The following is a 115111-nucleotide window of genomic DNA, read 5'->3' as shown; positions in this document are numbered from 1 at the left end:
CATCGAGCCAGGCCAGCGACAACAGGACGTGAACCGACCACTCGACGCCCTGGTTCAACCGCACGGCGGCCACCGTAGAGAACCTGGACGTCGAACGTCAAGAATACCCGCCCGTGTCCGGTGAGGACGGTCACGCTGTCACGTTTCGCCGCCATGCTCGGTCGAAGGGTCGAACCGATGCCGAGCGAGAGGATGGAAGCGATGCGCGTGGCGGTGGCCGGTGGCACCGGCCTGATCGGCAAGCTGGTGGTGCGCGAGCTCGGGGTGGCCGGGCACGAGCCGGTGGTGCTGGCGCGGGCCCAGGGCGTCGACCTGGTCAGCGGGGAGGGCCTGCCCGCGCGGCTGGCCGGCTGCGAGGAGATCATCGACGTCTCGAACAAGAACACCCTGCGCCGCAAGCAGGCCGTGGAGTTCTTCACCCGGGCCGCGAGCACCTTGCTGGCCGCCGGGGCCGACGCCGGCGTGCGGCAGGTGATCACGCTGTCCATCGTCGGCATCGACGACGTCGCCCTCGGCTACTACCTGGGCAAACGCGCGCAGGAGGAGGTCGTGCGCAACGGGCCGCTGTCGTGGAGCATCCTGCGGGCGACCCAGTTCCACCAGTTCCCCGAGCAGCTGCTCGACAGCGCCGTCGGCCCGTTCGCCATAGTGCCCGACTCGCTGTCCCAGCCCGTTGCCGCCGTGGACGTGGCCCGGGCCCTCGTCGCCCAGGTCGGGCGGCCGGCGGCCGGGTACCTGCCCCCGATCGCCGGGCCCGAGCGGCTCCGGATGGCCGACATGGCCCGGCGGCTGGTCAAGGCCCAGGGGTCACACAAGATCGTGGTGCCCGTCCGGCTGCCCGGCGGGATCGGCAAGGCCATGGCCGGCGGCGCCCTGCTGCCCCGAGACGGCTGCACCCAGGGGAGCCAAACGTTTGCGGACTACCTGCGACAGGTGGAGGGACGTCGATGAACACCCTGCTCCGGATCCCGCTGGTGGTCCCCCTCGGCGAGGAGGTCGTGGTCGGCTGCTGGAACCAGTTCGCGCCGCGCGGCTTCTACGACAACTTCCCCACCGTGGACCTGAACCCGCCGTTCAGCGACCACTTCGCCCACGACTTCGGCGGGGCCACCATGGGCATCGCGCTCCTGTTGGCCATCGCCATCGTCAAGCCCCGCACCCACTTCGTGGTGCCGGCCGCCTTGGCGTACTCGATGTTCGCCGTGCCGCACTTCTTCTACCACCTGATGAACATGGAGATGGCCAGCCCCGGGCAGCAGGTCGTGCTGACCATCGCCAACGGTTTCGTGGCGCTGCTCGGACTGGCCCCCATCGCGGTGGCCGTGATGCGGGACCGTCGGCTCGCGGCGGCTGCTTGACCCGTTGGTTCCTCCGCGGGCTGGATCCTCCGAGGATTCGGCTGCCTCACGGGGCCCGCCGGGCTACTCTCGGCGGGTCGCGTGCGGCACGGGGACGGGGGCGATGCCGGTGAGCAAGATCAACCTCCATCCTGAGCACATGCGGGGCTCCGGCGGCAAACTGAGCGCCTTCGGCGGCAAGCTGGCGGCCGGTGGGCAGAAGCTGGAGTCGGCCGGCCAGAACCTGGTCTCGCACGCCAGCGGGGACCGCTCGGGCATCGGTGCGGTGGTGGCCAAGGCGTTCGGCCGGGGCGTGGAGATCACCGGCAAGGTGTTCCACGAAGGCGGCCGGGTCGTGGAAGGGGCCGGCCAACGCCTGGGGCGCAGCGCGGATCTGTACGAAGAGGCCGACGGCAAGGGCGCGGGCCTGCTCAAACGGGTGCACCCGGGCGAACCGGTCACCTCCCACGCCCACGGCGGCAGCAGCAGCCCGAAGAAGGTGTCCGGCAAAGGCGGTCTCAGAGGAGCCCTGAGCCGGACCAAGAACGCGGCCAGCGGCGTGAAGAACAAGCTGGGGCGGGCCCTGGGCGACCCGGTGGACATGGTCTCCGGCGAGGTGATCCACTCCCAGCTCGACCTCCGGCTCGCAGCGGCGCTGCCGCTGGAGCTGGAGCGCACCCACCTGTCCAACTACCGCGCCGGGCAGTGGTTCGGACCGTCATGGGCGTCCACAATGGACCAACGGATCGAGGTGGACGCCGAGGGCGTGGTCTTCGCGTCCGCCGACGGCATGCTGCTGGCCTACCCGATCCCCGAAGACGACGTCGTCCTGCCGACGGAAGGCCCGCGCTGGCCGCTCGCGCGTGACGGCGACGGCTACCGCGTCACCATGGCGGAAAACGGCCACACACTGCGGTTTTCCGCCGTCGGCGACGGCTGGCCGCTGACCTCGATCACCGACCGCGCCGGCAACACCGTCGAGTTCGATCACGCCGCCGACGGCACGCTGACCGGCATCCGGCACTCGGGCGGCTACCGGATCGACATCGACACCGAGGGCGACCGGATCACCGCCCTGCGGCTGGGCGAGATCACCGTCATGCGGTACGGCTACGACGAGGCCGGCCGGTTGGTCGAGGTGATCAACTCCTCCGACCGGCCGATGCGCTTCGCCTACGACGGCGACGGCCGCCTCACCCGCTGGGAAGACCGGATCGGCTGCTGGTACGAGTTCACCTACGACCAGGCCGGCCGCTGCGTGCGCGGCGCCGGCATCGACGACTTCCTGAACAGCACCTTCGCCTACGACGACGGTGTCACCACGCACACCAACTCCTTCGGCGCGGCCACGACGTTCCGCATGAACCCGCTCGGCCAGGTGGTCAGCCGCACCGATCCGTTGGGCCGCACCACGGTCACCGAGTGGGACCGCTACGACCGGCCGCTGTCGCGGACCGACGCGCTGGGGCGGGTCACCCGCTTCGAGTACGACGAGTCCGGCAACCTGACCGCCGTCACCCGCCCGGACGGCAGCCAGGGACTGGCCCAGTGCAACGACTTCGGGCAACCGGTCGTGCAGGTCGACCCCGACGGCGCGGTATGGCGGCGGTCCTACGACGAGGTCGGAAACCTCCTCAGCGTCACCGATCCCGGCGGTGCGACGGTTGTGTTCTCCTACAACGACTTCGGGCATCCACGGACGGTCACCGACGCCCTGGGCCACACCCGCCGGGTCGACACCAACGCCGCGGGCCTGCCGGTCGCCGTGACCGATCCCCTTGGCGCCACAACGACGTTCACCTATGACGCATTCGGCCGGATCGCCGCGGTCACCGATCCCACCGGCGGCGTCACCGCCACCACGTGGACCATCGAGGGCAAACTGGCCTCCCGGGTCAGGCCCGACGGCGCCGCCGAACGCTGGAACTATGACAGCGAAGGCAATCTCGTCGCGTACACCGATGCCGTCGGCACCATCGCCCGAGCCGAGATCACGCATTTCGACCTGCGCTCGGCCGATATCAGCCCGGACGGCACGCGCTTGGCCTACGCCTACGACACGGAGCTGCGGCTGGTCTCCGTGACCAACGAGGCCGGCCTGGTCTGGCGGTACGACTACGACATCGCCGGCAATCTCGTCGGCGAGACCGACTTCAACGGCAGAACCCTGGCCTACCAACAGGATGCCGCCGAGCAGCTGGTCGCCCGCACCAACGGCGCCGGCCAGACCGTGCAGTACGACTACGACATGCTGGGCAACATCGTCTCGCAGCGTGCGGGCGAGGCCGTCACGACGTTCGCCTACGACCCGGTCGGCCGCATGATCCAGGCGGCCAATGCCGTCAGCACCTTGACGTTCGATCGCGACCCGCTGGGCCGCACGCTGGCCGAGGTCTGCAACGGCCGCGCGGTCGTCTCGGCCTACGACGCCGCCGGGCGGCGGCTCAGCCGGCGCACCCCGGTCGGGGCGGACAGCCGGTGGGAGTACGACCCCAACGACCAGCCCCTCGCGCTGCACACTGCCGGCCAGACAACAACTTTCGGCTACGACACGGCCGGCCGGGAGCTCCATCGCCAGGTCGGCGCCGTCGCCCTCGCGCAGACCTGGGACGCCAACCACCGCCTGCACACCCAGGCCGTCACGCGCCCCGAGGCGCGGGGGCAGGCCCTGCTCCAGCGCCGCTCCTACAACTACCGCGCGGACAACTCCCTGACCAGCATCGTTGATCAGCTGGCCGGCCCGCGTCAGTTCACGCACGACAACCGCGGCCGCGTCACCGCCGTCGATGACGAGCAGTACGCCTATGACGCCACCGGCAACCTCATCAACGGGCGCAGCTACGAGGGCACCCGCCTACGCAGCTCCGACGGCACCCAGTTCCGCTACGACGGGCAGGGCCGGGTCGTGGAACGCTTGCGGCGCACCCTGTCCGGGCAGCTGCGGCGGTGGACCTACGAGTGGGACGCCGAAGACCGGCTGCTCGCCGTCACCACGCCGACCGGCGACCGCTGGCACTACCACTACGACCCGCTCGGGCGGCGCATCGCCAAGCAGCGCCTCGCCCCCGACGGGGCCGTCACCAAGCAGGTCGAGTTCGTCTGGGACGGCACCCAGCTGGCTGAGCAGGCCCACAGCCGGGTCGGCGGGCCCGTCACGACCACCACCTGGGACTGGGAGCCGGACGGCGATCGACCCGCCGCCCAAACCGTGCGGTCGTGGGCCGCCACCGCCCCGCAAGCTGCCATCGACCAGCAGTTCTACGCCATCGTCGCCGACCAGGTCGGCTCGCCGCGTGAGCTGTTCACCCCTGACGGCGAACTAGCGTGGCAGGCCAGCAGCAGCCTGTGGGGACAGGCCACGGCCTCCGAGGGCACCCGCGTCGACTGCCCGCTGCGATTTCCCGGGCAGTACCACGACGACGAGACCGGCCTCGACTACAACTACCTGCGGTACTACGACCCCGAACAAGGCCGCTACCTCAGCCCCGACCCGCTCGGCCTGGCCCCGGCGCCCAACGAGTACGCCTACGTCGACGACCCGCTCGTGTTCATCGACCCGCTCGGCCTGGCCAAGCGGAAGCCGCACTTCGCGCACGTCACGGTGTACGACCCGCACGGCAATGTGAAGTACCACTACGGCTTGCGCAGCGGCAACCAGCTCCAGGAGGAGTCGGCGCTCGGCTTCCCCAACGCCTCCATGGCCAGCCACACCGAGGCCCGCTCCATGCGCATGCACGGCGGCTCCCCGACAGTGCCGATCGCCGGCGACCCGCTGGCCGGGCGGCTGCCCGTGAACAAGGGCGATAGGGTCGAGATCCACGGCACGAAACCCCCGTGCCCCCAGTGCAAGGGCGCCATGAACCGAGCGGTCAGCGAGCTCGGCATCGGCGTCAGCTACCACTGGGGCGGCAACTCCTGGCAGGCAGGATAGGAACTCATGCCCACTTCCACCTGGCGCACCGTCGCCACCGTCACCGCCGGCGAGAACGCCGACGACCAGGTCTTCACGCTCGGTCTCGCCGAGAGCGCCGACGGCTCCGGCGGGCACCTCATCGTGCAGCTCTCCCTACAGCCGCCCACCGCGCAGGACGCCGCCACCGGCATGGACACCTACTGCGTAATGGATGACGAGGGTGGCGTCCATTACGGCGGCATCTCCCACGTCGAGCTGTCCGACAGCCGACTCATCCTTCGGTTCACCGAGGACGCCGCCGAGGAGCTCTCCGTCGAGGACGGCGAACTCGCCCTGGACCTCGATCTCGACGCCGAGGCCGTCGGCCGGCTCCGGGACGGCCTGCGCCGCACGCTGACCTACGGCAACCCCGACCAGCAGCCCACCCTCGCCGGGCTCTGACCAGCGGCGATTCGTACACTGACCAGGTGACGGAAGATGAACCCACCCGAAGGAGGGACAGTCCGTCCGACAGCGGTCAGCAAGACGGTCAATACGGTAAAATGGGACAGCCGGGAGCCGGGAGCCGGGAGCCGGGAGCCGGGAGCCGGGAGCCGGGAGCCGGGAGCCGGGAGCCGGGAGCCGGGAGCCCCTGGGACACGCTCACAGCGCTGAGGCGGGTGCTGGTGGTCGCGCGCACGCCGGCCAGCGTCAACCGGCTGTGGGATCTGCTGCCCCTCATCCTCTCCGACCACCGCATCGAGGTCACGTTCGCGGTGGACAAGGGCTCGGCGTTCTCCCACCCGCTCCCCGAGGCCCTCGCCGGCCGCGGGGCGCTGATCAAGGACTGGGCCGAGGCCGTCGCCGCCGACTACGACCTGGCACTGGCCGCCAGTGACAACGGGGAACTCCACCGGCTGCGCGCTCCCCTGATCCGGGTGCCGCACGGCGTCGGCTTCCACCGCAATGCGCCGGCCCAGCAAGGAGTCATCTCCGGGCTGCGGCCGGAAAGCCTGGTCCACGAGGGCACGATCGTGCCGGACACGCTGGTCGTGGCGCACGAAGACCAGGCCGCCACGGTCCGTGCGGTGGCCCCAGAACTGGCGTCGAGGGTGCTGGTCGCCGGCGATCCCTGCATGGACCGGATCCACGCCAGCACGCCCCGCCGCCGCAAGTACCGCGAGGCGTTGGCCGCCACCGATCGTCAGCTGATCCTGCTGTGCTCGACCTGGGGCCGATTCTCCTTGTACGGCAGCGATCCCGACCTGCCGGCCTGGATCACCGCGGCGCTGCCGGCCGATCGCTATCGGGTGGCGCTCGTGCTGCATCCGAACGTCTGGACCCGGCACGGCCCGCTCCAGATCGAGGCCTGGCTTCGTCACGCCGCCGACGCCGGCATGATCGTCGTGCCGCACGAGGAGGGGTGGCGGGCCGCCATTGTGGCCGCCGATCTCGTGATATCCGATCACGGCTCGCTGACCAGCTACTCGGTCGGCCTGCGCCGTCCCGTGGTGCTGGCGGCCGACGGCGGTCCCGAGGTCGTGGCCGAGTCGCCGATGCGCCGCCTGATCGACCGACTGCCGCGTCTCGACACCGAGAAACCCCTGCTCCCGCAGCTGGACGCTGCCATGCGGCGGGGCGACATCGCTGGCGACATCGCGGGAACGATCTTCGCTCACCCCGGTCGTTCGGCCGCACTGCTGCGGCAACGCATGTACGAGGTGCTGGGGTTGAGCGAGCCGCCGTGGAACGCCGTCGCCCGACCGCTGCCGTCGCCGCTGGTGAAGATCACCGAGCCGGAGGCGTTCGTCGTCCAGGCCGTATCAGACGCGAAAAGGCTTGTGCTGGAACGGTTTCCGGTGGTCTGGCGGGCCGAGGACCAACCCGACGGACACCTGGCGGTGCGAGCCGACGCCGCCGATCCGGAGCTGTCCGAACGCGCCGCCGTGGTGTGGTCGGACGAGCTGGAGGATCCGCGCGACCTCCTCAAGCGCTGGCCCGGGGCGCGAATCGCGATCTGCCGATCGACGCCGAACAGCTCGGTGGCCCTTCTGCGTGACGGCACGGAGGTCGAGACCGCCGGCGACGTCCCGTGCTCGGTCGCCGGCTCGGCGCTCTACTGGTGGGACGTGCACAACCGCCGCGCAGACGAACGCCTGGACATCGACGCGGGCGCGAACTCCGGCACGCTCACGCTGTCGGCAGTCCGGCCAGCACCGCGGCCGTCCGCGGGTTGACTCCCATGCCCTCATACAGTTCCACAGCCCGGGCGCGGTAGCTCCGCACGGCGGCGTCGTCCCCACGGCGCTCCGCGAGGGCGCTCAACTCGGCGAGAGCCGCAGCCCCGGGCACCGTCATTCCCGCGAGCTCGACCACCCTCGACAACGCCTGCTCGGCCTCGGCGATGTCACCCTTGGCCGACAGCGCCGCCGCCGTGCTCACGAACAGCTTGGGCAGCAGGGACTCGGAGTCAGAACCCTCGATCAGCCGCCGCGAGCGGTCGAACGCCGCGAGCGCCTCGTCGTAGCGTCCGAGCGCGGTCAACGCCCGTCCGACCATCATGCTCTGCAACGCCGTGCCGCGCTCCACCTTGAGCCGCTCGTACACCGCGAGGGAGGCCTGGAAGCTGGCCAGCGCCTCGGCCGGCTTTCCCTCGCGCAGCAACACGTTGCCGAGAAAGTCGGCGGTGGACGCGGTCAGCCGGTCATCACCCCGCGCCAGCTCCCGGGCCCGATCCAGTTCGACGTGAGCATCCGAGTACCGCTCAAGTTCCTGGTACGCCTTGGCCAGCAGGCAGCGGCACCGCACCTCGGCCGCCGAATTTCCGCTCAACCGGGCCGAACTGACCGCCATCCTGCCGGCCTCCACCCACTTGGCCAGCGGGTGCCGGGCGTCGAACAGCGGCCACAGCGCCTCGAACAGCTGCCACACCAGGTCGTGCCACTGCTGACTCTCGGCGGCTCGCATGACGGCGAGCAGGTTCGGCAGCTCACGGCTCAGCCACGCCAGCCCGGCCCCCTTCGGCAGGGTGGCCGCCACCGTGACGACGTCGTCGGTCGGCGGCGCCATCCGCATCCGGCGGGCGCCGGTCGTGGCCACGTCGGCGACGCGGGCCGAGGTCAGCCACCAGTTCGCCGCCCGGCTCAAGGCCGTCACGCGGTCCTCGTCGGAGTCCTCGGCGGCCGCCCGGCGCAGGGCGTGCAGGCGGACCAGGCGGTGCAGCCGGAACGCGTCGTCACCGAGGTCCTCGACCATGCCGGACAGCGCCAGCGCGTCCAGGTCGTCCCGGATCTCGGCCACCGGCCGCCCCGACATGGCCGCCAGCACCGCGGGGCCGAAGTGCACGCCGACGATCACGCCCATCAGGCGATAGAGGGAACGCACGCGGTCGGACATGGTCTCGTAGGCCAGGTCGAACACCGAGTAGACGTTGTCCCGGGCCGACCGCCCCGCCGCGGTGGGGTCACCGTCGACGGCGGCCAGATGCTCGACCAGCCGGCGAACACCCCACTGGGGCCGCAGCTTGAGCCAGGACGCGGCGACGTACAGCGCCAGCGGCAGCTGCCCGCAGGCCTCGACCAGCTCCCCGGCCGCCACCGGATCGGCGGCGATGCGGCCGTCCGGGCAGACAGCGGCCAGCAGCTCGATCGCGTGTTCGTCGGCCAGCGGCTCCAGCCGCATGTCGACCGCCCCGTCGACGTGCAGCTCCTCCAACGCCTCGACGCGGGCCCCGGCCACCAGCACCAGGCTCTGCGGCGAGCTCGGCAGCAGCGCCGTGACCTGCGCGGCGTCCGTGACGTCGTCGAAGACGGCGATGGCCCGCCGGTCGGCGGTCAGCGTCCGGTAGAGGTCGATCCGGCGGTCGAAGGCCACCGGGATCGCCTTGTCCGGCACGCCCAGCGCGGCCAGGAACCGACCCGCCGCGTGCGCGGGCGACGCGTCCTCGACGCCGTAGGTCACGTGCAGCGCGCCGTCCGGGAAATCACCCTTCAGAACCATCGCCGCCTGCTTCAGCAGCGCCGACTTGCCGACACCGGCCATGCCCCGCAGCGCCACCACGACGGGCCTGGTCCGGCCGTCGCGGTGGCTGCTCAAATCCCGGAGCAGCGCCAGCTCGGCGTGACGGTTGATGAACCAGTCCGGCGGCACGGGCACGAGCCACGGCACGGCCTTCGGCGCCGTGGGCTCGACGAACACGTTGAGCACGTCGATCGACCCGGCCTGCACGACGTTGTCGGCGATGCCGTCGAAGGTGTTGCTCGTGCTCTCGCCGTCCACTAGCACCCCGTCCCGATCACGAAGAACCGTGCCGATCACGGTACTGGACACCGCCGTCGTCCGCGTCGCTCGTCGGTCATCTCGGCGGGTGAAACGTGCCCTGCACGAGGTCGTGGCCCAGGGCTTGTTCTATGCCACCGGGATTGGGCCGCCACGTCGCCGATACCAGGAGGACGTCACCTCCGGATCCTCATCGGCGGGCGTGGTCTTCCGATCGGCGGCTCACGCCCGCGTGACCGCATTCCCCACGCCGGTCATCGCCGCGCCGCAGCTGAAGCCGCCGTCCACGACGAAGTCCGCGCCCGTGACGAACGAGCTCGCGTCCGAGCACAGGAAGCCGATCAGCCCGGCCACCTCGTCGGCGCGGCCGAGCCGGCGCAGCGGCGTGGCGTCGGCGAACGCCTTGCTCATCTCGACCGCACCACCTTGTCGCGCACAAGCCCCATGACGTTCACTCCTGTTGCCCGCTCACCGAGCACTGCTCGATTTGTCGCGACGCCTTGACGCGAACCGCCATCTGCGGCGGGATCTCCTACTTCACGCCGTCCACGGTCATGCCACCGAACTGGAGCACCCGCCCCGCGGGGAAAGGCAGTGTGGGCGCGGAGAGCTCGTCCAGCCGGGCCCGCTGCGCCTCGGTGAGGGTGACATCCAGCCCGGCGATGTTGGGGAGTCCCGTTCGCCACCGCCGAGCGTTACCGCCGCCCCGTGCTCGCCGACTTCGATCCGCACCGTCCCTACGACCGTAAGGGTGTCGCCCCTGTCCAGCCCGACAGCGGCGACTGGCTGGAGGCCGACAGCGGGGTCGGCGAGGACTGCCTATGGCTGTTTTGGTCGACTTCGCCACGATGAAGGGGATGGGCCGGATCTACGACCACGTCACGCCGGAGATGCGGCGACTGTTTCATCGCCACTCGCTCTTCGCACAACGCGGCAGGTCGCCGATGAAGATCATCGACGACCTGCCGCACCGGGTCGGCACATGGTGTCGAGCACCAACCCAAATGCCCGATCGGCGGCATGAACGGAAGTCGATGAACCGACTTCACATTCCGGCCCGCAAGGCCCGGGTGAGATGGTGAGGCCGTCGTGCGGCCATTTCCGATGGGCAACTCCTTCGGTAAGCGGGCCGTCTCCCTCGGTCGGGGGAAGGAGACGGCCCGCCGGAGCTCACCGGTGAGCGGCGGCCAACGTCGCTGCGGCCGACTGGTCACCGGCCGGCGGCATCAGCTTCGGGTATTCCTTCTGGAACTTGTCGATCATCGTGGCGGACGGGAGGACCCGGTTCGGGTTGCCCTGGCCCGTCGCCTGCTTCTCGCCCCAGGCGCCGGCGGCCTTGCGCTGGTCGGGGGTGCCGTGGCTGTGGAAGCAGTCACCGATGGAGGCGTCCAGGTAGGTGACCTCCTGCTGAAGGCGGGAGTTCCAGCCGAAACCCTTGGCGTGCGCGACGAAGTAGCCGCCGTAGGCGTCCGGGCCCATCTCGGAGGACTCGTTGGGCGGGTAGTTGTCGTGGGCGAAGTCGACCTGGTGGCCGTACTCGTGTCCGACCACGGCCTCCACCGAGACGTCGTCGAATCCGAGGGTGTTGACGACGTCGAGCAGCCCGTCACCGAGCGCCACGCGCTTGCCGCCGAGGCTGTCGGCCGGGGCGGAGAAGGCGTTCAGCGTGAGCAGCGGGTTGCGGCCGCCCTGCAGTGCAGGCAGTTCGAAGAGCACCTGGGTGGTGAGCGCGGCGGCGGCCTTCACCTTCGCCGGCGCGAGACCGAGGCTGAAGGTCTGCGCCATCTTCGCCTGGCTGCCGAGATCGGTGCCCTTCCAGGCGACGAGCTGGATGTTCCAGCTCTCGATGTCCCAGAAGCCACGCAGTTTGTCGATAGTGGCCGTGGCGCGCGGGGTGTACTGGCCGTCGGTGCCGAAGACCTGCGGGGACTTGTCGGACGCGACGCCCTGGACGTAGAGCTGGCTGAGCGCCGACAAGGCGGCGAACGCCTTGTTCTCCAGCGGGGTGAGCTGGGCCGCGAGCTTGTCGGCGTACGTCAGCAGCGAACCCTCGGTGCAGCCCGGGATCGGGTCCACCTTGGGCTGGAATCGGGGGCCGATCCGCGGGAGGGGCGAGTCGATGAGCGGGTCGACGCCGCGCAGCGCGCTCGCGGGCAGACCGTTGTAGAGGTCGACGACGTCCTGGTACAGCTGCGCGACGTCCTGGTCGGCGGTGGCCGGGGTGGCGGCGGCGGGAACGGCCGCGGCCAGCAGGAGTGCCGCGGCGGCGCCCGCCGCCGCTAACGTGGCGCCGAGGAATCTGGTCCGGTGTGGCAAGGTGCGTCCCCTCTACGGTTCCGGTTGAAGATCACCAAGCACCGCCACAGTAGGTCTGAAGATGGCGACGGAACCGACGCCCGCTCAAATACACTGAACTGGCCCACGTCGTTCGGAGGGTTTTCGCCGCGTGGAGATAAGCCGAAAGTACTAGACCGGGCGGTCTTGGCCGGAAACGCCCGCTCGTCGGTAGTCGCGGACGTCGACCGCGGCCGCTCGGCGGCATGAGCGGATGCCTTCATATTGCTGTGCTTGTACCGAGGCGGCGCCTGGGCATTGGCCGGCGGCGACAGTGCCCGCACAGTCCGGCGCTACGGTTGTCCGAGCTCAGTTCGCCGGGTAGGCGCGGGTTGATCCCACCCCGTCCACCTCCACCCCGCCGGCACTCGACGCCGGGCAGGATGCGGTGTGATCGCGTAGCGGCAGTTCGCCGCGATCACGCCAGTGAGGTGATCCACTGTTTGAGCCGCTCACCCTCGACGGTGATCAGGTCCTGGTCTGCCAGCGTGTTGGCCAACAGAATGGTCCCCTCGTAGGCGGCGAGCAGCGCGACTGCCAGTTGGCGGGCGTCGCCGCGGCCCATCTCGGTGAACTGACGCTCGAACCAGCCGAGAAGTCCGGCCAGCACCGCTGCCGAGTCGTCGGCCAACTCGTCAGCGCCTTTGCGCAGTTCGGTGCCGAGTGTGCCGACCGGGCAGCCGTGGGCGGTGAGCTTCTCCCGCTGGGCCATCCACGAGTCAAGCAGGGCGCACAGGCGTTGCGCGGGCGTCGGCCGCTGATCGAGCGCGGCGAAGGCCTCCTGCTGGCGTGACCGCTGGCGCTCGATCACCGCCGCCACGAGTTCGCCCTTGGTCTTGAAGTAGTAGTAGACGTTGCCCAGGGGGACGTCCGCCGCGTGCGCGATGTCGGCGAGGGACGTGCGTTCCACGCCGTGCGCGAGCATCGCCGCCTGCGCGGCGGCGATCAGGCGGTCCCGCTTGCCGGGACGCGCCACCTCAACCGGCGCCTGCGTGTCCGGGTGTGTCATGTCGCTAACTTAGCGCCCCGCCGGGCTGTGGTAGCGTGAGTTAGTCAGTTAACTAACTCACTCGGTTCGTCTGATCTCGTGGGGATGATCGCGATGACCGCTCGTGACCTTCGATTCGGCACCGTGCTGTTCGCCGGCGGTTCCCGCGCCGCCTGGCAGGACACGGCGCGCCAGGCCGAGGACCTGGGCTACGACGTGATCCTGGTAGCCGATCACATCGGCCGGCCCGCGCCGTTCCCGGCGCTGGTCTCGGCCGCGGCGGTCACCACCCGCCCCCGACTGGGCACATTCGTGCTCAACGCCGCCTTCTACCAACCCGCCCTGCTCGCCCGGGACATCGCCACCGTCGACCAACTGGTCGACGGCCGTCTCGAGGTGGGGCTCGGCGCCGGCTACGCCCGCCACGAATTCGAGGCGGCCAAGGTGCCGTTCCCCCGACCGGGCGAACGCATCGACCACCTGACAGGCACGGTGACCGAACTGCGCCGGCTGTTCGACGACGACTACCACCCGAGAACCACTCAGCGCCCAGCGCCGCCGATCATGCTGGCCGGCCAAGGAGACAAGGTCCTGACCGCCGCCGCCGGCCACGCGGACATCGTCGGCTTCAGCGGATTCAACCCCACGGTCGTGCCCACCCACGGCGACCAGGTCGACGAGAGCGCGTTGGCCGAGCGTGTCGCGTTCCTCAAGGCCGCCGCCGGTCCCCGGTTCGACTCTCTGGAGCTGAACCTGCTGCTCCAGGCAGTCGCCGCCGAGGGCGCGGAACCGAACCTCGCCTTCGCGCGGTCACTGGCGCCCGGACTTGCGGACGAGGCACTGCTGAGCAAGCCCAACGTGCTGCGCGGGTCGACGCAACAGATGGCGGAGACCGTGCATCGCTACCGCGAGACCTACGGGCTCACCTACTTCGTCGCCAACCAACTGGACATGACGTCCTTCGCCAGTGTCATGAACCGGCTGCGGTGAGACGGATGCAGGCCATTCATCGTCACGAAGGCGGACCAATGGACGAATTCGCTGCTCAGCCGTTCGCCGGCCGCACCGCGTTGATCACCGGAGCCGGCCGGGGAATCGGGCGGGAAATCGCCCTGCAACTCGCACGGGCGGGCGCGGCGCGCCTGGCACTGCTCGCGCGAACACGCGACCAACTCGTGGAGACGGCGGACCTGGTGGCCCGCGCGGGCGCCGAGCCGCTGGTGGTGCCGGTCGACCTTGCCGACAGGGCGGATCGCTCCGAGAAGATCGTGACGGTGATCGCCCAGTGGGCCACGATCGACATCCTGATCAACAATGCCGGCGTCGCCCAACCGCTGGGGCCTACTGCGGGAACCGCGCCCGTGCTGTTGCGACGGGCCGTCGACGTCAACCTGACAGCCCCGATCGAACTGGCCTCGGCGTTGCTACCCGCCATGGTGGACCAGAAGTGGGGACGCGTGGTGAACGTGTCCAGCGCGGCGGCGTCCGACGTCAGGCTGCTGGCCGGGACAAACGCGTACGTCACCACCAAGGCCGGGCTTGAGGCGCACACCCTCAACCTCGCCTTCGAGTTGGACGGCTCCGGTGTCACCGCCAATGTGTACCGACCTGGCCATGTGGACACGTCGATGAACCGGCAGTCCTATGAGGAGGCGAAAACGACCAATCCTCAGATGTTTGAGTTCATGGACCGTGCCCGGCGCGAGGGCGCGTTACTGACGCCTGCCGTGTCCGCCGCGGTCTTGCTCGCACACCTCGCGGACCGTGGGAACGGTCAGATCTGGCACGTCGACAAGACACTCTGACACCGACACTCTCGATAATGGAGCAGGACATGCGATTGACCTGGGTGGGTCACTCCGCACTCCGCGTGCAGCACGACGGCTTCACCGCCGTCATCGACCCCGGCGGCCTCAGCACGGCAGACGCCGCAGCCGACGCGGACGCGGTGCTGATCAGCCACGAACACCTCGACCACTACGACGAAACCCGAATCGCCGCCGCAGCCGCACACCCAGGCCTGCAGATCTGGACCAACACATCCGTCGCCCGACTACTCGCCGACTCCGGGGCGGCCCGGGGCGCACGCGTGCGGGTGGTCGGCCATGGCGACGTCTTCGACGTCGGCGGCCTGGAAGTGCAGGTCCACGGCGAGTGGCACGCGCCCATCCATCCGGACATCCCCCGCGTCCGCAACTCGGGATTCCTGATCGACGGCCGGCTGTTTCACCCCGGGGACGCGATGACCGACCCCGGCGTGCCGATCGACCTGCTGCTCGTTCCCCTGCACGGCTTCTACACCCGCAGCGGCGCGACCGTCGACTACATCCGGCAGCTCAAGCCCGCCCGGGTCGCCCCGATCCATGACGCGACCCTCACCACCGTCGGCCAGACCGGAGTCGACGCGTTCCTCGCCCAGAACCCGCCACCGGGACCCGGCACCGGCAGTCCCTACCAACGAGTCCCGTTAGGACAGTCCATTGAGTACTGATAGCCCGCTGCCGGCGTTACCCTACCGGTCGGCTCCCGCACGCCTCACGCTGCGACCGAAACAGGCAGGCAGCGCGGCGATCGCCCTCTTCCTCGCCGCCAACGCGACGCTGATCGCCGTGTTCTTCGGCCACACGGGAGCCCTGGCGGACCCGACAGTGTCGGTCGGCCGGCTACTCGGGCTCGGCGGCGGCCTGTTCATGGACGTGCAACTGCTGCTCGCCGCCCGCATTCCCTGGCTGGAACGCCGACTGGGCATGGACGAGCTCACCTCGTGGCATCGGCTGATCGGGTTCGGCCTGGCTTTCACCGTCCTCGGACACCTGACCTTCGTCACCATCGGCCTGGCCCGCGCTGCCGGCCGCACACCGTTGGCCGAGCTGCTCTGGATCATTCCGCCCTCCAACTACACCGGCGTGCTGCTCGGCGTGGTGGCCACCGTGCTCATCCTCCTGGCCGCCACCGTCTCCACGCGCAGGCTGCGGCGGAGGCTGTCATACGAGAAGTGGCACCTGCTCCACCTGAGCATGTACCTGGCCGCCTACGTCGCCTTCGCGCACGCGACGATCGCCGGCGACACCTTCATCGGCTCACCGGCTGCCACGACGTACTGGTCGGCGCTGTTGTGGTCGTCCATCGCCGCGATCCTGACCTTCCGGGTCGGCCTGCCGGTGCTGCGCAACCTCCGCCACCGACTCCGTGTCAGTGAGGTGGTGTCGGAGGCCGACGACGTCGTCTCCGTGCGCGTGACCGGCCGCCGTCTCGACCTGCTGCCGGCCGCGGCCGGGCAGTTCTTCGTCTGGCGGTTCCTGGCCAAGGGCCGTTGGTGGAAGGGCAATCCATTCTCCGTGTCCGAGTCGCCGGACGGTCGCTCGCTGCGGCTGACCGCGAAGGCTGTCGGCCAGGGAAGCTCGACGCTGCGCGATCTCCAGGTGGGCACGCGAGTCATCGTGGAAGGGCCCTACGGGGCGCTCACCGCCCTGCACCGCACCACGACGCGCGCGGTGCTGGTCGCCGGCGGCATCGGGATAACACCGATACTGTCGCTGCTGGCGGAGATCGGTCAGGGAGCAGTGGTCATCTACCGAGCCCGCACGCAGCACGATGTCGTGCTGCGCGACGAACTGACGGAATGGGCGCGTCGCAACGGCGCGGTGATCCACCTACTGGTCGGGCCGTCCACCGCGCCCGGCATGCGGCTGGACGCCGAACGACTGCGCGCGCTCGTGCCCGACCTGCTGGAGCGCGACGTCTACGTCTGCGGCCCACGTACGCTCACCGACGCAGTCTTCTCCGCGACCCGCGAACTCGGCGTACCCCGCCACCAGGTGCACGCTGAGCGCTTCGCGTTCGCCGACTGACAAGGACGTGTGCCGTGGTGACTGGTGAAGCCACCTCTTGCTTTTCCTGCAACACTTCCGCGCGAACATCGACGGCCGGGACCCAGCGCTGGCCGACCGATCGGCAGCCGATCAGGCCGATTTCGTGGTCGGCCTGCCATCAAGCGGCACTGGAACCCCGCCTGTCCTTTCTCTTCCATCATGGCCTTGACGCACACTGCTGAGCTGCGCGATGACAACTTCGTTGAGACGAAGTCGAGGGTGACGGTCTGAGCCGACGGAGTAAGGCGCGCGCTCGTCAAGCGGGTTGTCGTGGTAGAAGACGCCAAGTCCCAGCTGCCACGCTTCCGCGCTCCAAGCTCCGAGCTGGCTCCAGTGTCCCTGGAGCACGGACCGTGCCCGGTCGTCGGGGCTGCCATCGGTCCAGGGGCGTCAGGAACGGGCGTTCGTCCGGGCGGTGCACGCCTTTGCCTGCGAGATGAGCGAGTTCGGCTGGTTCCTCCTCACGCGGCAGCCGAAGCTCGAGTCGCGGCGTGACGATGGTGAGGCTCTATTGGGACCAGAGGTCATAAAGCACGAGGTGCTATCTAGCTGACCAGGCATTCCCCGTGCAATTGGTTTGCCGGACAGCGCTGTCATCGGCAGTGCGGACGTCAGCCGTACGACCCGCGGTGATCATCGGCTCGGAAGTGCCACCGGCGCTCGGTGCACTATGGCCAGCGTGCAGAACGTGCCCGAGAAGATCAAGGTCTGGTTTCGGTTAGTGCTCCGCGAAGGGTGGATCCCGCAGGACACGGAAGGACTGTGGGCCACGAAATTGAGTGCGGACCCGCGGCCGCGGACTTCGCCGGTGTCAAAGCTGTGCTGGCCCAGGGACAAACGCCGGGTTGGTGGCAGTACGAGGTTGGCTGCGGCACTCGTGAGTGGTGGGACGCCTGATTCCGCGGCGGCCGTTTGTTCGCCTTGAGATCAAGGGGAGCCGAGTGGGACAACGAGATCCTCCTCGGCGGTGAGTACCTCGCCATCGAAGATGGATCGCGCTGTGGCCACGGCGGCCTGGCGGTTGTTGCCTGGCCAGAAGTGGGTGAGCATGAGGCGACGGGCGCCCGCTCGCGCGGCCCACTGCGCCGCCTCCGAAGAGGCCAACAGGTTGCGGTGGACCTGCTGCAACTCGCCTGTCCGGTCTGTGGCCTCGACGATGTACAGGTCGGCGTCTCGACCGAGTTCGGCGAGTAGCGGGTCCGGGCCGGTGTCGCCGGTGTAGGCCAACGCGATCTGCTCAGCCTGCAACCGCACACCGACGTTGGGCACGTAGTGCGGAAGCAGGACGCAGCTCAGCTCGAACGGACCGACTTTGTAAGCCCCCGGCAACTCGTGGACGTCGAACACCATGCCCAGTTCGACTTCGGGCTCCAGAGCGCCGAGACGAGTCAGTACGCCTGGCGTGCAGTACAGCGGCAGCTTGCGGTGACCGCCCCCGCCGTACAAGCGCATCCGGAACAGTCCGTGCAGGTCGATGCAGTGGTCTGGGTGTTCGTGAGTGATGACAACGGCGTCCACGGCGTCGTCGGGGCAGTGCGTCAGCAGCCGCGGCAGGGTGGCGTAGCCGAGGTCAAGCACAAGGCGGAAGCCGTCCCAGTCCACCAAGAATCCGCTGCATGCCCGCCCTGGCTCCGGATATGCACCACAACCGCCGAGCACGGTGACTTGTCGCATGAGCCCAGCATCCAAGATCTGAGCCGGTCTACCGGTCCCGACACGCGCACGACTCGCTGCCTGAGAGTGCGTCGTAGTAACCCCCTTACGTATCAAGGATCGCAGGTACCACTTCACCAAGGTTGGGGAGGATCCTTTGCGAGGCAATCATATCGTGACAATCGCAGTGTGCGTGGGCGTGCTCACGCTGGCTACGGCGGGTGGGGCGGCGGCCAGTCACGGTCGGCCCTGCGGTCCGGGGGTGATGGCCAGCGGCGTCGGCAGCCTGGGCACGCCGTGGACCCTGAAGTCGAAGCACGACGACGACGGACCCGGCGGGATCTTCGTGGTCGGCGAGGAGTTCGAGATCAACACTCGGGTGGTTGGCGAGGTGTGGACGATCACCTTTGCCGACAACGGGAAGGTGTTCTTCACCGGCACCGACGTGGCCACGGCGACCGGCATCCGGGAGCTGCACCCGACCCCCAACCAGCCGGGTGTCACCCAGCACATGACCGTGCACGCCGTCGACCAGGCCACCGGAGAGGTCATCGACGGTTCGGTGGATGTCGCTCCGGTTCCCGCCTGCGGCGGCTAGCGTGAACGCCTAGGAATCATTGTCAGCCAACGGGAACAGGCTGCCGGCCCGCGCATCGGCCCGGCGTCGCAGACCAATGGCTCAGCACCCGCCGCTGGCTGGACGCCAATCCCGACGACGAGCTCGCGGCGCAGATGCGCGCGGAACTCACCGCCGCCCCGGTACACCACGCCCGATACCAACGCGAATACCTCGGCTGGGGCGTCTTCGCTCTGATGGACCGCTGACACCAGCGGCCGAGTGAGTCCCGGTGACCCGACACCGGGACTCACTCACCTCGGCATGTGGGTGTGCGTGTGTCTCGGTCTCCGGACTCCGACTCATGTGTGTTTTGCCCGTTATCACTGAGCTACGCTCCTGCGTCATGCTGGAAACGCGTCTCCACATGGATCGGATCCGGGCGGCGCGTCAGGTCATCGACGGCGCAGGCGTGCTTCCGCCATGGGCTGCATCGGTCGATGGGCGCGACCAGGATCTGTTGTGACAACAGGCCCGGCTGAGTCGATCTGGTCGACGTTCAAACACGAGGAGTACTTCCGTCGTGTCTACGCGACGAAGGCGGAACTCGTTGCCGCGGTTGACAATTGGGTCACGTTCTACAGCAGTGTGCGGCGGCACTCCGCGATCGGCTGCTCAGTCCCGACGCTTACGAGGCGTCACTGTCAGCGGCTGCCTGAACTGTGAAAGCCCCTGTCCACCGTTCGGGGTGAACCTCACGCGTCGCGGCCGTCACCGTGACAATCACGGTGACGGCCGGACGCCGAGTAGCTATGACCACGATCAGTCAATCCCGGATCGCACCCGACAGATCAACGACGCGCCGATCGCAGACGGCAAGGCTCTGCCGAGCGGGGGCCTTCCGCCCGATGTGGACGGCCACTGCCTGACTGTCAGGAGGCACTACCCGACCAGACATCGGTGATCGCTGTGGCCTTCTTGGCCGCGCCCAGCGCGGCCAATCCATAAGCGTCCTCAAGCGTTCGCAACACCGTGTAGTGGTTGATCTTCTCCGCGTACTGCCCCGACTTCACCTGCGCGCCGGCGAAGATCGTGGGGATCGAGTTGTTCCCACCGTTGTCCTCGTCCTCATCCCAGGTGATGATCAACAGGCTGTTGTGGGTCTTGGCCCACTGGAGGTACCCGTCGATGTTCTTCTTCAGCCAGGCATCGCCCTGTTGAATGGAACCGTCGTGCATGTCGTGCTGAAGGTTCGGCGTCACCCATGCCACCGTCGGCAGCTTGCCGTAGTCCGTCGGGAACGAGGTATAGGGCTGGTTGGCGGAAGCCGGGATGTCGCCGAAGTTCACCCATGGGCTGTGCTTCCGGGCGTAGTCACCCTTCTCGCAACCAGTGTAACCGGCCTGGGGCAGGCTTTCGGAGTATCCGACGAAGCTTCTCCCGCTCGCCGCGAGTTGATGGGCGATGTTGTCCGCGGCGAAGGTGTGCGGACACGAGTCGTCCTTGACGCCCTGGGTGGAGCCCGACAGCAGCGCGATGTAGTTGGGCTCACTGGGATGCGTGAGCGCGGACGACTTGGTGAACAGGGCGTACTGCTTGGCGAGAGAGTTCAGGTATGGCGCGTGGGAACTGCCGATGATGCTGTTGTATCCGCGGTTCTCCATCATGATCAGGACCGCGTGATCAAACCTCGGAACTGCCGCTGTCGTGGCGTTGCCAAGTTGGCCGGCACTCGCCGGCGCCGCGGGAACAGCCATACCCAGCCCCGCCACCGCTGCTGTCACGATCGCCGCGACCCATCGTCTTCCGTTCACCATCGGATCCTCCACGTCTCATGGTTGTACGCGACACCCCAGTGGCTTCCCGAACAAAGCCAATGTCCACAGTTGACTGCCGCAACCGAGAGGCGCTCGGCACGGCAGCCTGTTGCCCGGCGGACCGCGTAGTAAACGATTCAATACTTGTGACGACACAAGGAACTACTTCTCCTCGCGCCGATCGGGGGCGTTCCCCTGGAACCGCCAACCGTCCGTCGCACCCGCGACCTTTTTTAGTTAGGAAACTTTCCTAACTACTTCAATATATCGGCACGGCCGGTCACCCAGCAAGGGCGGACCGGGGTGGAACGATCCAGCCCGCAGTCCGCGTGGCGATGCCGTCCACCGAAGACAGTTCAACCATTGGCCCGGCAACGGGTGATCACGGCGCGAACCGGCCGGAGGTGTTCTGAGCCGTCCACTCCACCGAGACTGTCGGCAACCTCGGTTTCCGAGCCGAACGACGTGCGTCACCTCGATCGTCGGGCTGTCCGCGGTCGGCGCCGCCGCGATCCTCGCCGAGACCGGCGACCCCACCCGATTCACCACCGCCCGCGCGCTGGTCAAACACGCCTGCCCGGCCCCACGCGAACGGTCCTCGGGCACCTTCACCGGCCGCACCAAACTCACCGGTCAAGGCCGACCCAACCTGCGCTTGGCGGCCTGGCGCGTCGTCTGGGCCGCACGACATGCCAACCCCGTCTACGCGGCCCGCTACCAGCACCTGACCACTCGGGAGACCAACACGCTCACCGCGCCGCAGGCCCAGGCCGCGATCACCGCGGCCATCCTGCGTCACCTGCACGCGGTGATCACCTCCGGGCAACGCTGGGACCCGCAGACCGCGACCCACGGCACCAGTTCATCCGCACCACGTTCCCGCGCCGCCCAGTCACTTTGTGGCGGCCGTCAAGCAGACGGTCGGGGCGAGCCCCACGCGGCATTGAGACACACCATGATCTCGCCTCTCATCACGGGCAGCCCCGCCCGTCGTCGTACCAACCCGATTACACGCTGCTGGGGCCAATCCCATTACCGCTATGCGGGGACCGACGACGGACGAGGCAGCGACCATCTGCTTGACACAGACCGCCTTACGCTGATGAGAGGATGGTCCGGACGTCCGCTAAGCGCACACTGGTTGCGAGCTGGTGTCCTGTCTCAGCCGACCTGATGCGAGCGCGGCCAGTCTGACGCGGCGTCAGAGACGATGGCTGGTGTGGGTGAACTCCACAGTGGACAGCATCGACGTCTCCGACGGGTTCGTCCGCTGCCGGCCGAAGACCAGGACCTTCGCCGGTTCGACGGCGAAGACCGCGACGTCGTCGTGGCCGCCCTGCCGGAACCCGTTGTCGGTCGCCTCGTAAACCCAGTTGCCGTCCCACTTCCGCAGCCACGCCGCGGCGAGCCGGACGAGCGTCGGGCGGTCCGTGACGCGCCGGGCCACGCCCTCGACGACCACGTCGAGGGCATCGTCCCAGGTGTTGCGTCCCGTGGTCAGCACGACGTTCGGGTTCGCCGTGAGGTTGAGATACTTCTGTTCGCCGGCGCCGGTGCTGAAGTGGACCGCCCCATCCAGCCACACCGCGACCAGCGGTGTCACGTGCGGCCGGCCGTCGGCGCGGACGGTCGTGAGCCAGCTGATCTGGGCCTCTTCCAGCGCCCGCGCGGTTTCGGCCCAGCCGGTGGCCTCGGTGCCGGGATCGCTGAACCGTTCGTCGAGCCGGGTTTCCATCGTCACTCCGTTCGGTCGGCCACGGATGCCGCGTAGGCGGCGTCGAGGCGCTCGGCGACGGTCGGGCCGTCCGGCGCCTCCCCGCGGCGGGTGCCGAGGTGAGTCTCGCGCAGTTCGTCCATGAAGGCTTCCCACAGCGGGGGACCGCCGGCGGTGAGCACGTCCGCGCGGGCCGCGTAGGCGTCGGCCACGGGCAGGTGCCGCACCCCCCAGGCGCTGAGCTGCACGAGCACCGGGACGAGGTCGATCGCGCGTTCGGTCAGGCTGTAGGTGACCTTCTGCTTGTGCGACGCGTCCCCGGCCCGGCTGAGCAGCCCGTGCTCGACGAGCGCGGCCAGCCGGTCGGCCAGCACGTTCGACGAGATCCGTTCCTCACCGCCGAGCAGCTCCCGGAAGTGCCGCGCCCCGCCGAAAACGACGTCACGCAGAACGAGCAGCGTCCACCGGTCACCGAGGATCTCCAGCGACAGGTTGATCGGACACCGCGACCGCGCTTCCTTCACCGCTCTCACCTCGAAACTGGTTGCGTTACGAGAGCGGTATTACCCCAGAACGACCGGCGGTAAACCGGGAGCAGCCAGCCGGCGCAGGACGGCGGCCGGAGCTTTGAGTCGTCGGCGCTCAGGCGTACCTGGGCGCCGACTGGGTCCCCGGCGCCGCGCCGGTCGACCGAGCCTCAGTCCCTGCTTCTGCCGGCACCACAATCGATGAGACAGACCGACAGGAGGGCTCCCAATGCAACTGAGTCCGCGCAGGTCAGATGGAGGGCAGCGGCATCATGTTCGGCGAGACCGGACAGCTGGCTGGGGTGCTGCTGAGCCAGCCGGTACGCAATTCCGGTTCTGCGCCGTGGTGGGGCACTGACGTGCCAGAATCCGCGAATGCCGGCCGAAGACACGCGTGCGCATTCCCGGACCAGATCGGACCGGCTCACGCCGTGGGGCTGGCGCCGGGCCACCGTGCGCGCCGGCCTCTGCCTGCTGACCACGCTGCTGGCCTGCGGACTGATCGGGATCGGCGCGACCAGCGCCAGCGGCGTCGTGCAGGTCTTCTCGTTCATCCTGGGCGTGCTCGGCGGGGCGAGCGCGGCCAGTGCCGCGATCGTGCTCACCCGACGGATCTGGCCACTGCTCCCGACCGTGCTGGCCACCTGGTTCTGCATGGCCATGATCGGCCTGAGCTCGCTGTGGTACCTGGCCGACCACGGCACGCGCATCACCACCACGGTGGTGTCCACCAGCTGCGAACACGCCAAGGGCGGCGGCCTGGCCTGCACAGCCCGACTACGCCGGCCGGACGGCTCGCTGATCGGCGACCCGGTAGCGGTGGACGACAGGCCGGACCCCGGTGAACACGTGGACGTCGTTGAGGACCCGGCCGGTCTGCTCGCCCCCAGGCTCGGTGACCACGTCGATCCGGCGGACATCCCGGTGATCAGGGTGCTGCTGATCGTCTCGATCGGCCTGCTCGTCGCGCTGTGGGGCGTTTTCGGGGTAGTCGGCGAGCGCACCCGCTCATCGAAGGCGGCCGCGTGTTCCGCGAGGCATGGCTCGCCGGCGTGATCAAGCACTTCCCCGGCGAGCCCGAGCCCGGCTACGTCACCCCTTGGGAAGACACCCAGGACTGGGAAAAAGCCGCTGCGGTCGTGGTCTACGAGCAGGTCCGCACCTTCCTCGGCGTCACCGCCGGCAACGCCGCCAAGCTCAGCCGCACCCAGAAGGGCCAGTTCGTCGCGGCCTGCTGGACCGGCCAGGTGTACCACCACTTCGCCGACCCCAAGCCGTCCTACGTCGCCGAGTGGAACGCCCTGCCCGAGTGGTGGCAGGAGACCAACGCCGACGTCTTCGAACACATCGAGAAGCACGACGACACCGCTCGGTAAGCGGACACCGAGGCAAGCCATTGTCTCCACCGCGACTTGTCGCCAAGCACACGGCTGCGGACGCGGTTCGGCTCAGCGGCGGCTCGGCGGTTCGAACAGCAGCCGCACGAGACGACCCCGCTGGAACACCGCGATCGAGGACAACAGGCCGGCCTTCGCATCGCGCCCCCGTTGGGCGGCGGCGCCATCCTCACTCAGGAGCCACTCCGCCAGCAGGTCGGGCAACGCGAAGCGGAGCTGAAAGGCCCGGGAACCGTCCGCCGGGACGATCACCCAGTCACCGGCCACCGTTCGGCGTGAAGCGAACCTGATGTCGACTCGCACGTCGCTGCCGTGGCGGTCGACGTACCTGCTGAGCGCCGCCGGGTCGGACGGGCGCAGCACCAGCACGAACGGGGCGGCGGGGAACCCCAGCACCAGATTCTGGTTCGCGACCGCGGCCAACGACGCCAGGACGGCGCCGAGCCCGCCGCTGGGGAGCATGTCCCGCTCCTCAATGGCGGGCGTGATCTGCGCGGCCAGACGAGCCAGCTCTTCGACCCGCGGAGCCCCCTGATCCGCCCCGCGACGAAGGAGATCGTCGTCCGCTGTCCACGTGCCCAGCACCAGCCGCGCGGCGGTCCGCAGCTGCCCGAGCGGGAACGACCGCACGTCCGCTTCACCGGCGAGCCGCCGCACGTCGCCGGCAAGTGCCGTGACGGCGCGTCTGAGCTCCCCGAAATCGGCGCCGGACAGGTCGACCAATGAGATCTGCTGGGCCAGGGCGTAGCGCTGCGCGGGCCTGGTGAAGCCCGAGGTGGAAAACAGCGCGTACCGATAGTGGTGCCGTCGGAGCGGGATGTCGCGGACACCTTCGGACGAGTAGTGCTCGTTGACGTCGTGCAGGACCCCGTGCGCGTTGCGGACGTCGAGGAGGGATCCTCGGTCCCTCTCACGGAACTTGGCCTCCACGAAGATCCGGAGCGGCAGGGAGAACGGCGTCGGCAGCATCAGCTCGCCCAGCACGTCCGCCTGGTGGTCGGCGCCTCGACCACGGACCAGGAGGCCGTGCTTGCCCCGGACCAGCGCGTCCGGATCCTGCCGTTCGGACACCAGCAGCCGGTAGCCGCTGTCGTACAGCAGCCGGGCCAGCACCTCTTCCAGCAGGTATCCCCGCAACGCCGCGACGGTGATCACGGCCGCCCACCTGCCGTCATCGGACTCCCCTTCGCATGTGTGCGGCGCCCGCCACGGTCACGATCTCACGTGACGCGGCTCAGGACGGGCGTTCTCATCGGACTCCACTCGAGCGGGGCGGATATTCAAGTATGGGGGCACATACGGCGCCGCACGTATATACATGACAGCCGGAAGCGCTCGATCAAACGAATATTCCACCACCACCAAAGACGACCGTTTATCGCAACGCAATCGGCTCCACGCCGATGCGCCGACCGGTCGGACATCACACGATGCAGTGAACATCGACAGCCACCAGCGGATCGGAGTCCCGCATTTGCGGGACCACTACTGCATTAGGGTGACCAGGAGGACTGAACCCTAAAGGCCGCCGCCGTCAACCGTTTATCGCCGTCCGCCGCCCACTCAGCGAGAGGCGAGAATTTTCGGGCAATCGAGCGATCACGCCGACATTCGGCCATATAGAGTCCACCCGTCATGCCTATCGAGCGATTTTGTGCCGACGTGACAAAGGCGTGGGATCCCGACCTCACCGAGACCCCACGCCACACCGCTGATCCGCCCCGAACAGGAGAAGAACCAGCATGCCCAGGATAGTGGCCAACCATGCCGAGCCTCCAGAGGAGAACGAGGGCGAACGGGTGCCCGGCGTCGCTCGATCGAGTCGACCGGACCGGGTTCTCGTCATCGTCTGGTCCAACCCCGCCCCGGTCGCCCGGGACAACCGGCAGCCCGGACAGCCCGGGCCGAGGCTGGCCGGTTCCGAATTGCGTCCCCGCGGTGGCCGGCACCGGCGACCGAGCCCGCCGAGCACCCTCGTCGCCTTGACCTGGCGGCTTCTGGGCAACCGGCGGCGTTTTGGCCGTGTGCTGAAACTGGTGGTCCTGGTCGTCGGCCTGACGGTGCTCGGCGGGTGCGCCATCCTCGCGACCTTGTTCCTCACCGGTGGCGACGTGCTTACGCACATGGCCAACGTCGCGACCATCGCGGTCATGAGGTCCTGCGGACGCTAGACACCGCACTCGGTCACTGAAGCCTGGCGGCTCAGTGCCGAACGCGGTCATTCAGGGGGCGGCGGCTGCGCCCGGCCGCCCCCTGCCCGCAGGGTCACACCGGCACGGAGCAGGAGCAGTCGTGCGGCGCCGTAGGAACAGCCGATCTCCGAGGCGACCTCGCGAATGCTGGCGCCCTGCTCATAGCGACGACGCCAATCCGCCGCGCCGCTGGTCGGCACCGCGGACTGTGCTTGAAGATGTTCTCCGGCGGCGCGAAGAACACCGCGCAGCACCCGCTCGCCGAGGCCGGTGTCCTGCCGCAACATCATCACTGACACCCCTCGCCGGTAACGGCCGACGATCGCCTGGCGCAGCTCGTCGTCGGCGTATCCGACGCAGTCGACATCGTCGCCGCGGGCGCCGGCCTCTCGGAGCATGCGCCGCACGACACTGGGCCGCCGATCGAAGGCCTCCGCGAGAGTCAGCACGGACAACCGGTCGTCCTCGAAGGCCCGCTTGAGCCACCGGGCAAATCCTTCCCGTCGCCGACCACGGATCCGCTTGTCGCTCGGCCGCTCGCTCACTGTCGCCACCCCGTCGCTCGTCCTCTGGTGCGACGGCCGACGCCGGGCGGCATGACGAATCCGGGCCCACGACCGATCGGGTGAACTCCGCAGTGCGCCGCGGCACATACCCGAACGTGGGTTGCGCCGTGAATATACAGCGCGCACGCTTATACATAGTTGACTGAGGGCAACGAGCACAACTGGGGGTCGGGGATGCACAGCTATGATCCATTCGCCGTGACCAGCGAGTTTGCCGCAAACGGCTGGCAGAAGCCGCAGCTCTGCGGCGACGACGGCGGAAATTGCGTGGAGATCAACCGTTCACTGCCGGGGCTCGTCGGAGTCCGGGACTCGAAGTTGACAGCGTCGCCGACGTTGGTGTTCACCGAGGCGGAGTGGTCGGCTCTACTGCGGTCCGAACACGGCGCCTAACACGCCGCACTCTCGACGTCACCACTCTTCCAGGTGATGATGATCGGGAAGTGAATGCTGTGGAGTGACCCTACGCTCGACCGGCTGGTCCGCTCTCGGCAGAATTTAACTGTCAGTGCTTCTCCACTGTTCTAATGTGTGCCGACTGCGGTACACGAGTGAACGGTGGAGTCGTAGGTGAGCACAGCCGGCATCGGGCCGCTCGTCCAGCTCGGTCACCTGTGTCGCGAGGCCCGCGAGTGCAGCGGGCCGGACGGCACACTGATGAACCAGACCGAGCTGGGCAAGCGGGTCGGCGTCAACCAGGTGAAGATCTCTCGCCTGGAGAGCGGCGACGCCATCGGGGACAAGGACCTGTGGGACCGGATCCGGAAGCAACTGAAGCTCACCGACGACATGTCGCGGCGCATGGAGGAATTGCGGGTGCTGGGCCAGGTGGGCGTGCCGGGCAAGATCAGGACCGCGGACATGGCCGACTACCTCAAGAAGCTGGTCAAGCTGGAGCAGAGCGCGACGGAGATCCAGTGCGTGCACGAGCTCCGCATCCCGGGGCCGCTGCAGTCCAACCACTTCTGCTACGCGATGCTGGGTTCCGCCGGCCGCGTCGACGTCGCCCCGGCCGCCCTGCTGCGCCGCCAGCGCCGGCAGCTGTTCGGGTCGGAGCACCTACGCGGATACCACTGCGTGATCTACGAGGAGGCCTTCAAGGTCAGCGCGGATCAGCTGGGTCCAGAGGCGGTCCTGGACCAGATCCAGTTCTTCCTCGACCTGTTGCGCGGCAAAGCCACCGACCTGGTGCTGGACGGCCGAACGAAGATCCGACTGCTGGCCCGCGAGGGGCGCAAGCCCTACATGGCCGGCGACGCCACGATTCTCAAGTTCGGCGGGCGTCAGCCCGACCAGCTCTACATCGAGCACTGGGGCGGCGGCGACTATTTCCAGGCGAAGGGCAAACTCCAGCGCGCGACCGACCGCTGGGAGACGCTGCTCCCGTACGTCCTCGACCTCGACGGCACCATCGATCTGCTGCGCCAGCTGTACGAGGAGTACAAGGCCTGAGTGCGATCCATCACCGGCTGACCCACCGCGCTCGACCCACCACGACACCTCACGCACCGAAAGGATCATGCTGTGACGCTACACCAGCCGGAACGGTTCCTCCCTCAGGGCGCCGACCTGACCCACCCGAGTGTGGCTCGCGTGTACGACTGGTACCTCGGCGGCACGAACAACTGGGCGATCGACCGCGAGTTCGGCAAGCGCGTCTGCGAGCGCGTCCCGCTGATCAAGGACATCGCCCGGGCCAACCGGCAGTTCCTGTTCCGCGCGGTCCGGCACCTCATGGCCATGGGCGTGCGGCAGTTCATCGACATCGGCGCCGGCCTGCCGACGATGCGCCCGACGCACGAGGTGGCCGACGAGGTCGAGCCCGGAGTCAGCAAGGTCATCTACGTCGACCACGAGCCCGTCGCCGTCGCCGAGTCACAGGTCTTGCTGCAGAGCAAGGGAGATCCGCTCCGTCACGCCGCGCTCAACGGAGACCTGCGGGCGCCGGACCGGCTCTGGGCGCAGATCGAGGACCTGGGCATCATCGACTTCACCGAGCCGGTCGCGCTGTTGCTGATCGCCGTGTTGCACGTCGAGCAAACCGACGAAGGCGGGCGTGACCTCGGACAGGAAGCGGTAGCCCGGTATCGCGCGCTGTTGCCGTCCGGGTCGTACCTCGTGATCTCGCACATCAGCGACGAGGACGTGCCCGCCGACATGGTCGCTCAGCTCGTCGAGCTGAAGGCGATGTACGACAAGAGCAGCAGTCGCGTCATCTGGCGGTCGCGCCAACAGGTGCGGGAGTTGTTCGGCGACTTCGAACTGATCGAGCCGGGCCTGCAATGGACGCCGGACTGGCATCCCGAGGACGCGGACCCCCAAGCCGAGCCCATCTCCTTCGCAACCCCCGCGCACTCGGTCATCCGCGCCGCTGCGGCCCGCAAGCCGTAACCGCCGCGGCCCGCCAGAATCTTGGTGAGATCACGTCACTGACAGAACAGCGTGTACACGAACAAATTGGTGCACGAAAAGCGCATCCTGACGCGTCATCGCGACATGAGCGATCTGTCCGTCAGCGCAGGAGCGCGACGCGTGCCCGGCATGGCTGAGTGCGCCCTCAGGATGTCCGGCGCACGCTTGTGCGATGGACCGGGCGGCGGTGCACCAGGAACTGGAAGGGGCACGCGTCAGCTTCCACGACCTGTTGGACGGCGCGTCCGACCTCGAGCTGCGCCGTCGTTCGGCGGGCACCCGGTGGTTGAACAAGCTGCCGTTCAACGTGGCGAACTTCGCGGGGTCGTGGCTGGCGGGGACGGTGCTGCCGCGTCGCGTGCTCGAATGGCGCACAGCCGAACAGTCGGAGGCTGTAGATCCTTCGCTCACCGAGCCGGTGAACGGCGTTCGATCATCACGGTGTCGCGCCACACGCCGTCGAGCTGGGCGATGCGTTCCCGGATGCCGACCGTGCGGTAGCCGGCCATGTGGTGCAGGGCAATGCTCGGCCGGTTCTCGGTGAAGATCGCGGTCTGCAAGGTCCACAGCCCGGCGGCGTCGGCCGCGGTGACCTGCTTACGCAGCAGGGCTTTGCCCACACCGCGACCACGGTGCGCGGCGCCGACGTAGACCGAGGTCTCGGCGACGCCCTGGTAGCAGTCGCGGGTGGACACGGGGCTGGCGGCGGTCCAGCCGACGACTTCCCCGTCGATCTCGGCGACCCACCGGTGCTCCGGCAGCCACTTGGCGTCGAGGGAAGAGCGACTGGGCACCTCGGTCTCGAAAGTCGCCATACGGGTGGCGATGCCTTCGCCGTAGATGCGTCGGACGGCCGACCAGTCCTCGGCGACCAGCGCGCGCACGGTCACGTCGGCGGGCACGTCATCGGGGCAGCAGGGGCGAAACGCCAACATGCCCATGACGGCGTCGGCGGCGTGCGGCAGGCCGACGCAGCACGACTCGTTGACAGTGACGACGGAGGCGGTGCCTTCCTTGCGGACACGCACGAAGCCCACTTCGGCGAGCTTGCGTAGATGGTGCGAGGTGGTGGACTGGCTGATGCCGAGGATCTCGGTCAACGCGCCCACGGTGATGCCGTTCGGGCTCGTGGCGACGGCGTGCAGCAGGCGCACCCGCACGGGCTCGCCCAGACAGGCGAACCAGTCCGCGTAGGTGCCGGCCTCAGCGGGCGACAGGACCTGGGCCTGGGGCGGCGCGATCGACATGACGACGAGTATATCGATCCAAATCGATGGTTGCATCCATCGATCCGGGTCGATACTCTCGGGCCCAGTCAATCGACTTTGATCGATGGAGGACACGATGGACGAGTGGCCCGTTGTAGTGGTCGGCGCCGGCCCGGTGGGGTTGGCCGCAGCGGCCGAGCTGGTCGAACGCGGGCTGCGGCCACTGGTCGTCGAGCGTGGACAGCGTGCGGGTGCGGCCGTCTCGCAGTGGCATCACGTTCGGCTGTTCTCCCGCTGGGCCGAGCTGATCGCGCCGGCCGCGGAGCGACTGCTGGACGGACGTGGATGGCAGCGTCCCGACAACGACGGCTACCCGACCGGCGCGGAGTGGGCCGAGCTCTACCTCGCACCGCTCGCGACGGCTCTGGGCGAGCACGTGCTGCTGGACGCTGAGGTCGTGGGCGTCGCACGCCGGGGGCGCGATCGGGTGGTCGACGCCGGGCGTGACAGCGAGCCGCTGACCGTGCACATCCGCCACGCGGACGGCCGCGAGGAACTCGTCACGGCACGGGCGGTGATCGACGCATCAGGCACCTGGACGTCGCCGAACCCGTTGGGCGGCGATGGCCTGCCCGCATTGGGCGAGCAGGCGGCCGCGGATCGAATCGCGCACCGCGTCCCGAACCTCGATGACGAACTCGTGGCCGCACGGTACGCGGGCAAGCACGTCGTTGTGGCCGGTAGCGGCCATTCGGCCCTGACCGCGCTGGTCGCGCTCGATGCCCTCGCGCAGCGCATCCCGTCGACCAGGATCACGTGGGTGCTGCGGCGAGGCACTGTGGGGACGGTCTTCGGTGGCGGTGACGCCGACCAGCTGCCGGCCCGCGGCGCACTGGGGCTGAAGGCGAAGGCGTCCGTCGGCGCGGGCCGTATTTCGGTCGTGACCGGATTCCGCGCCGAGGCCGTCGAAAGCGATGGTCACGGCAGGCTGACGCTCGTCTCCGGAGCAGGTCAGCGTGTGGAAGCCGTCGACGAGGTGGTGGTGCTGACCGGGTTCCGCCCGGACCTGTCCTGGCTTTCGGAGGTCAGGCTGGACCTCGACGCCACACTGCAGGCCCCCGTCGCATTGGCGCCCCTGATCGATCCCAATGTGCACTCCTGCGGAAGCGTGTATCCGCACGGCGTCAAGGAGCTCGCGCATCCGGAGCCCGATGTGTTCCTGGCCGGCATGAAGAGCTACGGCCGCGCGCCGACGTTCCTGGCGATGACCGGATACGAGCAGGTGCGATCGATCGTGGCTGCCATCGCCGGTGATCGCGCGGCCGCCGAGCGGGTCGAGCTCACGCTGCCCGAGACCGGGGTCTGTGGCGGGTCGGGCGTTTTCGACGCGCAGACCGAAGACGAGGCCGGAAGCTGCTGTGGAGCACCGGCGGGCGTCCAGGAGCTGTCGTTGACCGCGCCGACCGCTCACTGAGCGAGCGTGCCGGGCAACGACGTCGAGTCGGCCTCACGTGGTGATCTGCGACGGGTGCTGACGGTGTTGTGCGCAACGGAGATCACCAGCTGGGGTGTTCTCTTCTACGCCTTCCCCGTGCTCTCCGCGCAGATCACCACGACCACCGGTTGGTCGACCACCGTGGTCACGGCGGCGTTGTCGGTCAGCCAGCTGGTGGCGGCGATCGCCGGCATCCCGGTTGGCCGCCGGCTCGACCGACACGGTCCCCGCGCGGTGATGACGGCGGGTTCGACACTGGGCGTCCTGGCGATCGTCGCGATCGCCTCAGCGACCGACCTCGCATGGTTCTTCGCCGCTTGGATACTGGCCGGCGCCGCCATGGGGGCCGTGCTCTATCCACCGGCGTTCGCCGCCCTGACCCGTTGGCACGGCCGGGACCGTGTCAGGGCGCTGACGATGCTCACCCTGGCCGGAGGCCTGGCCAGCACCGTGTTCGCGCCTCTGACGGCCTGGTTGTCCACGTTGTTGAGCTGGCGCGAGACGTATCTCGTACTCGCGGGACTTCTGGCCGTGGTGACGATCCCGGCGCACTGGTTCGGACTGACGCCGCCCTGGCCACCCCATCCGAGCCCGACGCCGGGGCAAGTCCATGCCGATCCCGGCCGCGTCGCCCGAAGCCGCGGATTCCTCGTGCTGGCGGCGTCATTGAGCGTCGCCGCCTTCGCCACTTTCGCGGTCGTCATCAACCTCGTGCCGCTGTTGGACGAACGGGGGGTCGACGCTGGGACGGCGGCGGTCGCGCTCGGGTTGGGTGGGGCGGGGCAGGTCGCCGGTCGCCTCGGATACGTCGCGTTGGCCCGTCGCACGAGCGTGCGGACCCGAACCCTGCTGATCCTGCTCGCCATGGGCATCACCACGGCGATGCTGAGCGTGCTGATCAACGTGACCGCGCTGATTTGCGCCGCGGTCCTGGCCGGCGCCGCCCGAGGAGTGTTCACGCTGCTCCAGGCGACCGCCGTGACCGACCGCTGGGGGACGACGTACTACGGCCACCTCACCGGTCTGCTGTCTGCACCACTGACGGTCGCGATGGCCATGGCCCCGTTCATCGGCGCCTTGCTGGCGAAGTTGCTCGGTGGCTACGCCACGGCGTTCTTGCTGCTGGGCGCGGTTGCCGCCGCTGCGGCGGTGTTGTCCGTCGGCGCGACACCACGCGGCCGTCGATGATCAGGCGCACTGATGAGCCCATCGGCCCCTGGCCGACTGGATCGAAGAATGTCGATAATGTCGCCATGCCAGTGCAGCCAACGGACGCCGTGCCATCAACTTCCCGCGTATCGGTCACCGAGAGCGCGCTGTCCGTGGCGCAGGCGGAGGACCTCGCCCGGGTGCTCCGGGCGATCGCGGATCCGGTTCGGTTGCGGCTGCTGAACCTGATCGCCACCTTCCCCGGCGGCCAGGCCTGCGTGTACGACCTGTGCGCCGCGTTCGAGCTGACCGGCCCGACAATTTCCCACCATCTCAAGGTGCTGCGGGCCGCCGGCGTGATCGGACGCACCCGTCACGGGACGAAGATGTGCCATTGGGTCGTCCCCTCGGCGCTGGCCCGACTGTCGGCCGCCCTCGCCCCGTGCCCGGTGGCAGCCGCGTGACGAACACCGTGCCGGTCGTGGTTGTGGGAGGTGGGCAAGCCGGGCTCGCCGCGGGCTACTACCTCCGTCGGGCGGGCGTGGAGTTCGTCATCCTGGACGATCAGTCCGAGGCCGGCGGGGCATGGCAGCACGGGTGGGCGTCGTTGCGGCTGTTCTCGGCCGCCCGGTACAGCTCGCTGCCGGGCTGGCCGATGCCGCCTCAACCCGGTGAACCCTTTCCGACCGCGGACCACGTGGTGTCCTACCTGCGTGCCTACGAGCAGCGGTACGAGCTGCCCATCCGCCGGCCAATTCACGTCGAGGCCGTCCGGGCCGCGGCCGACCGGATCCGGGTCGAAACCGATCACGGCGTGTGGTCGGCGGCGACGGTGATCAGCGCGACCGGCACCTGGTGGCGTCCCTACGTGCCGCATTGCCCGGGACAGGCGGACTTCGCCGGACGCCAGCTGCACACCGTGTCCTACCGCAAGCCCGACGAGTTCGCCGGACAGCGCGTGGTCGTGGTCGGCGGCGGCAACTCCGCCGCGCAGATCCTGGCGGAGGTCTCGACGGTCGCCGACGTCATCTGGGCCACCGAACGCCCACCTCGGTTCCTGCCCGACGACGTCGACGGCCGGGTGCTGTTCGACGTCGCCACCCAGCAGCTGCTGGCCAGCCGTGCGGGCCAACAGGCGGCGGGCGTGGCCGGTCTGGGCGACATCGTCGTGGTGCCTTCGGTTCTCGCGGCGAGGGAGCGCGGTGTCCTGGTGGCAGAGCCGATGTTCGAGAGGATCACCGAGCACGGCATCGTATGGGCCGACGGCCGGACGAGACCGGCGGACACGATCATCTGGTGCACCGGCTTCCGGCCGGCCCTGTCCCATCTGGCGCCGCTGGGCCTGAGCCGCGTCGACGGGCACATCGCGACCCGGAACACGCAGGCCGCCGACGACGCCCGCATCCACCTCCTCGGCTACGGCAACTGGACCGGTACGGCCTCGGCCACCCTCGTCGGCGCCGGACGGACAGCCAAGCAGCTCGTCGCCGAACTCACGGGTCGACCGCGGCGGTCGGGCACTGCTACCTTCTGAATCGGCATTTCTCGATCCAGGGAGCGGGTATGGACGTGACGGGCACCGACCGGCGCACGAGCGGCAGCCCAGCCGTGATGGCGCGGCTGTCGCTTCTCGATCGCTTCCTGCCAGCCTGGATCGGCCTGGCCATCGTGTTGGGGCTGACGCTGGGCCGCCTCGTGCCGCAGCTGAACACCGCCGTGCAAGCGGTGCAGGTGGGATCGGTGTCGCTGCCGATCGCGGCCGGGCTGCTGCTGATGATGTACCCGGTGCTGGCCAAGGTGCGTTACGACCGGCTGGACAGCGTCACCGGGGACAAACGGCTGCTCGTCTCGTCGATCCTGCTGAACTGGGTCCTCGGCCCGGCGGTCATGTTCGCCCTCGCCTGGCTGCTGCTCCCCGATCTGCCCGAGTACCGCACGGGCCTGATCATCGTCGGCCTCGCCCGATGCATCGCGATGGTGTTGATCTGGAACGACCTCGCCTGCGGGGACCGAGAGGCGGCCGCGGTCCTGGTCGCGCTCAACTCGGTGTTCCAGATCGTCGCGTTCGCCGGTCTCGGTTACTTCTATCTGCAGGTCCTGCCCGGCTGGCTGCACCTGCCGCAGCAGGCCTTGCAAGTCTCCGTATGGGACATCGCGCGGTCGGTGCTGATCTTTCTCGGCATTCCCCTGGTCGCCGGGTTCCTGACCCGCACGCTCGGCGAGCGGCTGCGCGGTCGGATCTGGTACGAGCAGCGCCTGCTGCCCAAGCTCGGCCCGTTCGCGCTCTACGGCCTGCTGTTCACGATCGTGGTGTTGTTCGCACTGCAAGGGGACGCGATCATGTCGCGACCGCTCGACGTCGTCAGGATCGCGCTACCGCTGTTGGTCTACTTCGGACTGATGTGGAGCCTGTCGTTGCTGTTCGGCAAGCGCGTCGGCCTGGGCTATGAACGCTCGGCGACGTTGGCGTTCACGGCGGCCGGCAACAACTTCGAGCTCGCGATCGCCGTGGCGATCGGTGTCTTCGGCGCTACCTCCGGACAGGCGCTCGCCGGTGTGGTCGGTCCTTTGATCGAGGTTCCCGTGCTGGTCGCGCTGGTGTACGTCGCGTTGTGGGCGCGCCGATTCTTCCGGGCGAGCAACGACTGAGGCCTAGTGGCAGCGGCTCGGATCGGTGGCCGGCCGACTGGCCAGAAACCCGCCCGGGGCAAGGAATGTGCTCAGGGCATGCCACGCGTCCGGGCACACGCGGTACCAACTCCACGTGCCTCGGCGCTCGCGAGCCAAGACCCCGGCCTTGACCAGCACGTTGAGGTGGTGACTGAGGCTTCCCTGTGGCATGTCGAACTCGGAAGCCAAGCCACAGAAGCATTCCTCGCCGTTCTCTGCGGTGCGCACCAGCCGAACGAGCCGGACGCGGACCGGATCGGCGAGTGCCTTGAACAACTGCGCCGCCCGCTCGTCGGAACCGGTCGACACGGGGTCATGGGCCGCAACCGGCGCCACCTCGGTCCGTGCGCGACTGGCCATGGAACCCCCGATCCTCGGCTGGACAGGCAGGTTGGCCAGTCTACCCGTTGAATTGACAAACACCGATCGACGTGATGAGCTGGATCGAGAAAAATCGATCCAAGGTTCTCGACGGCCGAGGAGGCCCGGTGTCCGGCACACCAGAGGTGCTGTTCGTCTGCGTCCACAACGCGGGTCGCTCGCAGATGGCCGCCGCGCTCCTGCGGCACTACGCGCTGGGGCGCGTCACCGTGCGGTCGGCCGGGTCCGAGCCGGCTGAGAAGGTCAATCCGGCGGCCGCCGCCGCGATGGCGGAATGGCACCTGGACATCACCGCCGAGGTGCCGTCCAAGCTGTCGTCCGACGACGTCGAGGGCTCCGACGTCGTGATCACCATGGGCTGCGGGGACACCTGCCCGGTCTTCCCCGGCAAACGCTACCTCGACTGGAAGTTGGACGATCCCGCCGGGCTCGGCGTCGAGGCGGTCCGGCCGATCCGGGACGAGATCGACCGCCGGGTGCGCGGGCTGCTGGCCGAGTTGCTCGACGGATAGGGCTACGCGATCGGGCTGCCGACCAACACCGCGGCCAATCCGAAGGCCGCGCCCATCACCGTCAACTCCCATCCTGCCCAACGAAGAACGGCTGCCCGGCTCGCCGCCTGGACAGTCGGCAGCAGTCGGAACCGGATGTGCGCTCCGAGCAGCCCGATCGCGACCACACCGATCCCCTTGCCGAGCAGGATGTGGCCGTAGCCGGTCGTGAACGGCGCCGAGTACCAGTGCAGGCCGGGCTCCGAGATCAGGATGATGACTCCGGCCAGCACCCCGGTGACCGCCGTGGTGAACACACACGCGGTGGCCAGCCGGGAGAATCTCGGCAGGGCCTCGGCCAGCAGCGAACGGCGGGTGCCCAGGACGGCGATCACAGCGATCAGGCCACCCGCCCATGACGTCGCCGCCAACACGTGCAGTTCGATCGTGACGGTGCTCAGCGCGCCGAGAACACCGGCCTCGTCGCCGATGTGTCCGCTCGGGGGCAGCGGCAGCAGGGTGGCGATCGCGATGACAATGGGCAGACCAGGCCGGACGGCCAGCGGCCGCCGAACGGAGACGGCGTTGACCGCGAGCCCGATCAGCGCACAGATCACCACAACCAGCAGAGCCAGCCCGGACCGCACGGACGTCGCGTACTCGACCACGGCGCCGAGGGTGAGGTGACGACCGACGTTCGCATCGGCGACCTGGAGCACCAGGGTGGCAACAGCGGCCAAGGCCCAGGCGGCCGAGCTCATCGCCGCGACGCCGCGGCCGATTGCCAACTCGGTCGACGCCTCGGCGCGCCCGCTTCCGGCCAGGACCGGAGTGAGCGTCGCCCCGACGGCGAGCAGCGCCGCTAGGTCCAACACCAGGCGAGCCAAGGGAAGCGCGGTGGTGACGAACGTGGACGGCTCGGCCAACCCCGGCACAACGACCATGGCCGTTGCGGTGAGCACGAGGCCTACTGTGACGCCGACGATCCCGCCCGCGGTCACCAAAGCCACCAGTCCTCCGAGGGACCGGGACGTCGCCGAGCGGGCGAGGTCGGCAATCGTCATTGCGCCGCGGCCTTCGAGGTTTCCTGGTCGTCGAGGAAGCCCGCGGCTGGGCGGCTCCGGCGACGCCGACTCAGCGCGCCCACACCGAATCCCAGCGCAAGCGCTGCGATGAGCAAAGCAGTGCCGCCCAGCCACCGCGCGCCGTCGTCCTGGCTGGCCATCACCATCGGGGTGGCAGCGGTGGTGGTCGGCGCGGAGGCGTCGTCGTTGGCCGCGGCCAGGGTCAGATGCGGCGCCGGGTGCTCCGGCTCCTGTGCGCCCGCGGCCGCAGGCTGATCGCTCCAGTTGACGACCTTGCCGCTGTCATAGGTCTGCGTCGCGGGCATGACTAGTTCGTCCACTGTCGACGGCAGGCCCTCGACGGCGACGCTGAACTGTTGGAACTGTTCCGGCGCGATGCCCGCACCGTTCTGCGCGGTCCAGGTGACCGAGCTGACAACCTGCGTGACGGTGAGGTCCCCGACCGTCAACGGCTTGTCGAGCTTGGCGGTGGCGACGTCGGCGGACCAGCCCGCGACGGCCTGGGTGTCGGCGCTCAGCACCGGCGCCGAGGTCGGGAAGGTGACGGTGAACTTCGTCGTCCTGGCGGTGTCGTCCTCGTCCGGGACGCGGAAGGTGATCACGGCGTCGCCACCCTTGACGACCTTGTCCTGGCTGACCGCGGTGACGTGCGCCGACGCGGCACCGGCCGCGGCGACCAGGAGGCACAGCACCGCGATCGTCACGCCGCCCGCACGCAGCAACGTCATCGTCTCTCCCCTTCCAACCGGTGAACGTGAAAGTCCACGAGATAGTCCACTGTGTACGGACGGCGGTCGATCTCCCGAGCCGTGGTGTACATGTCCAGCGCCAGGCGCGGGCCGCGCTCCGGCCGGCCGTCGGCCCCCGGGGCGTACGAGAGCAGGAAGGACGGATCCGTGATCGCGGTGAACGCGGTGATCCGGTCGGCCTGGTCGGATCCCGAGCCGGCATCGACCAGGTGGGACGGCACGGGCACGAATCCGAGCCTGCTCTTGAAGCTGAACAGGCCGGGCTTGACCAGGTGGCCGTAGAGGTTCGGGTCGCTGCCGAGGCTGACCATGGTGTAGCCCTCCTCGCGCGCGACCCGCACGATCTCGAGGTAGATCACTCTGGTGAGACTGGCCTGCCGCTGATCCGGCACCACCGCCGAGAACCGCGCCCTGACCTCGTCACGCTGCCGGGAACGCTGGTTGATGCTGGCGCCGACCAGCGCATCGCCGTCCCATACGCAGACCGCGAAGTAGCTGTCCCGCTCGGCCAGGATCCGGTCCCGGTGCTCGGTGGCCACGGACCAGCCGTGCACCATACGAGCCACCTGGGCCTCGTACAGCGGCAGGAACATCGCCAGCAACGTCTCGTCGACCCCGCGGATCGTGGTGGTCAGGCCGTCCGCCTTGGCGCGGCGACGTGCGATCCGGATGTTCTGCTTGTCCTTGCGGGCCAGACCGGCGAGGAAGTCCTCCTCGCACGCCGCGGTCGCCGCCCGCCATGTCAGCACCTGAGGCTTGGGCAGGAACCCGATCTCGGCGAGTTCGGCCCAGCGTTCAGGGGGCGGGTCCTGGACCCGGACGACGTCGACGCCGCGGCTGTGCGCCAGCCATTCGCCGTTGAGTGCCTCGTCCACGTCGACCACCGCAACCGGCAGGCCCAAGGCCACCGTTCTCATCGCGTGCCGTCACCCCACCGCGGTCATCTCGCGGGCGTCGACCGCGGTCGTCGTCACGGTCTCGGCTCCGGTGTTCCGGTCCGCGCGGAACCCGCGCAGGCGCAGGCTGTTGGTCAACACGAAGATGCTGGACAGCGCCATGGCCGCGCCGGCGATCATCGGATTGAGCACACCGGAGGCGGCAAGCGGGATGCCGGCCACGTTGTAGGCGAAGGCCCAGAACAGGTTGCCCCGGATCGTGCCGAGGGTCCGCCTGGACAACCGGACCGCGTCGGCGACGTCGAGCAAGTCGCCTCGCACCAACGTGATGTCGCTGGCCTCGATCGCGGCATCGGTGCCGGTTCCCATGGCGATTCCCAGGTCCGCCCGCGCGAGGGCGGCCGCGTCGTTCACGCCGTCGCCGACCATGGCGACCGTGCGGCCTTCCTGTTGAAGCCGGCTGATGACGGCCACCTTGTCGGCCGGCAGGACCTCCGCCGCGACATCCTCGATGCCCACCTGCGCGGCGATGGTCTGAGCGGCGCGGGCGTTGTCACCGGTCAACAACACCGGGCGCAGCCCCAGCCTGCGCAGCTTGGCCACTGCCTCGGCACTGGTGGGCTTGATCGTGTCGGCCACGGTGAGTACGCCGCGAACCTGGCCGTCCCACCCGATCGACACCGGCGTGTGGCCACGGCGCTCCGCGTCGGCCAGTGGCTGCGCCAACTCGTCCGGAGTGGTCATCTGCTCGGCCAGCCAGCTGGATCGGCCGACGAGCACCGTTCGGCCCGCCACCTCGCCGCGCACGCCGAGGCCGGCCGAACCCTCGAACGCGGCGACCGGTTCGAGCGAGCCGAACTTGTTCCGCGCGGCGTTGGCAATGGCGGCCGCGATCGGGTGCTCGGAGGCGTTCTCCAACGCACCCGCGAGCCGCAGGACCTCGTCGGTGTCGATGCCGGGCGCGCCGATGGCCTCGACCAGGGTCATCCGGCCGGTGGTGACGGTGCCGGTCTTGTCCAGGACGACGGTGTCGATCTTCTTGGTCGACTCGAGAATTTCGGGGCCTCGGATCAGGATGCCCAGCTGCGCGCCGCGACCGGTGCCGACCAGGAGCGCGGTGGGCGTCGCGAGCCCGAGCGAACACGGGCAGGCGACGACGAGCACGGCGACACCCGCGGTGAGCGCGGCAGCGAGATCCGCGCCATTGCCGAGCCAGAAACCGAAGGCCGCCGCCGCGAGCGCGAGCACGACCGGCACGAACACGGCGGCCACACGGTCGGCGAGCCGCTGCACGGGGGCCTTCCCCGCTTGGGCCTCGGTCACGAGGCGGGAGATCTGTGCGAGCTGGGTGTCGGCCCCGACCCGCAGCGCCCGCACGATGAGCCGGCCGTTGGCGTTCACCGTCGCGCCGATGACCGGGTCCCCGACCGAGACCTCGACCGGCACGCTCTCTCCGGTGAGCATCGAGGCGTCGACCGCCGAGCTGCCCTCGATCACGACACCGTCCGTGGCGATCTTCTCGCCGGGACGCACGATGAACTGATCCCCCACCCGGAGCTGGCCGATCGGCAAGGTGGTCTCTTTGCCGGACCGCAGCACGGTGACGTCCTTGGCGCCGAGTTCGAGCAGGGCGCGCAGCGCGGTGCCGGCCCGGCGCTTGGCGCGGTGCTCGGCGTAGCGGCCGGCGAGGATGAACACGGTCAGGCTGGTGGCGACCTCGAGGTAGATGTGGTGCAGGCCCTGGCCGGTCACGGGACGCATCAGGAACGGCATCGTCATACCCGGGATGCCGGCGAAGCCGAAGAACAGCGTGTACACCGACCAGCCGAAGGCGGCGATGACGCCGACGGAGATCAAGGTGTCCATGGTGCCGGTCGCGTGGCGCAGGTTCTTCCACGCGGCGACGTGGAACGGCCACGCGCCCCAGGTCGCCACCGGTGCGGCCAGCGTCAGGGAGAGCCACTGCCAGTTGGTGAACTGCAGCGGGGTGATCATGGCCATCCCGACGACGGGCACCGTGAGCAACAGGCACACGAGGACCCGGCGGCGCAGCGCGTCCAGGTGACCGTCCGGCTGCTCGCCGGCCGTCGCCGCCTCGGCTGCCGGTGTCTCGGGTTCCGGCAGGGACGCGGTGTAGCCGGCGGCCTCGACGGTGGCGATCAGGTCGTCCACCGTCACGCCGACGTCGAAGGTCACCCGCGCCTGCTCCATCGCGAAGTTGACCTCGGCCCGGACGCCGTCCATGCGGTTGAGCTTGCGTTCGACGCGGGCCGAGCACGACCCGCAGGTCATGCCGCCGATGTCCAAGGTGACCACTGCCTGGGGCATCGCTGCCGCCGCCGGTCCCGACATTTCCCCTCACTTCCTCTGACTGGCGGTCACCACTGCGGGGCGATGTGCGTGCCCACCACGTACGCGACCGTGAAGACGATGACGAGCAGCGCGCCGAACGCGCCGAGCCGCAGACCGGCACTCATCCGACGACTCCGGCGAACTGGTAACCGGTGCGCTCAACGGCGGCCTTCACCGCGTCGTCGGACACCGGGATGTCGGCGGTGATGCGGACGACGTCGGCCTTCGGATCGACCTCGATCTCCGACAGACCGGACAGGTCCGTCTCAATCGCGGTGCGCACGCGCTTGGCGCAGCCGCCGCAGGTCATGCCCAGGACCGAGTAGGTGGTCGTGTTCATCTCATCCTCTTTCAGGGACGGGCTACCTGGACAGGAAACCGCGGATGCGGTGGAACGCCTCGGTGATGTCTTCCCCGCTCACGGCGTAGGAGATCCGGATGTGGTCGGGCGCGCCGAAGTCGGCGCCGGGCATGACCGCCACGTTCACCTCGTGCAGCAGGCGTTCCGCGAACGTGGCGGCGTCCTTGATCTCGACGCCGTCGTGCTGACGGCCGTAGGCGCCGGAGACGTCCACCAGCGCGAAGAACGCTCCGCGGGGCTCGACGGCCAGCTCCAGCCCGGGCAGATCGGCGACACCCGCGCAGGCGAGGCTCCGTCGCCGGTCGAGCTCGGCCTTGCGCTGCTTCAGTTCCGCCACAGGTTCGTCGTGCAACACCGACAGCGCGGCGCGCTGCGATATCGACGACGGGGCGGAACTGGTGTGACCTTGCAGCGCGGTCATCGCCGCGATGACGGGTTGCGGTCCCGCGGCGAATCCGATGCGCCAGCCGGTCATCGCGAACGTTTTGGAGAACCCGCCGACGGTGATCGTTCTGGACCATGCGTCCGTGCCGAGGGCGGCCACGCTGGTGAACTCGGGCCCGGCGTAGACGAGGTCGCTGTAGATCTCGTCGCTGACGATGAGCAGGTCGTGGTCGGCGGCGAGTCGGGCCAGCGCGGTCAGCTCGGCGCTGTCGTAGACCACGCCGGTCGGATTGGACGGGCTGTTGAGCAGGAGAACCTTGGTGTGGGGCGTGATCCTCTCAGCCACGGTCCCGGGATCCAGCTTGTACCCCGTGTCCGGCCCGGTCTCGACGACAACGGGCACGCCACCCGCGACGGCGATCATGTGAGGGAAGCTCACCCAGTGGGGCGCCTGGAGGACAACCTCGTCGCCGGGATCGAGCAGCACGCTGAACACGTTGGCCAGCGCCTGCTTCGCCCCGTTGGTGACGATGACGTCGTCGCCGTCGTACCCGCAGTCCCATTTGTCGCTGAGCCGGTTGGCGATGGCTTGGCGCAGCGGCGCGATGCCGGCGACGGCGGTGTAGCGGGTGAAGCCGTCCTCGATGGCCCGGATGCCGCCGCGGCAGGCGACATCCGGTGTGGGGAAGTCCAGTTCCCCGCCGGTCAGGTTGATCACGTCGGCGCCGTCGGCGACGAGCTTCTTGACGTGCGCGTCCAGGGTCGCGGTGCTCGACGGTGGCAGCGCCGCCGCACGACGACTGATCACGGCATCCCCCTACTTGGCCGACAGCGTGAACTGGGCGCTGGCCGACGACACCGAGCCGCCGCTCACTTGGACGGTCACGTTCCAGTCGCCGCCCATGCCCAGCACGACCTTCGTGTCGTAGCCGTCGCCGCTCGGACTGGCGTTCTGGTCGCCACCGCGCATGTTCATCGCCGGCATCTCGGTGGTCACCTTCACAGTGGCGTTGGTGACCGCCTTGCCACCGCTGTCCTTCACGGTGATGTGGGCGTTCGCGGACTCACCGCCCTTGATCGGGCAGGGGGTGGTCGCGAGAACGATGGTGACGCCACCATTGCTCTTGCTGTCGGTGCATGTGGTGTTCGCGCCGTTCTGGCTGGCCGCGCTCTGTCCGCAGCCGGTCAGAGCGGCGACGAGGACCGCGGCCGCCGGAGCGAGCGCGGCCCATCGCGCCCTGGTCATCGTTTCACCTCGTTCGTCGTCGCTGATTGCGCTTCAGCCGCAGCAGGAGCTCTTCTCCGCCGGCGCGCCGGCGGACACGGACTCCTTCGCCGCGGCCTCGGGCTTGGGACCACAGCAGGACGACGCCTTGGGAGTCGCGGTCTCGGCCGTGGCCGCGGGCTTGGGACCGCAGCACGAGCTCTTGGCCTCCTGCTGGACGACCGGCAGTGGCTTGGAGTGAGAAGCAGCCCAGAACAGGTCGCCCACGTTCGCCTCAGACATTGATGTTCTTCCTTCCCGTGTTGTCGCCAGTCGCCTGGCCTTCCTGCACCTGGCAGAGCTCGGCGAGCCGGCCGCCCGCGGTGAGCAGTTCCACCGGTGAGCCGGATTCGACGATCCGCCCGTCCTCGATGACGAACACCTGGTCGAGGTCCTCGACCAGCGCCAGCCAGTGCGCGACGACCACGGCGGTGCGGCCGGCGAGCAGTCGGCGGATGGCAGCCAGCACGATGCGTTGGCGGGCCGGGTCGACGCTGGAGACCGCCTCGTCGAGGATGATCACGCGCGGATCGGCGAGCATGGCCCGAGCCAATGCGATGAGCTGTCGTTCGCCCACCGAGAGCTGAGCGCCGCGCTCGCCGACACGCGTCTGGTATCCCTCACGGAGCCCGGAGATGACCTCGTCGGCGCCGATCTGGCGCGCAGCTTCCACGACCTCGTCGTCGGTGGCATCGGGCCGGCCGAAGCGGATGTTCTCGGCGACCGTGCCGTCGAACAGCTGCGCCTCCTGGGTCACCAACAGAACCTGGCTGCGCACGGAGGACCGACTGAGCTGCGCCAGGTCGTGGCCATCGATGCTGATCCGACCCGACGTCGGCGTGTAGAGCCGGACGAGCAGCTGCATCAGCGTGCTCTTGCCGGCGCCGCTGGTGCCGACGATGCCGATGTGCACGCCGGGCGCCGCGTGCAGCGACACGTCGTGCAGGACCTCTTCGGATCCGGGATAGGCGAAGGTGACGTGGTCGACGAGCAGGTCACCCTGAACCTGCGGCAGTGTCTCGCCGCTGTCGGATTCCTCTGGCAGGTCGAGCACCTCGAGGATGCGCCGGGCGGACACCGCGACGTCGGACGTCTCACCGAGCTGGTGCGCGAGATCACGCACGGGGTTGAGCATGCGCTTGACGAACAGTGCGAACGCCGCGAGCGTGCCGGCGGCCAGCGCCGCACCCTGGGCCATGCCCATCGAGGCCATCATGGTGTTGGTGCCCAACAACATCCAGGTCATCGGCATCATGCCGGACGCCAGCTGGAAGAAGAACCCCGAGCCCAGCTGCTGGCCCTCGATGATCTGCACGCCGCCGAAGAAGATCAGCAGGGCCAGCGCGATGTGAACACTGACGCCGAGGTGGGAGGACAGCCACAATCGCTTGCGGGACAACCTGTTGTGCACGACGCTGTAAGCCTCGGACTTCTCGTCGAGATCGGCCAGGACGGCCTTCTCCTGACCGAAGGCGCGGATGTCGGCCAGCCCCTCGATGCGCTGGTTGAGGTAGCCGACCATGAAGTCCCACTCCTCGCGCTGCTGGCGAGTGTCCGGACGCAGCCTCCTCGTCCACCACACGGCGACGTAGACCATGAGCGGAATCGCGACCAGCGTCGGCAGTGCGACGGCCGGACTCAGCGCCAGCAGGAAGACGGCGAACGCGATGAACCAGGCGGCGCTGTTGACGACCTCCATCACCGACTTGCTCAGGAACCGCCGGAACCGGTCCGCCTCGAACAGGACCTTGGTCACCCACTCGCCGCTGGCCTGCGCGACATGCCCGGACAGCTGGACGTTGTGCAGCCGCACGACGAGCGCGTTGCGGATGGTGACGGTCAGCCCCTCGTTGACCCGGATGATCGCCGAGTTGTAGATGATCCGGATGACGTTCTCGGCGACGACCAGCGCGATCAGGTTGATCGCGGTGCCGCCGATGGCGTCGAGGTCGCCGATGACGATGTGCCCGATGCCGGCCATCACCGTGTACATCACCGCGATGGTCGTGATGGAGTTGAGGATGGCCATCACCGTGGCCAGCGTCATCATCGCCGCGTGCGGCTTGAGGAACGGCAGGCTGCGGCGGACCGCTCGCCACAGCGTCCTGCGCGCGGTGCGGTCGTCGAAGGACTCCTCGGTTCGGGTCCGCTCACTCACCGCTCTGCCCCTTCTCGGTCGTGCCCGCGTGGGCGAGCGGGCGGGCGTCCGGCTCCTGGTCGACGCCGAGCGTGATCACGCGGTCGACGTAGCGGCTCACCGCGAGCTGCTGGGTGGCGATCACCAGCGTGCGGCCTTGACGCACCCGGACGATCGTGTCCAGCAGCGCGGCCTCGGTCTCGGCGTCCAGGTTCGCCGTCGGGTTGTCGAGCATGAGGATGTCCGGGTCGACGAGCAGGACGCGGGCCAGGCCGATGCGCTGGCGCTCGCCGGCCGACAGGTCCAGCGTGCTGGCGCCGAACCGCCGCGTGAGCGGGATGTGGTCCAGGCCGGCGGCCGTGGCGGCGGCGGCGATCTCGTCGGTCGTGGCCGCCGGTCGGGCGAAGGCGATGTTCTCCGCCAGCGTGCCCTCGAAAATCCACTGCCGCTGCGGCAGGCACACGACGTGCTGGCGGATCTCGGCCGGGTCGAATTCGCGGACGTCGATGTCGTCGTAGGTGACCACGCCGCCGCGCGGATCGCGCAGGCGGGCCAAGGTGTGCAGGAGGGTGGACTTGCCACTGCCGGTCGGCCCGAAGATCGCCAGGCTCTCCCCGGCCGCGACGGCAACGGATACGCCGTCGAGCACACGGCGTGAGCCGATCTCCACGACAACGTCTTGCGCTCGCAGGGCTCCGGTGAGCGCGGGCATCGGCCGGGTCGGACCGTCATAGCGGACGACGTCGGCAGTGTCCATGACGTTGAGCAGCCGCTGCGCGGTGACCTTGGACCGGAAGGCGCCGTTGATGTGCATGGCCAGCATGTGCATGCTCATCTGGAACATCATGATCAGCGCGACCACGGCGACGAGGTCGCCGACCGTCAGCGCGCCGCTGACCACCGACAGGCCGCCCACCCAGAGCGCGATGGGCGTCGGCAGGCCGCCGACGACGTTGAGAACGGCCTCCCAGCGGCTGTAGGTCCGCTTCATCTGGCCGTCGCGCGCCGAGTGCTCCTCGTTGATCTTGTGCAGCTTGGTCGACGCCGCGCTCTCGCGGCCGAACGACTTGACGACGTTGATGTTGGCCAGCGACTCGCCCACGCCGGCGAGCATCTTGGTGAACTGTCCCTTGAGTTCCACGAAGGACTTCTGCAGGCGCAGCTGGACGATCAGGTTGACCGCGATCACCGGCGCCATCGGGATGACCGCGAACACCGTGGTGCGCCAGTCGATGAACAGCGCGGCGAGCAGCATGGTCAGCGTGACCAGGATCTGGATGAGCAGCTCCAGCAGGCCGCCGTTGGTCAGGCCGCGCACCGCCACCGCGTCGGAGACCAACCGGGTCAGGGCGCGCCCGCCGGAGGCTTCCGAGGTCTCGCCGGGGCCGAGGTGGGTCAGCTTGCCGAACAGGTCGTGGCGCAGGTCGTTGACCGCCTTGCTGGCGACGGTGAAGCGCATGCGCTTTCCCAGGTGCAGCAAGGCAGTGGTGACGACGCCCGCCACCAGCACGCCCACCGCGATCAGCAGCAGGAGCTTCGGTTCACCCCCCAGCACGCCGACGTTGATCGCGACGCGCATCAGCAGCGGAATCGCGATATTGCCGAGCAGCCCCAGGAACATGATGACGGTGGCTATCGCCATGGCGCTGCGGTAGCGCAGCGGATAGCTGTAGATGAAACGCAGCGCCCGCAGCGACTCTTTCACGTCGAGCCCCCTTCTCCGGTGTGTGCGACCGGCTGGACAAGGCGCGGCCGCGCCCTTGATCGAGCGCGGACCGCTTGTGACTACGGCTTGCCGAGGTGCTCAGTCGCAGCAGGCGCAGGCGCAGCCGCACTCGGTGCCGTCCTCGGCAACGTCCTCCTTGCCGCTGGTCTCGCAGCAGCCGGAGCCGATCATGTCGTCAGCCATGTTCTCCTCCTCTCACTCTTGATTCGATAACTTCAAAAGTATCGAAGCAGCTTCGCCCGGTGGCAGTCAACCCGAAGGCCCGAAAAACCTTGCCCCGCAAGGAATACGCAGCTCAGGACCACACCGGGACGGTCGGCGGCCGTCCCTCCCCTCGCCCGGACGGACTAACAGCAGGAGGTGTGTTTCCGCTCGACCGACGCTTCCGCCGCCACTTCGGGCTCGACCCGCAACGCCAACGCGTCGATGATCTTTCGGTAATCGCGTTCGAGCTGGTCCGCATCGTCGCCGACGAGCACGATCCGGCCGAAGGCTCCGCCCCGGGCGTGATTGATGGGCAGCACGGCTTCGCCCGGCCGGACGTCCAGTTCGATGAACGGCGGGTGCGTGGATCCGAGACCGGGCACGCCGTTGAGCGCGTCGGTTCGGTAGTACAGGAAACCGGCCTCGTCGAACACGATGCTGCGATAGAGCCCGACCGCGGCGCGGGACAGGCTCTGCTGCGGCTGGCGGCCCAGCGCTGCGTCGACGGCGACGAGGCTCGGCTCGTAGCCGGACACCGCGGCGATGAGCTCGACACCCTGGCCACCGGAGACGCGCGGGTTGATCTCGCCGGCCCGGAAGCCGTCACTGGTCAGCATGAACTGCAAGGACGCCACCCAATCGTCGAGTCCGACAGCGGCGAGCGCCTTGTCGGTCAGCTGCTCGATCTCGGCGATGCGCTCCGGTGGCAGCCGCGACGGGAAGACGCCGCCGACCTTCACGAACTTCGGTGGCGGTCCGACCTCGCCGTCCACGACGAACAACACCGTGGTTCGGCCCTGGACCCGGCTGGCGAACACCCCGATCTCGGGACCGACGAGGAACTCCTCGATCAGCGCGGTGTCCCGGCCGTCGGCGAGGATGTCGGTGACCGCGTCGGCCACCTGCGCTACGGTCTCGCAATACATCAGCCCGGCGGCGCTGGACGCGTCCCTGGGCTTGACCACCACCGGCAGTCCGATCTCCTCGGCCGCCGCGACGCCCAACGCCGGCGTGGTGACCAGGCGGTTGACCGCGACCGCCACACCCGCCTCGGCGAGCAGTCGATGCGTGGCTGCCTTGTCATTGCAGTTGTGGGCCGCCTCCTCGGTGATCCCGGTGGCGAGCCCCAGCTTGTCCCGCAGCATGCCGGCCAGCGGCACCAGCCGCTCGACGCCGGTCACGACCGCGTCGAACGGCTGCGCGGCGTGCAGTCTCTCCGCCTGAGCGATGACCGACGCCCAGTCGTCGAGGTCCACCTCCAGCGGAACGTCTGCCGTCATCAGCTGCTCGATGGTCATCGCCTCGTCGGCGAACGCGACCTCGAAGTCGGTGTGCTCCTTGAGGATCCGCAATGTCCGTTGTCCGCTCAGCACGAGCACCCTGGTCGGCACCGGCCGTCACCACCATCCGGAAGTTGTGTGGGCTAGGAGTTGTCGGGGTGGACCCTGGTACGCAGGGAGTCGAGGATGGCGAGGTAGTCCGACTCCAGCCGGCCGCGATCGTCGCCGTAGACGACGATGCGGCCGTAACTGCCGCCCTGGGGATCCGTCGCGGGCCGGACCCGGTCTCCCGGGTCCACGTCGAGCCAGACTCCGGGCGTGTCCAGGGCGTCCGGGTCGTAGTCGACGATTCCGCTGTGTTCGAACGAGACGCAGCGGTAGAGGGCTCGGGGCGCCGCTACCGGCAGTCGGCTGATCGGGCGTCCGAGCGCGATTTCGGCCGCCGCGCGAGTCAGGTCGATCCCCGACACCTGCTCGGTGACGGCGCACAGCTGGCCGCCGGGCGGCCGAGCGGCGACATTGACCAGCACCGGGCCCGATGAACCCAGTCTGACCTGCACGTGGGCAACGCCGTTGTCGAACCCCAAAGCACGAAGGGCATTCGTGACGAACTCGGCCACCTCGCGCTCGCCGTTCCGGCCGAGCCCGCTGGGGAAGTCGTATCCGGCCTCGGCCATCCTGGGGCCGGGGCCGACGTGCTGAGCCAACACGTTGACGATGGTCGTCGTGCTGTCCGTGATCAGCGCTTGCACGGCGTACTCCGGCCCCTCGATGAACCGCTCCACCAGGAGCGGCCCGGGACCGAGTGACCGCGCGGCGTCCTCGGTGTCGTCGGGCGTTCGGCACAGCAGCGTGCCGCGGCCACGTGCTCCGGTGGCCTTCTTCACCACCACGGGCAGGCCGAGCCGACGGGCGGCGTATTCGACGTCGGCAGGCTCGGACGCCACGACGAACTCGGGCACGGCGACTCCTGCGCCGGCAAGGACCAGGCGCATCCGGATTTTGTCGTCGCAGTTGAGTGCCGCGGCAAGCGCGAGTCCCCGGACGTCGAGGCGGGCCGCGAGATAGCTGGCGATCGGCAGGTAGGCGTCGTACACGCTGAAGACCGCGTCGATGGGGTGCACCTGGTGCAGCAGGCCCAGCGCCATCTCGGCGCCGCGCCAGTCGTCGAGGTCGACGTCGAGCGGCACGTCGGCGACACACGCGAGGTCCAGCGGTGTCGGATCGCCGAGCAGCACCGTGCGCACGTCCATGCTGGTGAGCACGTCGACGATGCGGCGGCCGGAGACGCAGGCGACACTCTGGCGGAGATCCTCGTGGCTACGGGACATCAGCAGCACCGCCGAACGACGTCCAGGCCGTCACGGACCTCGCGCACGCTTTCCTCGATCTTGCGGCACGCCGCGTGCAGGATCGCGTTGCGTTGTCGGTCGGGCGAGTGGAGGGTGAGGAACAGGGGCACGCCCTCGGCTCCGTACCGGCGCTTCTGCAGGGCGTTCGCGCGGCCGAAGTTGACGACGGCGGTGCCCGTGCGCACGGCGGACTCGATCGTGTGGGCCAGCATCGGGTGGTACGGGTCGAAGGAGTTGAGCTTGGCGGTATCCAGCCCGGCGATCCAGACCGACCATTCCGGCCCGAACTGCCAGCCGGCGAACATCGCGACCGTGTCGCCGCTGTTGTCCGTCGCGACAACGCTGCGCTCGTAGGGCGCCAGGTGTCGGCGCAGCGACGCGAGGAACGACTCCGGCAGCACGTCGATCGGCGTGTTCCGATCGTCCAGCAGCGCGTGCACCAGTCGCACGAGCACGTCGATGTCGGGCACACCGTCGTCGACGGTGGCGTGCTCAAGGCGGACACGCCGTTCCCGCTGCAGTTTGCGACGCCGCTTGCTGGGAATCGTCGCCCAGTACTCCTGTTCGGTGGCATAGGCGGTCTCGAGTCGGTGCGCGGTGGTGACCTGGGCAACCGCATGGCCGGTGCTCAGCAGCCGGCCGGTCAGCGGTCCGGCCGGCAGGTTCGCGAAGCCCCAGGCCCACGCCCCCAACTGGTCGGCCGAGGTCTGCATGCGGTTGACGAGCAGGCCGACCACGTCCTGGTGGTCGGCGAGCGCGAGCGGACCGCCGGCGAACGCGGCGAGGCTGTGTGCGAGCAGGATCGGTCCGCCGGGAGAGATCCCGGCCAGCGACCACAGGTAGTCCAGCCTCGGACAGCTGCGTGCCAGGTAGGCCGGGCAGATGCCGACCAGCTGGCCCCCCGCGTAGGCGAGGAGGTGGGCGGCCTCGAAGTCGCCGGGCGGCGCTTCCTCGAACGCGGCGAGCCACTCCCACGCGTGGAACACGCTGCCGCCCGCCCCGAGCACGACGGCGTTCCACTCGTCCCGGTCGACCTCGGTGACCCCGCGGGCCAGGTCGAGGCGGTATCCGCCGACCGCGTCGGCGGCGAGGCTTGTCATCGTCATCTCAGCCACCTCAGCAGCACGACTTGAACTCCCGGCTGTCCGCCGGCAACTCGACGCCCTCGTCCACAGGCACGACGCGAAGGTCCAGCGCGTCGTGGATCCGGGACTCCTCCGCCGCCAACTGCTCGGGCGACTCGCCGAACACCACGACGCGGCCGTAGACACCCCCCTCGGGATGGTCGAGCCGATTGACCGGCTCGCCGGAGGCGATCTCGACCTCCACTATCGGCCCCGCGAACCGGCCGTGCGGCGCCGCCGGTTCGATCTCGCGATAGTGCAGAGTCCCGGCGCCCTCGAACACGATGCTGGAGTACCGGGCGTGGCTCGCACGGATTTCGCCTTGCAGGGGCGGCAATCCGAGGGCCAGCCGGGACACGGCGTCCACCATGTCCACTCCGGACACTGCCGTGGTCATGTCCACGAGTCGACCGCCCGGGCGGCGGGCATTCACCTCGATCACCCGAAAGCCGTCGCCGGCCAGCCGAACCTGGGTGTGGCTCACCCAGTCGCGCAGACCGAGCACATCCATCACCGACGCCATGGACTTCCCGAGTTCCGCGAGCTGCTCCACGTCGAGACCACACGGGTGCTCGTAGCTCAGCTCCACGAACACCGGCGGCTCCGTCATGTGCTGACGGAACACGCTGAGGAGCTGGGTCTCGCCTGCCTGGGTGAGAGTCTGCACGGCGAACTCGGGCCCGTCGACGTACTCCTCGACCAACACGCCGGCCAGCGATCCCGGCCCGGGCTCCTCGATCAGGCTCTGCACGGCGAGACGAATCTCGTCGGCCGAGCCACACCGTCGGACGCCGAATGCTCCGGCGCCGTCCCTCGGCTTGACCACCACCGGAAAGCCGATCATCTCCGCTGCCCGCAAGGCGCCCTCGACATTCTCGACGAGTTCGAACCGCGGCACCGGCAGGCCGGCTTCGGCGAGCCGTGACCGGGTGCGCCACTTGTCACGGCAGTTCAGCGCCGCGTCCACCGTCAGGCCCCGGCGCTCGGCCAGCAACTGCTCGGACAGGTGGGCCATCAGCGGGATTCGCGGCTCGACATGCGTCAGCACGGCGGCGGGCGGCCGGTCGCCGAGCTGTTCCCGCACGGCTTTGGCGACCTGCTCCCAGTCGTCCACGTCGGCGTCGAGCGGGACGTCGGACCAGGCCATGCAGTGCAACGGGATCCGGCTGTCGATGTTGAGGATCTGATAGCCGAGATCGCGTAGCACGTCGAACTCGCGTTGGGCACGCCCGCCGATGAGGACGACTGTCCTCGTCGGGTCGAGGCCGTTGTGGGTCACCGGCGTCCCTTCCTGGGGTGGCGGCGCTGAATCAGCAGCAGGAGTTGGCCTTCTTCGCCGCGGGCGCGGTCGCCGGCGCGGACGGGTTCTGCGCGGCGTCCACCTTGAGCGCCTCGGTGATGCCGGCCACCTGGGCGATCTCGTCGTTCTTCAGCCCGAGCTGCTTGGCGGCGGCCAGGAACGAGCGCACCGTCTCCTCACGTCCCTGCGCCAACGCCACGCCGAGCGCGACCGCCGCCCGCGTCTTCGGGTCGAGCGCGGAACCGTTGAAGACCGCGTTGAAGAAGTCCTGGTAACCGGCGGTGAAGGCGGTGTGGCTGTCGCGGATGTCCGCCGACAGCTGGATGAGCTGCGCGGTCACGGACGGCGTTGCGGGTGCCATGCGTTACTCCTTGCCGAAGTTCTTGTTGTCGTGCCCGTCCGTGCTCGCCTGCGCGGCCAGGTGGGCGATGGTGACCAGCAACAGCCGGCCCGCCTTGCGGACGGCTTCCGGGTCGATGCGGTCGAGCGAGTCCAGCGGTGAGTGGTAGTGCGCCGCCCCGAACCCGATGCCGGCCGCGGGCATGCCCGCGCCGGCGTACTGGCGGTTGTCGGAGGCGACCTGGCCGGCCGCCAGCGGGATCCGTAGCAACTTCCCCGCGCGGTCGAGCGCGCCGATGATCGGCCTGGTGTCGCTCCCGAGCTCGACGGCGACCGTGCCGTTGAACTTGCCGGCCATGTCGACGTTGAGGACGTCCGGGCGCTGTCCGGCCGCGACCAGTTCCGCCGCGTGGTGCTTCGACCCCAGTGCTCCGTGTTCCTCGGCGTCGAGGACAGCGATCTGGATCGGCCGGGCATGAGGCGTGCCGGACTCGATCAGCACCCGCGCGACTTCGCTCACGACGGCGACGCCGCTGGCGTTGTCGCCGGCGCACTGGAAATGGCGTCCCGGATCGGCGCCGACACCGTCGTAGTGCGCCGTGACCAGGATCGGTCGCCCCGCTCCCGCGCTGCCGGGTAGCGCGGCGACGAAGTTGGTACCTGTCGCCGCAGCGCGTCGCACCGGCACGTAGGCGCTGACCGTGCTGCCCGATAGTTGTTTGAGCAGGTCGCTGCGCACGGCGACGACCGGCAGCCGTACCGCCGGGGCCCCGACGGTGCGCTTGGTCAGAAAGCCGGAGCCGTCGGGGTCCTGCGGCGTCAGCAGACCCAGGCCGCCCGCCTCGCCGAGTTGATCCGCGAGCTCGGCGAAGGCCGTGCCCTGGGGGACCACGTCCAGGACGGTCCAGGCGTCCGCGACCGGTGTGCCGTCCCAACAGACCGCGGTCCCGGTCACCGGGGCTTCCATGGCGGCGGAGCGCGGGTGTTCGGCGTAGTCGCGCCGGTGCTCCAGTTCTCCGCTCAGCCGCGGTCCGCTGACCGCCAAGGCCGGCGCGGCCGCCAGCCGGAACACTTCCGGGACCTGGAAGCTGTGCGGCTCAGGGACGAGGCCGAGCCCCGTCAGATGATCGACGAGCCACTGACCGGCCCGGTCGTGGCCGGCGGAGCCGAGACCACGACCGGACAGCTCCTCCACGCACAGCGCCGTGAGGGTGTCCATGGCGCGCGCAGGGTCGAACTGGTCGGCCAGTGCGACCAACTCGTCGTCCTGGACGACTTGCGCCATCTCCGTCATGTCACCTCCACGTCCTGGTCGTCATGGGCATCAGCTTGCGGTCGGCTCACCACAGCAACCGCCGCTCTGTCCGCCCGGAACCGCACCGGCGGAGTCGGCGGGCTCGCCGCAGCAACCGCCCTTCGACGCCTGGGCGCCGGCCTCCATCGGGTCGACGCTGAAGCCGCCGGTGGGCTGCTCGGTGTTCTCCTGGGTCGTCATGCGATCAACGCTCCCTGCTTGATTCGAAAAATCCTTGTTTAAAGATTTATCGAATCAAGCAGGGTCTGTCAACGTCTCAGCGGAAGACGAGGTACGCCACCGCCGCCACGACCGCCGCGAACGGGGGCGTGACGAGCCAGGCGATCACGAAGTCCCTGATGGTCTTGCGCTGGATGAGGTGCAGGTCCTTGCCGACGGTGCCGGCGATGGCGCCGACCGACACGTGCGTGGTCGACATCGGCAGGCCCTGGAACGCGCCGAGGCCGACGAGCGCGGCCGTGGTGATGTTGGCCGCGAACCCGTTCACGTGCGACATCTTCGTGACACAGCAGCACATGCAGCTGGCGACCCGGGCTCCGCCGATCAGTCCGCCGATCGCCATCACCGCGGTGACCGCGAACAGCAGTGTGGTCGGGGTCATCCCGCCGACCAGCGCCAGCGACCCGACCGCGACGATCTTCGGCGCGTCGTTCATGCCCCGGGCGAAACTGGTGAAGCCGCTGGTCACCCAGTGCACGCCGGTGATCGCCGTCAGGCTTCGCGGCCGACGCGCCGGGACGCCGGGAGGCGCCTTCACCACGGTGGCGGAGTCGCCGCCGGCCATCTGCTCGGCGGTGGACTCGCCGTGCAGCGCGATCTGGGCCACCTCCTTGGCCAGGGTTCGGCCCGCGATGGCGCGGCTGGCGAAGGACACGATCGCCGACACGACGTAGGCCGCCAGCACGCTCAGCAGCAGCGGCCCCACCACCTTGTTCACCAGGACGTCCCAGTGCAGCGAGCTGCTCGCGAACACCAGGCCGGCGCCCAGCAACGACCCGACCAGCGCGTGCGTGGTCGACACCGGCAGCTTGCGCCAGGTCGCCAGCGCCACCCAGGCCACCGTGCCGATCAGCACCGCGGCCGCGAAGCCGGCGGTGGGCTTCGCCGAGACGATGCCCGACGAGAACAGCGCGGTAAGCTTGGCCGCGAACGTCAGCGAGACCAGACACCCGACCGCGGTGGTGATCGTGCCCCAGATGAGCGCCGTCCGCAGTTTCGCCACACCCGCCGCGGCGAGGGTCGCCACGCCCTTGGGAACGTCATTCGCGCCGTTGGCCGCCGCCAACGCCAGCACAAGCACCAACACCACAACTTCCATGCGCTGCTTCCCTCGCTTCCGCTACCTGGTCGTTCTTGCGTGCTCGATCACGGCATCGACGTAGCGCTCGATCAGCGGGTGCACGGCCGACGGCGTGGATGACAGTTCGGGCTGGAACAACGTGCCGATGAAGAACGGGTGCTCCGGCAGCTCCACGGCACGGGGTGCCTTCTCCGCGTCCCAGCCGGTGATCTGCATGGGGCTGTGGACGATGGCGTCGATGTACTCCGGGTTGAGCCCGTACTTGCAGTGGTAGGTCTCGACGGTGCTCTCCGCACCCCCGTACACCTCGGCCAGTCGGCTTCCGGACGTCAGGTGCAGCGGCGCCGTCTCGCCGACCAGCGAGCAGGCCAGTGGCGTGATGAACGCGGTGGGCGCGTCCGGGTCGTACTGCACGTCGTCGGCGTCGGCGAAGCCCAGCACGTTTCGGCCGTACTCGATCAGCGCGTGCTGGAACCCGCCGCAGGTGCCCAGGTACGGGATTCCCCGTTGCCGGGCCGTCTCGATGGCGAACAGCACCGAATCCTTGTCCTTGTACGGCGATCCCGGAATCACCCAGATGCCGTCGTAGTCGCCGATCGAGTCGGTGACGGTGTCGCTGCCCACCCAGTCGATCTGCGCCCGCAGGTGCGGTATCAGCGTGTCGAGCCGTTCGTGCGAGTGCACGTCCGCGCTGCGGTCCCCCACCAGCGCGACCCGGGGCTGCCCCGTCATATCTGTCCTCCCCCGGATGCGTTGCCGACCCGCCCGAGCCACACGTGCCCGTGCGGGGCGACGACGCACTCGATCTCCTCGTCACGAGCGCGGGTGGTGGTCTCGCCGTGGACGAAGACGAGCCGCGTGCCCGGCCGATCCGGCAGATGCCGCGCCGGCACAAAGGCTGCCGGCTCATCGCCTCCGTTGTGGACGCACAGCACTTCACTCGCCCCGTCTTCGCTGACCCGCAGCAGCGCGTCCAGGCGGTGGGCGAGCCTGATCGGCGTCGCCGTGGAGCCGACGCTGAAGGCAGCGCCGACCAATCCGATACCGGTCGATCCACAGTGGACGATCTGAGCGGCGTCAGGGTGCCCGGTCGAGCGCCACAACGCCTGGCCCGACATGTCAGCCCCCGGAGCGCAGCCGAGCAGGGTGAGCACGGTGGGCGCGATGTCGGCCAGCGTCCCTCCGGTCCGATCCGCCAGGACGACCGCCTGTTCCTTGGCCGGCACCAACACCGCGGGAACCGGATTGGTGGTGTGGCCGCCGTAAGGCCGCCGGGCGTCGCCGTCCCCGATCAGCATGCGTTCGGCGTTGCCGTGGTCACCCACCAGCAGCACCCAGCGGCCGGAATCGGCGGCTGCGGCGCAGATCTGCTCGACCGCTCGGTCCGTGTGCGCGGTCGCCGACACCGTCGCCTTGAAGTCGCCGGTGTGGCCTACCACGTCGATGTTGGCCAGGTTGGCCACGACCAGGTCGACGTCCTCGCGCTGGCAGTTCTCGACAACGGCGCGCACGACGAGTCCCAAGTTCATCGAGGGCCGCTGCCGATAGTCCACCGGGCCCTCCCCGGTGATGCGAACATGCTCCTCGGCGGCTCGCACCGTCGAGTCACGGCCGTTGATGTAGTACGTGACGTGCTCGAACTTCTCGGTCTCGGCCACCCGGACCGAGCGCAGTCCGTGTCGCTCCAGTTCCTCGGCAAGCCCGCCGCCGGTGGGCGCCCGTCCGACCAGGGGCTCGATCGCGGCCCTGGTGTCGTACTGCGCCAGGCTGATCGTGGCGACGTCGCGGTCGGCCACGTGCTCAACGAGGAAATCGGCCAGCTGCTGGATCCGGTCGCTGCGGAAGTTGGTGAACAGCACCGCGTCACCGGGGCCGATGAGGCCGACCGGCTGGCCGTCGTCGCCGACCACCGCGCTCGGCGCGACCCATTCGTCGCCTTTGTCGTCCTGATCGACGGCGTCTTGGGCATGCCGCACCGGCCGGCCGACACCGTCCGCGACGAGCAGGCCGGCTTCCTTTGTCAGCGCTAGGTTTCCGGCCTTGTCGAGGGCGTAGCCGCGGCCGACGACGCTGGCCAGCCGGCCGACGCCGGCCTCCGCCGCATACTCCTCGACCCGGTGCAGAAAAGCCCCGGCAGTCCCGTCCGCGACGTCACGCCCGTCGGTGATCGCATGCAGCCAAACCTCGCGCACGCCGTGTCCAGCCACCGCGAACAACAGTTCGCGGAGGTGTTCGACGTTGGCGTGGATCATGCCGTCCGAGCACAGCCCGATCAGGTGCAGGGCTTTGTTCTGCTCGGCCAACCGTACGCAGACATCGGCCAGCAGCGGGTGCGTCCGCAGGCCGCCGCTGTCGATCTGCTCCTGCACCAGAACGCTGTCGTACGGCACGGGCCGTCCGGCGCCGATCACCATGTGCCCGATCTCGGAGTTGCCCACAGTGCCCGGCAACAGACCCACGTCCTGCCCGGACGCGCCGACCAGGGTCGTCGGGCAGTTCGAGCGCAGCCGGTCCAGGAACGGGGTCTTCGCGGCCGCGATCGCGTTGCCCTCGTCCGCCGGTCCTTCGCCCCAACCGTCGAGGACCAGCAGGATCCCCGGGGAGACCGTGCTCACCGGGTGCTCTTGCCGTCGGCGAACAGGGTGTCCAGCGTCTGCCAGAAGGTCGGGAAGGACTTGGCCACGCAGCCCGGATCGCGGATCACGACGCCCTCGGTGCGCAGGCCGGCGATCGCGAAGCACATCGCGATCCGGTGGTCGTCGTAGGTGTCGATGACCGTACCGGTCGGCGTGCCGCCGGTGATCGTCAGCGCGTCCGGGTGCTCGACGACGGTGATCCCCATCTTCTTCAGTTCGGCGGCAACGGCCGCGATGCGGTCGCATTCCTTGATTCGCAGGCTGGCGATGTTGCTGATGTGGGTGGTGCCCTCAGCGAACGCGGCGACCACCGCGAGGGTGGGCACGACGTCGGGCATGCTCTCCATGTCGATGTCGATGCCGTGCAGGTCCCCGCCGGTGATGGTGATCGATTTCTCGGTCACCTCGGCGGCGCAACCCATCTGCACCAGGGCGTCGACGAGTCCGACATCGCCCTGGTGGGAACCGGATCCGATACCGGGGATCGTGACCTGGCCGCCCAGGACCGCTGCCGCGGCGAGGAAGTAGGACATGCCCGAGGCGTCGGGCTCGACGACGACCTGGCCGCCGCGCACGGCCTGGCCGGCGGCAACGGTGAACCGGGTGAAGCCGTCCCGCTCGACCGTGACCCCCATTTCGGCCAGCGCCGCGATCGTCATGTTCACGTACGGCTTCGAGATCAGGTCGTCGATGACGGTGACCTCGACGTCCTGCTCGGCCCGGATCGCGTTGATCAGCAGGCTGGAGGTGAACTGGCTGCTCACCGCGCCGCTGATCCGCGTGGCGCCACCGCGGAACGAACGCCCCTTGACCTGAATAGGCGGACAGCCGTTGCCCCGCACGCTGATCGCCTCTACCCCCAATGCCGGCAGGGCATCCAGCAGGGACCCCATCGGGCGCTCCTGCATGCGTTTGGTGCCGGTTATCGTGCTGATGCCCTGCGCGTGACCAGCCATCGAGATCAGGAACCGGATGGGAGTTCCGGCGGCGCCCACGTAGATCTCGTCCTCGGGCGCCCGCATCGGCTGCCCGGTCGGCGTGACGTGGAACCGGGCCTTGTCGGCGTCGATCGTGACCCGCGCGTGGCCGAACTGCTCGATCGCGCGCGCCAGGTACACCGTGTCGTCCGAGACCAGGGCCCCGTCGATGACCGTCTCCTCGCCGGACAGTGACGCGATCGCCAGGTAGCGGTTGGAGTAGCTCTTCGAGCCCAGCACCTTCACCTCGCCGGCGAACGCCGACAGCGTGCGAACCGTGAGCTCTTCCGCTTGGAGGCGGGGGTCCAGCAAAGCTGTGCTCATCGCATTCCCTTCGACAGTGCCGCGAACCTCGCCGGAAGAGTCACGGCGGCCGTCACGGCTCGACAGGCGAACCAGCGGACAACAGCCTGCGTTCAGAAACACCGGTGTGCCAACAGGTCTGTCCGGCAGGAAGCTGCCCAGGCAGCTTCCTGCCGAGGCGAAGCCGCTCAAATGGATGCTGTACGAGGGACAGACGCGGAGCTATATTGACGGCGCTCAATGAACTACCGGGGGCTTGGGGGGACAAGGGAAACGAGGCGCGGTGGGGGACCTATGCTGCAAACGCTCGGGCTGGACGACGTCGCGCACGCCGTGTACAAGAATGTTCTCGCGGGCGGCGGCGAGGACATCGAGGAGATCGCCGCACAGCTGAAACTGCCCGAATCGGCCGTGCGACAGAGCATCGACCGGCTACTGGGCCTGTCGTTGCTCCGTCGGCACGCAGGGGCCTTGCAACCAGGGAGCCCGACCACCGCGCTGGAGTCCTTGCTGCAAAGGCAAAGCGCCGACCTGGCGCGACGGCAGCAGGAGCTGGCCGAGACCAGGGCCGCGGTGAGCCGGCTGACCGCGGAATATGACCAGACATGGGGATCGCGGCAGGTCAGCGAGTGGGAGCGACTGGATGGCGTCGCAGCCATCCAGGGACGACAGGAGCTGCGCACGAAGCAAGCGCGCATCGAGTGTCTTTCTTTGCTACCACAGGACACTCCCCTGATCGACGACCTCGACGCGCGCGCGGAGCTCGACCGCCAACTGGTGCACAACGGCGCCTCGGTGTGGACGGTCTTGCTCAACAGCGCCTGCAACGATCGTGTCGCGGCCGCATACGCGGAACGCCTCGCCGATCTGGGTGGCGAAGCCCGTGCCATACCGTCACTGCCCACCTGGCTCGTCGTCTTCGACCGGAACTCGGCGTTGATTCCGGCCGGCCTGGAAAGCGATCACCCCAGCGCGTTCGAGGTCACCTGCCCGGGGGTCCTCACTGCACTGGTGGCCCTGTTCGAACGGATCTGGTCCTCGGCCACCGAACTCAGCTCCGTCCGCGCGGTCGCGAACAACGGTCCCACCGCCATGGAACGGGAGCTGCTTCGCCTTCTGGGGCAGGGACTCACCGACGAGGCGGTGTCGAAGAAACTAGGCATCGGACTGCGCACAGCCCGCCGGATGGTCGCCGACCTCATGTGCCGCCTGGATGCCCGCAGCCGCTTCGAGGCCGGCGCGAACGCCGTCAACAAGGGCTGGCTCGATCCCTGCCAAAGCACCTCAGAGCGTCCGCCGCGCGCACTCCGGCATGGGAAGTGTTGCAGCGAAACCCATTCACACCGTATCGCACACTGACGTCCACAGTAGACACACACATCGAGTGCCACCACCTGCCCGTACCGTGTGTCCGACGTGCGCGCCGCACCCCGGTCGACCCTCGTCCTGCCGTGCTCCCATGGAGGTCAATCGTGACCGCTGGAAAAGGCTTTTCTCGAAGAGGTTTTGTCCAAGGCGCGACGCTGACGAGCGCGACCCTGCTCGTCGGCCCGACCGGCACGGCACAGGCCGCTCCCGAGGACCAATCCCTTGCTCCTACCGTGGACGGATCCGGGCGCGAGCTCAGTTTCACCGCGGACTCGGCGGCCATGCAGCCTGACACCGTGGTGACCACCGCCTGCCAGTTCTGCAACGCCAACTGCCGCCTCCACGTCGGCCTGCGGGCCGAGCGTGTCATCAGCATCCAGGGCGAGCCACAGGATCCCGTTCAGCAGGGCAACATCTGCGTCAAGGCGCCGATGATGGCCCAGCTTGCCTACAATCCCCTGCGCCTGAAGACACCTCTCGTCCGGACCGGCGGCGAGAAGGGTTCACCGGACTCCACCTTCGCGCCCGCGTCATGGGATCAGGCGCTGGACGTCGTCGCAAGACGCCTCCTTCAGCTGCGGGACAGTGGAAAAGCCGCGGCGATCGCCAACCGGACGACGGGCCGGTTGCCGCGTGGCGTCGGTTCCCTGGTCGCCCGATTGTTCGCCCTTTTGGGCAGCCCGAACAACACAGACGTCGGCCCCGTGTGCAACGACGCCGGTGGCGACGCGCTCAAGGCGACATTCGGCATCGGCAACTTCACCAACGGCTACGGCACCGACGGTGCCACCGGCAAAGACGATCTGGGTTCCGCGAGGTACTTCCTGTTCCTCGGAACCAACCAGGCCGAGACCCACCCCGTCACCTTCGACTACCTGCTGCGCGGACGTGCGCGCACCGGCGCCAAGCTTGTTGTCGTCGATCCGCGCAAGACACCGACCGGCGCGATGGCGGACGAATGGGTGGGCATCAAGCCGCACACCGATCTCGCACTCGCCCTGGGCATGCTGCACCACATCGTCACCACCGACCGGCACGACAAGGCCTTCGTGCGGCAGTGGGTGCTCGGCTTCGCCGAGTTGAAGGACCACCTGGTGAAGGCCGGCTACACCGTCCAGTGGGCGGCCCAGGCCACCGGCGTGTCCGCCGACGTCATCCAGCGCATCGCCGAGGACTACGCGAAGGCCAAGCCTGCGGCGATCTTCTGCAACGCAGGCATCTCCCACCAACTGGGCTCCTTCGACACCTACCGGGTGCTGACCTTTCTCGCCGCGGTGACCGGAAACATCGGGCAGCTCGGCGGCGGCTGCAACTTCATGCACAACACCTGGCCTGGTGACCTCCACCTGCCGCCATTGACGGTGGTGACACCGTCGCTGCGCCCGGCGCTACCGGTCGGGCCGGACTACTTCGCCGAGTCGGTGCTGACGGGCAAACCGTACAAGCTCGAAGCGGTCATCACCGAAGGCAACCCGCTCATCTCGTCGGCGAACACGAACAAGGTGCGCAATGCCTTCCGCGAGCTCGACTTCTACGTCTACACCGGGCTCTTCATGGAGGAGGCCGCCTACTACGCGGACGTCATCCTCCCAGTGTGCAGTGGGCTCGAACTCGACGGCGTCTACATGCGACGCGACGACCGGGCCATCCGCTGGCAGCAGCGGGCCGTCGCTCCGGTCGGAGAGTCCCGGCCGGACTGGGAGATCTGGATCGACCTCGCCGCCTCGTTGGCGCGCAACGACAAGAAGAACCCACCGTCGTACTGGACGGACGCCTTTCCGCAGTCCTGGAAGGACTACAGCGTGCTGTGGGCGGAGTTCGTCGCAAACACGCCCGGCATGGCAGGGATGACCAAACAGCGGATGGAGGGCCGGGTGGAGCCTCTGCGCTGGCCTTGCCCGACCGTGACCCATCCCGGCGTCAGCGCGTTGTACCAGGATCACCCGTCCTGGTATCAGGCAACGGAGTCACTGGGGGCCAAGGGAAAGCGGTTCCCGACGCCGAGTGGCAAGGTCGAGATCTTCACTCCGGACCTCGACCGTCAACTCGCCACCGCCGGCCACCGGGCGCTGCCGACCTTCTACACCCACCCGGAGGTGACCGGTGCGAACCCGACGATCGCCTACGGATCGGGTTTCGTGACCAACCCGATCAATCCTCAGGCACTCACCCATCCCGTCCAGCTCGGCGTGCCCGGCGACGGATCGGTGCACAAGGACTTTCCCCTGATGGGAACCACCGGTAGGCCGAGCGTGGTCCACTTCGCATCGGTGACCCATTGGACGCCGACCGGCGAGCAGCTCAACGGCATCCGGCTCGTGCAGATCCATCCCGACACCGCCCGGCGGTTCGGCATCGCCGACCGGGACTCGATCATCGTGGAGAGCCCGCGCGGGCAGGTCTCCGGCACGGCCCTGTACTGGCCGGACATCCGCCAGGACACGATCTTCCTGCCGAACACGTTCGGTCCGGCCCAACAGGTCGGCGACCAGTTCGGCGATCCCCGCTACGAGGCCGCCAACACGCTTGTGGACGACCGGTACTACGACAACCTCTCCGGCCAACAGGCCTACAAGTGCTTCGCCTGCCGCGTCAGAAAAGCGCCGTGAGGATAGCCGGTTCGCCGCGGTCTGCGTACGGTGGACGTATGAAGCGGACGAACGGCAGCCTGGCCTCGGCGCCGGCCGTGGACGATTGTGTGCGACTCGGCGCAGAGCCGCTGGATCGTCCCGAAGCCGAGCGCCTGGCCAAGCTGCTCAAGGCCGTGGCCGACCCGGCGCGACTGCAACTGCTCAGCATCATCCACGCCGCGCCCGACGGTGAGGCCTGCGTGTGCGACCTCATCGATCCGTTGGGGTTGAGCCAGCCCACGGTCAGTCATCACCTCAAGGTGTTGACGGACGCGGGTGTGCTCACCCGCGAGCGCCGCGGATACTGGGCCTACTTCCGGCTCGTGCCTGAGCGTTGGCTCACGCTTCGTGAACTGTTCACCTGATCGGACTTGACAGTCCGAGTTGCAGAAGTTGCGGACCGGCCGGCGCACAACAGCCGCTCGCCGTCTGTCCGGCAGGTTCGTCGAACACGCCCGCGCCACCGCAGACCCCGGTCTCCGGCAGTGTGAGCTCGACACGTGCGGCGGCCTCATGGTCGCCGGCCAACTCCGCCACGACGCTGCGGACCTGTTCGTAGCCGGTCATCGCCAGAAAGGTTGGCGCCCGACCGTAGCTCTTCATGCCGACGAGGTAGAGATTCGGCTCGGGCTGGGCGAGTTCGGCGACGCCATGCGGGTACACCGTGCCGCACGAGTGCACGTTCGGATCGATCAGCGGCGCGAGCTTGCGAGGAGCTTGGAGAACGGGATCCAGATCGAGCCTGATCTCCGAAAGCGCCGACAGGTCGGGACGGAACCCGGTGAGCACCACGACCTCGTCGACCGGCTCCAGCCGGTGGCCGTCGAAGGATTCGAGCACCAGCCGGCCGTCGGCCGTCGGCGTCACGTCCGAGGTGCGGAACCCGGTGACGGTTCGGACATGACCGGCTTCGGCGGCGGCCTTCGCCCGCTGGCCCAACGCGCCGCGGGCCGGAAGCTGGTCCGCGTCGCCCCCACCGAACACCGCACCGACCGCGCCGCGACGTAGCAGCCACAGAATCTCGGTGCCCGGATGCTGCTCGGCGACCTCGGCCAGCGCGACGATCGCCGTCAAGGCGGAATGACCACTGCCCGCGACCGCCACTCGCCGGCCGGCGTAGCCGGCCCGCACGTCCGGGTCGGCCAGGTCCGGCACCCGATAGGCGATCCGGCTCGCGGCTGCGAGCTCACCCACGGCCGGCAGGCCGTCACCGCCGAGAGGGTTCGGCGACGTCCACGTGCCGGACGCGTCGATGACCGCCCGTGCCTGCAACCGCATCTCCCCCGCCGCCGTCATCACATGGACGGTCAGCGGTTCGGTGTCACGCCCGGCATCGACGACGCGGTCGCGACCTCGTCGGGCGACGCCGGTGACACGCACGCCGTAACGAACCCGATCCCCCAACGCCGCAGCCAGTGGGGCCAGATAGTCGTCCGCCCACTCGGCACCCGACGGATAACTGCTCGACTCGGGGCGCACCCAACCGGTGTTGTCGAGCAGCTTCTCCGCAATGGGGTCGACCAACTCGGACCACGCGGAGAAGAGCCGCACATGGTTCCACTGCGCGACGGCGGTGCCCGCGCGCCCGCCCGCCTCCAGCACCACGACCGGGAGCTCACGATCGACCAGATGCGCCGCCGCCGCGAGGCCGACAGGGCCCGCACCGATCACCACCACGGGCAAGTCGTCCGTCATCCGCCACTCCCATATCGATGCCAGTCGATCTACCGACGACTGTATCGACTCACATCGATCGTCGCCACCAGGGCCACCGGCCGTCGCACAAGCCGCGGGACAACCGCCGGCCACGGCTTGCCCACCGATTCGATGAATGTCAAACTAGGGACATGGCCAAGGCGACCGTGGTTGACGAGCACACAGCCGAGCCGTGCTGCGCTCCGGTCATGACCGCTCCCCTGCTGCCCGAGCACTCGGTCGACATGGCCAAGATGTTCAAGGCGCTCGGCGACCCGGTCCGGCTGCGCATCTTGTCCCTGATCGCGTCGTCCCAGGACGAGTGCTGCGTGTGCGACCTGTCGAGCTCGTTCGAGCTGTCCGCGCCCACGATCTCGTACCACTTGAAGGTGCTCCGCGAAGCCGGTCTGGTCGAGTCCGACCGCCGCGGCACCTGGGTCTACTACCGCCCCCGTGCCGAGAACCTCGGCCGGCTGTCCGCCATCCTCGCCGTGCCCGGCGTCCCAACCGCCGTCAGCTGCTCCTGAACGAGTTCGACCGCCTCAGGACGGCCATCCGGCCAACCTCCGCCGCCGGACGGGGCCACGTCGTTCCAGCCGCTCCTGTGGTGCGCCCCCGCGCCGGGGCGCATCACAGCGAAAAGCCCGTCTTCAGCGCCTACCCGTGGCGCGAAGCCATTTGCCGACACCAACGGCCGCAGCGGCGAGCCCGGAGGTGCCCCCTCCCCATATCCAGCCAGCCAGCACCACGGCGCCGATGACGATCACCGGCACCCCCGCGAATCGCCTGAACCGCGCGCGGTCGCTGATGATCAGGACAACGAGCCGCAACCAGGCCGGATCCTGGCCGGACCGCCGCTCAGCAGGTGATGCCGAAGCCTGTGGGACTCGTGAAGTCATCGCTTCAGGTGGCAGCTGGGCGCAGAGCCCATCGGACAGTAGCTGGGATGCTGCCCGGATGATCGTCTCGCTGCTGTGCCGAGCAACGCGTGCGCTGCTGTCCGTGCCGGCCGTATTGCCGCGCCGGGTCCCTGCCAAAGACGCTGAACTGCTCGTGCTGCGGCACGAGAACATGGTGCTGCGTCGACAGATCAATGGCCGAATCCGCTCTGAGCCCATAGACCGTTTCTGGTTGGCCGCGCCATCGTCATTGTTGCCGCGCCACAGCTGGAGCACTGTCTTCCCGATCACCCCGGGGACGCTGCGGCGTCACCCCGCACCCGACCGCGCAATGGGCGATCCAGCAGGCTCGCAACCTGGCCGGCGGCCTGGGCAGCCGCGTCGGGTCCCTGCGCTTCGTCCTCCGCGACCGCGACTGCAGGTACACCGCCTCCTTCGACGCTGTCTTCGCAGCCGACGAGATGAAGGTGCTGCTCAGCACGCCTCAGGCGCCGCGCATGAACGCCCACTGCGAGAGGGTGACCGGCACCGTCCGTCGGGAGGTCCTCGACCACGTTCTGATCATGAACGAGGCCCACGCCGGGCAGGTCCTCGCCGAGTACCAGGATCACTACAACAGGCATCGACCACACCGATCCCAAGGCCAGCGACCACCCGACGCCCAAGAGCAATCTCCTGCCGTAGCCGGTTTCAAGGCCCCCAAGCTCCTGCGGACGCGGGTTCTCGGGGGAGTCATCAACGAGTACCGCTACGCATGCTGAGCTGCAGCGACGAGTTTTCGAGCCCCACAGGGTGGACCTGGCGGGAAAGCCCCGCTGTGGAGCCAGAAGCGGCATGACCTCTTCGGAGCGGGGATTGTGGTCGGGAGACCGTGCTCCCAAATTGCTCCCAAAAATCAGAAAAAGCCTGCCGACGAAGATCATCGACAGGCCATCTGACCAGGCAAAACACAATGTGGGCGATACTGGGATCGAACCAGTGACCTCTTCGGTGTGAACGAAGCGCTCTCCCCCTGAGCTAATCGCCCTCTGGAGTTGTGATCTCCGCTCTCGCGGTGATGTCAGTACCTTACAACATCACCCCGGCAGACGCGAAAACGGGGGGTCCAGCAGGGGGTTGTGGAGGCCGAACCAGCTGGCTACCAGGGAGAACACGCCGAGCAGCCAGAGGGTGGCGAGGATGGCGAGTCCGGTGGCGGCGAGGATGAGCAGGCGCAGGGGGAGGGGCTGGCGGCGCAGCCAGGCGGTCCACTGGTCGTAGCGGGCGCGGGCGTATTTGAGGACGCGGCCGGCCCAGGCGAATTCGGTGGCGAGGATGGCGAGGCCGGCGAAGACGACGAGCCAGCCCGGGCCGGGGTAGGGGATGAGCACGATGCCGAGGGCGAGCACGGCGAAGCCGGCGATGGCGATGCCGACGCGGCGGATGGTGCGGAGCGGGCTCAGCTGGTCACCTCGCCACTGGCGATGACGTCGGTGGGTTTGGCGGGCAGGGCCCGGCCGGGTTCGAGGGAGATGGCGAACTTCTGGTGCTGGGCGGCGGCGGTGTTCCAGGCCAGCAGTTGGGCGGCGGCGCCGTTGACGTCGAAGGAGCTCAGCGCGATGGGGGTGCCGGTGGACATGCCCCACACGACGTAGGTCTGGTCGGAGGCGTTGTTGGCGTGCAGCCCGAGCGGCATGACGGCGGCGGAGGTGGGGCTGGACAGCAGCACGGCAGCCTCCTGCCCGTCGGTCTCCCGCAGCACGGTCCGGTGCATGGCGGGATCGCTGAGCACGGTCAGCAGCTGCGTCTGGGCCTGCTGCTGCCCGCCGAGGCGGCTCACCTGCCAGCCGAGCGCGCCGACGGCGACGGCGAGCACGAGGATGACCGCGGCGGCGGCCAGCTGGGCGGTTCGGCGGGACTGGGGGCGCTGGGTGATCTCGGCGGGCCCCGCGGGGGCCTCGGCGAGCGAGGAGCCGAGGCGGAACGGCAGCGGCTCGTAGGCCTCCTGGGGCGTGCCGGCGGCGGCGCCGAGGACCTTCTGCCGCAGCCGCGCGGGCGGGTCCTCCTGGGGCACGGAGCCGCCCAGCAGTGCGGTGACCTGCTCGGTGGACCGCACGGTCTCCCGACAGAGTGGGCAGCCGGGCAGGTGGGCCCGCAGCGCGTGCTCGTCGTCGGGCTCCAGTGCGCGCAGCGCCCAGCCGACAGCGAGTTCCTCGTTCGGGCAGCGCCCGTCCTGTCCAGCGGCGTTCACCGCTGCACCCCCGTTCGCATGCCGGTCCCGTCGCCGTCGCTGAGCAGCGACGACAGCAGCCCCCGCAACCGTCTAAATCCGGCGAAGGTGCGCGACTTGACGGTGCCGAGCGGCAGTCCGGTCAGCGCGGACACCTCGCACTGGGTGTAGCCGCCGAAGTAGGCGAGCGCGATGACCTCGCGCTGCTCGTCGGGCAGCCGCCCGAGGGCCTCCCGGACCTGCCCGCCGACGACGCCGATCAGGGCCTGGTGGTCGGCGCCGGGGCCTGGCGGCACGAGCCGTTCGGCGACCTCGTCGTCGGCACCGGAGACGTTGCGCCTGCGCTGCACGGCCTCCCGCCGCACGGCGTCGACGGCGCGGTGGTGCACCAGGGTGAGCAGCCAGGAGGCGAAGCCGCCGCGCTCCGGGTCGTACCGTCCCGGGGTGCGCCAGACGGCCAGGAAGGCCTCCTGCACGACGTCCTCGGCGAATTCCGGGTCCACGCACACCCGTCGGGCCAGGGAGTAGGCCTGCCGGCAGTACCGGTCGTACAGCTCGGCGAAGGCCGCCTGGTCTCCACCCGTGACGCGGCGAACCAGGTCGGCGTCGGTCGCGGTGGACCTGGCCGGTGGGACGGGCGCGTCAGCCACCACGGAAATCCTCACGTCCAACATTCGCGCAACATGCGGTACCGGGTTCAGGTTAAACCCAGCAAGATGGGGGTCGCCGAACGGAAGGGTTCACGGAGAGTGTTCGACCGGTCGCCCAGCGACACATGTCTGGCCCGGACGGGTGAAGTAGGTCGTCTCCGCGAGCGGTGTTCCTCACTTCGGCGTCACAACTGAGGAGCTCGGTCGTTTGCTGGCCGGGAAGGGAGCAGAAGGGTAACGACGATGCGCAACGACCACGTGACGCTCCGCTCTACGGCGGTGTTTGACCTCCTCGCCCCGCGCACACCCGCGGTGCCGGTGCAGGTGGAGCTCCGCTACGACACCCGTGACCCCTATGCCGTGGTGGCCGCCTTCCGGACCGGGCGCGCCGGCTGGGTGGAGTGGGTGTACGCCCGTGACCTGCTCGCGGACGGGCTGATCGCCGAGGCCGGCGACGGCGATGTCCGCATCAAGCCCGCCACCGACGACCCCGAGGTCGTCGTGATCGAGCTCAACTCGCCCTCCGGGCACGCCACCTTCGAGGCCGCCTCCGAGGAGCTCGCCGATTTTCTGGACAGAACCTACGACGTGGTCGTGCCCGGCAACGAGCACCTCTGGGTCAACGTCGACCAGGCGCTCACGCACCTGATCTCCAACGACATGAGCTGACCCGTCATACCCCATCTGACCTGTGAGTATGCCGTCGTTCGACCCCCGATTTGATCCAGAGCGGGGCCATCGGATAAGGTTTCACCAGCACCACGGAGAACGGATCCCAACCGCAAGATGAACCAGAGGGTTCACTTACGGAGATCCACTCCTGAAGTCGCATGCGGACGTAGCGCAGTTGGTAGCGCATCACCTTGCCAAGGTGAGGGTCGCGAGTTCGAGTCTCGTCGTCCGCTCGGGTAACGGCCCCTCGTCATTCGGGTCGAAGTTCCTGGGCTGTACCATCCAGGAAAACGGCGGAGTGGCCGAGTGGCTTAGGCAAGGGCCTGCAAAGCCCTGTACACGGGTTCGATTCCCGTCTCCGCCTCGGGCGATTAGCTCAGTGGGAGAGCACTACCTTGACACGGTAGGGGTCACTGGTTCAATCCCAGTATCGCCCACCAGTTATACATGCTGGTGAGAACTACGGCCGACGATCTTCGTCGGCCGTTTTTCGTGCCCGGACAAGATCATTTGGCGTAGATTTGGCGTGACGGTTTGCTGCGGGCTTCCTGGCCTGCTCGGCGGCGGCAACCAGCGCCGGCTCCAGGTGCGGGAACCTGTGGGGCTCGAAAACTCGTCGCTGCAGCTCAGCATACGTAGCGGTACTCGTTGATGACTCCCCCGAGGACCCGCGTCCGTAGGAGCTTGGGGGGCCTTGAAACCGGCTACGGCAGGAGATTGCTCTTGGGCGTCGGCTGGTCGCTGGTTTTGAGACCGGTGTGGCCGATGCCTGTTGTAGTGATCTTGGTACTCGGCGAGGACCTGCCTGGCGTGGGCCTCGTTCATGATCAGTACGTGGTCGAGGACCTCCCGGCGGACGGTGCCGATCACCCGCTCGCAGTGGGCATTCATGCGAGGCGCCTGAGGCGCACTGAGCAGCACCTTCATCTCCTCGGCTGCGAAGACAGCGTCGAAGGAGGCGGTGTACCTGCAGTCGCGGTCGCGGAGGAGCAAGCGGAGGGGCTCGACGCGGCTGCCCAGGTCGTTGGCCACGTTGCGAGCCTGCTGGGTGATCATTGCGTTGTGGGGTGCGCGGTGGGGCCGGTGATGTGGAGCTTGCGTGTTCGGTGCTCGAGGAACGCCAGTGCGCACAGCCGTCTGCCGGTGATCGTGTCCACATGGAAGAAGTCTGCGGTCCGCCCTTTGACCTGTCGTCGCAGCACCGCGTTCTCGTGCCGTAGCACGAGCAGTTCGGCGTCCTTGGCGGTGTCCCGGCGCAGTAGAACCGCGGGCACGGATAGCAGCGCGCCAGTTGCTCGGTACAGCAGCGACACGATCATGCGGGGCAGCATTCCAGCTGCCGACGGAAGGGGTCGTGAACCCGCTGTGACCTGCAGCGATGACTTACCGAGCCCCACAGGATGGCCCGCAACGGCATCACCGGCGAGCTGGCCGACACGATCTTCCTGCGGCTGCGGGCTTTCGCCAACTATGGCTTCCCGGTTCTCACGCCCAACAACACCTCTCGGAGCCGCAGCCGGCAGCAGCTTAACCGAAACTGTCATACCCACCACAGCGGCCTCTGGCTCCACTTGGGACTATCGAGAGGAGACGGCCCACGCACCCGTCCTGACCATGGTCGGTTTCGGTCCGGCTGCCTAAACCCGGGCCTCATGCCGTTCGCCGCCCCTGCTGATCAACCTCGACGGCAGCGGCCATAACGCACCCTCTTCGCCGATGGGCCGTGGGCTGCCTGCTCGGCTGGCGTCCCCCCGGCCAGCGCCCACTGGGCCTAGTAACGGCGGGACCTCAGGTCGGCCAACCTGCCCGTGGCGGCTTGGGCTACGAGAAGAGGAGCAGAGAAGTGTCACCTGGTGACCATCAGGTGACCGCTACCGCCGGGCGATGTGGTGGATCCCGGGAAATGATTGGAGAGCGTCGCCGCAAGCAACCAGCCGCCCAGACCGCGCGAACACCCGAACCGCGCCGGAAGGACACGCCATGACCGCCGCCGCACGCACGGCCCCGACTGCACCAGGCGTGCGGTCCTGGTGGGGAATCCCGTTCGCCACCGCCGAGCGTTACCGCCGCCCCGTGCTTGCGGACTTCGATCCGGACCGTCCCTACGACCGTAAGGGTGTCGCCCCTGTCCAGCCCGACAGCGGCGACTGGCTCGAAGCTGACAGCGGGACCGGCGAGGACTGTCTGAATCTGAACGTGTGGGCTCCCGCGCAGCAGGCCGGGAAGGCGCTACCGGTGGCCGTGTACGTCCACGGCGGCGGATTCGAGTACGGCGCGAACACGCAGACCACCTCGAACGCCGCCGGTCTCGCCGCGTCGGGGCGCGTTGTGGGCGTGTCGGTCAACTACCGGCTCGGCGCACTGGGTGCGCTCTCGCTCTCGCAGTACGGCGGGCGGCTCGCCGAGGCCAGCAACCTCGGCCTGCAAGACATCATCGCCGCGCTCACCTGGATCAAGCAGCACATCACCCACTTCGGCGGCGACCCCGACAACGTCACCGTCTTCGGCCACAGCGCCGGCGCCTATTCGACCTTCGGACTGCTCGGCGCCTCCTCTGCGGACGGCCTGTACCGCCGGCTGGCGGGATTCTCCGGCGGGCCCGCTCGTATCGTCCCGGCCTGGTGGGCGGAGGAGCTCGCGCACCGGTTCGTCACCGAACTCGGCGTCGCGGACAACCCCGACAAGCTGATCGACCTCGACGCGGCCTGTCTGGTGGCCGCCCTGCGCAAAGTCTGTCCGACGGACCTCGGAGTCCGCGGCGGGGTGGACAATCAGGCCACTGGCGTCGTCCTGGACGCCGGACAGCCCGGCTCGGTGGTGCACGCCCACCCCATGGACGTCCTGGCCTCGGGTTCGCACCGGGAGATCGACGTGCTCCTGAGTATGGCCAGCGACGACATGGGCTGGTGGGTGGCGAACGACCTCGACCGGTTCGACCCGCACACGCTCGACCGCGTCACCGACGAAGTCGCGGGGTGGCGCATCTCCCGCTCCCGCGCGAAGAAGATCGTCGATGCCTACGACCAGGACGGCCGCACCCCAGCCGAGGTCCGCGCCGCGGTCATGGCGGACTACCTCTTCGCGCTCCCCGCCGCCCGCGGTGCACTGGCCCACGCCGCCGCAGGCGGCAACGCACAGCTCCTCCTGATCGGGCCCGCCGAGGACGCGCCCGCCGTGCACGGCACCGAGATGTACGCGCTGGTAGGCCAGGAACAGCCGGGCCGCAGCGTCGAACAAGCCGAGCGTGACACGCGTATCCGCGACATCGTGCTCGACTTCGCCACCGGCGAGCAGACCCGTCTGTGGCCCGCCGTCACGGACGTGCCCGCCTCGGAAAGCGTCGGCAACCCGCCCTTCGAGGCCGGCGCCCACTACCAGGCGGCCCTCGACCTCTGGGAGAACATCGACCGCCCCTGACGGCCACCGGGCGATACCAAGATGCTGAACGGCGCAGGGCCACCACTGGCCGATCACCTCGTCCTAGAGCCCCGGCTCCACCTTCACATCCGGGGGACGAACAGAGCAAGGAACTCGGCATGAACCAACCGACAGCAGCCGACGACACCGCACCAGCGACGATGCGGGCCGTCGTCGTCACTCAGCCCGGCGGCCTCGACGCACTGGAGATCAAGGACGTGCCGGTGCCCGCACGCAAGCCCGGCTGGGTGCGGATCAAGGTGAAAGCCTTCGGCGTCAACGAGTCCGAGGTCACCACCCGCAAAGGTGAGTCAAGCTCGGACGTCACCTACCCGCGCGTGCCCGGCATCGAGGGCGTCGGCGTGGTCGATGAGGCCGACGAGGACAGCGGACTGCGGCCGGGACAGCAGGTGGCCACGATGATGGGCGGTATGGGCCGCTCGTACGACGGCGCGTACGCCCAGTATGTGACCGCCCCCGCGGAACAGGTCATCCCGTTCGAGACCGGCCTGCCGTGGGAGGTCGTCGGTGCGCTTCCGGAGATGTTCCAGACCGCCTACGGCTCTCTCGCCACCGGCCTCGGCTTGCAGGCGGGACAGACCCTGCTGATCCGCGGCGGCACCTCCACGGTCGGGCTGAGCGCGGCCACGATCGCCAAGGACCTCGGAGCCACCGTGCTGTCCACCACCCGCAGCCCGGAACGGGCCGGTGAACTGCGGGCCGCGGGCGTCGACCATCCCCTCGTCGACAACGGCACCATCGCCGACCAGGCGCGCGAGCTGGTGCCGGACGGTGTCGACGCCGTACTGGAACTGGTGGGCTGCTCGGTCCTCGCCGACACCCTCCGCACCGTCCGCCGGCACGGCACCGTCTGCTTCACCGGAGCCCTGGCGGGCCAGTGGACGATCCCCGACTTCACCCCGTTCATGATCCCCAACGGGGTACGGCTGACCTCCTACGGTGGCCAGGCCGCCGACCTCCCGGCCGACGTCTTCGCCCACCAACTCCAGGCCATCGCCGCAGGGCGCCTCACAGTCCCGGTCGCGAAGGTCTACCACGGCCTGGAACAGATCCGTGACGCCCAGGCCGACCTTGAGTCCGGCACCACGCCGGGCAAGCACGTCGTCGTCCTGGGCGACTGAGAAACGTGCACTCCCACTGGGCGTTCACGCAGACCGCGACGGGAGTCATCGCCTCCTGACGGGCAATGGGCCTCCGCCGTGTTTCCGTCACGCGTCGGTTCTCGCTTCGCGAGCTGCGAACGCGGCCGGAGTGGAACCGGTGCGGTCGCGGAAGAAGCGGCCGAAGTTCGCGGGATCGGTGAAGCCGAGGTGAGCGGCCACAGTCCGGGCATCCCACCGGGCACCTCCCAGCAGGCGCCGGGCTTCGATCAGCCGCCGCTCGTTGATCAGCTCACGCACCCCGTTACCGGTCGCGTCCTGGGCAGCGCGGCTGAGGGTGCGGACCGAGCAGCCAAGCAGTTCTGCGTAGTCCACTGCCCGATGCAGTTCGCGGAAGTGCAGCTCCAGGGCGTCCAGGAACCGTCGGTACGTGTCACTACGGCTCGCGCCGGCCGTCGCGTCGGCGGCAGCGATGCCGGCGGAATTGGCCAGGCGCAGCAGCAGCGATTCGAGCAGACTGCGGCGCAGGGCGTGGTGGACATCGAGAGGCCGGCGCCCGAGCGCCCGGTGTTCATCCAGGAGCTGCAACGCCGTCTGCTTGAGCCAGACGACGTCGTCAGGGTGCGGGCTCAACACGGCGGGCGCCCCGTGCGCGGTGAGCGGGGCCAGGAGGCGGGCGGTGGCGGGCGTCAGCACGTCCGGCTCGAACAGGATGAACGGGCCGCGGGCGGTGCCGAGCGGATGCCAGCACTGCGCGTGTCCGGGACGCACCCACAGCCACTGGCCGGGCGCGATGGTTCGCGTGACGTGGTCGACGTCGTGCCGCAGCTCACCCTCGGTGACCAGGATCAGGTAGTGGAAGGTGGCGCGGCCGGGACGGGGCGGATTCCACGGCCAGTCGTCGTGCTGGGCGAAGAAATCCTCGACGGTGATCACCTCAAGGCCGTACGGAGTGCCGACCGGGGGCCGGAACCCGTACACCGGGACCGCAGCCGGTTCGCTCGACCTGGAGTGTCGCTTGTGGACCATCACGTGTCCGCAGCCTACTGCCGTCTTGGTCGGTTTCGCGGAAAGGATTGGGACGTGCCGCCACAACCCGCGTGTCGCGTCTTCGCTGTCACAGCCCGTCACCACCCGAGAAGGCCCACCACCATGAACGGATCGACTCTGCACAAGACCGCCGCCGACTGCGCGGAGGAACTCCCCGGAGCCCGGCTGGAGCATCCCTTCGGCCCCGACTGGGAGGTCTTCAAGGTGCGCGGCAAGGTGTTCATGCTGATGACCGAGGTCCCGGGGCGTCCCGTCGTGATCCTCAAGGCGGACCCCGGCGAGGCCCTCGCCCTGCGGGAGCAGAACCGCCACATCACCCCCGGTTACCACATGAACAAGAAGCACTGGATCACGCTGGAGGGCGGGGAAGGCGTCGACACGACGCTGGTCCAGGAACTCGTCACCGACTCCTACTTGCTCGTGGTCTCTCACCTGCCCAAGGCCGAGCAGCCCGTTGATCCGCACACCTACGGCAGCGGCACGCGGGCGGCCAGGTGAGCGCTGCGGTGACCGCACCAGGACACCGCGCGCCACGGCCTTCGCGCTGCCCGGGACGGACCACGGCTACCCGTTCACCGAGCACCTGGACGTGTACAAGGTGGCGGGCAAGGTGTTCTTGATCGTCACCGACGACCCGGACGACCAGATCATCACGGTCAAGTGCGAACCTGAGTGGCGACCTCCTTGCCGTTGACCCAGACGTCGGCCTGGCCGACGATCCCGTTGACGACCAGGCTCGCGGTCTGGCCGGACTGCAGATCGGGTGCGAAGTCGGTGCGGTACCACCACGGAACCATGAACTGCGGGACCGTTTCTGGCCCTGTCTTCTTCTGGACACCGAAGCAGGTCTTCATGTTGTCGGCGTAGAAAACGTTGGGGCACTTGCCGTTCTGCAGCAGCGCAGTGATCTCGGTGCCGGGAGCGCCGGCATCGTCCGGGGTGACCGACAGCCAACTGGAAGTGTTGAAGCCGGGCGTCGAGATCTGGCCACTCTGGCCGGCGGTCGCACTGCTGAGCACTTTCCAGCCGGTGGCGCCGAGGGTGGACCGGCCGTGCACCGCCTCGGCGGCGAGCCGAGGCGCCGGAGCCGACGGCCCGGCCGTGGCGGCGCTGCTGGCGGTGTGTCCGGCCATCGCCAGCAGGATCACGGCCGGGGACACCATGATTCCTCTGCGCATGCTGCCTCCAGGATGTGACGGACTGGACCGAGCTCTGCGGCGGAGGTGGCATGGGCCACGTGCCGAGGTTCGCACACGACGGTGGTGTCGAGCCCAAGATGTGGGGGTTCGCAACGCTTTCACACCGGGGTCACATCTTCGGCGCGGCGGGTGTGATGTGAGGACCATGTGACAGCGATGCGAATGTCCACATTCTTCATACGGTCCGCACGCGAAGGCGCACGCCGTCGATACGATGCGCCAATCGTAAGGAAGGTTTCCATACGAAGAGAGCGGATCATGACACAACGCTGCAGAAGGACCGAACGGGCCGGCGGTGTGGCGCTGGCACTGATCGCGGTGACCGGGACGGTGTCCGCCGGGCTGCCCGGTGTCGCGGCCGCCGCCAACCAGAGTCCATTCGAGACGGTCAACCATCCCTTCCCCGCTCACGTCACCTACGCGACCGGCGTGCTGCCCTCGGTCAGCCAGGCCGCCCGCGACACCGCGGTGCAACGGCAGTACGACTCCTGGAAGGCCACCTACCTTGTCGCCGGGTGCGGGACGGGTCAGTACTACGTCTCGACCAAGGGTGACGACGACGCGCCGAACAACGGCCCCGTCTCGGAAAGCCAGGGCTACGGCATGAACATCGTGCCGCTGATGGCCGGCTACGACGTCAACGCGAAGGCCGAGTTCGACGGGCTCTGGAACCTTGTCAGCACCCACCGCGACGGCCAGGGCATGATGCAGTGGCAGCTCGACGGAAAGACCTGCAAGTACGCCGACTCGGGCACCCCCGACGGCGCGACCGACGGCGACCTCGACATCGGCTACGGCCTGCTGCTGGCCGACAAGCAGTGGGGCGGCTACACCGCCGCCGCGACGGACTGGCTGGCCAGGTTCTACGCCGCCGACGTCGCTTCGGACGGGCACCTCAAGAGTGAGGACGACGGCGACAACAACGTCACCCGGCCCTCCGACCACATGTACGACCATCTGCGCGCCTTCGCCGCGTACGACAAGGCACACGACTGGAACAAGGTCATCACCCGGACCGAGGCCGTGGACACCGCGTTCTCCGCGAAGTACTCCCCCACAACCGGACTGCTGTCCGACTTCGTGCTCGGCGCGGACACCAGCAGCCCGTCTCCCGCGCCGGCTAGGTACCGGGAGAACCAGCCCGACAACATCGTCGGCTACAACTCCATCCGCGTGCCATGGCATCTCGGCACCGACGCGCTGCTCAACGGCAGCGCGGCTGCCGTGGAACTGTCCTTGGGCGCCAAGGAATCGGCCTGCCTCAAGGCGCAGTCCGGCGGCGTGCCGACCAAGGTCTACCCGCACACCAACCTCGACTGCACACCGCACCCCACCGACGGGGCGGGCCATGCCGACACCGAGGCCGAAGAGGCCGGCGACTCGATCGGCCCGGCCGCCATGGCTTCGGGCGACCAGGCGTGGACCGACGCCATCTGGAACGAACTGGCCACCAACCCCTTCGGTGACCCGTACTACGGCGAGACCATCAAGATGCTCGTCTACATCGTCATGGCCGGCGACTACTGGTCTCCCATGGGACCGCCCAGCGGCGGCTCCGGGCCGGCCGCACCGGCCGCCCTGTCGGTGACCGGCGCCACGAACTCAAGCATCGGCCTGTCCTGGACCGAACAGAACAACACCGATCCGGCAGTGTCCTACAAGATCTACGAGGGCTCCGCGGTGGTGGCCACCTCGACCGGGACGACGGCCACGATCAGCGGGCTGGCCGCCGGCACCAGCCACACGTACACCGTCACGGCAGTCGACGCCGCCGGCACCGAATCGCCGCACAGCGGCCCGGTCACCGGCGCCACCGGCGGCGGCGCCGGTGGCACCTCTGTGACCGTCAGCAAGGCCGCCGACACCGGCACCGGCAACTACACCGACCAGGCCGTCATCACCAACAGCTCCGGCGTCGACGTGCACGGCTGGAACGTGCAGTTCGACCTCAGCGGCCGGATGACCGTCACGAGCGCGACCAACGCCGTGCTCACCTCCAGTGGGAACCACTGGACCCTGACCAACACCGCGGCGGACGCGACCATCGTGGCCGGCGGCACTCTCGTCGTCACGTTCAAAGGCACGTACACCAAGGGCAAGCAGTACGTCGCGCCGACCAACGTCACCCTTCACACCAGCTGATCCCCGACCGCTCCCGGGCCGGCCCGCGTTCCGAGCGGGCCGGCCCGGACACACACTCCCAGGGTGGTGACTACTGTGGCCGCGTGACCCCTTGCCGCCCGGTTGTCTCCCCTCGCGCAGGCGGTTGCTCGACGGTCAATCCCCACTCCAGCAACCCATGATCACTGTGGCGATTGCGCGGGCGACCTCGGCCCGGGACACCGGCGGCCGGCCGAAGGGATCGGGCAGCGCGCCGGCATCGACGTGCAGCACCTTCGTGTCCTTCCGGACGAAAACGGACGCGCCGGGCACCGTGAACGCCGCGTCGCCAAGCCCGCTGACGGCCGTGTGCGGGTCCCGCGCCGAGTCGAGATAGGCCGCCGCCGCCGCGACGTCCGGGAACTCCTTGACCGACAGCACAAACGATCCCGACGGATACGAGTAACGACAGCTGTAGGTGTCGTCGGCCCACAGCGGCGCCACCGGCTGGTTCACGGTGACCCCGATTCTGATCGCGATGTCGTTCTGCGCCTCCTGCTCGCAGACCATTCGCGTGGCCTGCGACGGAACCTCGGTTCTCGCGGAGCAGCCGGCCAGCAGCAGCGTCGCCGCGAGAAGAGCAGGCCGAAGCCGATGTGCGTCCATAGCGTTCGATTCTGGTCGGCTGACACGGCCGTCCGCGACATCTCCTTGTCATGACTGGATGTCATGTGCCGCGAGTCTCGAGACGACGCCCCGAGATCACCTGACGCGGCCGTGACGAGACAGTGCGCCAACGACAGGGAACGGGGGACGTGCCGGTGGGCACGTCCCCCGTTTCATGCGGACAGCGGTCACTGCACTCCGGTCGGTCGGCCGCAGTCCTTGCCGGCGTCCAGACACATCGTGACCAGGTGTTGCAGCTCATTGACGTCCCACGCGTTGAAGAAGTCGGCGTGCATGCTGTAGGTGCCCATGCCGGCCGAGGTCTTGAGCGCGGAGCCGTTGTTCGTCGGGTACTTGAACAGGATGCTCAGCATCGGGATCGGCACCGGGAACCCGCTCGGGCAGACGCCGTTGGTGCTGTAGGCGACATGACTGACGTGATCGGGGCTGTCCAGGTGCACACCGTCCCAGCAGTCCGCGAAGTCCACCCGCACGTGCAGCTGCTCGCCGGCCGCGCAGTTGGGCGCGGCCATCAGGGTGGGCGCGGTCGTCGAGCAGCCCCACAGGATGTCCCTGGCCTGCGAGGCGTTCATCGCCTTCGCGTTGCCGGCGATCTCCTTGAAGCCGAAGGGATAGGGCTTGACGTTCTTCTTGCCGTTGGTCAGGTAGTAGATCGTGTCGCTCGCCGTGTGCACCGGTGTGGCGCCGTTGTAGAGCGTCGGCGCCCAGTACGAGGCGAAGTCCAGGTTGTTGACGCAGTTGGTGCTGCCCGCGCGCAGGCTCTGCGCCGTCGAGTTGGCATTCGCCCCCGGATTGGACACGTAGTCGTGCATGTGCGGCGACGCGCCGGGCTGGTTCGGGAACAGGATGGCGTCGTCGGCGTTGGTGTGCGTGTAGCTGCACAGGTTTTCGAACTTGCCGGTGAACTGACCGCCGCCGACAGCCGACGCGCTCTGCAGGCCGAAGACGGTCGCGGCCGCGGCGACCGCGATCGCCGCGGCCGGCGCCAGGGCGCGCCGGAGCCTGATTCGTTTGGTCATTGTTTCCTCCCAGGGGATCGCCGACCACGGTAAGGCGGTGATCATGTGCCACCGGTGTGACCGCGATGTGAATCCCCACATCCGATGTGAGGATTCACATCGGATCCACACCGCGGTCACATCGGGCGGCCCTAGGCTGACGAGCGGAGGAAAACGCTTACCGAACGGAGGGCCATGGTCGAGCGGAGCGGAGCGGTCGCGATGGATTCCCCTTCCTCGCAGGGGCTCGCGACCACCGACGTGCTACAACGGGCGTGGCGGCCGGCGTCGTTGCTCGCCGGTGTCGTGATGCTCTGGTGGGCCGTCACCGCCATCGGCTTGGTGCCGGCCTATCTGGTGCCGTCGCCGTCGGCCACCATTGACTCCATTGTGGACAATCCCGGTTACTACTGGGAGAACACCATGGTCACCGGCTGGGAGACGCTGCTCGGTTTCGTGCTGGCCACGGCGATCGGCGTGCTGGCGGCGGCGGTGATGGTGCAGTCCCCCACCGTCGAGCGGACGCTGTACCCGCTGTTGCTGTTCGCGCAGGTGATCCCCAAGATCGCGGTGGCGCCGCTGTTCGTGGTGTGGCTGGGTTTCGGTCTCGCGCCGAAGATCGTCGTCGCGGTGCTGATGGCCTTCTTCCCGGTGGTGATCTCGATGGTCACCGGCCTGCGGTCGGTGGACCCGGAGATGCTGGAGCTGTCGGCGACGATGGGCGCCGGGCCGGCGCGCACCTTCCGCCGGATCCGCTTCCCCGCGTCGCTGCCGCACCTGTTCTCCGGGCTCAAGGTGGCGGCGACGATGGCCGTCACCGGCGCCGTCGTCGGCGAGTTCGTCGGCGCGAACACCGGCCTGGGCAACGTGATCCTCCAGGCCAACGGCAACGTGGACACGCCGACGCTGTTCGCGGGCCTACTTGTCATGTCGCTGCTCGGGGTGGCCCTGTTCGCCGGGGTGGAACTGCTGGAGCACATCCTGCTGCCCTGGCATGCCAGCCGCCGAGCCGGCCCGGTGACAGCTCTGCCGTGACAAACTCCCGAGCCGCGACCAGAGGGGCGTCAACGATGAAGCCACCCAGATCTGTCCTCTTCGGACTAATCGCGGTGCTGGCCGCGGTCACGGCCGGCTGCGCGCCAGGGGCCGGCGGCGCCGCGGCCGGTGACAAGGTCACGCTGCTGTTGAACTGGTATCCGTACGGGGAACACGCCCCCTTCTACTATGGCAAGCAGCAGGGCGTGTTCGCGAAGTACGGCATCGACCTGACGATCCAGCCCGGGCAGGGATCGGGCCGCACCGTGCAGGCGACGGCCGCCGGCCAGGCCGACTTCGGCTGGGCCGACACCCCCGCGCTGCTGTCGGCGGTCGACCAGGGTATGCACGTGGTGAGCACCGGCGTGTACCTGCAGACCACGCCGGCTTCCGTGCAGTTCTTCGGCGACAAGGGAATCAGGACGCCGGCCGACCTGAAGGGCCGGACGGTGGCCAGCACGGCCGGCGACGCGCTCAGCCGTACGTTCCCGATCTGGCTCAAGGCCAACGGGCTCAGCCCCGACGACGTCCAGCTGCAGAACACCGACGCCGCCGGCAAGATCGCCGCGGTCATCTCGGGCCGGACGGACGCGCTGCTGGGCAACGCGACCGACCAGGGCCCCACGGTCCAGGAGAAGGCCGGCCGGCCGGTCACCGCGATGCGGTTCGCCGACCATGGCCTGAACTTCTTCAGCGACGGGCTCATCACCGCGACCGGCAACCTCACCGCGAAGAAGGACCTCGTGAGCCGAATGGCCGAGGCCACCAGCCAAGCGTGGCAGCAGGCCGCGAAGGATCCGGACGCGGCGGTCGCGGCCATGCGCGGCGCCTCGGCCCAGCTGCCGTCCGCTGCCGTGCTGGCTCAGCAGTTCGCGGCGACGCTGACCCTGCTGCACACCGCTGCGACGAAGGACCTTCCGCCGGGCGTGGATGACGAATCCGATTGGCGCGCAACGATTTCCGTGCTCGCTACCGCCGGTCTGATCAAGGTCGCGCGGGCGCCGTCGGCCTACTGGGACGGAGGGCGGCCGTGATCGAGCTGGATCGTGTCACCGTGCGTTTCCACACTCGAACGACCTTGGTGTCGGCGCTGCACGAGGTCTCGCTGCGGATCGAAGCGGGCGAGTTCGCCGCCATCGTCGGCCCGTCCGGCTGTGGCAAGTCGACCGTGCTCAAGCTGGTGTCCGGGCTGCTCCATCCGTCGGCGGGCGCCGTGCGGCTCAAGGGGCGGACGGTGGACGGGCCGAGCGCGGACATCGGCTACGTGTTCCAGCGGGCGGCGCTGCTGGAGTGGCGGTCGGTCCGGCGCAACATCCTGCTGCAGGCGGAAATGCGGCGATTGCCGGCCGCCGACGCGCGCCGCCGGGCCGACGAGCTGATCGAGATGACCGGCCTGAGCGGTTTCGAGAACGCCTATCCACACGAGCTGTCCGGCGGCATGCAGCAGCGGGTCGCACTGTGCCGGGCGCTGCTGCACCGGCCGCCGGTGCTGCTGATGGACGAGCCTTTCGGCGCGCTCGACGCGCTGACGCGGGAACAGATGAACGTCGAGCTGCGGCGGATCTGGCAGGAGACCGACACGACCGTGCTGCTGGTGACGCACTCCATCGCCGAGGCCGCCTACCTGGCCGACCGGGTCGTCGTCATGACACCGCGCCCGGGGACCGTCGCCGAACTGATCGACGTCGGTCTGCCGGCGGTGCGCCAGTACGCGGCGACCATGTCGGAGCCTCGGTTCGCCAAGGTCACCGGCCGCATCAGGGATCTGCTCGGCGCCCGCGTGGCCCCCGAATGAGCGGCGGCAGCCATGTGACGTTGGAGGAGATCGCGCGGGCCGCCGAGGTGTCGGTCGCCACCGCGTCCCGCGTGCTCAGCGGCGGCCCCCGCTACGTCCGGCCGCAGCTGCGCGACCGGGTCGAGGCCGCCGCCGCCAAACTGGCGTACACACCCAACGCACACGCCCAGGCCTTGGCCGGCGGGGCGAGCCACACCGTCGGAGTGGTCTGCCACGACGTCAGCGACCCGTATTTCGCCGCAATAGTGCGGGGCGTGATGCAGGTGGCCGGCGACAACCGGCTGCTGGTCATGCTGGCGAGCACCTTCCGGGACGCCGAGCGGGAGATCGCCTACGTGTCGATGCTGCGCGCGCAGCGGGCCCGCGCCATCCTGCTGATCGGATCCGGCTTCCAGGACCGGGACTGGGAACGCGGGATGGCCGCCGAGCTGGAGCCCTACCTCGCCGGTGGTGGCCGGGTCGCGGCCGTCAGCCGGCACCCCAGCCTGCCGGTGGACTGCGTGCTGCCGGCCAACCGGTCCGGCGCGGCGGCGCTGGCCCGCGCGCTGGTCTCGATGGGCCACCGCCGGTTCGGCGTGCTGTCCGGGCCGCCGGTGCTGACCACGGTCGCGGACCGACTCACGGGCTTCCGCAACGGCCTGGCCTCGGCGGGAGTGGCGCTGGCCGACGTGGATATCGTGCACGGCCCGTTCACCCGGGACGGCGGCCACTCGGCGATGCGGGAGCTGATCTCCCGCGGCCTCAAGGCGACCTGCGTGTTCGCCGTCACCGACGTGATGGCGATCGGCGCGCTCGCGGCGCTGCGCGAGCACGGCATCGCGGTGCCGGGCGAGGTGTCGGTCGCGGGGTTCGACGACATCCCGATCGTGCGCGACCTGACGCCCGCGCTGACCACAGTCGCCCTGCCGCTGCTGCGGATCGGCGAGCGCGCGATGGAGCTGGCACTGACCGCGAGTCCCGGACCGCGCAGGCGGGTCTACCGAGCCGCAAGCGCCGTCGTCGTGCGGTCGAGCACAGCAGCTCCGTCGGGCAGGAGGGCAGACACGTGATCGCATCGGCCGACATGGTCACCGGGCTCATGATCGACAGGGTGGAGGTCTTCGCCGTCGCGCTGCCCACGCTGCGGTCCTTCGGCGTGGCCGGCGGCGCCATCGCGGTGGCCGGCCGGCCCAGCATCCGCATCCTGGTCAAGGTCAGCGCCGACGGCGTGAGCGGCTGGGGCGAGGCGACACCGGCGCCGGCCTGGACGTACGAGACCGCCGAGTCGATCGTCACCACCATCGACCGCTACCTGGCGCCGGCGGTGCTCGGCAAACCGTGCTGGGACCTGGACGGCGTGACCACGGCATTCGACCGGGCGATCAACCGCGGATTCAGCATCGGCGCGCCGCTGGCCAAGTGCGCGGTGGACGTCGCGCTCCACGACCTGCTCGGGCAGGCGCTGGGCGTGCCGGTCGGCGTGCTGTGGGGCCGGCGCCGGCGGTCGACGATCTCGCTGGCGTGGATCGTGTCCGGCCAGGGTCCCGCCGCTGTCGCCGAGTGCGTCGCGGAGGGCCGTGAACGGGGGCATCGGGCGTTCAAGGTCAAGATCGGCGCGCGGACCGAACGTGAGGACATCGCCGTCGTGAACGCGGTCCGCGCCGCCGCGGGCGACGCCGCGCTGTGGGTGGACGCCAACCAGGCCTACCACGTCGACGGCGCACTGCGGATGGCCGCCGCACTGTCCGAACTGGACGTGCTCGCCTTCGAACAGCCGTTGCCCGCGAACGACATCGTCGGCCTACGCCGGCTTCGAGACGCGTCACCGGTGCCGGTGGCGCTGGATGAGAGCCTGCGCCATCCCAGTGACCTGGCGACCTTCGTCCGGCTCGGCGCCGTCGATGTGGCGATCGCCAAGGTGCAGCGCACCGGCGGTCTGACGCTGTCCCGGCGGCTCTGCTCGCTGGCCGAGGACAGCGGCGTGCGTCTGATGGGTTCGGGCCTGACCGACTCCGACATCGGACTGGCCGCGTCGTTGCACCTGTTCGCCGCGTACGGCATCGACACGGCGGTCGACCTCAACGGGCGGCAGTTCGTCGACTCCGTCTACGCCACCCGCACCACCGTCACCGTTCGGGACGGCTACGCCGAGGTGCCCACCCGGCCGGGCCTCGGCGTCGAGGTGGACGAGTCGGTCGTGCGCAAGCTCGCTGTCGACGTGCTCGAACGGCGGGACGCCAGGTGATCGGTCACAGCGCCTTCCAACCGGTCCGGTTGCCGGACGCGGTCTGGTCGAGCCAGGACACCGTCGCCGTGCTGCGCGATCGACGCATCGGGCAGCTGTTCGTGCTGGCCAGGAGGCACGCGGGCGCGAGCCAGGCGCGCATCGCGGCGGCGACCGGCCTGAACCAGAGCGAGGTCAGCCGCATCCAGCGCGGCGATCGGAGGGTGGCCGGGATCGAGGTGCTCGAACGCATCGCCGACGGACTCGACATGCCGGACGCCGCCCGGCTCGCGCTCGGCCTCGCCCCCGTGTGCCGGCACCGGTACGGCTCCCCGGCGCACCTGCCACCGGCGCCGTCAGGGTTCGCCGGCCGGTCCGCCGAGCTGGCCTGGCTGGCCGAGCACGCCGCCGGCGGGCGGACACTGATCACCGGTCCGGACGGCGCCGGCAAGACCACGCTCGCGCTGGTCTGGTCGCACGCCGTCGCCCACTCCTTCCCCGACGGTCAGTTGTACGCCGACATGCGCGGATCCGGCCCTGACCCGGTGCATCCCGGCGACGCGCTGGCCGCGTGGCTCCGCGCGCTCGACCCGGACGAGGCCAGAATGCCGCCGACCGTCGAGGAACGCACCGCACGCTGTCGGACGCTGCTGGCCGGCCGACGAATGCTCATGCTGGTCGACGACGTCGCGTCCGGGACACAACTGCGCCCGCTGCTGCCCGGCGACGCCGGCTGCCTGCTCGTCGCCACCAGCCGGGACCGGGTCGACGACCTGGTCGTCCGGGACGGCGTGCCGGCCCTGCGGCTGACCGGCCTGACCACCGACGGCGCCGTGGAACTGCTCGCCCGCGTCGTCGGCAGGTCCCGGATCGAGGCCGAGCCCACCGCTGTTCGACGGCTGGTGGACCTCTGCGACCGAATCCCGCTACCGCTGCGCGAGGCCGCGGCACGGCTGGCCGAGCGCCCCGGACAGTCGGTGAGCTCGCTTGTGGCCGACTGGACCGCTACGACACCGCTGCGTGGCCCCAGAGTCGCGTGAACCGCCGCCGATCCCCCGAGAAGGAGAAGGAGTGACGTGAGAATCAGAACGATCGCAGCGCTCGTGCCGCTACTGGTGTCGGTGCTGCTGCCGGCGGCCGGGCGCCCCGGCCCGCAGTACTACTCCGGCGACTACAAGGTCAGCCTGGAACTCTACAGCTTCAACGTGAACCTGAACGCCTCGATCAAGGGCCGCAAGGGCGCGCCCCCGATCGACACCGTCTCCGCGATCAAGTGGGCCAAGTCGGCCGGCTTCGACGCCGTCGACGTCACCGCGTACTACCTGCCCGGCTATGACAACGACACGATGCCCACCGTGCCGACCACTCAGATCATGCAGTACGCGGCGCAGATCAAGGCGCTGACCAAGCAGTTGGGCATCGCCGTCAGCGGCACCGGTGTGTTCAACGACTTCGCCGACCCCGCACGGGCCGCCCTCGACGTCAAGCGCACCGAGTTCTGGATCGACGTGGCCGCCGCGATGGGTGCGCCGATCCTGCGTGTTTTCTCCGGTTCGGTGCCCGCCGACATCGGCAAGCTCGGCTGGGCCGGCGTCGCGCAGAGCCGCATGGTGCCGGCGCTGCAACAGGTGGCCGCGTACGGCGCGAGCAAGGGCGTCAAGATCGGGCTGCAGAACCACGGGGATATGACTGCCACGGCCGCCCAGACGATCCAGATCGACAAGTGGGTGAACAATCCGAACCTGGTGCTCATCGACGACACCGGCTATTTCCGCCCGTTCCAGGCCACCACCGGCGCGAACTACGACTGGTACACCGACATCGGGGCCGTCCTCCCGTACTCGGGCAGCATCTACACCAAGCTGAAGCCCGCCGGTGAGGACAGCTCGGCGCCGATGATGGACTTTGGAAAGCTTTTCACCGAGCTCAGGGCAAGTGGTTACCAGGGCGACATCCCGCTGGAACGGTTGTGGGCCAAGACCGATCCGGACAATCCGAAACAACAGAAGACACCGCCGTTCGCCGAGATCAGCGCCTTCCTCAAGCAGGTGCGGGCCGCGCTGGACCAGACCAAGGTCCAGCACTGAACCGGGGTGGGCGTCGATCGGCGGCTTTCGGCGTCCACCCCACCCATCTGGATCGAAGCAGTTGTTCGCCGATGTGAACACAGCAGATCTTCAGGGGATGTTGCACGTTTTTCCTTGACCGGGCGGGGTGTGGCTCGTACATCTGTTCTTCGCTGGGGAAAGGGTCGGTGACATCGTGCGGCTGCTGATAGTCGAGGATTCCGACGCCATGGCGAAGCTGCTCGGCAAGGGGTTCCGTGAGGAGGGCTACGCCGTCGACGTCGTGGACACCGGCGCCGACGCGCTGGCGGCGGCGACCGCCTGCGAGTACGACGCCCTGGTGCTCGACGTGGTGCTGCCCGATCTGGACGGCTTCGAGGTCTGCGCCAGGCTGCGCCGGTCCGGGAGGCAGGTGCCGGTGCTGATGCTCACCGGCCGCGACGCGGTGCGCGACCGCATCAAGGGCCTGGACGTCGGCGCCGACGACTACCTGTGCAAGCCGTTCAGCTTCGCCGAGCTGTGCGCCCGGGTCCGCGCGCTGATCCGCCGGGGCGGCACGCGCGACGACGTCGCCGCGCCGCTGGAGGCCGGTCCGCTGCGACTGGACCCGCTGTGCCGGCGGGTGTGGGCCGAAGCTGCCGAGATCGACCTGTCGACCACCGAGTTCGTGCTGCTGGAGCTGTTGATGCGCAATCCGGGCCGGGTGCTGAGCCGGTCGCGGATCCTGGACCACGTCTGGGGATTCCGCTATCCGGTCCGGTCCAACGTGGTCGACCAGTACGTGCGGTACCTGCGACACAAGGTGGGACAGGACCAGATCGAGACCGTCCGCGGCGTCGGCTACCGGTTCCGGGACCTGGCGTCGTGAACTGGCCGATCCGGCTGCGGCTGACCGTCACCTGGGTGGTGATGTCCACGGTCGTCACGGCAGTCGGCGCCCTGCTGTTCTGGGGCAGCGTCCAAAGTGGACTTGCGAACAACCGGGACGAGCATCTGCGGTCACGCACCGTCCGGTTGGCCGCGCAGGTCGGCCGGGACGGCGCCGACAGCGTGCATGCCAGGACGCCCACCGGAGCCGACGGCCTGGTCGAGCTGATCGGCCCGGACGGGCAGGTCGCCAGGTCCTCGCCCGACCTGCCGGAAAGCCGCCTGCTGGACGACGGCGCACTGGCCTCCGCCAGTAGGACCGCTGGCTTCTTCACGGTGGGCGCCGGCCCCGACTACCGCCTCTACGCCGCGCCCGCGCCGACGCCGGCCGGCACCTGGGTTGTCATCACGGCGACGCCGCTGCAGAGGCAGAACGAGCTGTCCGCGGCGGTGACCCGGACACTGGTGATCGCGGCCGGGCTCGCCGTCGTCATCGGCAGCGTCGGGGCGTGGTTGCTGGCCGGCGCCTCCTTGCGGCCGGTGGAGCGGCTGCGGCGGGATGTCGCCACGATCTCGGAGACCGATCCCTCGGGATCGGTGCACGTGCCGGCCACCCGGGACGAGTTGGCGACGCTGGCCGTGACGATGAACGACCTGCTCGCCAGAATCGCGGGCGGGTTGGCCCGGCAGCGGCAGTTCGTCGCCGACGCCTCGCACGAGGTCCGAACGCCGCTCGCGAACCTGCGGACCACGCTGGAGCTGGCCGGGATGCCCGGTCGCGGCCTTGACGACGTCGTCGAGGCCGTGCGGCTGGGCGAGGCGGAGGTCATTCGGCTGGCGCGCATCGTTGACGACATGCTGGTGTTGGCCGCGGCTGACGACGCCGTGCCCCTCGAACGCATGCCGCGGCAACCGATCCGGCCGATGTTGGAGGCCACGATCCGGGCCGCCGCGCCGGCCGCCGAAGCCGCCGGCGTCGAACTGCGGGCACAGGCGCGGACCGGCCTGACGGCGGCCTGTCACGGTGGTCGGCTCCGACAGGTGCTGGACAACCTGCTGAGCAACGCTCTCCGCCATGCGCCTGCCGGTTCACAGGTCCTACTGGCGGCGTACGAGGACGGCTCGGATCTGGTGCTCGAGGCCATCGACGACGGACCCGGATTCCCCGTCGGGTTCGCGGAACACGCGTTCGACCGCTTCCGCCGCGCGGACAACGGAAACGGCGGAACTGGCTTGGGCCTGGCCGTGGTGAGGGCCATCGCCGAGGCTCACGGCGGGACCGCGAGCGCGGAGAACCGGCCGACCGGAGGCGCCGTCGTCCGGGTCCGAATTCCCCTTCACACCAACGCGCCGGGCGGTTGACGGGCGCGTCACCCAGGCATGTGTCGGGCGCGCGGTTGTGCCAAGAACGCGCACGCGTCTGCCGGCGTGTTGGACAGTGGCGAGGATGTACTGGCGTGCGCCGGTCAGCGTGACGGTCTCGATGAAGTCCATCGCCAGGACCGCCTCGGCCTGGGAGCGCAGGAACCCGGCCCACGCGACGGTCGTCCGGCTCGGAGCTGAATCGACACCGGCCGCTTGAGCATTTCCCACACGGTAGGCGGCGGACCGAGGCCACGGTGCGCGGACGCCCAGGCCTTCGGCGCCGGGGCGTGGCGACGCTTCACCATGTCACGATGCCACCGCAGCACCGTGTCCGGGCTGACCAGCAGTCGGAGTCGGCACAGAGTTGCGCGGGCCTGCGGTGTAAGGAAAGCGGCAATGAACGCTCTGTCCTCGGGTCGGAGTTGTGGGCGTTGGTCGTCGAGTTGTCGTTGTAAGACGGTGAGTTGGTGGCGAGGATCTCGATGTCCTTCTCGCGGTCGGTCATCGGTAGTAGCCGTAGCGCGGCGAAGGCGTGGGTGACGGCGAGGTGAGCGAGGCGGACCGGCACGGGTCGCGATCATGTCCGGCGACTGCCAGCCACCCACCGAGGTACGCGACCTGCGCGGACTTACTTTTCGGCACGCACACGCTGCCCAGCGCGACCAGATGGCTGCGCCACAACGTCAAGGGCCGCCGACCAGACAGCCGTCCACTTCATCCATTCCGCATTATTCGCTGACCAGGCATGCTTTATCGCGGATTCTTCGAGGCTTGTTACGTCCCGCCGCCGATTCCAGCCTACCGGATGACATCGCGGTAACGAATCCATTCGTCGCGCGACGCTCAGATGTTCTCTTCGGGAAGAGGGTGGGGATGGACGGACACGAGCGCGATGAGGACAACCTGTTGCTGTCCGAGGTGTTCGCCCTGTTGGCACAGAACGACGACCTGCCGGAGCAGGCGCAGTACGTCGTGCTCGCGGCGTTCGAGGACGAGGCGGCCATCGCGGAGGCGTTGGGTGGCCAGGCGACGCCGGCCAAGCCGAGCGCCCGGGAGATCACGCCCGTGGAGGAGCCCGTCGGCGCCTTTCTGAAGTCGATCTCGGTGTGCGGTTTTCGGGGTATCGGTTCGCGTGTCGACCTCGAACTCCACCCGGCCGTCGGCCTGACCGTGGTCGCCGGCCGCAACGGGTCGGGCAAATCCAGCTTCAGCGAGGCGCTGGAATTCGCGATCACCGGAAACACCTATCGCTGGTCGGGGAAGAAGTCCCTGACCACGTGGACCGAGCACTGGCGCAATCTCCACAACGGCGTGCCCTGCGAGGTCGTCGTCGAACTGGCAGAGGAAGACGTCGGCATCACCAAGGTCGGTGTGACCTGAAGTCGGGATCGCTAGTCTCAGCTGGGAACAGGCAGCCAAGACCTACCGACCGATTCTGTCCTACGACGAACTCGGCGGACTGCTGGAGGCTACGCCCAGCACCCTGTTCGACCGGCTCGACGCCATCCTCGGACTCGACCGCTTTCAAGCAGGCCCAGGAATCCCTTACAGCGGCGGTCAAGGTGCTGCGGGAACCCGACACCGCGGCGAAGGCAGCTGCGACAATGCTGAAGAAGGACCTCGCCGCGGTCGAGGATGAACGCGCCGTCCGCGCGCTGACCGTCCTGCGAAAGCACGTGCCGAACCTCGACGAGATGCAGGCGCTGGCCACGGGCACCGCCGTGCAACCACCCGCCGAACTGTCCGCGTTGAGGGCACTCACCGAACTGCGCGCACCTGCCTCCGATGCCGTGACGATCCCATTGACACGGCTACAGCAAGCTCGGGACGGCTACCACGCCGCCGGCACGGTCACGATCGAACAGGCCGAGCGTCGAGCCGATCTGCTCCAGCGGGCCCTGGAATTTCATCAGCATGCGGACGACGGCAAGTGCCCGGTCTGCGGAATCGGCGACCTCGATGCTGCCTGGCAGCAACGAGCCGAACAAGAAGTCGCTGCCGAACGCGAGGAGATCAGCCGCCGACGGCGGGCACGGCAGGAGTTGGACGACGCGAGTGGCCAGGCGATGGCCTTGATCCGTTCGGTCCGGGAGCCCGCCGCACCGCAGTGCGCCATCACCGCCTGCCCGGCCGCCGAGGTTGCCTGGCGGCGATGGCAGGACCTGTCCGCCGATCCCGCCTCGCTGATCGAGCACCTGCCGGCCGCCCGCGACGATCTCGCAGACGCGTTCGACGCCGTGAGCAAGGAAGCCGAGCACCTGCTGGCCGAGCGTGAAGACGCCTGGGCACCGCTGGCCGTCCGCCTGGCCGAGTGGGTGAGTCTGGCCAGGAAAGCAGCGGTGGCCAAACCCGTGGTCAGCTTGGGCGTCGTGGCCCTCAACTTCATGACCGAGGCCGGTAAGACGTTGCGGCAGAAGCGGTTGGCCGAAGTCGAGCAGCGCGCACGACAGATCTGGGCCGCGCTCCGCCAGGACAGCAACGTCGATCTCGGCGGCATCGAGTTGACCGGCACGGGCACCAGACGCCACGTCGAACTGCACGCCGCAGTCGACGGCTCCGACGCCAAAGCCCTCGGCGTGATGAGCCAGGGGCAGACGGTGAAGCGTTGGGGAGCACGGCGCGGAGCAATTGGGGAGCAAACATATGCCCTGAACGGTCTTCAAGTGCGCACAACGACTCTAAAACGGACCCGCGCTGACCTGCGGAAGTTACGTTTCCGCAGGTCAGCGCATTATGGCGTCCTTGGTTCACACCGAAGAGGTCACAGGTTCGATCCCAGTATCGCCCACACTGTATTTTTGCCTGGTCAGACGGCTGTCGCTGATCTTCATCGACAGGCCGTTTCTGATTGTGGGGAGCAAATGGGGAGCACGGCCCCTTGACCACTTCCGCGATTCCGGAGAGTTCACGCCACTTCCCCGTCCCAGGTCCAGCCGCCGTCGGTCTCCCAGCGGTCCTGGAGCACCTCTAGCATGTCCTCGACCATCTGGTCCGTCACATGCGAGTAGTCGTCGTCGACGTCTTTCCGCTTGTGCCCCAACCGCGCCAGCCGCAACGGCCGCGGCACCTTGTCCTCCACCAACCACGTCTGATGCGTGTGGCGTAGATCATGAAAATGCAGCTCCTGATTGAGCGACGCCCACCCGCGCGCCTCGTCCCCGGCCAACGCCGGCAACCAGACCCGCCGACGGAAGTTCGAACGCCGCAACAACCCACCATTGGCCCCAGTGAACACAAATCGCGCATCCGGGTGACGCGCCCGATGCCCTCGCAGCTCGTCGGCGAGAAACGGCGGCAGATGCACCGTCCGCGCGCTCGCCGGCGTCTTCGGCGGACCCAGCTCCAACCTGCCCCGAACCTCATGCAGGGCACCGAACTTCGGGTCGACCTCGATCCGCGGATCCCCCTCCAGGTAGGTCCTGATCCACTGCAACCCGGCGATCTCGCCCCACCGCAACCCGGTGTAGGCATCCAGGGTGGTCAGCAGCCCATCTCCCAGAACAGGCGCATCGGGTTGACCGGGTCGCCGTCGACCATCGCCTCGGCCTCTATTGTGGACCACCAGATGGCTACGTTCTTCTCGATCTTCTCCCGCCAGGAATGGTCGGTGCGCCTGTGCTGGCCCGCTTCCTCCCGATCGTGCGCACCGTGCTCAATCCCTTGGCCGGCATCCTTTCCGAGCCCACCAACGTCTGGCTGGGACAGAATCTCACGCTGGCCAAGGTCCACATGTTGTTGGAGGGGCGTGGGATTCTGGCGCCGTATCGGACGCTGCACCGCTTCGCCGTCGTGGAGCTCGGGTTCGGTCGGCGTCAGCCGACCGTGCGGGTCGCCGACGGCGAGCCACGCCGCGAGGTGCAGGTCGACTTCGGCCGGCGCTGACGACCGTCGTCTCGAACTGAGGATGTTCCTAGGCGAAAGCCGAAGCCGTGCCGTCCCGCGGTTCAGATCGCCGGTGTTCAGGGGTTGTAGTCCACGAGGACTTGGACCTGGTCGAAGCAGCGATCGGCCAAGTCCCCGCGTCGGATCATCCAGAAGATGTCAGCGCCCGGCGCCCGGTAGATGCAGCACTGGGCCAGCAGGACCCAGTCCTCCATTCCGGACGGCACCGCGTCGGGGTCGTGCGGAAGTCCGAGTTCTTCCGATGTCAGGAAAGAGGCTTGGCCCGCGGCCTCGCGGACCGCATCGAAGTCATGGCTCCTTCCATATCCCCCCAGCATCAAGGTCGGGTATTCCCACAGGTCTTGCCACATTTCGGCCAGCACCTCGCTGTGGGGATGTCCGGGCATCGGTGCGAGGTGCACGGGTGGCGGAACCGGGACCAGTCCGTCGCTGGGAAGGCAAACCCCCATGGACAGGTGAATGTCGCCCAGGGGAAATTCTCGGAGGATCTCAAGGGTTTCCTCGTGCGCCTCGTCGCCGATCCAACTCGCTGGGTGGTGCTCTTCGACCGCGACGCCTGCCGGAACGTACGCAGCGCTGCCGCCGCCCGCGTGATCCGGGTATCCGAAGAGCAGCAGCTTGCCGTCGGGTGGCAGGGGGAGGTCCGTCGCTTCCTTCGGCACGGCCGCGCAGTCGATGGTGGCGATCAGCGGGCACCAGGGTTCGGACGCGTCGGCGGGAAGCATGATCGGTCCACCGAATCGGCCGACGACCGGGCCGTCGCCGTCCGCTGTCAGGGATGCGAACGGGCGGACGAGTTTCAGCCACTTCTCCACGTCCGCAGCCGGGATGTCGCCGGTGAGAGCCAAGGCTCGGAATTCATCGAGAATCTGGGTGTTCCGGATGCTCATGGCGAGCAGCCTATCGCCCAAGACTGCCGCGTAACGCTTGGCGGGCAACGAATCCTGATTCGTGATCAGCAGCTCCGGACCGGTGGCGGCCAGCTTGTCGATCGACCTGTGAGTTCTCGGCGGGCGTACCGCGGTGGCCTGTCCTGACGGGTTGCTCGCAGCGAGCCGTCAGGCCGGTCCGCCTCGACGGGCGTGGAGGTCGGCTACGGCGCATGGAACGATGATCGTCGAAGCGCGGCGGTGCCACCTCGACAGGCCCAAGGGTGCGGGGAATCGTCCGGCGATCTCGGTGGGACGGCTCTCGGTGTTCCGATGGCATCGGTTTCGTGGTGCGGGAAATGGCCGACCACGTCGCTGAAACTCCGCTGCACGAACGGGTTCCCGTCGAGGGCGCGCTCGGGACGGCCCCTTCGCTCCACCCCCACCGCGCCCAGCAGGAGCTTCGCCGCTACTACGAACCGGCCCGCTGGCACACCCCGAATCGGTACTCAATCCCTCATGGGATCTCCACTTGGGACACTCCTCTCGTCTGCGGCCCACCCAAAGACGGTCCGCCCGGCAGCATCGGGGCATGCCTTCCCACGTTCCACACGGAAGCAGCAGATCCGGCATGGTCACTCGATGCTGTTCCTCGCTGCCTCGGTCGCGGTCGAACGACCTTCCGCTCAGGCGCGGCCTTGGACCGGTGCCAATCGTCGTTCGAACCAGAGGTGGGCGAGTACCACCAAGGCCATCCAGACCACCAGGGTCCGGCCGCCGGCGTCGGTGGCCAGCAGGCCGAGGAGGAGCGGGATCACGATACCCGTGATGATGCGCGAGATCGTCCGCTGCAGGTCGGAACTGTGGCTGGCCACACCGGTAACCACGCCGAGGGCGAAGTAGGCCGCGACTGCGCCGCACAGCAACCAGCGTTCTTGATCGGGCAGCGAATCGGAACCGTGCTTGACCACCGATGAGAGCGACACGGCCACCGTGGCGACGACGCCGGTGACCAGGCAGTGCAGGCCGAGGGCGGCGCGCGCGGGGATCCGGCCGGCGCGCAGGTGTGGCAAGCCGGCGTATCCGAAGACGACGGACAAGCCGAACATGCCGGCCAGCAACACGAACGACGCGATTCCGGTGGCCAGCAGGCCGACGTCGTAGTGCGCGTCGGCCGCCGCGCCGATGACCTGCACCACCGACTCGCCGAGCACGATGATCACGAAGAGTCCGAGCCTCTCCGAGAAGTGCACCGGATCCACGGACACCCCGTGGATCACCGCTCCGTCTCCGTCGGAGCGGGCATGGGGCCGCCGTCGGCGCCGGGTGGTGGCTTGCGCGGTGAACCTCGACTGGATCTGCTTGAGGATCTTGTCGCCCGACACGACCAGGATCAGCAGCAGGTCGAGGCCGATCCCCACCGACCAGAGCACCAGCTTCCACTGCCCGTCGACCCAGATCGACACGGTCCACGGCAACAAGCCGGTCGAGTACTGCACCACCGGGAAGTCCAGCAGCACTTCACCCCTGCGCCACGACCGGGACCCGTAGACACGCGTGGCGATGTACGCGATCGCGAAGACCGTCAGCGGACGGGAGTCGCCGTCGTGTCCGAGCACGGAGTGCGCCACGCCCGGCACGGACGCGACCATCACCCCGAGGCCGAACATGCCGACCATCAGCCGGATGACGCGAGTCTTCCCGGCGGCGACGTTGCTGTACAGCATGAACGTCGTCCACGACAGCCAGAACGACAGGAACAGCAGGGTGTAGAGGCCGAGCGCCGCGAGGTCCAGTTCGGATCCGAGGATATGGGCCAGGGCTGCCACTCCTGCGACGGCCACCAGGTCGAAGAAGAGCTCGGCCCAGCTCGCATGCCGTTCGATCCTGGTGTTCTCGGGTTCGTCGGCGATGATCGGGTCGCTCACGGACCTCGCAACTCCTGTCGAGAAGGGATGTGGAACAGATCGACCTCTGGTCCGGATCAGCGAGAGCCGTCCAACGACAGCAGGCCATGGTCGATGAAGCCAATCATCCAGGTGAAGCTGTCCTCGACATCCTCGTCGATCTGGAACCCGTCGGCAGCTTCCAGTGTCGCGAATCCGTGGAGCATGCTGCGCAGCATTCGCAAGGCGTGGATCTGTTGGCCGGGGTCGACGTGGTAGCCGTGCAGCATGGCCGCCCAGGAGGCGAGCACCCGGCCGAGCGCCGCGATGAGCGGGTCGTCGGGCCCCGTCGGCCGGGCAGCGTTGCCCGCCGCATACCGGCCGGGGTGTTTCTTCACGTACGTCCGCATTGCTTGCGCACCGGCGGTGAGGGCCTGGGTGCCGGACCGGCCCTGGATCGCATCGCGGATGCAATCGGCGAGTTCGGTCGCGGCCAGGACGGCGATGCGGTGGACGAGGTCGGTCTGGCCGGTGATGTGGTTGTAGAGCGAAGGTGTCTTGACTCCGAGCCGCTCGGCGACCAGGCCCATGCTGAGCTGAGCGAAGCCGACCTCGTCCGCCAGTGCGGCGCCGGCCTCGGTGACCGTTGCCGGGGTGAGCCCGGCCCTAGGCACGCGTCAACGTCCGGTCCAGGAACGGCAGGGTCAGCGCGACGACCCGGTCCGGCAGCTGGACGTGCGGGTAGTGCCCGGCCCCGTCGATGACCACCAGTTCGCCAAGCCCCTGCGGCAGATCGGCGATGATCTTCTCGCCCTCGGCACCAGGGTCGGCCCAGTCGGGGTCGGCGCCGCCCTCGACGATCAGGACCGGGCATTTGACGTTGGGCAGCTGCGCACCGGCGTCGGCCGGGCTGGACTTGCACATGGACTGGAGGGCCTTCATCCGGCCCGGCTCGTTCAACTTCGCCTCGATGCGGGCCAGCTCATCGTCCCAATCGGCGGGCTTGACCGGCAGCGCCAGGTCGAGATACTTCGTCCAGTTCTTGAGTTTTCCTCGCATGACGACCTGCGCCAGCTGGATGTAGCCGGCTCGGAAGCGCTTCACCCGCACCAGTCCGCCGAGGTCGAACGGCTGCGCGCGGGTGAACGGCGCCAGCTCGATGACCCCGGCGACCAGGTCGGGCGCGGTGGCGGCCGCGATGGTCGCGGCCCCTCCGCTGATCGACTGGCCGATGATCACCGCCGGGCCGCCGAGAAGACGGACGACAGCCACCAGATCGCCGGCGATGTCGGTGCGGCTGTAGCCGTCCCAGCCCAGGCTCGAGTCGCCACAACCGCGGATGTCGACATTGGCGACCCGGTACCCCTGGGCGGCCAGGGCAGGGGCGAGGAAACGGTAGGAGTGGCGACTGTCGCCGATGCCGTGCGCCAGGACGACGAGGGGGCCCTGCCCGGTCACGTCGTAGGCGATGGTGTTGCCGGCGATGCTCAGGTGCTCGGTCACAGTGCACTCCACGTGTAGTTAATTAGAATAGCTTTAAACTAGCGTCATTAGTTTTGAGCGTCAAGGACCGCCGCCGTGTAGATCTGGCGTTGACGAGGTGCCTGAGACCGACGCCGTTCAGCACAGCGGGTCCCCGATAGCCCTGCCTCGGGCTATCGGGGACCCGCCATCGGTGACGGGATCAGTGGCTCAGGTGGGCGACCAGGAGGTTGGGGTCCTTCGCCGTCAGGTAGGCGGCGCTGGGCACGTACACCGTGTTGCCGCGCAGCGCGATGGACGTCGGGCCCTGGAGGCCGTCGGCAGCGGACAAGATCACCTTGTGGGTACCGTCGTTCCCGACAAGAGCAACCTCGTTGGCAGTGTCGAGCGCGGCGATGATCTGGTCGCCCCGGCCGGTGAAAGCGAAGTCGTCGATCCCCATGAGACCCGTGGCGGCGACTCGGACCCCACCTGCGTCTCCGTTGCCGCGAATGGAGATGCGCACGATGGTGCCCTTGTCGAGGTTCGTGGCCCACACGGCCCCGTTGTGCAGCTTCAGCCCATTGACACCTAGGAATCCTGCCGGAGCCAGTGCGGGATCCGAGGACCAGACAGTGGCCGCGCTGCCGGTGGCGGTGTCACCAGTGGTGGGCACGCGCCAGATGACACCACCCTGCGAGTCGGCGACGTAGAGAGAGCGGGCGGACCGGTCCAGGGCCAGACCATTGGGCAGGCTGGTGGCCGGAAGCGCAGCGATGCGCCGCGGCACACCACCTGGGCGCAGACGCCACACACCGGTGAGATCGGCGGTACCCGTCGCATAGAGGAAGTACAAGGTCCCGTCCGAGGCACGGTCGATGCCCACCGTCAACGGAAACCCCAGCGCAGGGGTATTGACCCCGCCGTCAGCGGGCGCGGGCAGCGTTGCCAGGATCCGAACGGCGCCGCTCGGCGAGATCTCGGCGACTTGCCGGGCCTTGGCGAAGGTGACGTACATAATCCCGTCGGGGGCCAAGACAGCAGCTTCCGGCGTCTGTCCCGCTCCCAGGTCGAAATGCTGGGCGATCCGCGAATCGCACAGCGGAGCTGAGACCGCCAGTGCGGATGATGCGCTGATCGTCATGATCGTGCTCGCGGACAGCACCGCAGCCACGAGTGCGGATTGGAGGATTTTCATGGAGATGATTTCCTTTGCCTGTTTTCGGGCATGCGGCAGCGCCGTGCCCAGATGGTTGACAGCTGCTAAGGAATGGTGCCGACGTTCGATGGCGAGTCGGTCAGCTGGTACTGACGCGATCTCCTGCCTGAGCAGGGGTGACGGAGGAGGTGGCCCCGGCCAGCAAAGCCAATGCGGCCTGCGAGGACGAGCGCGCCTGCGTGGTGGCGACCACGATGTTCGGGCCTGGCCCGTTGTTGAGGGTCTGCTGGACGACGGTGAGCGCCCCTACCAGTGGATGATTCATCTCGTAAGCGGCGGTGGCACACGGCTTGACGCGGTGATCGGCCCACATCGACGCAAAGATGGAACTCTTCGCACTCAGTTCTCCCAGCAGTTCGTGCAGCGCAATGTCGTCCGGGTGCTGCACCACCATCAGCCGCAGGTTCCCGACCACCGCTCTGGCCTTGCTGGGCCAGTCCGCATACAGCTCACGGGTGTGGGGATCGAGAAAAACGAGTTTCGCCATGTTGGGACGTTGTGACGGCGAACGCGCTGACTGGAAGTCGAGGTGTCCGGCGAACAACGCGTGGCCCAGGCGGTTCCACTCCAGAACATCACTACCGCGGCCGAGGACGACCGCGGGCACCGCCACCAGTGCATCGAGCAGTTGCTCGGTCGCCTCGCTGATCCGCTCGGGTGCGAGCCGCCGCCGACTGGCACGTTTGACCGGCCGGGCCAGCGCGTGCAAGTGCAGGCGCTCGGTGTCGTCGAGTTGCAATGCGCCGGCAATCGCGTCGAGCACCTCGGGCGAGGCGCTGAGCGAATGCCCCTGTTCAAGGCGGGTGTAGTAGGAAACGCTCACGCCCGCGAGCAACGCCAGTTCTTCGCGTCGGAGGCCCGGCACACGCCGCCGCTCGCCATAGGTGGGCATGTCGACGTCATCGGGACGCAGCTGCGAACGCCGCGCCTTCAGGAAGTCTCCGAGCCGTGCTTCTCCTCGCATGGACTCGAGTATCGAACGGACGGAAGCCGAGTGCCTCTCCCGGTCAGGGATAGGCACCGCCGGGAGTGGCGTCGGTCCGGTGGGGCACGTCGTCGCATACGGCCGTCCGCTGTTCGCGCCCGGCACGTTCCACCAGCGACCCTCCGCCGGCTGCTCCACCTGACACGGACGACGTGATCACGCCCTGCTCGTCTTGACTTCCCAGACGGGGGCTGAGGGTCTCCGAGATCACGGGCGTCACGGTCGAGGATCTCCATTTGGGTGTCCCGCCCCGGGTTTGATGGAGACATCGAACACCCGGAGGATTCACAGTCATGGCGGCACCACGGAAGTACCCCGACGAGTTGCGGGAGCGGGCCACGCGTCTGGTGGTCGAGGCCAGGCGGGACCCCGCGTCGGCGGCTGGTGCGATCAAACGGATCGCGGAGCAGCTCGGTGTGCACCCGGAGGCGTTGGCCGCCGAGACGCCGAAGTCGGTGACGGCGGTGATGGCCAAGGCGAAGCGCGAGGGCCGGGTATTCATCGACTGGAGCCAGAACAACCCGGCCAAAACCACAATCGCACCGTATTCCTTGCGGGGGCGGGAAGATCCGACCGTGTCGGCGCCGGTCACCTGGGACGAGGTACGAGCGTGCAGGCAAGCTGAGGATCTGGTGTTCACCGCGGAGGGCGTGGTGGCTCGGGTCGAGAAGATTGGCGACCTGTTCGAGCTCCTGTCCGGCACTCGGGTCGCGCTGCCGCGACCGTAGGCTCCGCCCCGTGTAGGGGCGACCCCTGCGCGGGTCGTTCCGAGATAGTCCGTTTCGCTGTAGGGCTCGGTTTTCACGCGTTGGCCGAAGTCGGGTGCGTTGATCATCGCCCCGCCACTGAGGTAGAGCCCGACTTACGTGGGTGATCCTGTCAAGGGTCGGATCTGTTCGTGAGCTTCAGGTCCCCTGAACGCGGTCCGACGCGCGTCACGCTGCTGTGAGCGGAACCGATGTCGAACCAAGGGCTCCAGCGAGCACGATGGCGACATGGACCTGGGTTTTCGTGGCGACGTAGTCGACTTCTATCACCGGTTCCGACGTGGTTATCCACCAGAGGTGATCGACTCGCTGACAGACGCGTTCCGATTGACCACCGACGACATCGTGGTGGATCTCGGGTGCGGAACCGGGCAGCTGACGCTGCCGATCGCCCAGCGGGTGCGATCCGTCGTGGCCATAGACACTGAACCGGACATGCTCGTCCGCGCCCGGCTCGCCGCACGTGAGCAGGAGGTGACCAACGTGAGCTGGATGCTCGGTGCCGACACCGACATGCCCACGCTGGGCGCCGTGATCGGTCACCGCAACCTCAGTGCGGTGACCATCGGCCAAGCCCTGCACTGGATGAACCCCGAGAAGCTGTTCCGGGCCATGGTTCCCTTCTTCCGCTCTGGCGGCGGCGTGTCAGTGGTAACCAATGGAACACCGCTGTGGCTGCAGGACACGGCATGGTCACAGGCACTGCGTGGCTATCTGGAACGCTGGCTAGGCAGCGAACTTACCCGCACCTGCGGCACCGACGACCCCAGCCAACTGCCATACCGCGACGGGTTGACCACCGCAGGCTACGACGTTGCTGCCACCACCGTTGACTACACCGACGAGCTCAGCGCCGAACAGATCGTCGGTGGTGTCTATTCGGCGTTGCCCGTTGACCGCCTTCCCACACCGGAACAACGGCAACACTTTGCCGACCGGCTGCGCGACGTGCTCCAACCGCACCGGCCATTCACCGAAGAGGTACGGGTGAGGATCCTGGTCGGCCGGGTTCGATAAGGCAACCGACTTCCTGGTACCGGTGTACGTCTCTCCCGTCTCGGCGTTGGTTTGCCAGAGTCGGGGTGGGGCGAACTAGTGGCAAGGGCGGTCCGGAATTACCTCGCCCCGGCCGAACAGCAACAGCTCGCGAAACGCGATGTGGATAAGTCGGGGGCCGCGGCCTTGCAGCAAACCTCGTTGCCGGCCTCCGCCGCAACCATCTTCACGACCTCAACGGCCTCGCCGTCGTGTCGGAACCGGGTTCCGATCCCACCCGGACCGCACCGGTAGTCCTGCTCGGTGGCAGACCAGAAGATGCCCGAGTAGTGCTTCTAGCCCTTGACCAGCGGGAGGCGCGCCACGACGCGGCACCGGCGGCGACGTCGGCATCGAGCTGATCACAGCAACACTCCACTGGTGAACGTGCACCATGTGGGCCTAGGCCCACTAGCACCGAGCCCGGTGGCGGCACCTCCACCAGCCCCGGCCTCACGGCGCGGCCAGCCGTTCGCTCCGACGCCACGATCTAACATCGAAGCGGACCCCAACGCGGCCGAGCCACCGACGGCGACTCCACCGGTCGGTCCAGTCCCACTTCCACTGCACAGGTGCAGCTCAGGCGCAATTCTGAATGAGAAAGTGCGGCGCGATTTGAGACCCCTACAGGCATGAGTAGGGTCTCATGGCGCATGACATGTCGATCTTGTGTGACCTGGGATTTCTTGGTTGTCTCACGACGGTGTCACCCATGATCAGTCTCCAATCCGTGCCATTTCCTCGCCCGACACCGGCCAGGTCCACAGTCGTCCAACCCATGCGGCGTAACGAGGATCGCTATGTCTTTCTGCGCAGGTTGTATCGGGACCGGTGAGCCAAGCAGCGCCAGCAAGGCCGGGTGACACCATAGCGAGCAAGGGCCTTGTCGGAATCGCAGGCGAACTCGCCGGTTTTGAGCGGCCCAACTGGCCCTAAACAATGATCAATCCCAGTTTTGACAGTTCTACGGCCAGCCGTTCGCACTTAGGATGCACATGGCTCGGGAACGTGCATGTTAGGAAAGAAGCTATCCCACTGCGGCCATTCCTTGAGTGGAGCACTCTTGACCTCGCTGCAAATCTTCGAGCTCACCAAGTCGAGATTGGTGGACCATATCTTGACCCCTTCGATTCCAATTCCAGCCAGCCTGTCACCGGTAAGAAAAATCGTCCGATAGGCACCATCTAGTGGAATTTCTGCAAGCTCTTGAGGTTGTTGGGAATCGAACACGTTCCATAAGCTTGAACTCCTGTTGTACTGAACCGCCGCAAGCTCGCGTCCATTCGGGCTAAATATAGGCCTAGCAAAAGGGGCGACAAAGTCGACAGGCAGGGTCGCAAGGTCGGTTAGTCGTCCACCAGTTGCCACCTGCGCTATCTTCAACCTCACTGCGGTACTGCAGCAAGATTCAGTCGTGATCGCCAGTTTGCGCCCGTCCGGACTTGCCGCCATCTCCGTCACTGCGTCGGAGACCCTGCTTTCGTTCAAGAGAGTTACCTTACCCTCGCGAACATTCCCCACGTCCCAGATCTTAATCCCTGTGAGGTAGAATGTCGGATTCCATGCCGCAAGAATGCTGCCATTTGCAGCGATACTCACCGGCCCATCGGATGATTCCAGGCGAACTTCGACACCCTTGTTGTCCAAATGGTTCAATTCCCAAAACTGCACGAAATGATCCGACGGGACTGTGGTGACTTCTGTAGACATGCACATCGTCGGTGCGCAGCTAGCGACTGTCAAATATTGGCCGTCGGTTGTGAATTCCACTTCTCTGGGTTGAGGATACGTGACCGCCCGCAGGCGTGAAGGGGCGGCCAGGTTGGCGATGTTCCACAGTGTGACGGTGCCGTCGTCGCGGGAGGCTGCCAAAGTCCGGCCGTCGCGGGCGATCGCGATCGAGTTGACGGCACCGTCATATAGCGCGTCAGGAGGAATATATGGGCCAGGAATCGTTGCCGAAACGAGCTTGGCCACGTTGGGATCGCCGGACCAGCGAGAAATTATGATTGCCCCACTGTCAGAACCGACGGCGTATGTTAATCCATCTGTGCTCAACGCGATAACGCCACGTCTTCCGCCGAGAGTTGAGTCTCCCACGTTTGGCCTAAATGTGACGGTGTTCGCGTCTGAGGCCAACACTCGGCCCAGGTTCTGCGGTGTGGGATCGCGACGGTAGAGCGCCAGCGCAAGTTCATCGCTTAGGCCACCGAAATATCTGCCGTGGATTGTAGGAATTTCGTTGATGACGTTCTGGATGGTTTCCGCGTCGCGCTGCCGCGCAATGGTCTCTTGTTGGGCGACAGAGTACGTGGTGATTCCCGTCGCCAGGACCAGCAATACCGCGAGCGCCGCCACGAGTTGACGCAGCCGGCGCGTGCGGCGGCGTGCGAGTTGCGCTTCTTGTCGTGTGATGTCCACGCTCGCCGTAACGAAGGCCTGTTCACGGCCGGAGAGCCCTGGCGTTGTCGAGCCGATCCACTCCCGAGCGCGGACCAAACGCGCGCCTCGATAAAGCGCTTCTGGGTCGTGCTCCATTGCCTCCCAGACGGTGGTGGCCTCGGTGAGTTGGCGGTGGATATGCAGGCCCTCGCGGTCCTCGGCCAGCCAATCGCGCAGCCGTGGCCAGTGGCCGATGAGGGCCTCGTGGGCGATCTCGACGCTGTGATGGTCGAGAACGATCAGACGGCCACAGGCGAGGGCGGCCAGGACGACGCGCACCTCGTCGGTATCGTCTAACTCCACGCGGTTGATACGGCGTTTAGTGTCCTCGGTGCCCTCACCCAAAGCAGTGAGCCGCAACAAGATCTGCCGGGCGGTTGTCTGCTGGTCTTGCGTGAATGCCGTGTAGGCGGCCTCAGCGGTACGGGCAAGGGCGTGGCGGATGCCGCCGACTTCCTCGTATCCGGCGGCGGTCAGGGCCATGCCCTGCCGGCGATGCCAGGTCTCCAGCAGCGCGTGCGACACCAACGGCAGCACCCCAGGCCGGTTGGCCGTCTCAGCGACCAACCGCGTGACCAGCGCGGTGTCCACGGTCAAATTCGCCGCCGCGGCGGGCTTGACGATCGCCTCGCGCAGCTCGTCCGAGGTCATGGGGCCAACCAGCACCTGTCCATCGCTCAACGCGTCGTGCAGTTCGGGATAGCCGGCACAGTGCGTGAAGAAGTCCGACCGCACGCCCAACACCACGCGTGTCTGGCTGCTCGCGGTGGTCGCCGCATGCACGAGTGCCGTGATGAAATCTTGGCGTTCGGCGGCGTCACCGCAGAGCGTGAACAGCTCCTCGAACTGATCGACCACCAGCAGCAGATCCGTTCTTCCTGGGTTGGCGGCGAGGGTCTGGCGGATCCGCAGGTGCAAGGCCGTGGGATCGGCGGCGAGTTCCTGACGTAGCAGTGGGGCCGATTCTCCCGTGAGCACGGCCAGCTGCACCGCGCATTCCTCCATCGGGTGCATGCCGGGCGTGAACACGACACTGGGCATCCTGGCGGTGCTGACCAGCCCGGCGCGTAGCAAGGAGGATTTCCCGGAACCGGACGCGCCCAGAACACCGACGAGGCGATGCTGCCGCACCTGGTCACGAAGGCTTTCCACCAAGATCTCGCGACCGAAGAACCGGTCCGCGTCGGCAGCCTGGAATGCGGCTAGCCCGAGATAGGGCGCGCGGAGCTCTGCTGGGTCTGTGCTCGCCGTCGCGGCTGGGCGGGCGAGTCTGGCCGAGGTGTCCCGCCAGCGTTGTTCCCATTCGACGGGATCACCGCCGCAAGCGCGCACATAGGACAAGGTGACCGCCAGGCTTGGCAGCATCCGCCCGCCGGCGGCCTCGGACAGCGTGGTGACGGAGTAGTGCGCTTGGCGGGCCAACGTCCGGTAGGGCGGACTACCGGCCGTCTCGCGGAGTTTCCGCAGGTCACTGGCGAACGAGGTCAGTGGGCCGTCGTTGAGCTCCAGTGGACGTTCAGGTCGTGGCATCGGTACCCCCAGGTCCGTCTTCATTGTCCGGATCCTGGTTGTCCGACGTCGACGATCGGCACGGGACAACCCGAATGCCGTAGACCTGAGGCAGTCGCTACGTAAGGCCTGGCGATGACGCTGCACACGCAAGACAGTTGCAACCTACCAACGATGAACATCTTCGACGAAGTAACCAACGTCGAATGATCAACGGCAGGACGATATTGACAGTCAAGGGAGATTTTGATGCGTTATAAGGTATTGGCCGCTCTGCTGTCCTCCCTCGCCCTGGTTGGCGCGTTGGCCGGCGTGTCGTTTGCGGCGGGACCGAACACCAGCGGCGCTGCAGGGACATCCGCTAACACGCAGCCCGCGGTGAACCCGGCGTACCGGGCGATTGTCCTTGACAAGTCGGCGACGAGCTCGGGGAACGCCGCCACCTCAAACTCGGCGGCGGCGGCGCCGACGTGCTGGACCGCATTCGCGCCGCCGGCCCCACAAGGCATCGAGATGTATCAGTACTACCGCAACTGCAACGGGTACACGCTGTCGGTTTTTCCTGGATATCAAGACTCATCCGGCATCCACGCGCTCGGCAGCTGCGTGAGCGTGACCAACGGCGCACACAAATTCTGGTACTATGCGAGCACGATCATGAACGTGAGTTACGGAACGTATGTCTGTTAGCCTGTCGCGGCCAGGTATGCTGTGAGCTACTCCAACCCACCAGGCAACACAGCGCAGTGCGCGATCGTACTTCGTGACGTGACCACCGTCGCGCATCAAGCGACCCGCGTCAAACCGGCGGACATGGTTGACACCCGGATCTGACTCCCAGGAAGACCCGGGCGAGTTGCGCCGAAGTTGGACCGTCAGGCGCGTCCTGGCCTGGCGGTCCTGCGTCAGGTCTCACTTCCGTTGCACAAGCGCAGGTGAGGTGCAATTCTGAATGAGAAAGTGCAATGGGACTTGAGACCCAACAACGGCAGTGCAGGGACTCGCCGCTCGTCGTATATCAATCTTGCGTGACCTGCGCGTTCTCCGGTGTCTCACGGTGACGTCACCATGGTCAATCTCAAACTTTCGATATTTTCTCGGCTGGGGTGAGCCCGACACCTGCGGCACCCAGACTGCGTGGGTCGGTCTCACCGCCTGTTCGAACGCCCTCATCGCCGCATGACAGGATGACCGAGTTGGATCTCGTGGCACCCGCCGGTGCCGCAACGAGGGAATGGCGATGGGCGTGCCGCGGTTCTCTTCGCGTGTAGATGAAGATCTGCATTCCGCGGGCTGGCACGCCGGAAGGTCGGTGGACGTAGCTCACTGGTGGCAGCGTCGCCGCCCAGACCTCTCAGTACGTCTGATCGAAACGAAAGGCAGGACTGTCGTGCGTTGGTTGAAAACCGCTATCGCGGTACTCGACGTCGCCACCGCAACAACCACCATGATAACGGTCGTACATAGGAGTCACCGATGAGGAGGCCCGGCTTGAACGTCCGCTCCCTGACCATGACAGTGATGCTCACCCTGACCGCCGCCCTCGTCACGGCCACACCAGCGCAGGCGGACACATCCGTTACGTTCACCCCACAGACCATCCTGGCACCCAAGGGTGCCGGAACTGACGTCAACGTCACGCCCGTGGGCGCCATCTCGCTGAGCATGAGCGCCGCGCAGACCGCATATGTGGTCTCGAAGATGCGGGTCAACAGCGCCACCATCCGCAGCCTCTTCGACAACGAGGTGGTCTGCCAGGGGCCAGGTGGCTGGAGCAAGAACATGGTAATCGGGCAGAACGTGTACGACGTGACCATGGACCCTACGTGGCAGGACGTGACGCTCTACACCCGCCTGCTCGTCCACCCCGGCGTCGCCGGCATCGTCATCTGTACCGCGAACGTGCGGGGCAACTCGCTCTCCCCCGACGCCGACGCCACCTACCGGTTGGTCAGCGGGTACATCACCTTTGCCGACACGTCGGTCATCAACGACACCAACGGACAACCGGTGCAGTCCAGCGTGAGTGCGGGGGTGCACGGCATCGACGCCGGCGTGCCGGCACGGTTGCCCGCGCTCGATTACTTCGACCTTCCCTTGACCGTGCAGGGCCTCAACGTGGTCGGCGATGTCAACCTGATGATCTGCCTGCCACACACGCCATGTAACGAGAAGGGTTCAGGGGAGGTGAAGTTCACGCTTTTCATCAACCAGTGGAAGTCGGACGGCACACTCTGTAAGACAGACAGTAGCGTCGTAGTCACCCATGATGTGCCATACCGGGTACACCACAGTTATGCGCCACTCAACAAAGCGGATTTCACCGTAAGCAAAGAACCGGGCTGCGTTCCCCGGTTCAACGCGTACGTCAAAGCCGAATGGCTGGGCGGCGAGACCGCCGGTATCCAGGGAACTGCTCCCGGGCTCACCGACTCACGCGGATCGACAACCAAACATGACTCCGATATGAGCCACATTTACGCCCTGCCGTATTGATCGGTAGCTCCCGTCCGTAGTGTTCGGCCGAGAGGCGGTTCGTCACGGCCGGCTCTGCACGTCCCGACTTCCGTACGCACGAGTGTGGTCAAATTCGACCTGCGGCGTGGTGACCAGGCTCGTCATTGGTCACCACGCCGCAGGTTCAGGTCAACCGCTGGTTCATTGTCCGGGGACCACACTTGAAGCCGCACTCGGGTTCGCACGTCCCGGGCGATCCTTGAAATGTCGAACGCGCGCCGGACATCGGCCGCGACCGCCGAGCACAGCGTCTGAAGATCGACTGCAGGCTAGAACGACATGACCTCCGGTTCCTGACCTTGCAGGCGAGCGCGGACCGACACCGAAGGGTCGTTCGATGTAGCCGCCATGATGCTCCCCACCGGAGGTGAGCCGCCGAATCCCTTCAGACTTACACCGTGCGGCGGCCGAGCGTCGGGATGGTTCCCAGCGCGTCGCCGACTCCCACTCGAACGGACCATCAGCCTGGCAAAGGTTGATCAATCCGACTTCGATGGCAGTTGTGCCAACTCGCCGCCAAGATCATTGGGATTGCGCCACCAAAAATGGGACCCTACAACATTGTAGGGTCCCAAAGCGCGCAGCATGTCGATCTTGTTCGAACTTGGCTTTCTCGGCTGTCTCACCGCAGTGTCAACATGATCAGTCTCGAATTCGTGACATTTCCTCGCCTGACACCGACCAGGTCGGCGGTCGTCGAGTCCATCGCTGGCGCCACCGTGGTGGATCGCTCAACCAACGGCGGAGTTCGGCGTACACACGGGGATGGCGTAACAGGGCCGAGTGGCTGATGCCGCCGAAGGTGTGCCGGTCGGCCTGCTGGGTGTGATCGGTCGCGCTGGCCGGCGTGACGAGCAGATCGCCGAACAGTCGACCGCGCCAACTGCCGGGATCCAGGGCGAGGGTGGCGGCGACGAACAGCTGACGTCCGGACGGCGCCGGGTGCGAGTCGGCGGGGAGGCCGTGGCGCAGGTCCTTGATGCCGGTGCTGCGCAGGGTGAACAGCGCCGCGAGTGGCGCGGACTCGGAGAACCGGCCCAGTGCGCGTCCGACAAGCTCGGCGGCGCGTTCGACGTCGGATCCCTGGTGCGGCGTGCCGAGGCAGACGACCTCGCCGAGGGCCGGCAGCCAGGCCAACCGTCCGGCGACTGCGTGGCGGACGGCGCTGCGGGCGACCAGGCCGCCCATCGAGTGACCGATCAGGGAGAGTCGTTCGACCGGGACCGGCCAGTCGGCGGTGACGTCGGCGAGCAGTGCCGCGAGTTCCTGTCCGTTCTCGGTGACCGACCGGCCGCTGTTGTAGCGCACGTACAGCACGGACGCGCCGAGGTCGTCGGTGAGGCGCCGGCCGAAGTCGGTCCGGTCGGCGGCGTCGCCGTGCTGCCACCACTCCTCGTTCTCCACCAGGCCATGGATCATCACGATGATGTGTCGTGACGGGTGGGGATAGCGATCGGCGAGGGCGGTCGTCGACAGGTCCACGCCCTGGTGGCGCAGCCGCATCGGCGTGGCCAGTGCGGCGTATCGACCGGTGAGGCTGTCGCCGACGGCTCCGTTGAGCGCGGCGGCGGCGCGCCGGCCGACGACGGTGGCCTGCAGTGGCTGGTAGTGCCGGCCGACTCCGGTGGCAGTGAGCGCCAGGTCGGCCACTGCGCCGGCGATAGTGACACCGGCGTTGACGCAGCCGTAGACGAAGCCCGAGATGGCCGGCAACACGGGCGGGGCGATAGCTCGATGAGTGCGGGAGACCAGGCCCACGACGCCGCTGGCCGCGTCGAACAGCAGCCGCACGGCCGTCGTCAGCTCATCGATCGGCTCGTCGTCGGCGGCGATGGGCCCTCACCTCCGGCACCGGGGAATCCCACAGTACCGGCCGACGCCCTCGCCGCCCAGACGCACTGAGGCGATCGACAATTCAAGCCTGGGCCAGGTGCTGGCCGCGCGGCCGCAGGTCCGTGGGACTGGGGAATGATCCGCTCCACCGGTTCGCCAAGCAGGTCCCACACCTGGTACCAACCGAGCACCTGTTGCACCGCGCCCTGCTGCTTCTTCAACGCGTTCGTGTACTCCGTGCCCCATCCGGCCGCCGCCATTGGCCACACCGAACCCGTCAGCGCTGTCGAGACGGCGCACGACACCCGCGCGCATCACGCTGACCTCGGCCGGATGGTTGATGGCACTTTCAACACGGTCGCCGAACCGTCGCGACGGCGTCCGATGGCTATCCCGGAGTTGGCACATCACCTCGGGTCAGGCCCGGGTCAGGGCGAACGACGAGAGTCCGGCTGCGTTCTCCACCGAGTACCGGTTGGCGGCGGTGCTCCAGCCCGGTGTGGTCAGCGCCGTGGAGCCCGCGATGCCAGTGTGTACCGCGCCGTCGATGGTGGCCTCTCCGGCACCGCCGGCGAACAGCACCCGCGCCTGGACCTGACTGGGCAGCCGGACCTCGAAGCTGGACGCGCCACCAGTCATCCGCACCGGCACGGTGCCCTGCGGCGGTGGCAGCACGGCGGTGATCCGGCCGGCTCCGGCGCCCAGGTCGAGTTCGGAGAGCCGGCCGCCGGACAGATCGACGTTCTCCTCGGTGGCTCCGCCGTCCAGCGCGATCCGCCACGACACGGCGGAATTCAGGTCGATGACCACGTTCCCCGGCCCGCCCGGCCGCACCGACACGCGCATCACGTCGCCCTGCATCTCGACCTGGGCCGGGTCCTGAGCCCGGTACAGCGCGGCACCCAGGTTCACCGAATGCACGAGCACCGAGCTCGCGCCGCCTACCACGTCCAGTTCCGCGGCGTGCCTACCTTCCACACCGACGGGTTGCGCTCCGATCGGACGAAGCGCCGCCTGACTGGAGCAACCCGCGAGCAGCAGGCACACCGGAATGAGCAGAATTTTCCGCACCTGCGGTGATTGCCCACCGGCCGTCGTCGGCAAACCAGGCTCCGCCAGATCGCGCTCGGTGGCGAGGCTGCCGGGCTCGCAACAGGATGGTGTTGTTCATGGTGTGCTCGGTCATCTGCCGCGGATGGCGTCTTCGGTGGGAACAGGGGCGGGTCATGGACGCTCCAGGGTGGCTCCCCGGGCAGTACAGCTAGTCGGTGCGCACCGGGTCGCCGTTCGCGGACTCGGCCAACTCGTCGAGCGCCCGCCAGAGCGAAGCCGCCTCCCGGGGGCGGCAGATCGCGAGGTCCGGCAGGACGGGATCGCGCTGGTTGTACCGCAGTGGAAGGTTGTGGACGCGACGGACACTCAGGCCGCAGGCCGCGGCGACCGCCACTGGCGCGGCGGAGTCCCACTCGAACTGGCCGCCCGCGTGCACGTACGCCGTCGCCACTCCGGTCAGCACGGCCGCGGTCTTCGCCCCGGCTGACCCCATCGGCAGGACTGCGGCTGGCCATCGCGCCAGGAGCGCGGGCAGGAGCGCCGGCGGGCGCGAACGGCTGACAACGACGGTGCGGGCAGGATCCGTGCCGATCCTCGGCAGCCGCCAGGTCGACAACACGGTGCCCAAGGCCGGCAGCGCGACGGCGCCGGCGATCAAGGCGCCCGCACCCCACAACGCCACGTGCACCGCCCAGTCCCGGCGTCCAGGTTCGGTGAACTCCCTGGTGCCGTCGAGCGGATCGATGATCCAGACCCGGTCGGCGTCCAGCCTCGCGGGATCGTCGGCCGCCTCCTCGGACAGCACCTTGTCGGCGGGTCGCGCGTGGGCAAGGCGTTCCAGCAGCAACGAATTGGCCTCGCGGTCCCCGCGTGCGCCGACGCCGGGCTCGCCGGAGCGGATGGCGACGAGGTGCCTGCCGGCGGCGGCCGCCAGCCGATGCGCGAGCACATGGTCGCCACGCTCCGGCGATGCGCGGTAGACCTCACTGGCGGGCACGCGGCAACACCACCATCGTGATCACCGCACCGAGCGCCATCACGGCGGCTCCGACCATCTCGGTCGCCGGATAGCCCGCGCCGAGGCCGAGCATCGTCATCAGCACGGCCACGGAGATCGCGCCGCCGACGTGGCTCATCGACTCGAACATGGCCGAGGCGGTGCCACGATCGGCCTCGGCCGCGTCACCGACGCATTCCCTGGTCAGGCGGACGTAAACGGGCCCGGAGGCCACCCCCCACAGCGCCAGCCACGGCACCAGGCCCAGAATGCCGCCGCGATCGCTGAGCACGGCGATGACGGCGAGCAAGGCCGCAGCCGAGGCGAGCGCGACGGCGACCACCGAGCGCGAGGTGAACCGCGACAGGACGCGGCCCGTGAGCGAGGAACTCACGGCGGCGCCGGCGAGCACCGGCGTCAGCACGAGCCCGGCCGACACCGCGGACATGTGCCGCGCGTCCTGCACGTACAGGCTGACGATCACGATGACGGTGCTGTAACCGGTGCAGTAGGCGCCGAAGGCGAGACAGCCACCGACCATCTGGCGCGATCGCAGCAGCCGGCCCGGCACCAACGGATCGGCGGTACGGCGTTCGACGATCACGAATGCGGCGAGCACCACCACACCTACCGCGACGAACGGGGCCGACCGGGACAGGCCCAGGATCAGCGCCGCCAAACCGGCGGCCACCAGGAGCCCACCCCACGCGTCGAGCGGCCGGCGGTCGCCGCGGCCGCCCACATACGTGGGCAGCAGCCACCCGACGAGGCCCGCCGCGGCAACCGCGACCGGCACCGTCACGAGGAACACCCACCGCCAGCCCAGGTGCACGGTGACGAGACCGCCCAACACGGCCCCGGCCAGGCCCGCCGACCACGCCGCGAACGCCAGCACCGAGAAGACCCGCGTCCGCCACGGCTCTCGGGTGAACGTCGAGGCAGCGGCCGCGAGCGCCGCCGGCAGTGCGAACGCCGCGGCGGCGCCTTGCAGGCCTCGGCCGACGAGCAGGACCGCCATGTCGGGGGCGCATCCCGCGAGCAGGCCGGAGCCGGCGCACACCGCGAGCCCGGCCAGCAGCGCCCGGCGGTGCCCGAACAGGTCGCTGACCCGCCCGCCCAACAGGAGCAGCGACCCGACGCTCAACGAGTACAGGCTGACCACCCACTGCAGCACGTCCGGCCCCAGCCTGAACTCGGCGCCGATCGAGGGCAGCGCCGTGGCCACCGACTGGCTGTCGAACAGCACGAGGAACGACGCGCTGGCCAGCACCAGCGCCACCGGCCAGGGGCGGACGGCGGTTCGCGTGGTGGTCGTCGGCATACCGGCTCCTAGAGTTCGTAGCCGCACTGCGCGGCGAGCCGGCGCAGGTCCTCGCCGCCGAAGAACGCCGCCAACTCGTCGGTCATCCACTCTCGCCAGCCCTCGACGCGACCGGACCGGATGACCCGCGGCCGGTCGTCGGCCACCCGGTCCTCGTGCCGGCGCATCCGTTCGAAGGAACTCGCCTCGACCGCCCGCCCCACGTCGTCGATTGTCACGTCCACGCCGAGCGGGCGCAGTGCGTCCACGACGACCGGGACCGGACGGGTCTTCAGGTCCTCGAACCGCAGGACCGGGCCGGTGGACCGGAGCTGCCAGGCCCGGTAGTAGGCGACCCAGTCGTCCACCGGGCTGGGGCTGAAGTCGCCGAGCCCGCGCAGCCACTCGACGAAGGTGCCGGGCACTCGATCCCACTGCTCCTCGGCGAATCCGGCCCGCCACTGGTAGCTGGCGTAGATGGCGTCCCTGGGGTCGCGCACCAGCAGCCACACCGCCGCGTAGGTCGCGTCGGCGAACACCGCGGGCGGGTGATGGGTTTTGACGAACCGGGGCCACAGCCGAACCGCGCCCGCCGCGTCGCGATCCTTGTCGTGCTGCGAGGCCAGGTGGCTGCGGTAACCGGCGTGCGCGGGCGCGACAGTGGCGCGGCCGTCGGCGTGCAACTCCTCCGTGTAGGCGTCGACATAGTTCAAGCCGAGCTCGAACAGGATGTTGCCGATCAGCGACTGGCCGGAACCGCCATGGCTGGCCACGACCACGTCCCGGTCGCCGAGCATGGTGATGTTGCGGCGGTAGAGCGCGCTGACCCGCGCGAGGGCCATGGAGGCGTCCGGCAGCAGCGCGGTCACACCGGCTCGCCTCCCCGGACGGCGGCCAGCCAGCCCACCGTGACGTACGGGATCTCCAGCTCGTCGACGCCCATGTCGAGGACGAGCCGGTCGATGTCGGCGAGGATGGCCTCGAACTGGTCGCCGGCCTGTCGCTCCAGGATGCCGTGTGACCGCCACGCCGCCAGCCAGTCGTCGACCGCCACGCGGTGCAGCACCGGCTCCCGCAACACCTCGGGACGCTCGAACAGGCCGCTGGCCTCGATTACCGGGGCTTGGTCCTCCCGGCGCACGCCGTAGCCGTAGTCCGGGATCCTCGCCTTGATCAGCTCTTCGACCCGCTGCTGCAACGGGTCGGTGAGGTCGCGGTGGTTCCACACGCAGGCGAACCAGCCCCGCCGGCGCAGGATGCGGGCGGTCTCCCGCAGCGCGGCCGGTCGGTCGGTGG

At 68.4% G+C, this 115111-nt stretch carries 109 protein-coding genes, 4 tRNA genes and 1 pseudogene (2 of these 114 running past the window's edge); 55 read left to right on the top strand and 59 right to left on the bottom strand.

What is annotated here, in order from left to right; genetic code table 11:
- Positions 1–64, bottom strand: the 5' end (the start) of a protein-coding gene (locus AB0M73_RS03360; RefSeq protein WP_363886234.1) for an Rrf2 family transcriptional regulator. Its footprint begins 419 nt before the window's first position; only the first 64 of its 483 coding nucleotides appear in the window; the start codon lies at positions 62–64; its stop codon lies off the left edge, out of view.
- 113 nt (positions 65–177) lie between these two features.
- On the opposite strand from AB0M73_RS03360, the gene AB0M73_RS03355 reads away from it, so the two are divergent.
- The 5 genes from AB0M73_RS03355 (at position 178) to AB0M73_RS03335 (ending at position 7466) form a co-directional block, all read left to right on the top strand.
- Positions 178–951: an NAD(P)H-binding protein gene (locus tag AB0M73_RS03355; protein ID WP_363886231.1), complete on the top strand. Its 774-nt coding sequence runs from the start codon at positions 178–180 to the stop codon at positions 949–951.
- Positions 948–1358, top strand: coding sequence for a hypothetical protein (locus AB0M73_RS03350; RefSeq protein WP_363886229.1), 411 nt, complete (start codon positions 948–950; stop codon positions 1356–1358). The genes AB0M73_RS03355 and AB0M73_RS03350 overlap by 4 nt, the downstream gene beginning before the upstream one ends.
- A gap of 103 nt (positions 1359–1461) precedes the next feature.
- Positions 1462–5268, top strand: coding sequence for an RHS repeat-associated core domain-containing protein (locus AB0M73_RS03345; protein WP_363886227.1), 3807 nt, complete (start codon positions 1462–1464; stop codon positions 5266–5268).
- 6 nt (positions 5269–5274) lie between these two features.
- A complete protein-coding gene (locus AB0M73_RS03340) occupies positions 5275–5691 on the top strand; it encodes an Imm10 family immunity protein (RefSeq protein ID WP_363886225.1) in 417 nt (138 codons plus the stop codon).
- Positions 5692–5909: 218 nt separating this feature from the next.
- On the top strand, positions 5910–7466 hold the full coding sequence (locus AB0M73_RS03335; protein ID WP_363886222.1) for a hypothetical protein: 1557 nt from the start codon (positions 5910–5912) through the stop codon (positions 7464–7466).
- Here the strand turns inward: AB0M73_RS03335 and AB0M73_RS03330 are convergent.
- Both AB0M73_RS03330 and AB0M73_RS03325 read right to left on the bottom strand, forming a co-directional pair.
- Complete coding sequence (locus AB0M73_RS03330) at positions 7420–9558, bottom strand: tetratricopeptide repeat protein (RefSeq protein WP_363886220.1); 2139 nt, start codon at positions 9556–9558, stop codon at positions 7420–7422. The genes AB0M73_RS03335 and AB0M73_RS03330 overlap by 47 nt on opposite strands.
- A 171-nt stretch (positions 9559–9729) precedes the next feature.
- Positions 9730–9924: pseudogene (locus AB0M73_RS03325) on the bottom strand (SDR family oxidoreductase); the annotation flags it as partial.
- Between the two features lie 404 nt (positions 9925–10328).
- On the opposite strand from AB0M73_RS03325, the gene AB0M73_RS03320 reads away from it, so the two are divergent.
- On the top strand, positions 10329–10589 hold the full coding sequence (locus AB0M73_RS03320) for a hypothetical protein (RefSeq protein ID WP_363886218.1): 261 nt from the start codon (positions 10329–10331) through the stop codon (positions 10587–10589).
- An 88-nt stretch (positions 10590–10677) separates the two neighbouring features.
- Here the strand turns inward: AB0M73_RS03320 and AB0M73_RS03315 are convergent, their stop codons facing one another.
- The gene (locus AB0M73_RS03315) at positions 10678–11823 is read right to left on the bottom strand and encodes a hypothetical protein (RefSeq protein WP_363886217.1); all 1146 of its coding nucleotides are present in this window, start codon (positions 11821–11823) and stop codon (positions 10678–10680) included.
- A 436-nt stretch (positions 11824–12259) separates the two neighbouring features.
- The gene (locus AB0M73_RS03310; protein WP_363886214.1) at positions 12260–12850 is read right to left on the bottom strand and encodes a TetR/AcrR family transcriptional regulator; all 591 of its coding nucleotides are present in this window, start codon (positions 12848–12850) and stop codon (positions 12260–12262) included.
- Between the two features lie 93 nt (positions 12851–12943).
- Between AB0M73_RS03310 and AB0M73_RS03305 the strand changes: the two genes are divergently transcribed.
- The 4 genes from AB0M73_RS03305 to AB0M73_RS03290 are packed head-to-tail and all read left to right on the top strand — an operon-like array spanning position 12944 to position 16680.
- Complete coding sequence (locus AB0M73_RS03305) at positions 12944–13819, top strand: TIGR03621 family F420-dependent LLM class oxidoreductase (RefSeq protein WP_363886212.1); 876 nt, start codon at positions 12944–12946, stop codon at positions 13817–13819.
- 38 nt (positions 13820–13857) lie between these two features.
- The gene (locus AB0M73_RS03300) at positions 13858–14634 is read left to right on the top strand and encodes an SDR family oxidoreductase (protein ID WP_363886209.1); all 777 of its coding nucleotides are present in this window, start codon (positions 13858–13860) and stop codon (positions 14632–14634) included.
- A 29-nt stretch (positions 14635–14663) separates the two neighbouring features.
- On the top strand, positions 14664–15320 hold the full coding sequence (locus tag AB0M73_RS03295) for an MBL fold metallo-hydrolase (RefSeq protein WP_363886207.1): 657 nt from the start codon (positions 14664–14666) through the stop codon (positions 15318–15320).
- Entirely contained in the window at positions 15310–16680 is a 1371-nt protein-coding gene (locus AB0M73_RS03290) for a ferredoxin reductase family protein (protein ID WP_363886205.1), read from the top strand. Before AB0M73_RS03295 ends, AB0M73_RS03290 begins: the two co-directional genes overlap by 11 nt.
- 948 nt (positions 16681–17628) lie before the next feature.
- Here the strand turns inward: AB0M73_RS03290 and AB0M73_RS03285 are convergent.
- On the bottom strand, positions 17629–18375 hold the full coding sequence (locus tag AB0M73_RS03285) for an MBL fold metallo-hydrolase (RefSeq protein WP_363886203.1): 747 nt from the start codon (positions 18373–18375) through the stop codon (positions 17629–17631).
- A 154-nt stretch (positions 18376–18529) separates the two neighbouring features.
- Between AB0M73_RS03285 and AB0M73_RS03280 the strand changes: the two genes are divergently transcribed.
- Positions 18530–18952: a hypothetical protein gene (locus tag AB0M73_RS03280; protein ID WP_363886200.1), complete on the top strand. Its 423-nt coding sequence runs from the start codon at positions 18530–18532 to the stop codon at positions 18950–18952.
- A gap of 441 nt (positions 18953–19393) precedes the next feature.
- Positions 19394–19636 (top strand): integrase core domain-containing protein, encoded by a 243-nt coding sequence (locus AB0M73_RS03275; protein ID WP_363886198.1) that lies wholly within the window; start codon positions 19394–19396, stop codon positions 19634–19636.
- Between the two features lie 206 nt (positions 19637–19842).
- On the opposite strand, the gene AB0M73_RS03270 is transcribed toward AB0M73_RS03275, so the two are convergent.
- A complete protein-coding gene (locus AB0M73_RS03270; RefSeq protein WP_363886195.1) occupies positions 19843–20739 on the bottom strand; it encodes an alkaline phosphatase family protein in 897 nt (298 codons plus the stop codon).
- 397 nt (positions 20740–21136) lie between these two features.
- Here AB0M73_RS03270 and AB0M73_RS03265 point away from each other — a divergent pair, with 397 nt between their 5' ends.
- On the top strand, positions 21137–21901 hold the full coding sequence (locus AB0M73_RS03265) for an IS110 family transposase (protein WP_363886306.1): 765 nt from the start codon (positions 21137–21139) through the stop codon (positions 21899–21901).
- Between the two features lie 27 nt (positions 21902–21928).
- Here the strand turns inward: AB0M73_RS03265 and AB0M73_RS03260 are convergent, their stop codons facing one another.
- Together AB0M73_RS03260 and AB0M73_RS03255 are read right to left on the bottom strand one after the other, a co-directional pair.
- The gene (locus AB0M73_RS03260; RefSeq protein WP_363886192.1) at positions 21929–22462 is read right to left on the bottom strand and encodes a pyridoxamine 5'-phosphate oxidase family protein; all 534 of its coding nucleotides are present in this window, start codon (positions 22460–22462) and stop codon (positions 21929–21931) included.
- 2 nt (positions 22463–22464) lie between these two features.
- A complete protein-coding gene (locus tag AB0M73_RS03255) occupies positions 22465–22965 on the bottom strand; it encodes a helix-turn-helix domain-containing protein (RefSeq protein ID WP_363886190.1) in 501 nt (166 codons plus the stop codon).
- Positions 22966–23343: 378 nt separating this feature from the next.
- Here AB0M73_RS03255 and AB0M73_RS03250 point away from each other — a divergent pair, with 378 nt between their 5' ends.
- Together AB0M73_RS03250 and AB0M73_RS03245 are read left to right on the top strand one after the other, a co-directional pair.
- On the top strand, positions 23344–24024 hold the full coding sequence (locus AB0M73_RS03250) for a hypothetical protein (protein WP_363886188.1): 681 nt from the start codon (positions 23344–23346) through the stop codon (positions 24022–24024).
- Positions 23994–24344 (top strand): hypothetical protein, encoded by a 351-nt coding sequence (locus AB0M73_RS03245; RefSeq protein ID WP_363886186.1) that lies wholly within the window; start codon positions 23994–23996, stop codon positions 24342–24344. The genes AB0M73_RS03250 and AB0M73_RS03245 overlap by 31 nt, the downstream gene beginning before the upstream one ends.
- 72 nt (positions 24345–24416) lie before the next feature.
- Here AB0M73_RS03245 and AB0M73_RS03240 read toward each other — a convergent pair whose 3' ends face one another.
- Entirely contained in the window at positions 24417–25520 is a 1104-nt protein-coding gene (locus tag AB0M73_RS03240; protein WP_363886184.1) for a hypothetical protein, read from the bottom strand.
- Between the two features lie 587 nt (positions 25521–26107).
- On the opposite strand from AB0M73_RS03240, the gene AB0M73_RS03235 reads away from it, so the two are divergent.
- Positions 26108–26536: a hypothetical protein gene (locus AB0M73_RS03235; RefSeq protein WP_363886181.1), complete on the top strand. Its 429-nt coding sequence runs from the start codon at positions 26108–26110 to the stop codon at positions 26534–26536.
- A gap of 47 nt (positions 26537–26583) precedes the next feature.
- Here AB0M73_RS03235 and AB0M73_RS03230 read toward each other — a convergent pair whose 3' ends face one another.
- Complete coding sequence (locus AB0M73_RS03230; protein ID WP_363886179.1) at positions 26584–27102, bottom strand: helix-turn-helix domain-containing protein; 519 nt, start codon at positions 27100–27102, stop codon at positions 26584–26586.
- Positions 27103–27321: 219 nt separating this feature from the next.
- Between AB0M73_RS03230 and AB0M73_RS03225 the strand changes: the two genes are divergently transcribed.
- The 3 genes from AB0M73_RS03225 to AB0M73_RS03215 all read left to right on the top strand — a co-directional run bounded on the left by AB0M73_RS03225 (position 27322) and on the right by AB0M73_RS03215 (position 29514).
- On the top strand, positions 27322–27516 hold the full coding sequence (locus AB0M73_RS03225) for a DUF397 domain-containing protein (RefSeq protein WP_363886176.1): 195 nt from the start codon (positions 27322–27324) through the stop codon (positions 27514–27516).
- Positions 27517–27693: 177 nt separating this feature from the next.
- Positions 27694–28575, top strand: coding sequence for a Scr1 family TA system antitoxin-like transcriptional regulator (locus AB0M73_RS03220; RefSeq protein ID WP_363886174.1), 882 nt, complete (start codon positions 27694–27696; stop codon positions 28573–28575).
- Between the two features lie 72 nt (positions 28576–28647).
- Positions 28648–29514: an SAM-dependent methyltransferase gene (locus AB0M73_RS03215; protein ID WP_363886171.1), complete on the top strand. Its 867-nt coding sequence runs from the start codon at positions 28648–28650 to the stop codon at positions 29512–29514.
- Between the two features lie 428 nt (positions 29515–29942).
- Here AB0M73_RS03215 and AB0M73_RS03210 read toward each other — a convergent pair whose 3' ends face one another.
- On the bottom strand, positions 29943–30782 hold the full coding sequence (locus AB0M73_RS03210; protein ID WP_363886168.1) for a metalloregulator ArsR/SmtB family transcription factor: 840 nt from the start codon (positions 30780–30782) through the stop codon (positions 29943–29945).
- Positions 30783–30879: 97 nt separating this feature from the next.
- Between AB0M73_RS03210 and AB0M73_RS03205 the strand changes: the two genes are divergently transcribed.
- From AB0M73_RS03205 to arsB, 5 genes are all read left to right on the top strand, one after another.
- A complete protein-coding gene (locus AB0M73_RS03205) occupies positions 30880–32217 on the top strand; it encodes an FAD-dependent oxidoreductase (RefSeq protein ID WP_363886304.1) in 1338 nt (445 codons plus the stop codon).
- 6 nt (positions 32218–32223) lie between these two features.
- Positions 32224–33426 (top strand): MFS transporter, encoded by a 1203-nt coding sequence (locus AB0M73_RS03200; protein ID WP_363886166.1) that lies wholly within the window; start codon positions 32224–32226, stop codon positions 33424–33426.
- A gap of 65 nt (positions 33427–33491) precedes the next feature.
- Positions 33492–33851 (top strand): metalloregulator ArsR/SmtB family transcription factor, encoded by a 360-nt coding sequence (locus tag AB0M73_RS03195; RefSeq protein WP_363886164.1) that lies wholly within the window; start codon positions 33492–33494, stop codon positions 33849–33851.
- Positions 33848–34921 (top strand): ArsO family NAD(P)H-dependent flavin-containing monooxygenase, encoded by a 1074-nt coding sequence (locus AB0M73_RS03190; protein WP_363886163.1) that lies wholly within the window; start codon positions 33848–33850, stop codon positions 34919–34921. Before AB0M73_RS03195 ends, AB0M73_RS03190 begins: the two co-directional genes overlap by 4 nt.
- Positions 34922–34950: 29 nt before the next feature.
- Positions 34951–36036 (top strand): ACR3 family arsenite efflux transporter, encoded by a 1086-nt coding sequence (gene arsB, locus AB0M73_RS03185; RefSeq protein ID WP_363886161.1) that lies wholly within the window; start codon positions 34951–34953, stop codon positions 36034–36036.
- Positions 36037–36039: 3 nt separating this feature from the next.
- Here arsB and AB0M73_RS03180 read toward each other — a convergent pair whose 3' ends face one another.
- Entirely contained in the window at positions 36040–36417 is a 378-nt protein-coding gene (locus AB0M73_RS03180; RefSeq protein WP_363886158.1) for a metalloregulator ArsR/SmtB family transcription factor, read from the bottom strand.
- A 128-nt stretch (positions 36418–36545) separates the two neighbouring features.
- Here AB0M73_RS03180 and AB0M73_RS03175 point away from each other — a divergent pair, with 128 nt between their 5' ends.
- Positions 36546–36950: an arsenate reductase ArsC gene (locus tag AB0M73_RS03175; protein ID WP_363886157.1), complete on the top strand. Its 405-nt coding sequence runs from the start codon at positions 36546–36548 to the stop codon at positions 36948–36950.
- 2 nt (positions 36951–36952) lie between these two features.
- Here AB0M73_RS03175 and AB0M73_RS03170 read toward each other — a convergent pair whose 3' ends face one another.
- The 21 genes from AB0M73_RS03170 to aroA form a co-directional block, all read right to left on the bottom strand.
- Positions 36953–37939: a CopD family protein gene (locus AB0M73_RS03170; RefSeq protein WP_363886155.1), complete on the bottom strand. Its 987-nt coding sequence runs from the start codon at positions 37937–37939 to the stop codon at positions 36953–36955.
- A 50-nt stretch (positions 37940–37989) separates the two neighbouring features.
- Positions 37990–38742: a YcnI family protein gene (locus AB0M73_RS03165; protein WP_363886153.1), complete on the bottom strand. Its 753-nt coding sequence runs from the start codon at positions 38740–38742 to the stop codon at positions 37990–37992.
- Positions 38739–39680 carry a GNAT family N-acetyltransferase gene (locus AB0M73_RS03160; protein WP_363886150.1) on the bottom strand — a complete coding sequence of 314 codons (942 nt, stop codon included), beginning with the start codon at positions 39678–39680 and terminating at the stop codon, positions 38739–38741. The genes AB0M73_RS03165 and AB0M73_RS03160 overlap by 4 nt, the downstream gene beginning before the upstream one ends.
- Before the next feature lie 9 nt (positions 39681–39689).
- A complete protein-coding gene (locus AB0M73_RS03155; protein WP_363886147.1) occupies positions 39690–41987 on the bottom strand; it encodes a heavy metal translocating P-type ATPase in 2298 nt (765 codons plus the stop codon).
- A gap of 145 nt (positions 41988–42132) precedes the next feature.
- A complete protein-coding gene (locus tag AB0M73_RS03150; RefSeq protein ID WP_363886145.1) occupies positions 42133–42351 on the bottom strand; it encodes a heavy metal-associated domain-containing protein in 219 nt (72 codons plus the stop codon).
- 22 nt (positions 42352–42373) lie between these two features.
- On the bottom strand, positions 42374–43564 hold the full coding sequence (locus tag AB0M73_RS03145; RefSeq protein WP_363886142.1) for a pyridoxal phosphate-dependent aminotransferase: 1191 nt from the start codon (positions 43562–43564) through the stop codon (positions 42374–42376).
- A 9-nt stretch (positions 43565–43573) separates the two neighbouring features.
- A complete protein-coding gene (locus AB0M73_RS03140) occupies positions 43574–44002 on the bottom strand; it encodes a FixH family protein (RefSeq protein WP_363886140.1) in 429 nt (142 codons plus the stop codon).
- Between the two features lie 33 nt (positions 44003–44035).
- Positions 44036–44263, bottom strand: coding sequence for a hypothetical protein (locus tag AB0M73_RS03135; RefSeq protein WP_363886138.1), 228 nt, complete (start codon positions 44261–44263; stop codon positions 44036–44038).
- Positions 44256–46178, bottom strand: a complete 1923-nt coding sequence (locus AB0M73_RS03130) for an ABC transporter ATP-binding protein (RefSeq protein ID WP_363886135.1) — start codon at positions 46176–46178, stop codon at positions 44256–44258. Before AB0M73_RS03130 ends, AB0M73_RS03135 begins: the two co-directional genes overlap by 8 nt.
- On the bottom strand, positions 46171–47862 hold the full coding sequence (locus tag AB0M73_RS03125; protein WP_363886132.1) for an ABC transporter ATP-binding protein: 1692 nt from the start codon (positions 47860–47862) through the stop codon (positions 46171–46173). The genes AB0M73_RS03130 and AB0M73_RS03125 overlap by 8 nt, the downstream gene beginning before the upstream one ends.
- A 368-nt stretch (positions 47863–48230) precedes the next feature.
- Positions 48231–49478: an ATP-grasp domain-containing protein gene (locus tag AB0M73_RS03120; protein ID WP_363886129.1), complete on the bottom strand. Its 1248-nt coding sequence runs from the start codon at positions 49476–49478 to the stop codon at positions 48231–48233.
- 32 nt (positions 49479–49510) lie between these two features.
- Positions 49511–50698, bottom strand: coding sequence for an ATP-grasp domain-containing protein (locus tag AB0M73_RS03115; protein ID WP_363886127.1), 1188 nt, complete (start codon positions 50696–50698; stop codon positions 49511–49513).
- Positions 50698–51825, bottom strand: a complete 1128-nt coding sequence (locus tag AB0M73_RS03110; RefSeq protein ID WP_363886124.1) for a GNAT family N-acetyltransferase — start codon at positions 51823–51825, stop codon at positions 50698–50700. Before AB0M73_RS03110 ends, AB0M73_RS03115 begins: the two co-directional genes overlap by 1 nt.
- Before the next feature lie 10 nt (positions 51826–51835).
- Positions 51836–53122, bottom strand: a complete 1287-nt coding sequence (locus AB0M73_RS03105; protein WP_363886123.1) for an ATP-grasp domain-containing protein — start codon at positions 53120–53122, stop codon at positions 51836–51838.
- A gap of 31 nt (positions 53123–53153) precedes the next feature.
- Positions 53154–53504 (bottom strand): carboxymuconolactone decarboxylase family protein, encoded by a 351-nt coding sequence (locus AB0M73_RS03100; RefSeq protein WP_363886120.1) that lies wholly within the window; start codon positions 53502–53504, stop codon positions 53154–53156.
- Positions 53505–53507: 3 nt separating this feature from the next.
- Positions 53508–54776 (bottom strand): M28 family peptidase, encoded by a 1269-nt coding sequence (locus tag AB0M73_RS03095; RefSeq protein ID WP_363886117.1) that lies wholly within the window; start codon positions 54774–54776, stop codon positions 53508–53510.
- A 30-nt stretch (positions 54777–54806) separates the two neighbouring features.
- Positions 54807–54977, bottom strand: coding sequence for a hypothetical protein (locus AB0M73_RS03090; RefSeq protein WP_363886114.1), 171 nt, complete (start codon positions 54975–54977; stop codon positions 54807–54809).
- Positions 54978–55053: 76 nt separating this feature from the next.
- Entirely contained in the window at positions 55054–56115 is a 1062-nt protein-coding gene (locus AB0M73_RS03085) for an inorganic phosphate transporter (protein WP_363886111.1), read from the bottom strand.
- A 21-nt stretch (positions 56116–56136) separates the two neighbouring features.
- On the bottom strand, positions 56137–56829 hold the full coding sequence (locus AB0M73_RS03080) for a gamma-glutamyl-gamma-aminobutyrate hydrolase family protein (protein WP_363886109.1): 693 nt from the start codon (positions 56827–56829) through the stop codon (positions 56137–56139).
- Positions 56826–58712 (bottom strand): 2,3-bisphosphoglycerate-independent phosphoglycerate mutase, encoded by a 1887-nt coding sequence (gpmI, locus tag AB0M73_RS03075; RefSeq protein WP_363886107.1) that lies wholly within the window; start codon positions 58710–58712, stop codon positions 56826–56828. Before gpmI ends, AB0M73_RS03080 begins: the two co-directional genes overlap by 4 nt.
- A complete protein-coding gene (gene aroA / locus AB0M73_RS03070; RefSeq protein ID WP_363886104.1) occupies positions 58709–60034 on the bottom strand; it encodes a 3-phosphoshikimate 1-carboxyvinyltransferase in 1326 nt (441 codons plus the stop codon). The genes gpmI and aroA overlap by 4 nt, the downstream gene beginning before the upstream one ends.
- A gap of 273 nt (positions 60035–60307) precedes the next feature.
- On the opposite strand from aroA, the gene AB0M73_RS03065 reads away from it, so the two are divergent.
- From AB0M73_RS03065 to AB0M73_RS03055, 3 genes are all read left to right on the top strand, one after another.
- On the top strand, positions 60308–61372 hold the full coding sequence (locus AB0M73_RS03065; RefSeq protein WP_363886103.1) for a helix-turn-helix transcriptional regulator: 1065 nt from the start codon (positions 60308–60310) through the stop codon (positions 61370–61372).
- Positions 61373–61485: 113 nt separating this feature from the next.
- The gene (locus tag AB0M73_RS03060; RefSeq protein ID WP_363886100.1) at positions 61486–63990 is read left to right on the top strand and encodes a molybdopterin-dependent oxidoreductase; all 2505 of its coding nucleotides are present in this window, start codon (positions 61486–61488) and stop codon (positions 63988–63990) included.
- A gap of 38 nt (positions 63991–64028) precedes the next feature.
- Positions 64029–64376 (top strand): metalloregulator ArsR/SmtB family transcription factor, encoded by a 348-nt coding sequence (locus AB0M73_RS03055; protein WP_363886098.1) that lies wholly within the window; start codon positions 64029–64031, stop codon positions 64374–64376.
- On the opposite strand, the gene AB0M73_RS03050 is transcribed toward AB0M73_RS03055, so the two are convergent.
- Positions 64369–65706, bottom strand: a complete 1338-nt coding sequence (locus AB0M73_RS03050) for an NAD(P)-binding domain-containing protein (protein WP_363886096.1) — start codon at positions 65704–65706, stop codon at positions 64369–64371. The two genes, AB0M73_RS03055 and AB0M73_RS03050, sit on opposite strands and share 8 nt — an antisense overlap.
- Before the next feature lie 209 nt (positions 65707–65915).
- Between AB0M73_RS03050 and AB0M73_RS03045 the strand changes: the two genes are divergently transcribed.
- A complete protein-coding gene (locus tag AB0M73_RS03045) occupies positions 65916–66233 on the top strand; it encodes a metalloregulator ArsR/SmtB family transcription factor (protein ID WP_363886093.1) in 318 nt (105 codons plus the stop codon).
- 833 nt (positions 66234–67066) lie between these two features.
- Positions 67067–67366: an integrase core domain-containing protein gene (locus AB0M73_RS03040; protein WP_363886090.1), complete on the top strand. Its 300-nt coding sequence runs from the start codon at positions 67067–67069 to the stop codon at positions 67364–67366.
- Positions 67367–67560: 194 nt separating this feature from the next.
- On the opposite strand, the gene AB0M73_RS03035 is transcribed toward AB0M73_RS03040, so the two are convergent.
- The 4 genes from AB0M73_RS03035 to AB0M73_RS03020 form a co-directional block, all read right to left on the bottom strand.
- Positions 67561–67632: transfer RNA gene (locus AB0M73_RS03035), tRNA-Val, on the bottom strand.
- 49 nt (positions 67633–67681) lie between these two features.
- Positions 67682–68029, bottom strand: coding sequence for a TIGR02611 family protein (locus AB0M73_RS03030; protein ID WP_363886300.1), 348 nt, complete (start codon positions 68027–68029; stop codon positions 67682–67684).
- Positions 68030–68043: 14 nt separating this feature from the next.
- On the bottom strand, positions 68044–68835 hold the full coding sequence (locus AB0M73_RS03025; protein ID WP_363886088.1) for an anti-sigma factor: 792 nt from the start codon (positions 68833–68835) through the stop codon (positions 68044–68046).
- Positions 68832–69464, bottom strand: a complete 633-nt coding sequence (locus tag AB0M73_RS03020) for a sigma-70 family RNA polymerase sigma factor (RefSeq protein WP_363886087.1) — start codon at positions 69462–69464, stop codon at positions 68832–68834. Before AB0M73_RS03020 ends, AB0M73_RS03025 begins: the two co-directional genes overlap by 4 nt.
- Before the next feature lie 243 nt (positions 69465–69707).
- On the opposite strand from AB0M73_RS03020, the gene AB0M73_RS03015 reads away from it, so the two are divergent.
- From AB0M73_RS03015 to AB0M73_RS03000, 4 genes are all read left to right on the top strand, one after another.
- Positions 69708–70133: an SsgA family sporulation/cell division regulator gene (locus tag AB0M73_RS03015; protein WP_043716771.1), complete on the top strand. Its 426-nt coding sequence runs from the start codon at positions 69708–69710 to the stop codon at positions 70131–70133.
- Between the two features lie 163 nt (positions 70134–70296).
- Positions 70297–70369, top strand: a tRNA-Gly gene (locus AB0M73_RS03010).
- A gap of 59 nt (positions 70370–70428) precedes the next feature.
- A tRNA-Cys gene (locus AB0M73_RS03005) sits at positions 70429–70500 on the top strand.
- Between the two features lies 1 nt (position 70501).
- Positions 70502–70576 (top strand) — tRNA-Val (locus AB0M73_RS03000).
- Position 70577: 1 nt separating this feature from the next.
- Here AB0M73_RS03000 and AB0M73_RS02995 read toward each other — a convergent pair.
- Both AB0M73_RS02995 and AB0M73_RS02990 read right to left on the bottom strand, forming a co-directional pair.
- Positions 70578–71027: an integrase core domain-containing protein gene (locus tag AB0M73_RS02995; protein ID WP_363886297.1), complete on the bottom strand. Its 450-nt coding sequence runs from the start codon at positions 71025–71027 to the stop codon at positions 70578–70580.
- A gap of 161 nt (positions 71028–71188) precedes the next feature.
- Complete coding sequence (locus AB0M73_RS02990) at positions 71189–71455, bottom strand: hypothetical protein (RefSeq protein ID WP_363886083.1); 267 nt, start codon at positions 71453–71455, stop codon at positions 71189–71191.
- Positions 71456–72116: 661 nt separating this feature from the next.
- Between AB0M73_RS02990 and AB0M73_RS02985 the strand changes: the two genes are divergently transcribed.
- Both AB0M73_RS02985 and AB0M73_RS02980 read left to right on the top strand, forming a co-directional pair.
- Complete coding sequence (locus AB0M73_RS02985; protein ID WP_363886080.1) at positions 72117–73553, top strand: carboxylesterase family protein; 1437 nt, start codon at positions 72117–72119, stop codon at positions 73551–73553.
- A gap of 119 nt (positions 73554–73672) precedes the next feature.
- Positions 73673–74695, top strand: coding sequence for a zinc-binding dehydrogenase (locus AB0M73_RS02980; protein WP_363886077.1), 1023 nt, complete (start codon positions 73673–73675; stop codon positions 74693–74695).
- Between the two features lie 87 nt (positions 74696–74782).
- On the opposite strand, the gene AB0M73_RS02975 is transcribed toward AB0M73_RS02980, so the two are convergent.
- Entirely contained in the window at positions 74783–75610 is an 828-nt protein-coding gene (locus AB0M73_RS02975; protein ID WP_363886074.1) for an AraC family transcriptional regulator, read from the bottom strand.
- 216 nt (positions 75611–75826) lie between these two features.
- Here AB0M73_RS02975 and AB0M73_RS02970 point away from each other — a divergent pair, with 216 nt between their 5' ends.
- Both AB0M73_RS02970 and AB0M73_RS02965 read left to right on the top strand, forming a co-directional pair.
- The gene (locus AB0M73_RS02970; RefSeq protein WP_363886072.1) at positions 75827–76222 is read left to right on the top strand and encodes an MmcQ/YjbR family DNA-binding protein; all 396 of its coding nucleotides are present in this window, start codon (positions 75827–75829) and stop codon (positions 76220–76222) included.
- 91 nt (positions 76223–76313) lie between these two features.
- Positions 76314–76418: a hypothetical protein gene (locus AB0M73_RS02965; protein ID WP_363886295.1), complete on the top strand. Its 105-nt coding sequence runs from the start codon at positions 76314–76316 to the stop codon at positions 76416–76418.
- Here the strand turns inward: AB0M73_RS02965 and AB0M73_RS02960 are convergent.
- A complete protein-coding gene (locus AB0M73_RS02960; protein ID WP_363886070.1) occupies positions 76381–76872 on the bottom strand; it encodes a hypothetical protein in 492 nt (163 codons plus the stop codon). The genes AB0M73_RS02965 and AB0M73_RS02960 overlap by 38 nt on opposite strands.
- 309 nt (positions 76873–77181) lie before the next feature.
- On the opposite strand from AB0M73_RS02960, the gene AB0M73_RS02955 reads away from it, so the two are divergent.
- Complete coding sequence (locus AB0M73_RS02955) at positions 77182–79065, top strand: glycosyl hydrolase family 8 (RefSeq protein WP_363886067.1); 1884 nt, start codon at positions 77182–77184, stop codon at positions 79063–79065.
- A gap of 135 nt (positions 79066–79200) precedes the next feature.
- On the opposite strand, the gene AB0M73_RS02950 is transcribed toward AB0M73_RS02955, so the two are convergent.
- Complete coding sequence (locus AB0M73_RS02950) at positions 79201–79689, bottom strand: hypothetical protein (protein WP_363886065.1); 489 nt, start codon at positions 79687–79689, stop codon at positions 79201–79203.
- A 188-nt stretch (positions 79690–79877) separates the two neighbouring features.
- Positions 79878–80729 (bottom strand): DUF1996 domain-containing protein, encoded by an 852-nt coding sequence (locus tag AB0M73_RS02945; protein WP_363886063.1) that lies wholly within the window; start codon positions 80727–80729, stop codon positions 79878–79880.
- 201 nt (positions 80730–80930) lie between these two features.
- On the opposite strand from AB0M73_RS02945, the gene AB0M73_RS02940 reads away from it, so the two are divergent.
- From AB0M73_RS02940 to AB0M73_RS02890, 11 genes are all read left to right on the top strand, one after another.
- Positions 80931–81743, top strand: coding sequence for an ABC transporter permease (locus tag AB0M73_RS02940; RefSeq protein ID WP_363886061.1), 813 nt, complete (start codon positions 80931–80933; stop codon positions 81741–81743).
- A gap of 35 nt (positions 81744–81778) precedes the next feature.
- Positions 81779–82777 carry an ABC transporter substrate-binding protein gene (locus AB0M73_RS02935; protein ID WP_363886058.1) on the top strand — a complete coding sequence of 333 codons (999 nt, stop codon included), beginning with the start codon at positions 81779–81781 and terminating at the stop codon, positions 82775–82777.
- Complete coding sequence (locus tag AB0M73_RS02930; protein ID WP_363886056.1) at positions 82774–83538, top strand: ABC transporter ATP-binding protein; 765 nt, start codon at positions 82774–82776, stop codon at positions 83536–83538. Before AB0M73_RS02935 ends, AB0M73_RS02930 begins: the two co-directional genes overlap by 4 nt.
- Positions 83535–84587 (top strand): LacI family DNA-binding transcriptional regulator, encoded by a 1053-nt coding sequence (locus tag AB0M73_RS02925; RefSeq protein WP_363886054.1) that lies wholly within the window; start codon positions 83535–83537, stop codon positions 84585–84587. Before AB0M73_RS02930 ends, AB0M73_RS02925 begins: the two co-directional genes overlap by 4 nt.
- Positions 84584–85762, top strand: coding sequence for an enolase C-terminal domain-like protein (locus tag AB0M73_RS02920; protein WP_363886052.1), 1179 nt, complete (start codon positions 84584–84586; stop codon positions 85760–85762). The genes AB0M73_RS02925 and AB0M73_RS02920 overlap by 4 nt, the downstream gene beginning before the upstream one ends.
- On the top strand, positions 85759–86781 hold the full coding sequence (locus tag AB0M73_RS02915) for a helix-turn-helix domain-containing protein (protein ID WP_363886050.1): 1023 nt from the start codon (positions 85759–85761) through the stop codon (positions 86779–86781). The genes AB0M73_RS02920 and AB0M73_RS02915 overlap by 4 nt, the downstream gene beginning before the upstream one ends.
- Before the next feature lie 36 nt (positions 86782–86817).
- A complete protein-coding gene (locus tag AB0M73_RS02910; RefSeq protein WP_363886047.1) occupies positions 86818–87828 on the top strand; it encodes a sugar phosphate isomerase/epimerase family protein in 1011 nt (336 codons plus the stop codon).
- 175 nt (positions 87829–88003) lie between these two features.
- On the top strand, positions 88004–88675 hold the full coding sequence (locus AB0M73_RS02905; protein ID WP_363886045.1) for a response regulator transcription factor: 672 nt from the start codon (positions 88004–88006) through the stop codon (positions 88673–88675).
- Positions 88672–90036, top strand: a complete 1365-nt coding sequence (locus tag AB0M73_RS02900; protein ID WP_363886043.1) for a HAMP domain-containing sensor histidine kinase — start codon at positions 88672–88674, stop codon at positions 90034–90036. Before AB0M73_RS02905 ends, AB0M73_RS02900 begins: the two co-directional genes overlap by 4 nt.
- Before the next feature lie 876 nt (positions 90037–90912).
- Positions 90913–91419: an AAA family ATPase gene (locus AB0M73_RS02895; RefSeq protein WP_363886041.1), complete on the top strand. Its 507-nt coding sequence runs from the start codon at positions 90913–90915 to the stop codon at positions 91417–91419.
- A gap of 224 nt (positions 91420–91643) precedes the next feature.
- Positions 91644–92921, top strand: a complete 1278-nt coding sequence (locus AB0M73_RS02890; RefSeq protein ID WP_363886039.1) for a hypothetical protein — start codon at positions 91644–91646, stop codon at positions 92919–92921.
- A 23-nt stretch (positions 92922–92944) separates the two neighbouring features.
- On the opposite strand, the gene AB0M73_RS02885 is transcribed toward AB0M73_RS02890, so the two are convergent.
- Positions 92945–93601: a tyrosine-type recombinase/integrase gene (locus AB0M73_RS02885; RefSeq protein WP_363886037.1), complete on the bottom strand. Its 657-nt coding sequence runs from the start codon at positions 93599–93601 to the stop codon at positions 92945–92947.
- Between the two features lie 38 nt (positions 93602–93639).
- Between AB0M73_RS02885 and AB0M73_RS02880 the strand changes: the two genes are divergently transcribed.
- Positions 93640–93921, top strand: a complete 282-nt coding sequence (locus AB0M73_RS02880) for a hypothetical protein (RefSeq protein WP_363886034.1) — start codon at positions 93640–93642, stop codon at positions 93919–93921.
- Positions 93922–93998: 77 nt separating this feature from the next.
- Here the strand turns inward: AB0M73_RS02880 and AB0M73_RS02875 are convergent, their stop codons facing one another.
- From AB0M73_RS02875 to AB0M73_RS02850, 6 genes are all read right to left on the bottom strand, one after another.
- Entirely contained in the window at positions 93999–94832 is an 834-nt protein-coding gene (locus tag AB0M73_RS02875; RefSeq protein WP_363886032.1) for a hypothetical protein, read from the bottom strand.
- Between the two features lie 665 nt (positions 94833–95497).
- Positions 95498–96739: a low temperature requirement protein A gene (locus AB0M73_RS02870; protein WP_363886029.1), complete on the bottom strand. Its 1242-nt coding sequence runs from the start codon at positions 96737–96739 to the stop codon at positions 95498–95500.
- Positions 96740–96795: 56 nt separating this feature from the next.
- Complete coding sequence (locus AB0M73_RS02865; protein WP_363886026.1) at positions 96796–97371, bottom strand: TetR/AcrR family transcriptional regulator; 576 nt, start codon at positions 97369–97371, stop codon at positions 96796–96798.
- Positions 97364–98200, bottom strand: a complete 837-nt coding sequence (locus tag AB0M73_RS02860) for an alpha/beta hydrolase (protein WP_363886024.1) — start codon at positions 98198–98200, stop codon at positions 97364–97366. Before AB0M73_RS02860 ends, AB0M73_RS02865 begins: the two co-directional genes overlap by 8 nt.
- A gap of 181 nt (positions 98201–98381) precedes the next feature.
- Complete coding sequence (locus tag AB0M73_RS02855; protein WP_363886022.1) at positions 98382–99356, bottom strand: hypothetical protein; 975 nt, start codon at positions 99354–99356, stop codon at positions 98382–98384.
- A 100-nt stretch (positions 99357–99456) separates the two neighbouring features.
- Complete coding sequence (locus AB0M73_RS02850; protein WP_363886020.1) at positions 99457–100341, bottom strand: helix-turn-helix transcriptional regulator; 885 nt, start codon at positions 100339–100341, stop codon at positions 99457–99459.
- Positions 100342–100655: 314 nt separating this feature from the next.
- On the opposite strand from AB0M73_RS02850, the gene AB0M73_RS02845 reads away from it, so the two are divergent.
- Positions 100656–101090 (top strand): hypothetical protein, encoded by a 435-nt coding sequence (locus AB0M73_RS02845; RefSeq protein WP_363886017.1) that lies wholly within the window; start codon positions 100656–100658, stop codon positions 101088–101090.
- Between the two features lie 267 nt (positions 101091–101357).
- Positions 101358–102146: a methyltransferase domain-containing protein gene (locus tag AB0M73_RS02840; protein ID WP_363886014.1), complete on the top strand. Its 789-nt coding sequence runs from the start codon at positions 101358–101360 to the stop codon at positions 102144–102146.
- Between the two features lie 1002 nt (positions 102147–103148).
- On the opposite strand, the gene AB0M73_RS02835 is transcribed toward AB0M73_RS02840, so the two are convergent.
- Entirely contained in the window at positions 103149–106160 is a 3012-nt protein-coding gene (locus AB0M73_RS02835) for an NACHT and WD repeat domain-containing protein (RefSeq protein ID WP_363886012.1), read from the bottom strand.
- Positions 106161–106364: 204 nt separating this feature from the next.
- Here AB0M73_RS02835 and AB0M73_RS02830 point away from each other — a divergent pair, with 204 nt between their 5' ends.
- Positions 106365–106805: a hypothetical protein gene (locus tag AB0M73_RS02830; protein ID WP_363886010.1), complete on the top strand. Its 441-nt coding sequence runs from the start codon at positions 106365–106367 to the stop codon at positions 106803–106805.
- Positions 106806–107606: 801 nt separating this feature from the next.
- Positions 107607–108611, top strand: coding sequence for a hypothetical protein (locus AB0M73_RS02825; RefSeq protein ID WP_363886007.1), 1005 nt, complete (start codon positions 107607–107609; stop codon positions 108609–108611).
- A gap of 663 nt (positions 108612–109274) precedes the next feature.
- On the opposite strand, the gene AB0M73_RS02820 is transcribed toward AB0M73_RS02825, so the two are convergent.
- The 6 genes from AB0M73_RS02820 to AB0M73_RS02795 form a co-directional block, all read right to left on the bottom strand.
- The gene (locus AB0M73_RS02820; protein ID WP_363886005.1) at positions 109275–110423 is read right to left on the bottom strand and encodes a hypothetical protein; all 1149 of its coding nucleotides are present in this window, start codon (positions 110421–110423) and stop codon (positions 109275–109277) included.
- A 459-nt stretch (positions 110424–110882) separates the two neighbouring features.
- On the bottom strand, positions 110883–111569 hold the full coding sequence (locus AB0M73_RS02815) for a hypothetical protein (RefSeq protein WP_363886004.1): 687 nt from the start codon (positions 111567–111569) through the stop codon (positions 110883–110885).
- A 157-nt stretch (positions 111570–111726) separates the two neighbouring features.
- A complete protein-coding gene (locus tag AB0M73_RS02810; protein WP_363886002.1) occupies positions 111727–112515 on the bottom strand; it encodes an inositol monophosphatase family protein in 789 nt (262 codons plus the stop codon).
- Positions 112502–113836 carry an MFS transporter gene (locus AB0M73_RS02805; RefSeq protein WP_363886000.1) on the bottom strand — a complete coding sequence of 445 codons (1335 nt, stop codon included), beginning with the start codon at positions 113834–113836 and terminating at the stop codon, positions 112502–112504. Before AB0M73_RS02805 ends, AB0M73_RS02810 begins: the two co-directional genes overlap by 14 nt.
- A gap of 8 nt (positions 113837–113844) precedes the next feature.
- Positions 113845–114684 carry a sulfotransferase domain-containing protein gene (locus tag AB0M73_RS02800; RefSeq protein ID WP_363885998.1) on the bottom strand — a complete coding sequence of 280 codons (840 nt, stop codon included), beginning with the start codon at positions 114682–114684 and terminating at the stop codon, positions 113845–113847.
- Positions 114681–115111, bottom strand: partial view of a class I SAM-dependent methyltransferase gene (locus tag AB0M73_RS02795; RefSeq protein ID WP_363885995.1) — the 3' portion only. 343 nt of this gene lie beyond the right edge of the window; the window shows 431 of its 774 coding nt (coding positions 344–774); the start codon falls outside the window, past its right edge — the gene reads right to left on this strand; the stop codon is at positions 114681–114683. The genes AB0M73_RS02800 and AB0M73_RS02795 overlap by 4 nt, the downstream gene beginning before the upstream one ends.

This window comes from Kutzneria sp. NPDC051319 (assembly GCF_040682195.1).
Lineage (GTDB): Bacteria > Actinomycetota > Actinomycetes > Mycobacteriales > Pseudonocardiaceae > Kutzneria.
The sequence above is the reverse complement of the archived record's forward strand: the minus strand, read 5'-3'. Positions and strand labels throughout refer to the sequence as shown.

Bases quoted from the DNA above. Each gene is read 5' to 3' on its own strand.
- AB0M73_RS03355 (WP_363886231.1), top strand. From the start codon at position 178: ATGCCGAGCGAGAGGATGGAAGCGATGCGCGTGGCGGTGGCCGGTGGC.
- AB0M73_RS03350 (WP_363886229.1), top strand. From the start codon at position 948: ATGAACACCCTGCTCCGGATCCCGCTGGTGGTCCCCCTCGGCGAGGAG.
- AB0M73_RS03345 (WP_363886227.1), top strand. From the start codon at position 1,462: ATGCCGGTGAGCAAGATCAACCTCCATCCTGAGCACATGCGGGGCTCC.
- AB0M73_RS03340 (WP_363886225.1), top strand. From the start codon at position 5,275: ATGCCCACTTCCACCTGGCGCACCGTCGCCACCGTCACCGCCGGCGAG.
- AB0M73_RS03320 (WP_363886218.1), top strand. From the start codon at position 10,329: ATGGCTGTTTTGGTCGACTTCGCCACGATGAAGGGGATGGGCCGGATC.
- AB0M73_RS03310 (WP_363886214.1), bottom strand. From the start codon at position 12,850: ATGACACACCCGGACACGCAGGCGCCGGTTGAGGTGGCGCGTCCCGGC.
- AB0M73_RS03305 (WP_363886212.1), top strand. From the start codon at position 12,944: ATGACCGCTCGTGACCTTCGATTCGGCACCGTGCTGTTCGCCGGCGGT.
- AB0M73_RS03300 (WP_363886209.1), top strand. From the start codon at position 13,858: ATGGACGAATTCGCTGCTCAGCCGTTCGCCGGCCGCACCGCGTTGATC.
- AB0M73_RS03295 (WP_363886207.1), top strand. From the start codon at position 14,664: ATGCGATTGACCTGGGTGGGTCACTCCGCACTCCGCGTGCAGCACGAC.
- AB0M73_RS03285 (WP_363886203.1), bottom strand. From the start codon at position 18,375: ATGCGACAAGTCACCGTGCTCGGCGGTTGTGGTGCATATCCGGAGCCA.
- AB0M73_RS03275 (WP_363886198.1), top strand. From the start codon at position 19,394: ATGGGCTGCATCGGTCGATGGGCGCGACCAGGATCTGTTGTGACAACA.
- AB0M73_RS03260 (WP_363886192.1), bottom strand. From the start codon at position 22,462: ATGGAAACCCGGCTCGACGAACGGTTCAGCGATCCCGGCACCGAGGCC.
- AB0M73_RS03250 (WP_363886188.1), top strand. From the start codon at position 23,344: ATGCCGGCCGAAGACACGCGTGCGCATTCCCGGACCAGATCGGACCGG.
- AB0M73_RS03235 (WP_363886181.1), top strand. From the start codon at position 26,108: ATGCCCAGGATAGTGGCCAACCATGCCGAGCCTCCAGAGGAGAACGAG.
- AB0M73_RS03210 (WP_363886168.1), bottom strand. From the start codon at position 30,782: ATGTCGATCGCGCCGCCCCAGGCCCAGGTCCTGTCGCCCGCTGAGGCC.
- AB0M73_RS03205 (WP_363886304.1), top strand. From the start codon at position 30,880: ATGGACGAGTGGCCCGTTGTAGTGGTCGGCGCCGGCCCGGTGGGGTTG.
- AB0M73_RS03195 (WP_363886164.1), top strand. From the start codon at position 33,492: ATGCCAGTGCAGCCAACGGACGCCGTGCCATCAACTTCCCGCGTATCG.
- arsB (WP_363886161.1), top strand. From the start codon at position 34,951: ATGGACGTGACGGGCACCGACCGGCGCACGAGCGGCAGCCCAGCCGTG.
- AB0M73_RS03180 (WP_363886158.1), bottom strand. From the start codon at position 36,417: ATGGCCAGTCGCGCACGGACCGAGGTGGCGCCGGTTGCGGCCCATGAC.
- AB0M73_RS03165 (WP_363886153.1), bottom strand. From the start codon at position 38,742: ATGACGTTGCTGCGTGCGGGCGGCGTGACGATCGCGGTGCTGTGCCTC.
- AB0M73_RS03160 (WP_363886150.1), bottom strand. From the start codon at position 39,680: ATGAGAACGGTGGCCTTGGGCCTGCCGGTTGCGGTGGTCGACGTGGAC.
- AB0M73_RS03155 (WP_363886147.1), bottom strand. From the start codon at position 41,987: ATGCCCCAGGCAGTGGTCACCTTGGACATCGGCGGCATGACCTGCGGG.
- AB0M73_RS03150 (WP_363886145.1), bottom strand. From the start codon at position 42,351: ATGAACACGACCACCTACTCGGTCCTGGGCATGACCTGCGGCGGCTGC.
- AB0M73_RS03140 (WP_363886140.1), bottom strand. From the start codon at position 44,002: ATGACCAGGGCGCGATGGGCCGCGCTCGCTCCGGCGGCCGCGGTCCTC.
- AB0M73_RS03135 (WP_363886138.1), bottom strand. From the start codon at position 44,263: ATGTCTGAGGCGAACGTGGGCGACCTGTTCTGGGCTGCTTCTCACTCC.
- AB0M73_RS03115 (WP_363886127.1), bottom strand. From the start codon at position 50,698: ATGTCCCGTAGCCACGAGGATCTCCGCCAGAGTGTCGCCTGCGTCTCC.
- AB0M73_RS03110 (WP_363886124.1), bottom strand. From the start codon at position 51,825: ATGACGATGACAAGCCTCGCCGCCGACGCGGTCGGCGGATACCGCCTC.
- AB0M73_RS03100 (WP_363886120.1), bottom strand. From the start codon at position 53,504: ATGGCACCCGCAACGCCGTCCGTGACCGCGCAGCTCATCCAGCTGTCG.
- AB0M73_RS03095 (WP_363886117.1), bottom strand. From the start codon at position 54,776: ATGACGGAGATGGCGCAAGTCGTCCAGGACGACGAGTTGGTCGCACTG.
- AB0M73_RS03090 (WP_363886114.1), bottom strand. From the start codon at position 54,977: ATGACGACCCAGGAGAACACCGAGCAGCCCACCGGCGGCTTCAGCGTC.
- AB0M73_RS03085 (WP_363886111.1), bottom strand. From the start codon at position 56,115: ATGGAAGTTGTGGTGTTGGTGCTTGTGCTGGCGTTGGCGGCGGCCAAC.
- AB0M73_RS03080 (WP_363886109.1), bottom strand. From the start codon at position 56,829: ATGACGGGGCAGCCCCGGGTCGCGCTGGTGGGGGACCGCAGCGCGGAC.
- aroA (WP_363886104.1), bottom strand. From the start codon at position 60,034: ATGAGCACAGCTTTGCTGGACCCCCGCCTCCAAGCGGAAGAGCTCACG.
- AB0M73_RS03065 (WP_363886103.1), top strand. From the start codon at position 60,308: ATGCTGCAAACGCTCGGGCTGGACGACGTCGCGCACGCCGTGTACAAG.
- AB0M73_RS03055 (WP_363886098.1), top strand. From the start codon at position 64,029: ATGAAGCGGACGAACGGCAGCCTGGCCTCGGCGCCGGCCGTGGACGAT.
- AB0M73_RS03050 (WP_363886096.1), bottom strand. From the start codon at position 65,706: ATGACGGACGACTTGCCCGTGGTGGTGATCGGTGCGGGCCCTGTCGGC.
- AB0M73_RS03045 (WP_363886093.1), top strand. From the start codon at position 65,916: ATGACCGCTCCCCTGCTGCCCGAGCACTCGGTCGACATGGCCAAGATG.
- AB0M73_RS03040 (WP_363886090.1), top strand. From the start codon at position 67,067: ATGAAGGTGCTGCTCAGCACGCCTCAGGCGCCGCGCATGAACGCCCAC.
- AB0M73_RS03015 (WP_043716771.1), top strand. From the start codon at position 69,708: ATGCGCAACGACCACGTGACGCTCCGCTCTACGGCGGTGTTTGACCTC.
- AB0M73_RS02995 (WP_363886297.1), bottom strand. From the start codon at position 71,027: ATGAATGCCCACTGCGAGCGGGTGATCGGCACCGTCCGCCGGGAGGTC.
- AB0M73_RS02990 (WP_363886083.1), bottom strand. From the start codon at position 71,455: ATGATCGTGTCGCTGCTGTACCGAGCAACTGGCGCGCTGCTATCCGTG.
- AB0M73_RS02985 (WP_363886080.1), top strand. From the start codon at position 72,117: ATGACCGCCGCCGCACGCACGGCCCCGACTGCACCAGGCGTGCGGTCC.
- AB0M73_RS02980 (WP_363886077.1), top strand. From the start codon at position 73,673: ATGAACCAACCGACAGCAGCCGACGACACCGCACCAGCGACGATGCGG.
- AB0M73_RS02970 (WP_363886072.1), top strand. From the start codon at position 75,827: ATGAACGGATCGACTCTGCACAAGACCGCCGCCGACTGCGCGGAGGAA.
- AB0M73_RS02955 (WP_363886067.1), top strand. From the start codon at position 77,182: ATGACACAACGCTGCAGAAGGACCGAACGGGCCGGCGGTGTGGCGCTG.
- AB0M73_RS02950 (WP_363886065.1), bottom strand. From the start codon at position 79,689: ATGGACGCACATCGGCTTCGGCCTGCTCTTCTCGCGGCGACGCTGCTG.
- AB0M73_RS02945 (WP_363886063.1), bottom strand. From the start codon at position 80,729: ATGACCAAACGAATCAGGCTCCGGCGCGCCCTGGCGCCGGCCGCGGCG.
- AB0M73_RS02940 (WP_363886061.1), top strand. From the start codon at position 80,931: ATGGATTCCCCTTCCTCGCAGGGGCTCGCGACCACCGACGTGCTACAA.
- AB0M73_RS02935 (WP_363886058.1), top strand. From the start codon at position 81,779: ATGAAGCCACCCAGATCTGTCCTCTTCGGACTAATCGCGGTGCTGGCC.
- AB0M73_RS02925 (WP_363886054.1), top strand. From the start codon at position 83,535: ATGAGCGGCGGCAGCCATGTGACGTTGGAGGAGATCGCGCGGGCCGCC.
- AB0M73_RS02895 (WP_363886041.1), top strand. From the start codon at position 90,913: ATGGACGGACACGAGCGCGATGAGGACAACCTGTTGCTGTCCGAGGTG.
- AB0M73_RS02890 (WP_363886039.1), top strand. From the start codon at position 91,644: ATGCTGAAGAAGGACCTCGCCGCGGTCGAGGATGAACGCGCCGTCCGC.
- AB0M73_RS02880 (WP_363886034.1), top strand. From the start codon at position 93,640: ATGGTCGGTGCGCCTGTGCTGGCCCGCTTCCTCCCGATCGTGCGCACC.
- AB0M73_RS02875 (WP_363886032.1), bottom strand. From the start codon at position 94,832: ATGAGCATCCGGAACACCCAGATTCTCGATGAATTCCGAGCCTTGGCT.
- AB0M73_RS02855 (WP_363886022.1), bottom strand. From the start codon at position 99,356: ATGAAAATCCTCCAATCCGCACTCGTGGCTGCGGTGCTGTCCGCGAGC.
- AB0M73_RS02850 (WP_363886020.1), bottom strand. From the start codon at position 100,341: ATGCGAGGAGAAGCACGGCTCGGAGACTTCCTGAAGGCGCGGCGTTCG.
- AB0M73_RS02845 (WP_363886017.1), top strand. From the start codon at position 100,656: ATGGCGGCACCACGGAAGTACCCCGACGAGTTGCGGGAGCGGGCCACG.
- AB0M73_RS02840 (WP_363886014.1), top strand. From the start codon at position 101,358: ATGGACCTGGGTTTTCGTGGCGACGTAGTCGACTTCTATCACCGGTTC.
- AB0M73_RS02835 (WP_363886012.1), bottom strand. From the start codon at position 106,160: ATGAAGACGGACCTGGGGGTACCGATGCCACGACCTGAACGTCCACTG.
- AB0M73_RS02830 (WP_363886010.1), top strand. From the start codon at position 106,365: ATGCGTTATAAGGTATTGGCCGCTCTGCTGTCCTCCCTCGCCCTGGTT.
- AB0M73_RS02805 (WP_363886000.1), bottom strand. From the start codon at position 113,836: ATGCCGACGACCACCACGCGAACCGCCGTCCGCCCCTGGCCGGTGGCG.